This window comes from bacterium, assembly GCA_014360495.1.
Classification (GTDB): domain Bacteria; phylum Armatimonadota; class JACIXR01; order JACIXR01; family JACIXR01; genus JACIXR01.
Window position 1 is genome coordinate 115343 of the sequence record JACIXR010000001.1, and the last position, 115343, is coordinate 230685.

At 45.4% G+C, this 115343-nt stretch carries 102 protein-coding genes (2 of these 102 running past the window's edge); 52 read left to right on the forward strand and 50 right to left on the reverse strand.

Going from position 1 to position 115343, the window contains the following annotated elements:
• On the reverse strand, positions 1-428 hold the 5' portion of the coding sequence (gene mreC, locus H5T88_00500) for a rod shape-determining protein MreC (protein MBC7328816.1). The gene continues 358 nt to the left of window position 1, outside the view; 428 of the gene's 786 nt are visible here — the first part of the coding sequence; the start codon lies at positions 426-428; the stop codon falls past the left edge of the window.
• A 15-nt stretch (positions 429-443) separates the two neighbouring features.
• Positions 444-1493 (reverse strand): rod shape-determining protein, encoded by a 1050-nt coding sequence (locus H5T88_00505; protein ID MBC7328817.1) that lies wholly within the window; start codon positions 1491-1493, stop codon positions 444-446.
• A gap of 465 nt (positions 1494-1958) precedes the next feature.
• Here H5T88_00505 and groES point away from each other — a divergent pair, with 465 nt between their 5' ends.
• Both groES and groL read left to right on the forward strand, forming a co-directional pair.
• Positions 1959-2246: a co-chaperone GroES gene (gene groES, locus H5T88_00510; GenBank protein MBC7328818.1), complete on the forward strand. Its 288-nt coding sequence runs from the start codon at positions 1959-1961 to the stop codon at positions 2244-2246.
• A gap of 14 nt (positions 2247-2260) precedes the next feature.
• Positions 2261-3895, forward strand: a complete 1635-nt coding sequence (gene groL / locus H5T88_00515) for a chaperonin GroEL (GenBank protein ID MBC7328819.1) — start codon at positions 2261-2263, stop codon at positions 3893-3895.
• 52 nt (positions 3896-3947) lie between these two features.
• Here groL and H5T88_00520 read toward each other — a convergent pair whose 3' ends face one another.
• The 3 genes from H5T88_00520 to H5T88_00530 are packed head-to-tail and all read right to left on the reverse strand — an operon-like array spanning position 3948 to position 6853.
• Positions 3948-4922, reverse strand: a complete 975-nt coding sequence (locus H5T88_00520) for a Gfo/Idh/MocA family oxidoreductase (GenBank protein ID MBC7328820.1) — start codon at positions 4920-4922, stop codon at positions 3948-3950.
• A 17-nt stretch (positions 4923-4939) separates the two neighbouring features.
• The gene (locus H5T88_00525) at positions 4940-5920 is read right to left on the reverse strand and encodes a Gfo/Idh/MocA family oxidoreductase (GenBank protein ID MBC7328821.1); all 981 of its coding nucleotides are present in this window, start codon (positions 5918-5920) and stop codon (positions 4940-4942) included.
• 6 nt (positions 5921-5926) lie between these two features.
• On the reverse strand, positions 5927-6853 hold the full coding sequence (locus H5T88_00530) for a glycosyltransferase (protein ID MBC7328822.1): 927 nt from the start codon (positions 6851-6853) through the stop codon (positions 5927-5929).
• A gap of 121 nt (positions 6854-6974) precedes the next feature.
• On the opposite strand from H5T88_00530, the gene H5T88_00535 reads away from it, so the two are divergent.
• Positions 6975-7808: a 50S ribosomal protein L11 methyltransferase gene (locus H5T88_00535; GenBank protein MBC7328823.1), complete on the forward strand. Its 834-nt coding sequence runs from the start codon at positions 6975-6977 to the stop codon at positions 7806-7808.
• Between the two features lie 44 nt (positions 7809-7852).
• Here the strand turns inward: H5T88_00535 and dapA are convergent, their stop codons facing one another.
• On the reverse strand, positions 7853-8743 hold the full coding sequence (gene dapA / locus H5T88_00540) for a 4-hydroxy-tetrahydrodipicolinate synthase (protein MBC7328824.1): 891 nt from the start codon (positions 8741-8743) through the stop codon (positions 7853-7855).
• 362 nt (positions 8744-9105) lie between these two features.
• Between dapA and murJ the strand changes: the two genes are divergently transcribed.
• Positions 9106-10692, forward strand: a complete 1587-nt coding sequence (murJ, locus tag H5T88_00545; GenBank protein ID MBC7328825.1) for a murein biosynthesis integral membrane protein MurJ — start codon at positions 9106-9108, stop codon at positions 10690-10692.
• 588 nt (positions 10693-11280) lie between these two features.
• On the opposite strand, the gene H5T88_00550 is transcribed toward murJ, so the two are convergent.
• Together H5T88_00550 and H5T88_00555 are read right to left on the reverse strand one after the other, a co-directional pair.
• On the reverse strand, positions 11281-11955 hold the full coding sequence (locus H5T88_00550) for a DNA/RNA nuclease SfsA (GenBank protein MBC7328826.1): 675 nt from the start codon (positions 11953-11955) through the stop codon (positions 11281-11283).
• A gap of 1 nt (position 11956) precedes the next feature.
• Positions 11957-12991 (reverse strand): Glu/Leu/Phe/Val dehydrogenase, encoded by a 1035-nt coding sequence (locus H5T88_00555; protein MBC7328827.1) that lies wholly within the window; start codon positions 12989-12991, stop codon positions 11957-11959.
• 104 nt (positions 12992-13095) lie between these two features.
• Here H5T88_00555 and H5T88_00560 point away from each other — a divergent pair, with 104 nt between their 5' ends.
• Positions 13096-13320, forward strand: a complete 225-nt coding sequence (locus tag H5T88_00560) for a hypothetical protein (protein MBC7328828.1) — start codon at positions 13096-13098, stop codon at positions 13318-13320.
• A 166-nt stretch (positions 13321-13486) separates the two neighbouring features.
• Here H5T88_00560 and H5T88_00565 read toward each other — a convergent pair whose 3' ends face one another.
• From H5T88_00565 to H5T88_00590, 6 genes are all read right to left on the reverse strand, one after another.
• Complete coding sequence (locus H5T88_00565) at positions 13487-16507, reverse strand: DUF4838 domain-containing protein (GenBank protein MBC7328829.1); 3021 nt, start codon at positions 16505-16507, stop codon at positions 13487-13489.
• A gap of 41 nt (positions 16508-16548) precedes the next feature.
• The gene (locus H5T88_00570; GenBank protein MBC7328830.1) at positions 16549-16728 is read right to left on the reverse strand and encodes a hypothetical protein; all 180 of its coding nucleotides are present in this window, start codon (positions 16726-16728) and stop codon (positions 16549-16551) included.
• Positions 16729-16867: 139 nt separating this feature from the next.
• Complete coding sequence (locus tag H5T88_00575; protein MBC7328831.1) at positions 16868-18670, reverse strand: beta-galactosidase; 1803 nt, start codon at positions 18668-18670, stop codon at positions 16868-16870.
• Positions 18671-20611: an alpha-galactosidase gene (locus H5T88_00580; GenBank protein ID MBC7328832.1), complete on the reverse strand. Its 1941-nt coding sequence runs from the start codon at positions 20609-20611 to the stop codon at positions 18671-18673. It lies immediately after the preceding gene.
• Positions 20612-20617: 6 nt separating this feature from the next.
• Positions 20618-23023, reverse strand: a complete 2406-nt coding sequence (locus tag H5T88_00585; GenBank protein ID MBC7328833.1) for a beta-galactosidase — start codon at positions 23021-23023, stop codon at positions 20618-20620.
• Between the two features lie 10 nt (positions 23024-23033).
• Positions 23034-25139, reverse strand: coding sequence for a beta-galactosidase trimerization domain-containing protein (locus tag H5T88_00590; GenBank protein MBC7328834.1), 2106 nt, complete (start codon positions 25137-25139; stop codon positions 23034-23036).
• A 201-nt stretch (positions 25140-25340) separates the two neighbouring features.
• Here H5T88_00590 and H5T88_00595 point away from each other — a divergent pair, with 201 nt between their 5' ends.
• The 4 genes from H5T88_00595 to H5T88_00610 are packed head-to-tail and all read left to right on the forward strand — an operon-like array spanning position 25341 to position 33207.
• Positions 25341-27338, forward strand: a complete 1998-nt coding sequence (locus tag H5T88_00595; protein MBC7328835.1) for a right-handed parallel beta-helix repeat-containing protein — start codon at positions 25341-25343, stop codon at positions 27336-27338.
• A gap of 3 nt (positions 27339-27341) precedes the next feature.
• Positions 27342-28979 carry a carbon starvation protein A gene (locus H5T88_00600; GenBank protein MBC7328836.1) on the forward strand — a complete coding sequence of 546 codons (1638 nt, stop codon included), beginning with the start codon at positions 27342-27344 and terminating at the stop codon, positions 28977-28979.
• A gap of 6 nt (positions 28980-28985) precedes the next feature.
• A complete protein-coding gene (locus H5T88_00605) occupies positions 28986-31061 on the forward strand; it encodes a beta-galactosidase (protein ID MBC7328837.1) in 2076 nt (691 codons plus the stop codon).
• Position 31062: 1 nt separating this feature from the next.
• Positions 31063-33207 (forward strand): beta-galactosidase trimerization domain-containing protein, encoded by a 2145-nt coding sequence (locus H5T88_00610; protein ID MBC7328838.1) that lies wholly within the window; start codon positions 31063-31065, stop codon positions 33205-33207.
• Here H5T88_00610 and H5T88_00615 read toward each other — a convergent pair.
• On the reverse strand, positions 33201-33926 hold the full coding sequence (locus tag H5T88_00615) for an FAD-dependent thymidylate synthase (GenBank protein MBC7328839.1): 726 nt from the start codon (positions 33924-33926) through the stop codon (positions 33201-33203). The two genes, H5T88_00610 and H5T88_00615, sit on opposite strands and share 7 nt — an antisense overlap.
• A 585-nt stretch (positions 33927-34511) precedes the next feature.
• On the opposite strand from H5T88_00615, the gene H5T88_00620 reads away from it, so the two are divergent.
• The 4 genes from H5T88_00620 (at position 34512) to ispG (ending at position 37514) form a co-directional block, all read left to right on the forward strand.
• Positions 34512-35099, forward strand: coding sequence for a sigma-70 family RNA polymerase sigma factor (locus H5T88_00620; protein ID MBC7328840.1), 588 nt, complete (start codon positions 34512-34514; stop codon positions 35097-35099).
• A complete protein-coding gene (locus tag H5T88_00625; protein ID MBC7328841.1) occupies positions 35096-35545 on the forward strand; it encodes a zf-HC2 domain-containing protein in 450 nt (149 codons plus the stop codon). The genes H5T88_00620 and H5T88_00625 overlap by 4 nt, the downstream gene beginning before the upstream one ends.
• A gap of 110 nt (positions 35546-35655) precedes the next feature.
• A complete protein-coding gene (locus H5T88_00630; protein ID MBC7328842.1) occupies positions 35656-36468 on the forward strand; it encodes a hypothetical protein in 813 nt (270 codons plus the stop codon).
• Positions 36469-36470: 2 nt separating this feature from the next.
• Positions 36471-37514, forward strand: coding sequence for a flavodoxin-dependent (E)-4-hydroxy-3-methylbut-2-enyl-diphosphate synthase (gene ispG / locus H5T88_00635; GenBank protein ID MBC7328843.1), 1044 nt, complete (start codon positions 36471-36473; stop codon positions 37512-37514).
• A gap of 84 nt (positions 37515-37598) precedes the next feature.
• On the opposite strand, the gene H5T88_00640 is transcribed toward ispG, so the two are convergent.
• From H5T88_00640 to pilM, 6 genes are all read right to left on the reverse strand, one after another.
• Positions 37599-39323, reverse strand: coding sequence for a hypothetical protein (locus H5T88_00640; GenBank protein ID MBC7328844.1), 1725 nt, complete (start codon positions 39321-39323; stop codon positions 37599-37601).
• Positions 39324-39404: 81 nt separating this feature from the next.
• A complete protein-coding gene (locus tag H5T88_00645; GenBank protein MBC7328845.1) occupies positions 39405-40193 on the reverse strand; it encodes a hypothetical protein in 789 nt (262 codons plus the stop codon).
• A gap of 95 nt (positions 40194-40288) precedes the next feature.
• Positions 40289-41185 (reverse strand): hypothetical protein, encoded by an 897-nt coding sequence (locus H5T88_00650; GenBank protein ID MBC7328846.1) that lies wholly within the window; start codon positions 41183-41185, stop codon positions 40289-40291.
• Between the two features lie 19 nt (positions 41186-41204).
• Positions 41205-42056 carry a hypothetical protein gene (locus H5T88_00655; protein ID MBC7328847.1) on the reverse strand — a complete coding sequence of 284 codons (852 nt, stop codon included), beginning with the start codon at positions 42054-42056 and terminating at the stop codon, positions 41205-41207.
• A 2-nt stretch (positions 42057-42058) separates the two neighbouring features.
• Positions 42059-43105, reverse strand: a complete 1047-nt coding sequence (locus tag H5T88_00660; GenBank protein ID MBC7328848.1) for a hypothetical protein — start codon at positions 43103-43105, stop codon at positions 42059-42061.
• A 19-nt stretch (positions 43106-43124) separates the two neighbouring features.
• Positions 43125-44363 carry a type IV pilus assembly protein PilM gene (pilM, locus tag H5T88_00665; GenBank protein ID MBC7328849.1) on the reverse strand — a complete coding sequence of 413 codons (1239 nt, stop codon included), beginning with the start codon at positions 44361-44363 and terminating at the stop codon, positions 43125-43127.
• 201 nt (positions 44364-44564) lie between these two features.
• Between pilM and H5T88_00670 the strand changes: the two genes are divergently transcribed.
• From H5T88_00670 to H5T88_00720, 11 genes are all read left to right on the forward strand, one after another.
• Positions 44565-45899, forward strand: coding sequence for a replication-associated recombination protein A (locus tag H5T88_00670; GenBank protein MBC7328850.1), 1335 nt, complete (start codon positions 44565-44567; stop codon positions 45897-45899).
• Complete coding sequence (gene tsaE / locus H5T88_00675; protein MBC7328851.1) at positions 45854-46354, forward strand: tRNA (adenosine(37)-N6)-threonylcarbamoyltransferase complex ATPase subunit type 1 TsaE; 501 nt, start codon at positions 45854-45856, stop codon at positions 46352-46354. The genes H5T88_00670 and tsaE overlap by 46 nt, the downstream gene beginning before the upstream one ends.
• Positions 46335-46994, forward strand: coding sequence for a tRNA (adenosine(37)-N6)-threonylcarbamoyltransferase complex dimerization subunit type 1 TsaB (tsaB, locus tag H5T88_00680; GenBank protein ID MBC7328852.1), 660 nt, complete (start codon positions 46335-46337; stop codon positions 46992-46994). The genes tsaE and tsaB overlap by 20 nt, the downstream gene beginning before the upstream one ends.
• A complete protein-coding gene (gene rimI, locus H5T88_00685; GenBank protein ID MBC7328853.1) occupies positions 46987-47514 on the forward strand; it encodes a ribosomal protein S18-alanine N-acetyltransferase in 528 nt (175 codons plus the stop codon). The genes tsaB and rimI overlap by 8 nt, the downstream gene beginning before the upstream one ends.
• Positions 47515-47678: 164 nt before the next feature.
• Positions 47679-49118: a hypothetical protein gene (locus tag H5T88_00690; protein ID MBC7328854.1), complete on the forward strand. Its 1440-nt coding sequence runs from the start codon at positions 47679-47681 to the stop codon at positions 49116-49118.
• 14 nt (positions 49119-49132) lie between these two features.
• Positions 49133-49441 (forward strand): head decoration protein, encoded by a 309-nt coding sequence (locus tag H5T88_00695; protein ID MBC7328855.1) that lies wholly within the window; start codon positions 49133-49135, stop codon positions 49439-49441.
• An 18-nt stretch (positions 49442-49459) separates the two neighbouring features.
• Positions 49460-50449 carry a major capsid protein gene (locus H5T88_00700; protein ID MBC7328856.1) on the forward strand — a complete coding sequence of 330 codons (990 nt, stop codon included), beginning with the start codon at positions 49460-49462 and terminating at the stop codon, positions 50447-50449.
• A 99-nt stretch (positions 50450-50548) separates the two neighbouring features.
• Positions 50549-50740 (forward strand): hypothetical protein, encoded by a 192-nt coding sequence (locus H5T88_00705; GenBank protein ID MBC7328857.1) that lies wholly within the window; start codon positions 50549-50551, stop codon positions 50738-50740.
• A gap of 33 nt (positions 50741-50773) precedes the next feature.
• On the forward strand, positions 50774-50914 hold the full coding sequence (locus tag H5T88_00710; protein ID MBC7328858.1) for a hypothetical protein: 141 nt from the start codon (positions 50774-50776) through the stop codon (positions 50912-50914).
• Entirely contained in the window at positions 50895-51059 is a 165-nt protein-coding gene (locus H5T88_00715) for a hypothetical protein (protein ID MBC7328859.1), read from the forward strand. The genes H5T88_00710 and H5T88_00715 overlap by 20 nt, the downstream gene beginning before the upstream one ends.
• A gap of 56 nt (positions 51060-51115) precedes the next feature.
• Positions 51116-51541, forward strand: a complete 426-nt coding sequence (locus H5T88_00720; GenBank protein ID MBC7328860.1) for a DUF1320 family protein — start codon at positions 51116-51118, stop codon at positions 51539-51541.
• A 1071-nt stretch (positions 51542-52612) separates the two neighbouring features.
• Here H5T88_00720 and H5T88_00725 read toward each other — a convergent pair.
• Positions 52613-54766, reverse strand: coding sequence for a polysaccharide biosynthesis tyrosine autokinase (locus H5T88_00725; protein ID MBC7328861.1), 2154 nt, complete (start codon positions 54764-54766; stop codon positions 52613-52615).
• Positions 54767-54888: 122 nt separating this feature from the next.
• The gene (locus tag H5T88_00730) at positions 54889-55911 is read right to left on the reverse strand and encodes a GHMP kinase (protein ID MBC7328862.1); all 1023 of its coding nucleotides are present in this window, start codon (positions 55909-55911) and stop codon (positions 54889-54891) included.
• A gap of 47 nt (positions 55912-55958) precedes the next feature.
• Between H5T88_00730 and H5T88_00735 the strand changes: the two genes are divergently transcribed.
• The gene (locus H5T88_00735; GenBank protein MBC7328863.1) at positions 55959-56801 is read left to right on the forward strand and encodes a peptidylprolyl isomerase; all 843 of its coding nucleotides are present in this window, start codon (positions 55959-55961) and stop codon (positions 56799-56801) included.
• 6 nt (positions 56802-56807) lie between these two features.
• Here H5T88_00735 and H5T88_00740 read toward each other — a convergent pair whose 3' ends face one another.
• The 4 genes from H5T88_00740 to H5T88_00755 form a co-directional block, all read right to left on the reverse strand.
• Positions 56808-57467 carry a hypothetical protein gene (locus H5T88_00740; GenBank protein ID MBC7328864.1) on the reverse strand — a complete coding sequence of 220 codons (660 nt, stop codon included), beginning with the start codon at positions 57465-57467 and terminating at the stop codon, positions 56808-56810.
• A gap of 17 nt (positions 57468-57484) precedes the next feature.
• Positions 57485-58732, reverse strand: coding sequence for a SufD family Fe-S cluster assembly protein (locus H5T88_00745; protein ID MBC7328865.1), 1248 nt, complete (start codon positions 58730-58732; stop codon positions 57485-57487).
• Positions 58708-59442, reverse strand: coding sequence for an ABC transporter ATP-binding protein (locus H5T88_00750; protein ID MBC7328866.1), 735 nt, complete (start codon positions 59440-59442; stop codon positions 58708-58710). The genes H5T88_00745 and H5T88_00750 overlap by 25 nt, the downstream gene beginning before the upstream one ends.
• Positions 59443-59521: 79 nt before the next feature.
• Positions 59522-59839: a hypothetical protein gene (locus tag H5T88_00755; GenBank protein ID MBC7328867.1), complete on the reverse strand. Its 318-nt coding sequence runs from the start codon at positions 59837-59839 to the stop codon at positions 59522-59524.
• Between the two features lie 133 nt (positions 59840-59972).
• Between H5T88_00755 and H5T88_00760 the strand changes: the two genes are divergently transcribed.
• The 8 genes from H5T88_00760 to H5T88_00795 all read left to right on the forward strand — a co-directional run bounded on the left by H5T88_00760 (position 59973) and on the right by H5T88_00795 (position 70151).
• On the forward strand, positions 59973-62342 hold the full coding sequence (locus H5T88_00760; GenBank protein ID MBC7328868.1) for an alpha-mannosidase: 2370 nt from the start codon (positions 59973-59975) through the stop codon (positions 62340-62342).
• A 5-nt stretch (positions 62343-62347) separates the two neighbouring features.
• Entirely contained in the window at positions 62348-63451 is a 1104-nt protein-coding gene (locus H5T88_00765) for a GNAT family N-acetyltransferase (GenBank protein ID MBC7328869.1), read from the forward strand.
• A 111-nt stretch (positions 63452-63562) separates the two neighbouring features.
• Positions 63563-64747, forward strand: coding sequence for an aspartate aminotransferase family protein (locus H5T88_00770; protein MBC7328870.1), 1185 nt, complete (start codon positions 63563-63565; stop codon positions 64745-64747).
• Complete coding sequence (argF, locus tag H5T88_00775) at positions 64719-65627, forward strand: ornithine carbamoyltransferase (GenBank protein MBC7328871.1); 909 nt, start codon at positions 64719-64721, stop codon at positions 65625-65627. Before H5T88_00770 ends, argF begins: the two co-directional genes overlap by 29 nt.
• Before the next feature lie 72 nt (positions 65628-65699).
• Positions 65700-66893 (forward strand): argininosuccinate synthase, encoded by a 1194-nt coding sequence (locus H5T88_00780; protein MBC7328872.1) that lies wholly within the window; start codon positions 65700-65702, stop codon positions 66891-66893.
• A complete protein-coding gene (gene argH, locus H5T88_00785; GenBank protein MBC7328873.1) occupies positions 66890-68263 on the forward strand; it encodes an argininosuccinate lyase in 1374 nt (457 codons plus the stop codon). The genes H5T88_00780 and argH overlap by 4 nt, the downstream gene beginning before the upstream one ends.
• Positions 68256-69392, forward strand: coding sequence for a PilT/PilU family type 4a pilus ATPase (locus tag H5T88_00790; GenBank protein ID MBC7328874.1), 1137 nt, complete (start codon positions 68256-68258; stop codon positions 69390-69392). Before argH ends, H5T88_00790 begins: the two co-directional genes overlap by 8 nt.
• 12 nt (positions 69393-69404) lie before the next feature.
• Positions 69405-70151: a metallophosphoesterase gene (locus H5T88_00795; protein MBC7328875.1), complete on the forward strand. Its 747-nt coding sequence runs from the start codon at positions 69405-69407 to the stop codon at positions 70149-70151.
• A gap of 1 nt (position 70152) precedes the next feature.
• Here the strand turns inward: H5T88_00795 and rsmG are convergent, their stop codons facing one another.
• The 5 genes from rsmG to H5T88_00820 are packed head-to-tail and all read right to left on the reverse strand — an operon-like array spanning position 70153 to position 74684.
• On the reverse strand, positions 70153-70860 hold the full coding sequence (gene rsmG, locus H5T88_00800) for a 16S rRNA (guanine(527)-N(7))-methyltransferase RsmG (protein MBC7328876.1): 708 nt from the start codon (positions 70858-70860) through the stop codon (positions 70153-70155).
• A gap of 4 nt (positions 70861-70864) precedes the next feature.
• Complete coding sequence (locus H5T88_00805; protein MBC7328877.1) at positions 70865-71152, reverse strand: hypothetical protein; 288 nt, start codon at positions 71150-71152, stop codon at positions 70865-70867.
• Between the two features lie 12 nt (positions 71153-71164).
• Complete coding sequence (locus tag H5T88_00810) at positions 71165-72907, reverse strand: ABC transporter ATP-binding protein (protein ID MBC7328878.1); 1743 nt, start codon at positions 72905-72907, stop codon at positions 71165-71167.
• The gene (locus H5T88_00815; GenBank protein MBC7328879.1) at positions 72904-73854 is read right to left on the reverse strand and encodes a polyprenyl synthetase family protein; all 951 of its coding nucleotides are present in this window, start codon (positions 73852-73854) and stop codon (positions 72904-72906) included. Before H5T88_00815 ends, H5T88_00810 begins: the two co-directional genes overlap by 4 nt.
• A gap of 2 nt (positions 73855-73856) precedes the next feature.
• Complete coding sequence (locus H5T88_00820) at positions 73857-74684, reverse strand: FAD/NAD(P)-binding protein (protein MBC7328880.1); 828 nt, start codon at positions 74682-74684, stop codon at positions 73857-73859.
• Positions 74685-75106: 422 nt separating this feature from the next.
• Between H5T88_00820 and H5T88_00825 the strand changes: the two genes are divergently transcribed.
• The 12 genes from H5T88_00825 to folP all read left to right on the forward strand — a co-directional run bounded on the left by H5T88_00825 (position 75107) and on the right by folP (position 86157).
• Positions 75107-75523 (forward strand): hypothetical protein, encoded by a 417-nt coding sequence (locus tag H5T88_00825; protein MBC7328881.1) that lies wholly within the window; start codon positions 75107-75109, stop codon positions 75521-75523.
• The gene (locus tag H5T88_00830; GenBank protein ID MBC7328882.1) at positions 75496-75732 is read left to right on the forward strand and encodes a hypothetical protein; all 237 of its coding nucleotides are present in this window, start codon (positions 75496-75498) and stop codon (positions 75730-75732) included. The genes H5T88_00825 and H5T88_00830 overlap by 28 nt, the downstream gene beginning before the upstream one ends.
• Position 75733: 1 nt before the next feature.
• Complete coding sequence (locus H5T88_00835) at positions 75734-76501, forward strand: hypothetical protein (protein MBC7328883.1); 768 nt, start codon at positions 75734-75736, stop codon at positions 76499-76501.
• Complete coding sequence (locus H5T88_00840; protein MBC7328884.1) at positions 76498-77292, forward strand: hypothetical protein; 795 nt, start codon at positions 76498-76500, stop codon at positions 77290-77292. Before H5T88_00835 ends, H5T88_00840 begins: the two co-directional genes overlap by 4 nt.
• A 1-nt stretch (position 77293) precedes the next feature.
• Positions 77294-78127 carry a hypothetical protein gene (locus H5T88_00845; protein ID MBC7328885.1) on the forward strand — a complete coding sequence of 278 codons (834 nt, stop codon included), beginning with the start codon at positions 77294-77296 and terminating at the stop codon, positions 78125-78127.
• Positions 78120-78746: a hypothetical protein gene (locus H5T88_00850; protein ID MBC7328886.1), complete on the forward strand. Its 627-nt coding sequence runs from the start codon at positions 78120-78122 to the stop codon at positions 78744-78746. Before H5T88_00845 ends, H5T88_00850 begins: the two co-directional genes overlap by 8 nt.
• Position 78747: 1 nt before the next feature.
• Entirely contained in the window at positions 78748-80517 is a 1770-nt protein-coding gene (locus tag H5T88_00855) for a glutamate mutase L (GenBank protein ID MBC7328887.1), read from the forward strand.
• Positions 80514-81623: a hypothetical protein gene (locus tag H5T88_00860; protein MBC7328888.1), complete on the forward strand. Its 1110-nt coding sequence runs from the start codon at positions 80514-80516 to the stop codon at positions 81621-81623. The genes H5T88_00855 and H5T88_00860 overlap by 4 nt, the downstream gene beginning before the upstream one ends.
• A gap of 76 nt (positions 81624-81699) precedes the next feature.
• On the forward strand, positions 81700-83532 hold the full coding sequence (locus tag H5T88_00865; protein MBC7328889.1) for an ATP-dependent metallopeptidase FtsH/Yme1/Tma family protein: 1833 nt from the start codon (positions 81700-81702) through the stop codon (positions 83530-83532).
• A complete protein-coding gene (ftcD, locus tag H5T88_00870) occupies positions 83498-84385 on the forward strand; it encodes a glutamate formimidoyltransferase (protein MBC7328890.1) in 888 nt (295 codons plus the stop codon). The genes H5T88_00865 and ftcD overlap by 35 nt, the downstream gene beginning before the upstream one ends.
• Before the next feature lie 18 nt (positions 84386-84403).
• Positions 84404-84949 carry a GTP cyclohydrolase I FolE gene (gene folE / locus H5T88_00875; protein MBC7328891.1) on the forward strand — a complete coding sequence of 182 codons (546 nt, stop codon included), beginning with the start codon at positions 84404-84406 and terminating at the stop codon, positions 84947-84949.
• Positions 84946-86157, forward strand: coding sequence for a dihydropteroate synthase (folP, locus tag H5T88_00880; protein MBC7328892.1), 1212 nt, complete (start codon positions 84946-84948; stop codon positions 86155-86157). Before folE ends, folP begins: the two co-directional genes overlap by 4 nt.
• A gap of 4 nt (positions 86158-86161) precedes the next feature.
• Here folP and H5T88_00885 read toward each other — a convergent pair whose 3' ends face one another.
• From H5T88_00885 to H5T88_00895, 3 genes are read right to left on the reverse strand one after another with little or no spacing between them, the layout of a single operon-like run.
• A complete protein-coding gene (locus tag H5T88_00885) occupies positions 86162-86410 on the reverse strand; it encodes a hypothetical protein (GenBank protein ID MBC7328893.1) in 249 nt (82 codons plus the stop codon).
• Positions 86407-88320, reverse strand: a complete 1914-nt coding sequence (locus H5T88_00890; protein ID MBC7328894.1) for a glycoside hydrolase family 15 protein — start codon at positions 88318-88320, stop codon at positions 86407-86409. Before H5T88_00890 ends, H5T88_00885 begins: the two co-directional genes overlap by 4 nt.
• A 13-nt stretch (positions 88321-88333) precedes the next feature.
• Positions 88334-88669 carry a S1 RNA-binding domain-containing protein gene (locus H5T88_00895; GenBank protein MBC7328895.1) on the reverse strand — a complete coding sequence of 112 codons (336 nt, stop codon included), beginning with the start codon at positions 88667-88669 and terminating at the stop codon, positions 88334-88336.
• A gap of 239 nt (positions 88670-88908) precedes the next feature.
• Between H5T88_00895 and H5T88_00900 the strand changes: the two genes are divergently transcribed.
• Both H5T88_00900 and H5T88_00905 read left to right on the forward strand, forming a co-directional pair.
• On the forward strand, positions 88909-89451 hold the full coding sequence (locus H5T88_00900) for a hypothetical protein (protein MBC7328896.1): 543 nt from the start codon (positions 88909-88911) through the stop codon (positions 89449-89451).
• A 19-nt stretch (positions 89452-89470) separates the two neighbouring features.
• Positions 89471-90040: an orotate phosphoribosyltransferase gene (locus H5T88_00905; protein MBC7328897.1), complete on the forward strand. Its 570-nt coding sequence runs from the start codon at positions 89471-89473 to the stop codon at positions 90038-90040.
• On the opposite strand, the gene H5T88_00910 is transcribed toward H5T88_00905, so the two are convergent.
• Together H5T88_00910 and H5T88_00915 are read right to left on the reverse strand one after the other, a co-directional pair.
• Positions 90024-91292, reverse strand: a complete 1269-nt coding sequence (locus H5T88_00910; protein ID MBC7328898.1) for an insulinase family protein — start codon at positions 91290-91292, stop codon at positions 90024-90026. The two genes, H5T88_00905 and H5T88_00910, sit on opposite strands and share 17 nt — an antisense overlap.
• A complete protein-coding gene (locus tag H5T88_00915) occupies positions 91289-92596 on the reverse strand; it encodes an insulinase family protein (GenBank protein MBC7328899.1) in 1308 nt (435 codons plus the stop codon). Before H5T88_00915 ends, H5T88_00910 begins: the two co-directional genes overlap by 4 nt.
• A gap of 129 nt (positions 92597-92725) precedes the next feature.
• Between H5T88_00915 and fsa the strand changes: the two genes are divergently transcribed.
• Positions 92726-93385 carry a fructose-6-phosphate aldolase gene (gene fsa / locus H5T88_00920; GenBank protein MBC7328900.1) on the forward strand — a complete coding sequence of 220 codons (660 nt, stop codon included), beginning with the start codon at positions 92726-92728 and terminating at the stop codon, positions 93383-93385.
• Between the two features lie 18 nt (positions 93386-93403).
• On the opposite strand, the gene H5T88_00925 is transcribed toward fsa, so the two are convergent.
• Positions 93404-93856: a hypothetical protein gene (locus H5T88_00925; GenBank protein ID MBC7328901.1), complete on the reverse strand. Its 453-nt coding sequence runs from the start codon at positions 93854-93856 to the stop codon at positions 93404-93406.
• A gap of 91 nt (positions 93857-93947) precedes the next feature.
• Between H5T88_00925 and cdd the strand changes: the two genes are divergently transcribed.
• Entirely contained in the window at positions 93948-94346 is a 399-nt protein-coding gene (gene cdd / locus H5T88_00930) for a cytidine deaminase (GenBank protein ID MBC7328902.1), read from the forward strand.
• Here cdd and H5T88_00935 read toward each other — a convergent pair.
• The 9 genes from H5T88_00935 to H5T88_00975 all read right to left on the reverse strand — a co-directional run bounded on the left by H5T88_00935 (position 94336) and on the right by H5T88_00975 (position 104330).
• Positions 94336-96978, reverse strand: coding sequence for a glycoside hydrolase family 99-like domain-containing protein (locus H5T88_00935; protein MBC7328903.1), 2643 nt, complete (start codon positions 96976-96978; stop codon positions 94336-94338). The two genes, cdd and H5T88_00935, sit on opposite strands and share 11 nt — an antisense overlap.
• Before the next feature lie 5 nt (positions 96979-96983).
• On the reverse strand, positions 96984-97154 hold the full coding sequence (locus H5T88_00940; protein ID MBC7328904.1) for a Trm112 family protein: 171 nt from the start codon (positions 97152-97154) through the stop codon (positions 96984-96986).
• 10 nt (positions 97155-97164) lie between these two features.
• Complete coding sequence (locus tag H5T88_00945) at positions 97165-97461, reverse strand: transposase family protein (protein MBC7328905.1); 297 nt, start codon at positions 97459-97461, stop codon at positions 97165-97167.
• A complete protein-coding gene (locus H5T88_00950) occupies positions 97409-97735 on the reverse strand; it encodes a hypothetical protein (protein MBC7328906.1) in 327 nt (108 codons plus the stop codon). Before H5T88_00950 ends, H5T88_00945 begins: the two co-directional genes overlap by 53 nt.
• Before the next feature lie 522 nt (positions 97736-98257).
• The gene (locus H5T88_00955) at positions 98258-98713 is read right to left on the reverse strand and encodes a 4Fe-4S cluster-binding domain-containing protein (GenBank protein MBC7328907.1); all 456 of its coding nucleotides are present in this window, start codon (positions 98711-98713) and stop codon (positions 98258-98260) included.
• 418 nt (positions 98714-99131) lie between these two features.
• Positions 99132-102377 carry a tetratricopeptide repeat protein gene (locus H5T88_00960; protein MBC7328908.1) on the reverse strand — a complete coding sequence of 1082 codons (3246 nt, stop codon included), beginning with the start codon at positions 102375-102377 and terminating at the stop codon, positions 99132-99134.
• 50 nt (positions 102378-102427) lie between these two features.
• Positions 102428-102889: an RNA polymerase sigma factor gene (locus tag H5T88_00965; GenBank protein MBC7328909.1), complete on the reverse strand. Its 462-nt coding sequence runs from the start codon at positions 102887-102889 to the stop codon at positions 102428-102430.
• A 14-nt stretch (positions 102890-102903) separates the two neighbouring features.
• Positions 102904-103062, reverse strand: coding sequence for a hypothetical protein (locus tag H5T88_00970; protein MBC7328910.1), 159 nt, complete (start codon positions 103060-103062; stop codon positions 102904-102906).
• A gap of 716 nt (positions 103063-103778) precedes the next feature.
• The gene (locus tag H5T88_00975) at positions 103779-104330 is read right to left on the reverse strand and encodes a hypothetical protein (protein MBC7328911.1); all 552 of its coding nucleotides are present in this window, start codon (positions 104328-104330) and stop codon (positions 103779-103781) included.
• Positions 104331-104418: 88 nt separating this feature from the next.
• On the opposite strand from H5T88_00975, the gene H5T88_00980 reads away from it, so the two are divergent.
• Together H5T88_00980 and H5T88_00985 are read left to right on the forward strand one after the other, a co-directional pair.
• Positions 104419-105189 carry a radical SAM protein gene (locus H5T88_00980; protein ID MBC7328912.1) on the forward strand — a complete coding sequence of 257 codons (771 nt, stop codon included), beginning with the start codon at positions 104419-104421 and terminating at the stop codon, positions 105187-105189.
• A gap of 216 nt (positions 105190-105405) precedes the next feature.
• Positions 105406-106491, forward strand: a complete 1086-nt coding sequence (locus tag H5T88_00985; protein ID MBC7328913.1) for a hypothetical protein — start codon at positions 105406-105408, stop codon at positions 106489-106491.
• Positions 106492-106632: 141 nt separating this feature from the next.
• Here H5T88_00985 and H5T88_00990 read toward each other — a convergent pair whose 3' ends face one another.
• From H5T88_00990 to H5T88_01000, 3 genes are all read right to left on the reverse strand, one after another.
• The gene (locus tag H5T88_00990) at positions 106633-107925 is read right to left on the reverse strand and encodes a tetratricopeptide repeat protein (GenBank protein MBC7328914.1); all 1293 of its coding nucleotides are present in this window, start codon (positions 107923-107925) and stop codon (positions 106633-106635) included.
• The gene (locus tag H5T88_00995; GenBank protein ID MBC7328915.1) at positions 107865-112190 is read right to left on the reverse strand and encodes a DEAD/DEAH box helicase family protein; all 4326 of its coding nucleotides are present in this window, start codon (positions 112188-112190) and stop codon (positions 107865-107867) included. The genes H5T88_00990 and H5T88_00995 overlap by 61 nt, the downstream gene beginning before the upstream one ends.
• 88 nt (positions 112191-112278) lie before the next feature.
• Complete coding sequence (locus H5T88_01000) at positions 112279-114402, reverse strand: LPS-assembly protein LptD (protein ID MBC7328916.1); 2124 nt, start codon at positions 114400-114402, stop codon at positions 112279-112281.
• Between the two features lie 289 nt (positions 114403-114691).
• Between H5T88_01000 and H5T88_01005 the strand changes: the two genes are divergently transcribed.
• Positions 114692-115343: the 5' portion of a hypothetical protein gene (locus tag H5T88_01005; GenBank protein MBC7328917.1), read on the forward strand. Its footprint extends 485 nt past the window's final position; only the first 652 of its 1137 coding nucleotides appear in the window; its start codon is at positions 114692-114694; its stop codon lies off the right edge, out of view.

Below are 115343 nucleotides of genomic sequence, written 5' to 3' on the forward strand. Positions count from 1 at the left end.
ACTGCCTTGCCCACTTTTACTCCCTGCTTTTGTCCCTTATTTATAACGAAAGTATGAGAGCCTGGCACCCTAGCTATGACCCTTGCCGGTATCGTGGGTAAAGGCAACTGCTCTTTAAGGGAAAGCAAAGCTCGTAGGCGTTGGACTTCCGAGGCATTCTCCTCCAGCTCTGAGAGTCTCATTTTGTATTCTTCAAGGACTTGTTTCAAAAGCTCGTTCTCAGCTCTTAGGGAAGAGTTTAGTCTAAGATAGGAGATGCTTTTTGAGGGAAGGGAAGCTATGAAATCGGTGGCTTTTTGTAAGGGAGATAAAGTATAAAGGACTATTTTGCTTATTGGGTTTATATTAGGGTTGGGCAAACGTCCTTCTATAATTCCTATCCCTAATCCGAAAAGGAAAACGATGATGATTGGTAAATATTTTTTCATTAAAAACTATACCTATTAGGAGAAGGAGGAGCGACCAATGAGAACATTTCGCAAGGCGGAGGAGAGCCCAAATTCCTCAAGGAACTTTCCTGCTCCCATTACCACGGATACGAGTGGGTCATCATCTACATATGTGGGGATTCCGGTTTCGTGAGCTATCAGCTCATCTATTTTCCTCAAAAGCGCTCCTCCACCCGTCAAGACAATTCCTCTCTCCATTATATCAGCGGAGAGCTCGGGCGGCGTAGCTTCAAGGGTGAGCTTTATCGCTTCAACTATGGCGTTGAGCGGTTCAGCTATCGCTTCTCGTATCTCCTCCGAACGCACTATCACGGAGCGAGGCAAGCCGGTGAGAAGGTCTCTTCCCTTGACCTCCATTTGGAGTTCCTCTTCCAATGGGAACGCCGAGCCGATGTTTATCTTTATCATCTCCGCTGTGCTTTCTCCAATGAGGAGATTGTGAACTCTTCTTATATAGGAGGCTATCGCCTCATCAATTTCATCTCCCGCTATGCGAATAGAGCGGCAGGTGACGATTCCACCCAAAGATATAACCGCTACCTCCGTTGTCCCTCCTCCTATATCAACAATCATTGAGCCCCTTGGCTCCGTGACAGGCAATCCACAACCTATCGCTGAAGCCATGGGTTCTTCTATTAATTGAGGGTCTCTTGCTCCCGCCCTTAAAGCAGCGTCCAGAACAGCCCTCTTCTCCACTTCCGTTACTCCGTAAGGGATGCCGATGATAACTTGGGGATGGACGAGGGTGCGCCTCTTATGGATTTTCGTTATGAAATATGAGAGCATCTTCTCTGTGATGTCGAAGTCAGCGATTACCCCATCCTTAAGTGGTCTTACCGCAATGATATTAGCTGGTGTCCTTCCAATCATCCTCTTTGCTTCTTCTCCCACTGCGAGAACCTTTCCCGTCAATTTATCTATAGCCACCACAGAGGGTTCACGCAAAAGGATGCCCTTTCCCTTCACATAAACGAGGGAATTTGCTGTGCCTAAATCTATTCCCATATCCTGTGAGAATTTACTCGCTATTTTAGACCAAAACATAAAATATTTTCCTCCTTGAGCGATTTTCTTTTTTATTAATGAATTTTATCAACCATAAACAGGATTGTCTATTAACTATTTTCCTATCGCCTTCAGTGAAAAGGGGTTGATACCGCTGGCAAGGAATTCAGCAGCTATGGGTATAGATTTTTCTATAAGCCATTTGACCTTTTCGTTATTTTAAATCCACCCTATTTTTCAAAAGCCTTTGCCCATACCAGCGATGACAGACCATCCCATTGGAATTGCGAGAAGCAAAGCGAGGAAGCAATCTCATTTTGTAACTTTATTAGAGCTTGCGAGCCCCTCCTGATAAAAAGAAAAATTGTCAAATTCGCAGCTTGAGTGTAATAAAAAGAGGGGATGCAACTCAATGCTAAAATTTTTGGCTCATTTGACGATTAGTATATTTGTTGTTATCTTAATAGTATTGGAAAAAACAAAAAAGAAAGGAGGTTTGGCAAGATGGCGTTAAAACCTTTAGGTTCAAAGGTTTTGGTCAAGCCTGACCCTGAAGAGGAAAAGACCAAAGGAGGAATCATCCTTCCAGATACCGCCAAGAAAAAATCTCAGGAAGGTGTCGTTGTGGCTGTGGGTGAGGGAAAGCTTTTAGAGAATGGGCAGAGGGTTCCCCTCTCCGTAAAGGTTGGGGATAGGGTTGTTTTCTCCAAATATGGAGGAACAGAGGTGGAGATAGACGGGGAGGAATACATCATTTTGGATGAAGATTCAATCTATGCTATTAAAGAATAAGGAGGTGAAGTGAAATGGCAGCGAAGCAACTTCTTTACAGTGAATCAGCGCGAAGAGCTCTCCAAAGAGGCGTTGATGCTGTTGCAGATGCAGTAAAGGTAACTTTGGGTCCAAGAGGAAGGACCGTCGTTTTGGAGAAGAAGTGGGGTTCCCCCACGATAACTCGCGATGGCGTAACCGTTGCTAAGGAGATAGAGTTGAAGGACCCATTTGAGAACATGGGTGCCCAGCTTTGCAAGGAGGTTGCCTCTAAGACGAACGATATAGCGGGCGATGGAACGACCACTGCCACTCTGCTCGCCCAAATAATGGTCACGGAAGGGTTGAAGAATGTCGCCGCAGGAGCCAATCCCGTGGCTTTGAAGAGGGGTATAGACAAGGCTGTGGAGAAGGTTGTTGAGGAGCTGAAGAAGAGAGCGATAAAGATAGACAAGAAGGAGGACATCGCTAATGTAGCCAGCATAGCAGGCAACGATAGGGAGATAGGAGAAACCATCGCCGATGCAATGGAGAAGGTGGGGAAGGATGGGGTCATAACGATTGAGGAGTCCAAGGGCTTGGAAACCACCGTTGAGGTCGTTGAGGGAATGCAATTCGATAAGGGATACATCTCCCCTTATATGGTCACCGACCCGGAGAGGATGGAGGCTGTCCTTGAGGACCCCTTCATCCTTATTCACGAGAAGAAGATATCCTCCGCTACAGACCTCATACCTCTTCTTGAGAAGGTAGCAACTGCGAGGAGACCGCTACTTATAATCGCTGAGGATGTTGAGGGAGATGCCCTTGCAACTCTCGTGGTTAACAAGCTGCGCGGCGTATTGACCTCTGTAGCTGTTAAGGCTCCGGGGTTCGGTGAGAGAAGGAAGGCTATGATGCAGGACATAGCCATACTCACTGGTGGAACATTCCTATCTGAGGAGCTCGGCGTTAAGCTGGAGAATGTGACCTTAGAAATGCTTGGCACGGCGAAGAAGGTCGTGGTCGGCAAGGAGGAGACGACGATTATAGAGGGTGGAGGCTCAAAGGAAGCTGTTATGGGACGCATTGAGCAGATAAAGGCTGAGCTGGAGAAGACGGAGTCTTCTTATGATAGGGAGAAATTGCAGGAGAGGTTAGCGAAGCTCGCTGGTGGCGTTGCCCAGATAAAGGTTGGAGCTGCAACCGAGACGGAGTTGAAGGAGAAGAAGCATCGCTATGAGGACGCGTTGAACGCTACAAGGGCTGCCGTTGAGGAGGGAATCGTAGCTGGTGGCGGCACTACATTCCTTGCTATTGCTCCTCTGCTGGATGAAATAGAGGTGGAAGGCGATGAGAAAATCGGTGTGGGCATCGTCAAGCGCGCGCTTGAGGAGCCGATTAGGCAGATAGCCTCCAACGCCGGCTACGAAGGTTCGGTCGTTGTTGAGAAGGTGAAAGCACTTCATAAGGAAGGCAAGACCACCTGGGGCTTTGATGCGGTGACCGAGACCTATAGGGACATGATTGAGGCTGGTATCATAGACCCAGTTAAGGTAGCTCGTAGCGCCCTTGAAAACGCCGCCAGCATAGCTGGTCTACTCCTTACAACCGAGACGCTGGTCACGGAGATACCTGAGAAGGAGAAAGAGAAGGTCCCGGGAGGAGGCTATTCTGACTACGAGATGTAAAAAATAACTATTGAAAAAAGAGAGGGGAGCCCGAAAGGGCTCCCCTCTCTTTTTATATGGTCAAAGGCTCTTTTCTTTCCTTTGAAATATATCCCTTAAGGGCAACCTCCAATGCCTTTAATCCCTCAAGCGGAGAAATGGGCGCTCCTTCTCCTCTCTCTATATGTCCGATGTACTCCTTCAACATAAGTTTGTTTAAAGGGGAACCCCAGTATTCCCAGTTATATCGCTTTCCCTTTTCGTCTATATACGAGAGCACTTGGGCAAAGGCATTGACGAGCAAGGCGCCCTCCTTGCCGATGAGCTCTATCGTGGCATCTCCCCCGAAAGGATAGGATGGAGGCAAGCACCAGGAGGGGTCAAGGGTTGCAAAGGCGCCTTTGCTGAATCGCAAAGATAAAGTGGCTATATCTTCTACTTCAATCTCCGAGTAGGCGCTTTTGTTGAACTCCGCATATACCTCTACGATTTCATCTTCCGTAAACCACCTCATAACATCTATCATAGCGGGAGCATTTTGGAGGATGGCTCCTCCGCCCGCTAAAGCCTTCTTAACCTGCCAGCCACTGGGCACCTTGCTTCTGTGGGTCGCCTTCACGGCAAGCACTTCCCCTATCTTTCCCTCCTTTAATATCTCCTTCGCCCTTACAAGGGGAGGTGAATAGCGATAGGGTAAGGCGAGGAAAAGGGAGGCTTTTCTTTCCTCACAGGCACTAAGAATGTTTTTAGCATCGTCAAGAGTTGTAGCAAGAGGCATCTCGCAGATGATATTTTTGCAAGCTTCAGCTGAGAGGACGATATCTTCTTTATGCTTTGCGTTTTCCGAGCAGATTAAAACGGCATCAAGTTTCTGGGAAAGGAGGTCTTCCTTTTTGGGGTAAAAGCCGATTTCAAATTTTTCCGCTGCCTCTTTACCCCTCTTTTCCTCATCGTCGGCTATCCCTATCAAGTTAAGACCCAATTCCTTTATGCATTCAGCATATTCATATGCCCTTTTATTAGCGAAAGATATTATCCCTATTCGCATAATCTTTTCTCACCTCCTTAGAGATATATCGGCTTATTCTTTTTCACCGATTCAATAGCCGATAGAGCGATGCGCACAGCTTCAAATCCATCCTCAGCCTTAACCTCGGGCTCCTTATCCTCCTCAATGCAGGAGAGGAAATGCTCTATTTCCAAAAAGTAAGGGTTCTCGGCGAGAGGGCTCTCCGGGACGGCGACTCCTGCTTTCCCTTCCTCTGGTTTAGCGAGCAGTTTCACGGGCATAGTTGATTGGTTGTCAAAAGTGAGCATTCCTTTATCCCCCGCTATTTCATATGAGGTGCGGAAGGGGGAGCCGGGAGGATAAGCGAAGATGCCCTCTATATGCCCTAAGACGCCGGAGCGGAAACGGAGCATAACGAGTGTGTAATCAAGATGCTCTAGCTTCCTGAAGGTCAGGGATTGAGCGAAGACGCTCTCAACCTCACCGAAGCACCAGCGAAGGAAATCAAAGTCGTGAATTATCAAGTCCAAAATAACCCCTCCGCTCTTTTCAAAGTCGGCATACCAATCAGCTGTTCCGATGGGGAAGGCACCACCTCTGGTTGTGCGAGCGCTCAAGGGCTTCCCAATTGCTCCCTCGGCAATCAACATCTTTGCTTTTCTGTATTCGGGAAACCATCTCAAAACTTGCCCAACCATAAACTTGACGCCGGCTTTTTCCACTTCCTTTATCATCTCTTCCCCTTGTTCAAGCGTTCTTGCCAAGGGCTTCTCGCAGAAGATGTGTTTACCTGCTCTCGCCGCCTCAATCACATATTGATGATGGGTATGGGTGGGTGTGCAGACATCAATTATATCCGCTTCCTTTAAGAGGGTTTGAAGGTCAACAGCCTTCGTGGAGTATTGGGAAGCCAATGCCTCAGCATAAGAGAGATTCACATCGTAAATGCCAGCGAACTCAACTCTTCCGGTGCTTGCCCAGGCACTTGAGTGCATCCTTCCCATAGTGCCTGCGCCGATTATTCCTACTTTTAACAAGTTGTGTCACCTCCTTTTAAATTTTCCTGATATATAACCGATTACATTGCCTAAATCATAGGAGAGAAGGACGGGAATAAACCATAGGGAGGCTTTCCAGGAGAGGTTTCTCCTTTTCCTTGCCCGCAGATAGGCTCGCAAGAGATAGAGGAAAAAGCAGAGGAGGAAAAAATAAAGGATGAAGGGAGAAAAGATGGAGAGGGCGAGGAGAGTTAGCCCGAAAAGGTATATCCAGACCTTGTGATAATGAGGGAAGAAAACCCCCGCTTGAGCATCCCAAAAAGAATATTCAAAAAACTGCTTGAATATCTCCCTTAGAGAATTTCGTATCCGCCATTTTACGATTGCTTCTGGTTGGAAATGGAACTTCGCTCCTATTTTTTTGAGGGATAGGTCGAAGAATGTGTCTTCAGCGCTTTTCATCCATTCGGGGTATCCACCTACTTTCTCCCAAATTTCTTTCTTGAAAGCTACGCTGCGGGAGGATGGGAGGAAATCTTCCGGGGATATTTCTCGCAAGGAGGGAATTATAATGGATGCAAGGGCTTCTTGGAGTGGAGATTGAATGATCGGTTCATAAAAACCGGCAACTATGTCAATATCTTCCATTTCTTTGAAGGGAGCAATCAGATTCTCCAACCAATTGGGTAGGGGAATGCATCCACCATCTATTGAAGCGATGATTTCTCCTTTGGCTTCCCTAATCGCTATATTCCTTCCCACAGCTCGACTTACTCCCGGGCAAACAAAGAGTCTTATGGGAAGAAAGGAGGAATATTGCTGGAGAATGGAAACGGTTTTATCTTTGGAACCAGCATCTACAATCACGATTTCCTCGGGAGGCGATGTTTGTTTCGCTAGGGCGTCCATAAGGCTTCCAATGGTTTCTGCCTCGTTGAGAACAGTTGATATTATGGATACCTTGGATTCCATTTTTAAAAAATTTTACTATCCCGAGAAAACAAAGCAAGGATAAATAAAAATGTTTACGGAATTTTATATTCTCTTTCATTTGAGGAGGAGGAAGGCTATAATTTAAATAAGAACTGGATAAATGGAATGGGCTAAAATAGAGGTAAAATTACCTGGAGAGAACAAAGAGCCTCTCATTGGTTTTTTACTCAGCAAGGGAATTCACCAATGGGAGGAGAGCGATGCGACGGCAATAATATATCTACCCAATGATGTTTCCTTAAAGAACTTTCTTTTAGCGCTCGTGGAATTTTTGTTTGAAAACATTATGGGGAGATGGGAGCTCGCTGTAAGTCAGATAGAAGAGAGAGATTGGGCGCGAGAATGGAAAGAGTCGTTTCTCCCTCGTAAAGTTGGGGAAAAATTGGTGATAAAACCTCCTTGGGCTGAATATGAGGAAAAGGAGGGGGAAATAGTTCTTGAGATAGAGCCTCGTTCCGCCTTCGGAACAGGGGAACATCCATCCACTCGTCTTGCGCTGATTCTCTTGGAGAGATACATCAAAAAGGGGGATTTAGTCATAGATGTGGGTTGTGGTTCGGGGATTTTGTCGCTCGCTTCCGTTCTTCTTGGAGCGAGGAAAGCGATTGGGGTGGATATTGATGAAAGGGCTATTGATGAAAGCAGGGAGAATGCGGAGAGGCTTTCCGTGAGCGATAGAACGGAATTTATAAGGGGAAATTTGCTCAAGGATATTCCCGTTGTGGAGGCGGATATCATACTTTGCAACATAGACCTGCCATCTTTGAGGAATCTTTTCTCCTACCTGCCATATTATTTGAAGAGGGGAGGGTACTTGATAGCTTCAGGGTTCACGGAGGAAGGCTATAAACATTTGGAAGTACCTGAGTTTTTAGAGGAAGTGGAAAGGGAGAGGGAGGGAGATTGGCTGGGGATTGTGTGGATGATGAAGTAAGGATAATTAGGGGGGCGTCCGGCGGAGCCGACGCCCCCCTCTTATTAAATCGTCCCTAAATTCTTCAATACCTTCCTTATCTCTTCCTTCACTTGCTCACTCGCCGGACAAAGCGGCGGTCTCGGTGGACCCACCTTAATTCCTACCATCTCCATAGCTGCTTTAACCGGAATGGGATTGGTTGTTATAAAGAGGACGCGGAAAAGGGGCATCAGCTCGAGATGGAGTTTCTTCGCCTTTACAACATCACCGGAGAAGAAGGAGTCTATCATCTCGCCAAGCCTCTTTCCCGCTATATGTGAGGCTACGCTTATAACACCCTTGCCGCCAACCGCCAGCATAGGTAGAGTCAGGGCATCCTCTCCGCTCAAAATCTCAAAATCATCTCCGGTAAGCGAGGCTATCTCTGAGACTTGAACGAGGTTTCCGCTCGCTTCCTTCACCCCTTTGATGTTGGGAACATCTTTAGCGAGGCGAGCGAGCGTCTTGGGCTCCAAGTTGCAGGCTGTTCTGCCGGGGATGTTGTAGAGGATTACGGGAAGTGATGTGTGCGAGGCAATAGTTTTGAAATGATTATAAAGCCCTTCCTGAGGTGGCTTATTGTAATAGGGAACAACCAGCATAGCAGCGTCAACGCCGACCTCCTCAGCGGCTTTGGTGAGGTGAATGCTTTCTTCTGTGCAGTAGGAGCCGGTGCCAGCTATTATTGTTGCCCTCTTGCCTGCAACTTCCTTTACCTCTTTAAAGAGGCGCACTTTCTCATCAAAGGTGAGGGTAGGGGATTCCCCCGTGGTTCCCGCGACTACCAATCCATCTGAACCCGTCTCTATGAGATAATCGGTGAGCTCCCTAACGACTCCCCAATTGATGCTGAGGTCATCTTCCTTGAAAGGAGTGACCATAGCGGTTACGACTTTACCAAAAATGTATTCCATAAACAAAACCTCCCCTTTGTAAAATTTTGTTTGTATTTATTTCATTCTATCAATATTTTTTGAGTAAATCAATTCCAACATAGTGTGGTAGAGCGATAGGGGGGCATTTTCTTCTTTACTTAGTAAAGAAAGATGGTTCCATTTAATGACAAAAGGCTTGATATTCTCAATTTTTAACAAAAATTATAGTTCAATTGCTCTTTAATTTCGTCTCCTGGTCTTCCTTTTCTTCCTTTTTACCCCAGAAGCCTTTAATATAGGAGGGATGATAAAGGGGGGTGCAATAATGTCTCGCTTTAAAATATATCTTTAAGATAAATTCTATTCGCCTTGGGGATTTTTTGCATTAAACTTTAATAAGTATGAGCTCAGAGATAGAAGGATTGGAAGCGAGAGAAAGAGAGACGAGGGTAGCACAAGCTGCCCTTATAACCACTACCGTCATCCTTCTCGCGCGCGTCCTCGGCTTTCTTAGAGAGGTGGTGATAGCGAGGCTTTTCGGGGCGACAAGGCTCGTTGATATCTATGTTGCTGCTTTCACCATTCCCGATATCCTCTTTTTCCTTCTCTCGGGAGGAGCTCTCTCTTCCGCCTTTGTTCCAGTCTATACTCAATATTTGGCGACGAAAAATAGAGAAGAAGCAAGGAGGATGCTCTCAAGCCTCCTTACTCTCCTTGCCCTTCTTCTTTTCTTCGTAGTTGCCATTGCGGAGATATTTGCCTATCCCTTGGTGAAAATCGTCGTCCCCCATTTCTCTCCTGATGACCTTGCTTATTGCGTTTTCCTCACCCGTTTGATGCTTCCCTCCGTCATCTTTTTCGTTTTGGGTGGGATATTCACGGGGGTTTCTTACTGCCATCAGAAATTCCTCGTCCCCACCATCAGCGGGGTTATCTATAACCTTCTTATAATCCTTGGTGGAGTTTTCCTCGGTCCATCAATTAAAGTAACTGGGTTATCTATTGGGGTTGTTGTGGGCTCATTCCTCGGGAATTTCCTGCTCCAGATTTGGTATATCTTAAAGCTTGGGGAGAAACCTTTTTTCTGCTTAGACCTTCGTCATGCGGGCGTGAGAAAGGTATTCCTGATAATGCTCCCAATTATTTTCACTCTTTCCGTCTCTCAGGTCACAGTTGTCATAAATCGTGTATTAGCCTCGGGATTAGGGGAAGGAGCAATAGCAGGGCTGAACTATGCCAATAGGCTAACGCAGTTTCCCCTCGGGATTTTCGGGCAAGCTCTGGGAATAGCTGTATTTCCCACTCTTTCCGCCCTCGCCGCTGTGGGGAAGTTAGAGGATTTAAAGAGAACAAATTCATTGGCTATAAGGACCCTTTTCTTTCTCAATATCCCTTCTGCCATATTTTTCATTCTTTTCGGCATACCGATAGTGCAATTCGTTTACGAGAGGGGAGCTTTCACTCACAGCGATACGATTATGACAGCGCAGATACTTGCATTCTATTCTTTAAGTCTTCCAGCCCTATCCGCAAATCAAATCATCAATAGGACATTCTATTCTTTGCAGGATTCCCTGACCCCGCTTTTTTCCGGAGTTGCCTCCGTAATCCTTTGCGCTATTTTAAATGTCGTTTTCGTTGGACCTTTCGGAGTGAGGGGATTGGCTCTTGCTTCTTCTATCTCCGCTTATTTCAATATGTTCCTTCTTCTTCGGTTCCTTCGCAATAGGATTGGAGGTATAGAGGGAAGGAAAATGCTTTTCTCTTTCCTCAAAATAGCCGTTATATGTCTTCTTGTATCCCTTCCTTTTTTCTTCCTCTTTTCCCATAATCCATTTGGCAAAGGAATGAAAGGGGCGGTTATGGAGATAGGGATAATCATTTTTGTCATCACTCCTCTTTTCCTATTACTCTCTTCCATTTTCCACCTTGAGGAGTGGGAGTTCATTAGGCGTTCCTTGTTTAGAACAAGATTTAAAGGAAAATAACTTGCAAGGTTTCAAATAGTCAGGATTTGAAAAAAACATTTAGGCCAATTTTTGCCTCCGTTTTTACAAAAGGTTCGGGGAAAATAGCGGCGAGTATGGAGAAGTTTGGAAATATTGCGGGTGCCTAAACCGCATGGATGCATGCTTTCCATCATTTGGCATTATCGCTCGCAACAAAGCTATTACTTGTAAATTAGACCCTTTTTAATTATAGAAAAAGTCCCATATCTAGAGGGGGGAATTTGTTGATTGCTTATGTTGGCTTTGTTCAGGGGAGCGGTGAAATTAACAGGGAGAAGATTATTTGCAAACAATGTATTCGCTAACCGAAAGATGAACTTGGCTTTAGAAGTCTTATCAGCGGGACCATCGTAGGCTGTAGCACTCCCAATCTTATGGCTTAATCAGACTGTGTGGACGCCCTTTTCTTCCTACGCTGCTCTTCATGATTGGGATGCTATATATGCGTTTACCTATGGGAAGAGGAGATTAACCGGGGAGGGTAGGGTAGGGTTAACTTGCTTATTAAGGCAACGGGTTATAGCGCAAATACGGATTAGGAAAGAATTGGGAGGTTACTGTCCCTTATTAAGAAGCGGGTAGGAAAGGGACAAGGGACAATTCTTCTTCTTTAATTACGAGCTTGAATAAGAGGAACGGGAATGCCCTAACAAATTCCTCTGCTTTGCTTGAGAATCTCTCATCTATATGATGGGCAAATGAGAATTTAGTTGCTTTTGGGTGCTTTATGACCATTATGAACATGGGAATGAAGCCCAATCTCTCGCCCTCAAACAAAGCTAAAAGCTGGCGGTAGCCCCTATCAGTGGGTGCATCGGGGAAATAAGCGGTTTCTCCGATTAATAAGGTGCTGCTTTTCTGCTCAATGATATAAAATCCGTTCTCTCCCTCAACGAGGAAATCAAGCCTCATCCCTTGGATGATGGGCGCTCTTTTCCATCGCTTAATCCTTCCTATTATCGGGAAAACACCTCGTTTTTCCCACTCCTCCGTTAATAACTTCTCTCCGATGAAGGAATCCACTACCACGACATCTCCACCATCCTCAACGGAGAAAAGCCTATATCTCAGCTTGCCCTGAATCGGTTGAAGGTTCACGATGTTTCCTTTTATTAAAAGCCTATCCAATCTTCCCGTGTTCGGGATATGAACGAGTTCTTTTCTCCCTTCAACCTCAACTTCCCCAACGAACCTGTTCAATCGGTGGAGGAAAATCGCCTTTTTGAGGGGAGGAATACGCAACTCAATCCTCTTTTAGGCGTTCATATGCCATCTGGAGCCCCGCAGATAATGTGGATATACCTTCTTCTCTATGTATCCTCAATAGCTCTCTAACCCTTTCCTCTATCCCCTTTACTTTCTCTTCCGCCCTTTCCTTGACGAAATTCCCTTCTATCTCCACCGAGAGGCTTATAATTCCTCCCGCATTGGCGATGAAATCAGGGATGTAGAGAATTCCTCTTTTCTCAAGCTGAATGCCATCTTCGTCTTTCCCCAGTTGATTGTTTGCCCCTCCGCAGATTATTTTACAGTTCAACTTGGGGATTGTTTTCTCATTGATGATACCGCCTCGGGCGCAAGGGGAGAGGACATCGCAGGGAATGAAGAGGATTTCCTCAGGAGGGATGATTTCCAATCCCAAGCCCTTTGCAATTTCGTTTTTCTCAGCTGATATATCGCTTCCAAAGACTTTCGCTCCTTCTTTCAATAAGAGCTTTGCGAGATTTAGCCCGACTTTTCCCAAGCCCTGAATGGCAACAGTTTTACCTTCAAGCGTTGAGGAACCATAAAGGAACTCCAAGGCGGTTTTTAGGGAGAGGAATACGCCGAGGGCGGTATAAGGGGAGCAATCGCCCATTCCTCCTAGATATTCGGGAAGACCGACGACATACTTAGTTCTGCGGGCAAGGACGGCTAAGTCCTCAGAGGTGATGCCTATGTCCTCGGCAGTGATATAAGTTCCGCCAAGGGATTGGACGAAGTCGCCGAGGGCTAAGAGGAGCTCTTCCGTTTTATCCTTAGTGGGGTCGCCGATAACGACGCATTTTCCTCCTCCGAGGTTCAAGCCAGCTGCCGCGTTTTTTAGAGTCATAGCTAAGGAGAGGCGGAGGGCATCCTCAAGGGCTTCATCTTCAGAGGGATAATTCCACATCCTTATTCCGCCGCAGGCAGGACCGAGCTTCGTGCTATGGATGGCGATAATCGCTTTAACTTTGTCCTTCCAGCCAAAGGCTACGAATTCGTGTTTGTTTAGGGATAATTTCTCAAATATGCCCATTATTTCGCCTCCTAATTAAAGTTTAAACTCAAGCTCTTATTTTTCAAGGGGAAAGCGAATCATTGAAGAAAGGCGAAAAGGAACGCGAAAGTCAATTATGATAAATGAGAAAACAGGATGGTGAATGGACACATTATTTCCTCAGTGGAAAGGTTAGGGATGCCTTGAGCGGCAATCCAATAGTGGAAACAATTGTAAAAGGTGGAAATGTGCTCTTGATAGGCAATGCTTCCGCCATTTCTTCTAAGTTCTTCGGAGTGGAAAAACTGACAGCGCGAGCTTTCCCAATACAGAAGAAGGCGATGGTGGATATAAGGCTTTCGCCATAGCTCAGAGGGGTTTGGACGATACATATCGTTTATATTAGCGATGGAACTACAAAGCTTCGCAAGATTGGGAGCAATCTCAGCCCGGCTCAAGCAAAAAATAAGAGCCCTTTTCATCAATGGGGTGAAGTGGACAGCAAAATTGCTTGGTCCACAGCCTCAGTGAATTTCACTCAAGCACGAGCTCGCCTAATCTCGTAAGCTGGTGAAAGTCGTTAGTGAAATTTGGGCTCCAAGCAAGGAGTTCCCGTAGTTTTAAATCGTCAAGAGTAAAGGAGGCTCGGTAAAAATTAGCGTAGAGCCTTTGGCTTTTCTCCACGCCCTTCAAGTTCTTTAATGGAAGGGCGATTGAGACTATCCAGCGGTCGGGTAGGATATCCGACTTTACCCTCGCCTCGCTTTTCCATTCCCTCATTCCCTGTCTAATGTCCTCATAATAAAAAGAAGCAGAACGCCCATCGGGAGCGATGCCTATCTGATAGTAGGGAGCGTCCCTCTGCTCAGCGAGGAATATCTCCCAATCATCGCCCGTCCATATATCCTCGTCGTTTCTTAGCCTCTCCGTTGGAAGCCTTTCCTCAAGCCTTATGTAAAGATATTCCTCGTCCTTGACCAACCTTGCTTCTAGCTTCCTCTCCGTCGGGTAGCCCTCAACTGTATACCATTTATCCAAAACAACAGCGTTATCCCAATTTACCTTATCCAAATCCCCACCACAAGATGGAATGGAGGGAATGGAAATTTTGGGAGGTCCTTCTGCCCTCACCTTTTCCCTCTCTGGCTCAAGTGCCCTCTTTTTCTCCTCAATCCCTTTCTTCCTCAAATACATCTCCCTTCCCTCCACCATATATTGCCAAACCCCCTTCTCAAATAGGGATACCCTCTTCTTCTCAACATCCGTTTTCGCCAGCCTTTTTGCCTCCTCCATCAATCTGCCGAGCTCTCTCATCCTTTCCTCTGTTCCCAAATAACCCCAAGCCATCTCTTCCGTTTGATGGAAATGTCGTTTCTCCTTCTGAACATATTCGGGGTAATTCGCAGGGTCGCCGTAAATTTTCTCAATCAATAGATACATCTTCTTCATCGGCTCGCTGGCTGAGCCATAATAGCGGGAGAAGAATTCGTCAAGGAGCTTGTCAACATTTATATTTGGGTCATCAAGGAGTTTGAGGGTTACATAGGTGTCAACTTGCTCGCCCAAGCCGTTCAGGAATACTCCCCTTATTCCATCCTTAGCGAACATCTTGTAATATTTGCTTGCGGTGTGAGCGAAGAAGCCCGGGAAGCAATGGAACCCGCCGTTCATAGCTATCTCCTCGGGGAAGCAATAATAGAGCCACAGGTAAAATCTTCTCCCCTTCTCCTTAGCTATCCATTCCTTATATAGATTCAAATCGTTATCTCTCATAGCCGGGGCCCAGAAGTTCCGAATGTGGAGGCACATTTGAACGGATATATTCGGCAGGAGCTTGACTCTCTGGGGATGATATGCATATTCCCAATAGGCGAGGGTGGCGATGAACTTTTTGGGATGAGATTTCGCTATCTCTCCCGCCACTTTATTTACGAAATTGAACCAGTAATCGCTGGCGTATCCATTTGAGAAGAAGGCGTTTCTCCTCTCGGGGTCAAGTTGACTCTGGCATTCCTCGCATTTACACCATAAATTGTTGTCCATTGGGACGAGGGCGAAATAATCCCCTGCCGCAAAGGCGCCGGGATGAGTGCCCTTCCCATCAAAGAAATCTCTTGCGTCCTGAACCACCTGAGCTATGAAGCCGGGATGGGAGTAGCACATCTGAGGTGGTTGCCCCTCGTAGCCCTTTGCGAAGAACTCCGGATGGGTTTTTAGGAAGCGGTCGTAGAAGCCGTAGAAGGAATGATTGCAGGCATATTTCTCTCCGCCGACCTTGTGTCTTGCCCAGAATAGGTTCATTTCCCTTTGGCTTGGGTTGTCCCAGAGGGTCTGGACGATACCGAAGGCAAAGGGAGGCCATAACCCACGATAGAGAAATGTCGGTCTTCTCTGGATGTTCTGGGGTTTGACCGCAAGAGTCTTCTTTTGAGGATAATAAATCATGTCCTCCTTGGGTCCATACCAGCGGACATCGCAGAAGCGTTCAAAGAAATCGTGGACCGCGTAGGATGTTCCCTGGTCGGTAAACATATCGGGCGGGTTGACAGGACGCTCCAGGCGAATTCCCCTTGCGTCCTTGGGCAATCCTTTCCCTTCGTCTAAATGGAGAAGGAGGAGAGTGTTGACATCGGCTTGATAAGGTTTATCGGGTAGGGAGGGGCTTCTGGCTATATTGGAGATACGAACTTCGTCTATTCTGCCGGAAAAGGCGTTGCCGACTCTATTCTGGCTAACATCAGGCAGTCCGCCTATGAGGAGGGTTGCGCCATTGCAGGTTGTTTTCTTATAATCAGCTGTCCCCTGGCTTTGACCATCAATGAAAAGCTCCATTTTGTTCTGAGAAGCGCTATAGGTGGCTAATATGTGGTGCCAACCGGGAGGCAGTTCAGAGGAAAAGATGCAGTGCCCATTTTCGCCATCATAGGTTATATAGCGGATGCGATTCTGCTCCCATCTGCCTATGATGTGATAAGTCCAAGGATTTGCCCCATCCAGACGGATGATGGTTCCTTCACCCGCTTCCTGTGGTTTCTCCTCCAAGTAGACCCAAACTTCAAACGAACCCTCCTCATCGTTGAAATTGAAATCGTCAATACAGAGCGTTCCCTTGGAAGAGAAGGAGAGAGCCTTCCCGAATTTGCCCTCATCCCAGCTGATATCTCCGAAGATGCGGATGTTATCGGAGAATGGAATTTTTTCGTCCTTACCCAATAAAACGATAGAATCGGGGTAGAAGCGGATTATATATTCCTGCTCCTTGAGGTTCTCAGATTTTATCCCCAGCTTCCTCGTGGCTTTGCTTTCCCCTATGTAAATCTTATTTCCCTTTACATTCTCGTCTTCAAAAGCTATAGGGAGGAGGGCGCCGGTGATTTTCTGGATATGATAGCGGAAGTCCCATACGGCGAAGGCGGTGGAATGATTCATCTCTCTCGGAACGACGATAGTAGCCATTGGCTTTCCCTCTTTTACGATTAGGAAATCAGCGGGATATAGATTTAGGGGAAGAAAAACGAGAATAAAAAAGAATAAAATAACATAATCTTTCGTCACAAAAATCACCCCTTAGCAGAATTTAAATTTTTTAGAAAAAATCAAAATATTCTCTTCTTCCTTCTTCCTCCGCTCCCTTTCAAATAAATATTTCTTCCAATCGTCCTGCCGATGATTTTGTTAATTCCCCTGCGGGCGATTCTTGATGGGTCCCCAGAGCGCAAGGCTTCAAAATCGTTCGCCATTCTGGCGAGCCTGTAAAAGAGGCGAGAGAGTTTCATTATTTGACACCTCCAAGTTTGATTTTAGATAAATTCGGAAATTTATTCAAGATAATTGGAGGTCAGGTTTTGTTGTTGAATTAGAAAAGCCAAATTCAATTTTAGATTTATTCATGCTTCAAGACCGAGGGTCATTCATTTATTTTAACGAGACTATCGCCCAAAGCCCTAATCCATCAATTTTAAAGCTCACTTTGTCTTCCCCTATATTTAAATTGATTTTCTCCGCTGGACGCCCGGGGATATAAACCATCGCTTCCTTCGGCGTTTTCTTGAGGGCTTTTGAGAGCAATTTTAGGCTTATTGATATCTCAACATCTGCTGGACGCACATCGTCTTCCTCCAAATGATAATCCTGATTTAGGATATGGCAAACAACGGGAGCGTTCGCCTCTTTTGGTTTATAGCGGAGGGAAACCCTCACTTTGTCACTTCCCGATACCTTTATTTCCTCTCGGAAGGTTTTTGGCAAGCCCTCTATCCCATTCCATAGAATTGCGTTACCCTTGAAGGAACTTAACTGTTTCTTAACTTTATCTGGCAGGGAATTCTTACCAAATATTAAAAGCTCGTATTGCGCGACCTCTCTCTTGTTGATTTCCATTCCCAGGCTTGGTTCAGCGCATAGGATGCTGAAGGGGATATTTTCTTTCAGAAGTTCCATTCCCACTTTTTGGATATCGTTGAAATTATCTGTCGTGTAAACTAAGGCGATGTCCGAAAGGGATTTATAATCGTCAAACAACTTGGCATTTTGGCGAACGAACTTGTAGAGAAAGGCGAAGTCGGATGGCTTGCCCTCCCACCAATGGGTACCTTTTTCCTGGGTATAGCACCATTGATTATGAGGCACCATAAAGAGGCTGCCGAAAGCATAAGCTTGAGCAATCCAGGTTCTCACAAGACCTGGTTTATTATTTTCCGCTACCCAAGCCCAATCATAGCCACCGGCGGTTGCCGATTGTCTTTTGCCCAACCCCTCTACAAGGCGGAAGACAAAAGCCGGTTCAATTGGAACCTTACAACTGCTTGCGTGATGTTCCATTTCTCCGCAGAAGAAATCAATTAAGGGGGCGACGACAAGTGCTTCCGGTGACGATGCGCTTGAATTAACGCTGCGTAGAAGGGGTTTACCTCTCAACTTTTCCGCGTATTCAAATATAGATTTCACGACTTCCAACATCTTCTCAGTTTGAAATTTCTGATACAACTCGCCCAAAGGCAATTGAGACCTTTGTTTTCGCCAACTCTCAGCGGTTACCCCTTTGCTTTTTAGAAACGATTGGATATCAAAGTTGTCAATATCATCTATTCCCATTGATTTTAATTCCTCTTTTGAGAATCGCTTCTTCAGCCATAGGCGGAAGGATTCTTTACAATGTTTACAGAAGCAGCCGCCAAACCAGGCGGAACAAGCGGCTGTGCCGCGCCAATCGTCAATATGTAAGCCGTCAATGGGGGCTAGGCAAGCCCTTTCCACTTGGTCCTTTAGATATCTCTGATAGTCGGGGCTGTTAGTGCAGAACCAGTAGGCAGGATGTCCCTTATGCTTATGGTCCCAAAGCCAGGGGACAGTTATCGGGTTCCTATCCAAGTCCCTGCAGACCGAATCCATAAAATTATCTGGGTAAAAATCTATGAAGCCGCCGAAAGCGACGACGAAATCAACGCTCCCGCAGTAAAGCAAACCCCTACGATGAGCTTCCTCTACGACCTTCCTAAACCAAGCGACATCTCTTTCGTTTTTAGAGCGCGCTCTGCCCGCCCAGCCCACAACCGTGCCCGAATAGACATCGTATAGGCTTGGGTCCTTTGGGAAATACATAAAGACAACATCGCTCGCCTTGAGTTTTGGTCTTTCTGAAAAGGATAAGGAGGACATCAAGAGGAAAGAGATATAAAACAAATTAATTCCTTTGGATGAGAGAATGAGGCATTTCATTTAAAAATCACCTCTTGTCATTGATAAATAATAGAGAGCGCAATCCAAGGTTAGGTCCAATTCAAGGCCATCTCTCATCAAAGTTCTGCCATTAATGAGCTCAATGGGCTTTCCGGGATTAAGCAAATCCCTTACATAATAATCCTCATTCGGAATAATTCCTCTCAATTTAACCCTTCGCTGTATCGGTTCGTTGGGCATACGGAAGGCGAAGATGACGCATTCCTTTTTATCTTCGGAGACGAAGCTGATGACCTCGCCTTCTTTTGGGTTAGCGGGTTGAGGGGTTAAGGGATGGAAATCCTGAACCAAGAGGTGGCGAATCCTTTTGTATATCTCTATCAACTTCTTGATTTCTGAGCTTTGTTCTTTGCTCCAAGATGCGACATCTCCATCTATTGAAAAGGCACCTACCATTCTGGAGAGGAAATCAATCGCCCTTTTCCCTTCTTTACTGCCGAGAGAATTGGGAACGGCGCTATTCAGAAGGTTTGCAGGCAGAAATCTATTGCCTCCGCTCTGCATAAATCTGCAGATATGTGGGTCCTCAGTATGGTCGGAAATCCAGATTGTATGAGCTCTCTTGAGAGTCCCCAAATCTATCCGTCTTCCTCCCGAGGCACAGCATTCAATGAGGAGGTCAGGATGCCTTTTCATAAGTTCGTCCAAGACCCGATAGAGTCCTTGGACATACTTGAATTGTATCTTTCCCGTCTTATCAATATGTTCCCAGAAGGGTTTAGGTCCGATGTTGTAATCGTAACGAATCCATTTTAAACCAAGTTTCCTCACCCATTGGCTTATTATCTCAATTACCCCATCCTGTGTTTCCTTTTTTGAGAGATTTAAATGAAGATACTCCTCGCCGATATCTATGAACCAATCTGGATGTTCCCTCACCATATCGCTTTCCCTATGAGCTCTTTCTACCTCAAACCACATACCAAATTTCATTCCCTTGGAACGAACATATTCCGCTAAACTCTCTATTCCCGAGGGGAATTTTTTATCATCTATCCTGAGCCAATTTCCTACACCTCTGCTGAATTCGCCTCCCGGACCACATCCCGCATACCAGCCGGCGTCCAATACAAAATATTCTATGCCCAACTCGGCACAGCGGTCAGCTTGCTTTTTCAGAAGCTCCTCATCAAAATCACAATGTATGCCGAACCAGTGGTCATAGCTTACCGGTGGTATGGGTGGATTGCCGTTCAATTTAGGGCAATGGAATTTATAAAGGTATCTGCGGAAGGCGTTGCCTGCTTCATCAAAATCGCCGGAGAAGAAGACGATGTGCAAGGGGGGTAGGGTAAGCGTTTCCCTTCCCTTCAATACGAGCCCAGATACAGGTATGCCCACGATGAGAGAGACAAAGGGGTAAGTCAAGCCCATATACCAGAGACCTGACCATTCCATAGCGGTAATCAAGCCTGCTTCATTCATCGCAAGGGCTAAAAATGGGAGGTATTTGTTTGAAGAGCGACCAGCTGGTCCTGATTCAATCATCATGGGCTCGCTTGCAAAATTGAGAAGTTGAAAAGTGTGTTCCTTGAAAGCGGGTGAGGGGTAGAAGCCGTAGGTCAGACCTCCACCCATGTAGCGAAGATACACGGGATGCTTTGGATTGGACCAATGGAGGAAAAGGGGTTGAATTGCGGAAATTGGTGGGGAGGGGAAATCGGCGTTATTTCGCAGGGCAATGTATATAACCGCAGAATTGTAATCAGCATTCAAGTTGATATCCATTTGGGCAGAGAGATAATCCCAGTTTCCCTTCCCTTTGAAGCTGATATTCCATCTATTTCCATCTCTATTCTCGGTCAGCAATTCCCAATAGATAGGCACTCCATCATAACCTATGATTTGCCATCCAAAACCTTCAGCTAACGCCTCAGTAAGAGGTTGGGGAATGACCGGCTCTAACCAATTTTTAAACATATTCACTCACTTCCTTTCCTGGCGGATATTAAGGAGAGAGCCAAGCTTGTCAATTCTAAAATATCTTCCCTCAATGGATACCTCCCCAGTCCAATCAAATTGGGGGAGGGCGAAAACGATTGAGTGTTCGTTCTTTTTGAAGGGCACGAGGGTTAATTGTGCATCTTTCATAGGGTGGCAAAGGACATTAACCCCGGAATTTTTCAGGATTTTCAACAATTTATCAAGCTTGGGCAGCGGAACGGAGGGAAAGCTCTGTGTGCAGATGAGGCGGGGAGGTGTGTTCCCTTTATCTTTCAATCTGAAAACCTCACCCAAGCTTTCCCTACCGATGGATTCCTCAAAACGATGGCTTAGTTTGGGCAAAGAACTTGGTTCAATTTTTCTTCCAGTCATATCGTAGAGGGCAAATCTTCCGGAGCTAATCAATTTAACCCCCGCCAGTGAGGCTTTTCTTAAAGCCTCAAGGGCTTTATATGTTATATAGGCGCAGTCGGGAATTATGACTGCTTTATATAAGGACAAATCAGCCTTTTCCAAGGCGTGAATTGTATAGATATCTGGGCAGATTCCAGCCCTCACGAGCAGCTTATACCATCCCATAAAATCGGCGTAGTCGTTTGGTGGTTGAGGGAGATAGGGGTAGAGCGGCATTCTCGGCTGAACGAGAGCTACCTCGCATATCGGTTTGAAACCCTTAAGAAGCGAGGCGGTCTTTTTCACTCTGTCAATCATCCTTTTCAACGAATCTATGCCAAGCTCTGAATAATTGTAATCAGGTGTTCCATACCAGCAGTAATATTGGATTCCGCTTTCGGAGCCAGAATGTTGAAGAACGGAGAGGGAGGTTCTTGTCAAACCATCTTCCCCCAAATATGTCCCTTTCGTAAAGTCAAGAAGGTCAATAGCCCAAATTGGCTTTCCGTAGCGGCGGACGGAGTCAATCGCCGCTGTAAGGGAATCAAAATCTCCTTCGGCTGAATTTATCTGCATTCCCAGAATTGTTTGATGTTTCGCGTTCTCAACCCAATAATCAAGCGCTATAGCGACATCTTGGGCGTAATCCCACTCAAAGGGATTTGCGAAAGCGAAGGTAAGATAACTTAGCACAGGGCGATTCGGGTCTGCTATTTGGCATTCCTCCGCCATCCAATCTATGAATTGGGCGAAGTTCTCAAAACGATAGTTGAACCAGTCATCTATCATAGCAAGTGGAAATTCGGGGTTTCCTTCAAGGGAAATCTTTGGTTGGTAGGTGATGCTCATTTCCCCTCGCGATTTCCATTGATGGGAAAGGTTTTCACTCTGCTCAACTGACCAAGCTATGAAGACCCATTTACCCAATGCAGGGTCAAGAAAGGGGTTGGGGGCAACGTCGTTCCCTTCTTCGTCAAATATGCGAATGGATTGAAAAACTACCTTTCCCGTTCCCATTAACTTCATTAGGAGCCAGGCTTTAGCGGAGGAGGAAGGAACGGTCAAACTGAATTTAATAATTCCTCTGCCGTTGGATTGGATGAAAGGAGGGCTCCAATCGGACTTAAAGGGTTTAGGGTTATCCTTTGAAAGCCAAGCCACTTCAAGGAAAACTTCTCCTATCAAGTTTTCCGTACTCAATTCAAGATAGAAAGTTAGCTTTTCGCCTGGTTTGACATTTATATGGCTCTCCTCATTTGTTGCCCAGCAAATGTCGCTGTAGGCGCTGGCGGGCATAAAACACCCCTGTGGCTCTCTTCCAACTCCAAGAGGATAGAGAGTTGGTGGTTGGATTTCCTGCCAGTCTTTAAATCCAGTACCCCAGCTGTCGTTTAGCGCTTTCAGGGAAGGATATTTATTCCTCAACCATTCTCTGAAGCCATTTTTGTCGCACTTGGAATAAGAATAAAGAATGGGATGCCACCATTCGCAGCCGTTGCTGTAGCCGTAAATGTATTCAGCGTATTTGTGATGGGAGAGATAGCCAATCGTGTTGCGTATGAAGCGGGAAAGATATGAGCGGTAAGTTTCCGATTGATATGAAGGGTCATCTATTATATCTCCTTTAGCTGAACACATGGTTTCCCCTTGACTTTTCAGCTTTTCCACAAGCCAGCGGACACCGGCCGCATGGGCTGGCCCAGCTTCCATCAGATAGACGAGTTTTATTCCCGTTTCCTTAGCCCATTCAAGCTGTCTGTCAAGGAGCGAGAAATCCCATTTATCCTCCTCTGGTTCTATCAATGCCCAGGGGGCTCTCACTATGCAGACATTGGCACCAATGCGGGGGATTTGTTCATCCTGATGAACGATAAGCGGGTAGTGGGAGACGAAGCCGATTGGGTAGTCAACATTAAACGGTTGGGCAAGAAGCAAATCACATAAGAAAGGAATAAGCAAGTTTTTCACTTGGCGAGGAAAGGCGAAGTTTTTCATCTTTATTTCGTTACCCCTCCATTTCTATTAAATCATAATCCTCTATTTTGGGAACCGAGAAAACTATCTCGCCATCTTTCATTTTAAAGGGCAAATCATTATGCCCTACAAGGGAGCGAATTCTCTTTATTTCTCTCTCTATTCTGAGCTTGATTTCAATATCATAACAGGGGAGAATTCTTTGGATGGGTCTTTTCATCTCGGAGGTGAAATTTATAAGATGGAGATAGAGGCGATTGTCTTTGCCTCTTAATGAGATTTCCAAAGAGGAGGGGGCGTTCTCCAATACGATAATATTTTTGCTTAGTTTTGAGACGATATTTTTGAGGATTTTGTAATACTCAGGGAAGCGAAATGAAAACAGGGATTCCCCAAATGTCCCAGCGATGTATAACGATGTGCCTTTGCCATATCTGTTTTCAATTAAGAAAGGGTAGGGGGATGGTCTCGGTCTACCGGCATAGCAACCTGGCAAGGGGGAGCAAAAGAAAAGGATTGGTTTGGCTATCGTTTCAACTTTTAAGCCATAAAGGGGAGCGAATATGAAATCCTGCTCAATATCTTTCAAAGAAAAGTGATTTTCATTTGTAGGGACTACATAATCCCACCTGAGCGGACCGAAAACCTCGCCCACATCCTTTACACCGAAGACATCTTTCAAAGCGAAGCTTTTCATCTTCATCCCGTAGTCGTATAGTGATGTCTCAAAGGACGAGATGATATTTCCTCCATTTTCAACAAATTCCTTGATAGAGTTTATTTCCTCTTCATTAAGAGAAGTAACATTGGGAAGTATGATGAGGTCGTATTGGGAGGAGTTCAGATCGCGGATAGCCTCTTCGTCTATGACATCGAAGGGGAAATGGTTTCTGCATAATCCGTCGTAAAAGCCGAAGAACTCTTTCCATAGGTCGCCGGCTTTCATCGGCTTGGCTTCCTTCGTGAAATCGGTAAGTGGGACATATGAGCCTGTGTAATAATCGTTTGACCTTTGGGGCCATACTAAGGCTATGCGGGCTAAGGATTTCGTTGCGTAGAATGGCTCTGGATTATCCTCTATCAATTTGTTGAACTTTTTGATGACCGCTATTTCTTCGGGATGCTTTAGTGGGTCGCTACAAATGGCGAGCCAAACCTGGGCGCCGTGAGATATGGTTTGGCTGTAAAGTAGGCTTATCTCGCCGGGAGGGAGCATTGAGAAAGCCCAAGGACCTTGCTTGGCTGCATCAAAGATGACGGTGGGTTTGCCTTCGGCTTGTGTCTCCAAGAGCTTTGCGGTAGCTCCTGGTTTGTAGATTGGCTCCTCCAATCCACCATAGAGAAAACCGCCTTCCGCTCCAAGGATATCCGTTTCCTTTATAATCTTCCGATTGTCTCTACCTGTTGCCCAAGTGGGGGCGAGGGGATTGCCGTTCATATAGAGGAGGATTTTGGGATTTATCTTCTTCAGGATTTCGTTGCTATCTCGCAAGAATCTCGCGATGCTATCAGTTTGAAACTCAATTAGCTCTTTCCAACTTTGCTCTTCTCGGGACGAGGTTAAATGGGTTTTGGAGGGAATCTCCTTTCCATATTTCTCCTTGAAAAGCCTCCTACAGTTCTCACAATAACAGGTATTGGCGAAGAATATAGGTCCATCAAAAAATACGCCATCAATTTCGTAGGAGGAGAGGATTCTAAGGGCATGAAATACTTCTTCTCTCCAACCGCTATTTACACAGAAAGACGAATCCACGCCGTAGACATCCTCAATAGGATTGCCGTCTTCCTTAATCTGTTGCCATTCCGGGTGCTTTCTCGCATAGGTGAGCTCCACATCGTGAACATTATAATAAATGATAACCCTTATGCCATGGACATGTGCTTCCGAGAGATAATCTTTCAAGGTATCAAGGGTCACTTTTTCTCCCGGGAAAAGTTCACGGTCATCAATAAAGGCTACTCCGGGGAAGATTGTGGGGTCAGCGAAGCGGGTAAGATGTTCAGCATCTGCTCCCAATTCCCTAAGCAATTGCATCTTTTTCCCAAAATGGTAGCCTTCCTCAAGCTCTATAATCTGCAAAGGACCTCCTTCCCACCATCTATGAGGAATTTCCAAGCGATATCTGTCTTTCATAACTATCAACCTCCTTTGCCATATATTAAGATTAATGGATTTAGTTGACAACGATTTTCACGATAAAGGATACACTCGCCTTAAATGAGCAAAAAGCGATATTTGAAAAGGAATTAATAAATTAAAAACATGATAATTCCTAAATTCTCGTTGACTTCTCTTGATAGTGTCGGATAATTTAGAAAAAAGGCGGTGAGAGAGATGAAGATATCCTCTTTTCTCCCATTGACATTTATCCTTGTTCTTTTTATCGCTTCTGAAGGCGATGCGTTGTCTCAGGCAAAGGGCTATTTAGCCCTCTATGTATCGCCATCCGGCAACGATGCCTGGTCGGGCAAGATTTCCGCTCCAAATGCGAGGAAAACCGATGGACCTTTCGCCACGCTTGAGAGGGCAAGGGACGAGATAAGGAAATTGAAGAGGCAGAACCGTCTACCCCAAAAGGGAGTGATAGTTTATCTTCGCAAGGGAACCTACATCCTTTCCCATCCCTTCCAACTAACGGGTGAGGATTCGGGAAGCGCTAAAGCACCCATCATTTATCAAGCTTATAGGGGAGAAAACGTGAGGATAGTGGGAGGAAGGGAGATAAAGAATTGGACATTAGTAAAAGACGAGAAAATACTCTCCCGTCTTCAGGAAAATGTAAGAGGTAAGGTATATCAGGCGGACCTGAAAGAGATAGGGATAGCCGATTTTGCTTCTCCCGCAGGAGGAGGATCGGAGCTCTTCTTCAACGATAAGCCGATGACCCTGGCTCGCTATCCGAACGAGGGCTTCATTTATGTTGGGGATGTCGTTTCCCAGGGGAAGTTCCATTATGAAGATGAGAGGGTGAGCAGATGGACTGATGAGAAGGATGTTTGGTTGGAGGGGTATTGGTATTTTGATTGGTCTGACCAAAGGCACAGGGTGAAGTCAATTGACCCCCAAAATAAGACGATAGAGGTTGAGCCTCCCTATCACCACTACGGGTATCGTAAGGGGCAGTGGTTCTACGGATACAATCTTCTATGCGAAATTGATTCTCCTGGAGAATGGTATCTTGATAGAGAGACGGGCATTCTTTATTTCTATCCGCCCTCGCCCTTGGATAAGGGAAAGGCTTTTGTCTCCTTGATACCTAACCTTGTGGAGATGAAGGATGTTTCAAATGTCACATTCAAGGGGTTGACTTTTGAGGTGGCAAGGGGGGACGCAATAAGGATTGAAGGAGGGGAGAATGTTGAAATCACCGATTGTCTTATTCGCAATGTTTTCGGCTGGGCGGTGGTCATAAATGGAGGGAAGGAGAACAGGGTGATGAATTGCGAGATATATGAGACTGGACGCGGTGGGATATCCTTGAATGGCGGTGATAGGAGGACTCTTACGCCGGCGAGGCATTTAGCGGAGAACAATCACATCCACAATTACGCTCGCTGGCATAGGATGTACAATCCCGCTATATCCCTAAATGGGGTTGGGAATATCGCTCGCCACAACTTAATTCACGATGCGCCCCATCAAGCCTTCGGGTTCAGTGGCAACGACCACATTATTGAATTCAACGAGATTTATCGGGTATGTTTAGAATCAAACGATGCGGGTGCGATATATTCGGGAAGGGATTGGACCTGGCGAGGAACGATAATTAGGTATAATTCTTTTAGAGATATAAATGGGTTTGAGGGGAGGGGATGCGTGGGAGTTTATCTTGATGATGCCCTTTGCGGAACGATTATCTTCGGGAATATTTTCCAAAGGGTGACGAATGCTGCGTTCATAGGTGGAGGGAGGGACAATGTAATTGAGAACAACATATTCATTGACTGCAATCCAGCGGTGCATATAGATGCAAGGGCGATGGGTTGGATGAGATATCATGTTGATGATACATTAAAGCCGAGGCTCTCAAAGGTTCCCTATAGGGAATCGCCTTGGAAGGAGCGATATCCTCAATTGGTGAACATTTTGGAAGATGAGCCGGAGAAACCAAAGGGGAACATCGTGAGGAGGAACATCTGTGTAGGAGGGAGGTGGCTTGATTTGGAGGAGGTTGCTCGCCCTTTCATTACTTTTGAGGACAATTTAGTAGGTGTAGACCCGAAATTTGTTGACATGGAAAATGGAGATTTTCGGCTCCGCCCCGATTCCCCTGCTTTGAAAATCGGCTTCAAGCCGATTCCTTTTGAGAAGATAGGTTTAAAAAAGAGATAAAAAATGTCAGGGATTTTTTTATCAGGGCTCTGTATAATCATATTCGCATTGAGCTATCGTTATTATGGTGGATTGTTAGAGAGGTTATTTGAAGTTGACCCTCGAAAGCCAACGCCAGCTCACTATAAGTATGACGGAATAGATTATGTACCTGCGAAAAATTGGTTTGTCCTCTTTGGGCATCATTTCTCTTCAATTGCAGGGGCTGGACCAATACTTGGCCCAGCAATTGCCTGTGCTATCTGGGGTTGGGGTCCAGCTATACTATGGATTGTGCTCGGCTCAATTTTCATCGGAGGCGTGCACGACTTCTCCAATTTAATGGTTTCCATTCGCAATGATTCTCGCTCTATCGGTGATATTTCCGAGAAGGTGCTGGGCAAAAGTGTGAAGCTGGTTTTCTCTCTTTTTCTTTGGCTTTCCCTTGTTTTGGTGATAGCGGTTTTCGCCGCCACGGCGTCCAAGACTTTAGAGACCACTCCCCAGATAGTCATTCCTACTTTAGGTATCATCCCGGTCGCGATTCTTGTCGGTTTAATGCTTTATAAATGGGAAATAAATACGATAGTTGCTACAATTTTAGGTGTAGCTCTCCTCTTCGCTTTTATAGTCCTTGGTTGGTTTTTCCCTATAAAGTGGAGCTTTCAGGGGTGGTTGTTTACGCTCTTGATTTTGTATGCCTATAGCGCTTCCCTTTTGCCCGTGAATATAATCCTCCAGCCCAGAGACTACCTCTCTGTTTTCGTCCTTTTCTTCGGGCTTTTGGTAGGCTATATGGGAGTTTTGATAACTCATCCTGTTTTGCGCACCCCATCCTTTGTCAGCTTTCACAGCACACAAGGTTCGCTTTGGCCTATGATGTTTGTCACAATTGCTTGTGGCGCCATATCGGGATTTCATGCTCTTGTTGCAAGTGGAACGACAGCAAAGCAACTAAATAGCGAAAGGGATGCAAAAAAGATTGGTTATGGAGCAATGCTAACGGAAGGTGTTCTTTCGCTCCTTGCGGTTATTTGCGTTTGTGGTGGTTTGTATTGGTGGGGAGGTCCTAAGGATATGGTTTATCCCGAACTAATTAAGGAAGGGAAATGGATTGTGGCTTTTGGGAAAGGTTATGGAGAGGTTACCAAGCCACTGTTGGGCGCTTGGGGGATGTTTATAGGTATTACTATGTTGAAGACTTTTATTGTGACAACCCTTGATACATCTACGAGAATAGCTCGATATATAGGGGAAGAATGGCTTTCCCAGTACCGTGCGTTCAGATTTATGAAAAATAGCTACCTAAATACTGCGGTTGTAATAGGTTTTGCTACCTACTTAGCCCTTGGTCCGTGGCAAAAGCTTTGGCAGGTCTTCGGAGCGTCAAACCAACTCGTCGCAGCTATAGCACTGCTTGTCGTTTCCACCTGGCTTCTATTGAGAAGGAAACAGAGCCTTTATACCCTCTTGCCAGCTATATTTATGCTTTTGGTCACCATTTCCGCTCTGATAATCCAATTGATGAGGTTCATCTCCGCAAGGGATATAGTTCTTTCTATAATCACTTTTCTTTTGATAGTTCTTGCGACTTTCATTACAGAAGAGAGCTTAAGGCTTTGGATTACACATAAAGTTTTGAAAAACGAGAAGGAGAGGTGAAAGATTATGTTGGCTTTGGTAGGAATGTTTGTGTTTGCAAACTTACAGCCCTTTGTCATCAGCTCTTTTGAGGAAAAGGGCGAATTGGAAAAGATAGTGTGTAACAGCACCAAGATAGAAAGAACGACGGTCGGCGCTACGCATGGACGCTATGCATTAAAGGTTGAATTCCTTCCTTCGGCTTGGCCGAATATCTACTTTAAAGTTGGTCAGGCTTTCCAAAGCGGCGATTGGAGCGGGTTCGGAGGATTGGTAGTTGATGTGACGAATCCCCAGAAGCAAGCCATTGCCCTTCATATAAGGGTTGACGACGATTTCTCTGCCGATGGGATAAATCATTGCCGAACGGGATATATCTCGTTGAAACCAAACAGCAAGACGACGATAGCTATGCCTCTTAAATCCGCGATTCCGCCTGGGATGAGGGGTGGACCGCCCATTCTCCCAGGCGCTTCAATGATGGGAGTGAGTGGTCCCGAGTTAGATTGGTCCCATATAGTGGCGTTTCAGTTTTTCCTCTCTCAACCGGAAAAACCGGTGGCTTTGATTTTTGATAATATCCGGCTCGTCCCTATTTCGCCCCAAAATTGGAAAGGAATAGTTGACCGCTATGGTCAATATGCGGGAAGCGATTGGAAGGGGAAAGTGCATAGGGACGTCGATTTCAAAAAACAATTGGAGGAAGAGGAGAAATGGCTTAAAGCTCATCCATCTTTTCCCGATAGGGACGAATTCGGCGGATGGAAGGATGGTCCCCAGTTGAAGGCGACAGGTTTTTTCAGAACAGCCTATGTTGAGGAGGGAAAAGAGACAGAACCCCCAAAGGATTTGAAAGAAGGCAAGGGACGCTGGTGGCTCGTTACTCCCACGGGACATCTATTCTTCTCACTGGGGATTGATTGCGTTGGGCACTGGGAGGTTTCACCCATAAAGGGGAGGGAATACCTCTTCAGCTGGCTTCCCTCCTCGGAAGACCCCCTCAGGGAATTCTATCAAGACGATAAGATAAATTTTTACGCTATGAATTTGAAGCGAAAATACGGAGATAATTGGCAGGAAAAATGGAGGGAGATGGTTAAGAAGCGTCTTCCCGCCTGGGGTTTCAACACAATCGGCAATTGGTCATCATCGGAGGTATTTAAGCAGGGCATCCCCTATGTTGTAGCCATACATTATGGTGGCGATTTTGCTCGGTTCCCCATGCCCGATGTTTTTGATGAGAGGTTTAAGAGGACAGTTGAGCGAGTGATAGATAACGCTACAAGGGAATGGCGTGATGACCCTTGGTGTTTGGGTTATTTCGTTGATAACGAGCTCCCTTGGGGAGGGTGGGGAGGTGACCCGGGCTCAAGATACCAACTCGTGCTCAGGGCATTAGCAAGCGACGGTAAGCTTTACACTAAGAGAGAATTCACGCGAATTTTAAGGGAAAAATATGGAGATATAGAAAAGATAAACAAAGCTTGGAATATAAAAGTTGAATCCTGGGATGAATTCCTGGAGAAACCTGTGCATTTACCTCCACAGATGACGCAGGAATGTATAGCTGATTTAAGCGAGCTCCTTACCCATTTCGCGAGGAAATACTTCCAGGTAGTTAGAGATGCCCTTAAGAGATATGCTCCCAACCAGCTTTATCTTGGCTGTAGATTTGCCTCTCGTCCGTGGGAGGTTGTGAAAGTATCGGCTGAATTCTGCGATGTCGTTAGCTTCAACATATACAGCAGGGAGGTAAACGAGGAATGGTGGTCCTTCACTAATCATCTTGGCAAGCCCTGTATAATCGGGGAATTCCATTTCGGCGCACTTGATAGGGGAATGTTTCACACTGGTTTGGTTGCTGTTGAAAATCAGGAGGAGAGAGGGAAAGCGTATCAGAATTATGTGAGGAGCGTCTGGAAGCTGCCTGCCTTTGTTGGTTGCCATTGGTTCCAGTTCGTGGATGAACCCTTGACGGGAAGATTTGATGGCGAGAATTACAATATAGGTTTTCTCTCTGTTGTGGATTATCCCTATTGGGAGCTCGTGAACTCCGCAAGAGAGATAAACTCTCAAGTCTACAAAATTTTAGGAGGGAAGTAGAATGGAATTTCTGCGAATATCTTTAATACTGCTTCTTTTCATAGGGTTCCTTATCGCCGAAGAGAAGCCATGGTATGAGCGGCTTCTCGTGGGAATAGAGGTCGGTCCGACGGGAGCAAACGATAAAGACGACATCTATATGAGCAAGGCTAATGGAAAAGATATAGTGCGGAATATCCTGAAAGCGAAGGCGGAGTATTTAGTTGTATTTATGAAGGACCAGAACTTTGCATATTATAACTCCAAAATAGCTCGCCAGTGTCCTCAATTGAAGGGGAGGGATTTGTTGAAAGAGGTAATAGAGGAGGCGAAGAAGCATTCTATTCCCGTTATTGCTTATGTGCAGGTGCAGTATGATACCTCATCCTGGCTGGCGCATCCCGAATGGAGGATGAAGGATTGGGAGGGAAACGATATTCCGGGAAGACTCTGCTACAATTCGGGATATATTGAGTTCATAAAATCCATCCTTGAAGAACTTATGAACTATGATATTGCTGGGTTCCATATAGATATGTTGGATTGGGGATTCTCTCCGCCCTATGGATGTTGGTGCGATAAATGCAGGGAGGCTTTCAAGAAGGAATACGGGATTGATATGCCGAAAGGAGTTAGTTGGGATGAGAATTGGGAAAAGGTTTTGGAATTTCGCTACGAATCCGATATGCGCTTTTGCAGGGAGCTTGAGCGCTTTGTCCATTCACGACATCCTGAGCTTTCTATTGATTTCAATTATCACGGGTATCCTCCCTTCTCTTGGTGGACAGCCCAGAAGCCTGTGGGTAAGGCGGAGGATGGGGATTTCGTGACAGCTGAAGGATTGCCCTTTGTCTTCGGGCATACTAATCCGAGCTTTCTTGCACTTTTCATGAAGGGGGCTCGTTCAGATGGGAGAACGCAGGGAGTAACAGGGGTTGGTGTATACGATTATCATGATTTCACTGTTCGCCCCACCCCTGAATTGAAATGGGAGGTTATGACCTATCTCGCTCACGGGGCTTTATGTACAATCGTTGATAAAGCTTACTATGATGGCACCTTCAATCCCTTGGTGTATGAAAGGTTAGGGGAGGTTTTCGCTGAGGCATTGAAAAAGAAGGAGTTTTTCGGACATAAGGAGGTAGCGGAGGTAGGAATCTACTTCTCTTTGAGGACAAGGGATTGGTTTGGAAGGGAGGAACCGGTTAAATATTTCTCAGCGGTGATGGGCGCTCACAAGGCGCTCAAGGAAGCCCATATTCCGATGGCTTTCATAATGGATGAAAATATCTCTCTGGAGAAACTTTTTCAATTTCCCGTTGTTTATCTGCCAAATGTGGCGATATTAAGCGAGGAAGAAGTTTCTCTCTTCAAGGAGTATTTGAAGCGAGGTGGTAAGATTTTAGCTACTGGCTTAACCGGCTGCTACGACAAATATGGCAATCCCCTGGGAAGATGTCTCCTTGAGGATTTGATTGGGGCAAAGCTATCGGAAATTTACGATGTCCATAAAGATAACTATGTGCGTTTCCCCAAAGGAGTAAAAGAGGAGATAGCTCTTGAGGATGTCCCCAAAGATGTGAATATCCTGAATTATTCACCAGTAGCGATTTTTCAACCCATTGAGGCTAAAGGATATGGCGATTTACTCGTAGCTTATCGCTCTCAGGACAACCCTTGGATGGAGCATATGTCAGCTGGCAGGGTTGTAGGGCCGGCGATACTATTTAGGGAATATGGAAAAGGGAAAATAGTCTATCTTCCCTTCTCTCCCGATTCGGCTTTCGTGGGAAATTATCGGATGCCAGAGCATCGCGATTTAATCGCAAGCATAATCCGTTATCTCAATCCTAAACCACCGATAATTGTTAGCACTCAGCCAAACATAGAGATTGTCCTAACCAAAGATGAGAAAAAGAATCGCTTTATAATACATTTTCTCTGCTTCTGCGGCGCTCCAACATCCGCGGCATATCCTTTCCCCGAGGGAAGAAGGGTGTTGCCGACTTTAATGGAGTTCTGTTCGCCTTACGATGCGGAAATAGAAATAAACGTTCCTTTCTCATCTGCTGAAGTAATTGGACCGAAGGGAAGCATCACTCGTCGGGGAAATAAACTTATTCTGAAAACTTCCAATATTCACGAGGTAGTAGTGATAAATCAGTAGGGGCTTTTTCGCAAAACTTCTTCTTTTAATGGATACTTTCCGCAGCTGTGTTTTCCTTCCGGGCAATAGCCGAGGTATTCGCATTTAGCTCCTGCGTCCTCAAACACTGCTGGCAAATGTTTTTTGCAAATTTCAAGCATTCTATTTGCCAACTCCCTTATTTCCCACTGAGCTCTCGCGCAACATCTCTCTCTGAAGAAATGGAGTAACTCCCTGCAGTTCATCGTAACCACTATCTTCGTCTCCACAGCCTGGGGTAAAACGAAACGGGCATCTTCGGCTGCTTCCTTGCCTTTTATCTTCTCTATCCTTTCCCTTATTTTCTTATATCCCTTTTTAATTTCCTCCATCAAACGGAGAAATTCCTCTTTCGCTTCCTTATCTTCCTCAATTGAAGGAGGGATGACGAAGTCAAAATCGTCCATCTTTACATATCTTTGGCTTTGCTGGGAATAGGAAGCTATCCTATGGCGGACGAGTTGGTGAGTGAGGACTCTTGAGACGCCTTCAATAGCGAAAGTGAACTTTGCATGTTCAAGCGGGCTTTCGTGCCCTGATTTAATCAGTTTTCTCACGAATTCCGCCATCTTTTCCTCGGGTTCCTCCCTGAGCTCAATAGCGAAGCGGTCCGAATAACATTGCCTGCCCGCTGAGTAAATAACTACGAGGGCATCACGGGTGAAATCCAAGAGCTCAACATTCATTTTTGCATTGGCCATAATCTTCTCTAAATAATAGTTGTATTATACTATTTTAGAAGATGGTTTGAAAGTTGCAATTGCCTTTATGTGCCTGTGTGGGTCTCGTTTTGAATGATTTCATTAAAAGTGGCTGCCGAGCGTAGCGAGGCGAGATATACTGGCTTTGTCATTGCTGGGATGGGTAAAGGTTTTTGAAAAATAGGGTGATTTAAAATAACGAGAAGAACAAAATGGCTCATATAAAAATCTATACCCATGGATGCGAATCCAACGAAGGAAGGCCTAACGATTTCATTCCTTCGGCTACGATTAAATACTAGATTGCCACACCTTCTGCTTAGCAGAAGGCGTGGCAATGACAACGAGGATAAAGGGGGCTTTTAGGGTGTGGAATTATACAGAAGATATAAATAAGTTTAATTAGTAGTAATGGAGTTTTTTGAGAATGAGGAGTAGCATTTCGGCAAAGGAAGCCCTTGGCGTTTCAATAAGCACAATCTACAATGTGATTATACATAAATTTGACAAGTTTATAGGTTTTTGTTAAAATCTTCAATCATAGCAAAATCTTTGAACAATTTTTCTTTTTTATCGTCATTAATTATGAAAAAGGATTTGTCGGAGGAAAAAGACGAGATTTTGGTTCAAAGAAGCAAAGACGGCGATAAGGAGGCGTTTGACATCTTGGTCCAACGCTATAGAGCTTCCTTATTCAGATTTGTCTATCATTGCCTCCATAATAGGGAGGATGCAGAGGATATTGCCCAAGAAGCATTCGTGAGGGCTTATATTTCCCTTTCTCAATTAAAAGATAATGCTCTTTTTAGAACCTGGCTTTTTAGGATAGCTCTCAATTTGATTAGGGATAACAAGAGAGCGGCGAAGCGAAATCCAACTCTCTCATTTGATTCATATGCCGAAGGTGATGATACTCATGCAGAAACAAAAGGAGATAATGTGGACCCCTCGGACGATGATAGCGAGCTCTTAGCGAGGTTGAGGACGGAAATCGCTTTATTACCAAGTGAGCTAAGAGAGGTTATCATATTGCGAGATTTACAGGGTTTTTCATATGAGGAGATTGCAAAAATGATAAATTGCCCTCTGGGAACAGTTAAATCTCGCCTTTTTTATGCCCGACAAATACTGCGAGAGAGACTCTCATCATTCTTGGGAGATGAGAAAGAATGAAATGTAAGAAAGCCAAATTCCTTTGTTCAGAGCTATTAGATGGCAGGCTAAGTGGCAGAAAGAGAGAAGCCTTGCTCTTGCATCTTTCCACTTGTCCTCATTGTATGAGCTTTTATAAGCAAGTTAAAAAGATTAAGGAGTTAACATCTTCTCTACCAACTCCCGAATTGAGCCCCAATTTCAACGAGGCTGTTATGTATCGCATAGAGAGAAGCAAGGCAGGTCTTAGACCTCGCACCATTTTCCTTTTCAAAAGGAGATTTGCTCTCTTTTTACTTCCTTTGGTTCTCATCGCTTTAGCTTTGATATCCGTGTTTCATAATAAACCCGATGAGAACGAGTTGCTGAGGAGTTATCGGAAGGAGCACTTTATATATACACTCCAAAATCCATTGATTTCCGCTGATTCAGCGGTAAAGATGCTTCTTATTTCGGGTCAAGAATGAGGAAGATTCTCCTTATTATCATCGCGCTTGCTTTTGCAATTGTCTCGTTGCCCATAGATTCTTTCTCCCTTCTACGTGAATATTTTGGGAAGGGAAAGAAGGCGAGCTATATGGGTAGACAAATACAGCTTGTATATACACCAAAGGGTTATCTTAAATTTGAAGCTATCATTAAGCAAGCCCCTTCGGGTAAGACGAGGTTGGAGTTCCTCTCACCGCGACCTTTTTCGGGCTATGTCATTGTATGGGGGGAAGAAGGGGGAGCGCTTATCCCTCCTAAGAGAGGGAGGATGTCATTCCCCCGCTTCGTTCCGGCAAGAGATTTATGGGATATTCACTTGGACCTTCTCTCAAAGAGCGCCAGAGTTAGTCAGCTGGGCGAGGAGAAGGTGATTGGAAGGAAGGCGAGCGTTTTTCTCGTTAAACCCGCCTATGTAAAAGGGGGATACTACAAACTTTGGGTAGATAAGGCAACGGGAATTCGTCTTAAAACAGAGCGCTATTCTCCTTCTGGCAAGCTTTTATTCTCCATATCGCTGGTTTCACTTCAGCTCAATCCGTCTTTAAAAGAGGAAGAGTTCGAGGTTCCAGGCTTTAGGACAGAGTCAAGAAACTATTCGCTTGAAGAAATGGAAAAGCTTCTTCACTTTCGCCCGCTTCTTCCCACTTATATCCCTCCCGGCTACAAAATCCTCCACAAAAGACCTTTCATGGACAGAAGGTGGAAAGGAGTTATTATCCATTTAACAGATGGATTGAACCCAATAACAATTATGGAAACGTTCAGTCCACGTAGACATCTAAATGCTCCTATCCCTTCCCAGCCCGAAATCGTTTTTCTCAACATACAGGGATACAGCGTTTTCCTCACTGGCAATGTGGATAGAGAGGTCTTGGAGAAAGTGGGGCGCTCTCTTAAATAAAGATGACGAGGGAAGTTAGAATAGGGAATATAAAAATTGGCGGTGGGAACCCCATAGCGGTGCAATCTATGACTCGTTCCCCCACCAAGGATGTTAGTAAGGTAGTTGAAGAGATAAAGAGGTTTGAAATGGCAGGCTGTGAAATAGTGAGGGTGGCTGTGCCGGATGAGGAATCAGCCGAGGCAATTGAAGAAATTAAGGAAAAAATTTCCATTCCTTTAGTGGCTGATATCCATTTCAATTGGCGTCTCGCATTGATAGCTTTGGAGAAGGGAGCGGACAAGATAAGGATAAATCCGGGGACAATTGGAAGTAAGGAGGGTGTAAGAGAGATAGTAAAAGCGGCAAAGGATAGGGGAGTCCCGATTCGCATTGGTGTCAATGCAGGCTCGCTTCCCAAGGATATTTTGATAAAATATAAAGGCTCAATTCCAGAAGCTATGGTGGAGTCAGCGATTAGGGAGGTAGAAATACTTGAGGAAGAAGGATTTCAGGATATAGTTGTCTCCTTAAAGGCATTTGACATTCCCACAACTGTTTCAGCTTATGAGCGATTTTCTCAATTAAGGGATTATCCCTTGCACATAGGTATAACTGAAGCGGGACCTATGCCAGAAGGGGCTATAAGGTCTGCAGTGGGCTTGGGTATTCTTTTGAGCAAGGGAATTGGGGACACTATTAGGGTATCTTTAACGGCTGACGGGGTGAAGGAAGTAGAGGTAGCTTGGGAGATATTGAGCAGTTTAAATGTAAGGAAGAGGGGATATATAATAGTTTCCTGTCCTATGTGCGCTAGGTGCTCTGTGCCTTTAATAGAGATAGCGGAGAGGGTAAAGGAGAAATTAAGGGCACTTCCTCCGCGCCCCATAAAGGTCGCGGTTATGGGATGTGAGGTAAATGGACCAGGGGAAGCAAGGGACGCGGATATAGGATTGGCATTTGGGAAGACAGGAGCAGTGTTGTTTGTTAAAGGAAATGCGATAAAGAGTATAGCTTTCCCGAGGGCGATAGAGGAATTTCTTGAAGAGCTCATGAAATTAGTATAAAAGCAAGTGATAATAAAAAGGAGGGGCGACTATTGGGTCGCCCCTCCTTTTTATTATTACTTTGCTTAGCTACCTACCTACCTCTTAAGGGGTGGGCGCTCCTCCGGCTGCACCTCCTGTAGAAGGAGTTACAACTGCTCCAACAGTCCTACTGGGTTCCTCCAAGATGCGCGGTGTGAGGAATATCAAGAGCTCGCTCTCGGTCGTTGTCTGCGTTTGTCCCTTAAACAAACCTCCGATGAGTGGCAAATCCGAGAGGAAGGGAACCTTTACATTCTGAGTGCTTATGTTCTTGCGCACTAGACCACCGATAACCAAAGTTTCTCCGCTCATTACTCTTGCTATCGTATCCATATCCCTTGTGCTCGTTTGAGGTAGGCTTCCAGTGGGACCGGTAACGAAGCCCACAACATCGGAGACGCTCGGCGTAATATAACAAGTAACTGAGCCGTCGCCGTTTATTGTTGGGGTCACTGTCAAAGTGGTTCCCACGCTTATCATATCGGGAACCCATGTTGTTTGTGTTCCACCGAATTGAGTTAGGGTTGTTTCTGGATACCAATAGGGAATATCTTGTGTTACGGAAATATAAGCTGGGTAGTTGTTGTAGGTGGTAACTCTTGGGGCATTGACCAATCTTGCTTTACCCTCTTTCATTAGAGCAGCGAGCTGAGCTCTAACGCGAGGTGTTGTGTAGCCTATAACTAAGGTTGAACCTGTTCCGGGGGACATCCCTTGTCCAGTGACTGTTGTCTCGTTATTTGTTAGCATCCAATCTATACCCAAGCTCTTTGTAACATCGGTGCTTATCTCAACGAATTCAGCGGTTATCTCCACCTGCCGGACGGGAACATCCAGAAGTTGGAGGAGCTTCTTGAACTGTTCTATTCCTTCGGGCGTACCGATAACGATGAGGGCGTTGTCGGGCTCATAGGGGATGATGTTGTAAACGCCGGGGACAAAAGACATAAGACCATAACCATATCCTCCATAACCTCCTATTCCACCAACTCCACCTATACCGGGAGCATAACCGCCAACGCCACCGATTCCGGGGGCATATCCTCCAACTCCTACCCCACCGGGAAATCCGCCAATGCCACCTCCAAAGCCGCCGATACCGCCCCTAACTCCGCCGATGCCACCAGCAAAGCCACCCATACCTCGTCCACCAAACTGGGCAAACCCTCCCTGAATAGGGGAACTTTCTGTTTCCTCCTTAGAGCGTCCAAAGCTGGGAGCGAGAGGACCTCTCCCTTTCCTTTCCGCGCCCTGGAAGAAAGCAAATGGGCGACGAGCAGTAGTAGCCCCTAATAGGGCAGCGATATCCCTAGGATGAGCATATTTTAGGACAAACTTTTCCGACTCAATTCGGGTGGGAGCTTGGGGAGTAGTGGGAGTTTCAGGTGGAGGAGTTGGTTGAACTACTTCTTTTGGGGTGGTTTGTTCTTCCTTCGGCTCGGGGCGAGGCTCTGCGCTTATCACGTACACATCTCCTTCCTTATACCAGTAAAGTCCATTGGCTTGGACGATATTCTGAAGCGCTTTTTCCAGAGGGACATCGTAGAGCGTTGCCGTTATCTTCTTGTTTATTTTGTCCCTGTCGGCGATGATGATGTTCGTCTTGCTTTCCTTCATCAATATACGAACGACTTCGCAGAGATCGGCATCTTGAACCTCCAAGGTAACGAGGTTCCGCCCCGCTTCGTTGGGCGTTGTTTGTTCTTTCGCCAGCAACTGCAGCGGCAAGGCTACAAAGATAAGGAGCGCTGTTAAAATAAAGGCGCCCCGCTTCAGAAAAGAGTGCATAAAAATCACCCTCCCTTTCGCTGAGAGAATTAACTGCTTACTTTATCTTAAAGAGCTTCCGATATTTTGGCAAGGGAAAAATCAATATCTGCGGCTATAACCGCCGCCGGTATATCCGCCTCTACCACCAGTGTATCCGCTTCTACCACCAGTGTATCCGCCTCTACCACCAGTGTATCCGCCCCTGCCTCCGGTGTATCCACCCCTGCCGCCGGTGTATCCACCTCTACCACCTGTATAGCCACCATATCCACCATAGCCTCCGTATCCGCCGTAACCACCATATCCGCCGTAACCACCGTAGCCACCATAACCGCCATAACCACCGTAGCCACCATAGCCACCATAACCACCGTAGCCACCGTAGCCACCATAGCCATATCCACCATATATAACAGTCAAGATATCGTAGATGGTCGCATACTGGAGGTTAATCTTATCGTAGGTGATATTGGAGGGGAGAGTTGTAGTGGCGGTGGTGGTTGTTGTTGTCATCCCTCCTTGGGGGAACTGGAACGGTTGGGTCCACTGTTGGAAGCCTGGGGCGATGGTCCGCTGCTTAATCGTGTAGTTATTTTCCCCCATGGGTTCAGCTACGAGGTAGTCTCCCAGAATGGCTTTCAGTGCTTGGTCAAAATCTACATTCTGCAAGCTGAGGGATATTAGGTCATTGAAACGGCGGGCGGAGGAATCTATGTTAATTCCTTTGCCTGCTGCTTTCAGAAGGTTCTCCAGTGCGGTGAGCCTGGGAACATCCCTCAATTCCAAGGAGACCTTGTTGTCGGGCTGGATCTCTATGTTTTGCTGAGCGACCAGCATCGCAGTGGCACAGAGAAACAGCATAACAAGGGCAACTCTTGTTAGACGCATTTATATTTTCACCTCCTTTTTAATTTTATTCTTATTTGATTTTGTAAGCAACATCTTTTTCCATATATTTAGACGAATTTTCCAGCTATGTTGTTTCATTGCCTTATTAATCTTTGCCCCTGCCCGGGCATCCCTGGCATCCCCGACCCTGGCATCATTCCGGGCGTACCCCCCATCCCTGGCATACCCGGCATCATCCCTGGCATACCCGGCATCATCCCTGTCCCCGGCATCATCCCTGTCCCCGGCATCATCCCTGTCGCCGGCATCATTCCAGGCATCCCTCCCATCCCGGTCCTTCCTGCTGCAGCTGTCGCTCCCTTCATTTCAACTACTGCTTCCTCTCCTTCTTCGCTTTTCAATATCACCTTGTCGGCTTCTATCCTCTCCACAGTCAAACCATCTACAGCATCTCCGGGACTTACGATTATCATCTGCCCGTTGGTTCTCTCCAAGAGGGCATATACGCCCTTAGCTATGGCTATACCGGCCATTCTTCTGAATGGAACTTGGACTATGGCAGTGGTAGGCATAGGGGCGGTGGGAGGAGTGAGGCGGGGGGGAGGGACGATGTCTACCCTTTTCATCTCCTCCACGAGCTGCTTGGGGATGGGAATTTCAAAGGGGTCGGCACGGGAGGGTTCTTTGGGAGGTCCGGCGGGAACTTTTCTCGTTTGTGTGGGGGTTTCACCCTGTCCTGTCATACCGCCTGCTCCCATTGGAGCACTTCCTCCCATTCCCATCATCATACCCATAGGACCCATACCTGGCATGCCTCCTGTGGGCGCACCACCTCCGCCTGGCATATTCCCTCCCATCATCCCCATCATTCCCATCATCGGAACTGGAGGTCTACCACCACCTGCGGGCTTCCTTAAGAAAACGAGGAGCACAATCGCTATAATGACAACAGCAAGGATTCCACCTACTATCAGCTGGGTTCTTCTATCGCTGAAGTCAATATTTATGTTTCTCAATTTTTGTAATGCCATCTAAATCACCTCTTTTCCTTTATCTTGTTCTTCCTCCCATCATACCACCGCCTGCTGGCATATTGCCACCCATAGCGGCTCCACCGCCTGCTGGCATATTCCCTCCCATTGGCGTTCCTCCTCCACCCATTGGTCCCTTCATTGTTCCCACCATTGGTGGCATACTGCCTCCACCCATCATCCCGGGCATGCCCATCATCCCCGGCATACCCATCATTCCTGTAGGCGCTGCGCCAGCTGCTGGAGCAGGTGCAACCTCACCACCCTTAGGGAAATAATAAACGGTCAATGGGAAGGAGGCGGTAACGGGACTAGGACCGGTTATGCTGAGGCTGGGTAGGAGCGCTACGCGAGGGAATTTCGGCATCTTATTTCTAAGGAAATTGAGGAGAGCGGGGAAGGAAGCCATTACGGAGTAATTGCCGAGACTAATGGTGTAAATATCAGAGGGAATGGCGGAGGGGTCAGTTGGTGGAGGGGAAACCTGAACCGGATTGAGGAGGATGACGCCGGAATTCTTAAAGAAATCCTCTACCTTTTTGCCAAGCACCTTGTTGTGCTCAGTCCATAGGGTGAACATAGCCTTCATTCTATCTTTTAGGTCTATGGGAATCATTTTTGTTTTCTCATAATAAGCTAGTTTTGCTTCCTCTTTTACTTTTTCCTCTTTCGCTTTCTTAAGGTCTGCTTCTGCTTGTGGTCTTTGATTAACTATCGCTTGTGTATCTTGCAGTTGCTTTTGAAGGGCAGAGAGCGTTCTATAACTGGGGCGGACTAGGAGGAAGAACATTGCTCCTGCAAATATGATGAATGCCAACAGCCCAGCAATTAGAACCTGTTGTCTTGTTAGCCTCTCTAACCTTATCATCATAATCACTCCCCTCCGATTTCTTGCTCCATTTCTCTTCTCTGTTGTAAGCCTGGGAGCCCTCCTCCTCTTCCCTCAGCTGGGGCTTTGGCACCTGGGGCTGCTTGGGGAGCCCCAGCTTGAGGAAGCGCTCCGGGAGCTCCCATTCCGACCATAGGTGGCATCATCCCGCCAGCGGTGGGGGCTGCAGCTGCTGCAGCTGTGGGAGGGGTAGGCGGGGTAAGGGGTTCCATAAGGTAGCAAATGACGCTTATGTTTATTGGACCCCCTGCTTGAGATGTCATTCCACCGCTAGCTGGAGGCATCATCCCGGGCATTCCTCCCATCATTCCTGGCATTCCACCCATTGGACCCTTACCCATCATCCCTGGCATACCGCCACCCATACCGGGCATAGCACCACCAGTGGAACCATAACCTGGTATACCGCTTAGCTGAACATCCGCGATTTTGGGGCATCTTAAGAGGTTTTGGAGATATCGGGCAACATCCTCAACGGAATTAGTAAATCCCTGGATACTAACAGTTCTTATTTCCTGTCCACCTCCACCCGGTCCACCTCCCATCATTCCCGGCATACCGCTCATCATCGGAGGGGCTCCTCCGCCTGAACCAGGCATACCCCCCATAGAACCCATTGGACCTTTGCCCATCATTCCCATCATTCCCCCTCCAGCCATTCCACCCCCGGAACCCAACTGTAAGGAGGTATAAGTAACCTTTGCATATGTATAGCGACGAATGGAATCCAAAAGGTCAGCAAGCTTCACAGGAAAATTCATTGTATCCTCAATGAACTTTGTTTTAGCCTTTATTGGTTCTATCTCCGACCTAATAGTCTGTGCTTCATTTTGTAGATTCTGCACTTCCTGAGCTTGTGCCTTGAGGGTTTCAAGTTCTTGATTTACCCTGTAGCCTTCTGTTGAGACGCGGTTATACCAGTAGGAGAAAGCAAGAAGCTCCAGCCCGAGGAGGATGAAGACGAGCATCAACAACTTCCTAACGATTTTCCTCTCTTTTACGAAGGCTGGTAATAAGTTGATTTTGATCATCGCTTACTCATCTCCTCCCTTACACGAAATCCCTTATCGCGAGCCCAATGGCAACGGCGAGAAGGGGAGAGATTTCGTTTAGATATAAAGGAGAGAGGCGAGGGTTTACCTTCATCCCCTTCAAAGAATCGCCAATTTCCACTGGGATGGCTAACTCTTGTTGGAAGAACTTGTCAATGTTTTTTATGAGTGCTCCTCCACCGCTCACTATCATCTTATCTATCTCCATCTCGCCCGCTTTGCTCCTTATATACTCAAAGGAGCGTCTAAGCTCGTTTACCATATCGCCTAAGGTCGGTAATATAGCCTCAAAAACCGACTCGGTTAGTTCCTTCTCCTCTGCTGGTTGTTCCCTTTCCACACTTTGAGGGGGAGGCGTTTCTTCTTCAGGGGGAAGTTCGTAAGCGGAGCCGAAGGGGAAGAAAGGTGGTTCTTCTTCCTCCGCTGGAGGGGTAGTAGGTGTTGTTGGAGCGAAGGTGGATACGTCGAGCTTTTCAACGAGGATGGAGGCATATCTTTTCTTTATTTTCTCCGCTTCCTCATCGGAAACTCCTAGAGCATTACCGATAGCAGATGTTATATTGTTTCCTCCGATTGTCAAAGTGCGAGTGAGTAGGGGGTTATCCTGTCTGATAACCGTGAGCTCCGACGACCTCGCTCCCATTTGTAATATCGCGATCGTTTTATCTCTCAGTTCTTGGTCTTTACTAACATAACATCTACCCAAAGCGAGGGGTTCTATATCAATCGCAACAGGTTCCAAACCGGCGAGCTCTACCGTATCAACCAAAGTCTTTATCAATCCCTCTTCCGCGACCGCCATTAATACTTCGCCTGTTCCTTCATCGGGGATAGTGTCCATTGGTTGGAGAGGGGCGTAGTCCATAGTTACAGCTCCGGTGGCAGCGAAGGGAACATGCCTTTCTATTTCCCACCTCATAGCATCTGCGAGTTCTTCCTCCCTCATTTTGGGCACCTCTATTATCCTTACCACCACGGAGGTTTGTCCCTTAGCCGAGATTACAACCTTATTTGTGTGAACACCTACCTGCTGAAGCAAAGCCTTTATAATCTCGGCTGCCCCTTGGGGGTCAGCTATTGTGTCTCCTGAGAATAGGTCACTTGGGGTAGGGAGGATGCCAGCGGAGAGAAGTTCCAACTCGCTGCCTTTAGCGTTTACCTCCGCTACCTTTATAAATTTTGAGCCGAGGTCAAGCCCAAGCATGATGCCGCTTGCTGGGCCCCCAGGTTTGGGCATATTTTATCCCTCCTTATTTTCACTATATCACATAAAAAACAAGCTGTCAAATCTCTATTCATTATATATAGACGAACAAAGTCCGTAAATAGTTTCCTACATTTCGGTTATCTTGTCAACAACAAAATTGAGGATTAATATATATTTGATGTATTTTATCCTAAGGAAAGAAATCAGGCAAGTTAAAGAGGTGATAAGGAAATGAGCCTCTTCCGGGAGGCGAAGCCTGACATAGAGGAACCTCTTGCTGCGAGAATGCGTCCGAGAAATCTGGAGGAATTCGTGGGACAGGAGCATCTATTGGGGGAGGGCAGGCTTCTTAGGAAGGCGATAGAGGAAGACAAAATAGGTTCAATGATTTTTTATGGTCCACCGGGCTGCGGTAAATCCACCCTTGCCTTGATAATAGCTAAACTCACAAAAGCCCATTTTGAGCAATTTAGCGCGACCTCCTCCACGGTTGCGGATATCAGGAAAGCTGGAGAGATGGCAAGAAAAAGGAAAGCGATGGGACAAAAGACGATTTTATTTGTTGATGAAATCCATAGGTTCAACAAGGCTCAGCAGGATGCTTTCCTTCCATATGTGGAGGAAGGGAGCCTTATCTTGATAGGTTCAACTACGGAGAATCCCTATTTCACGATCAATTCTCCCCTGCTTTCCAGGATGAAGGTGCTAACATTCAATCCTCTTTCTGATGAGGATTTGAGGAAGATATTGAAGCGGGCTTTGGAGGATGAGAGGGGATTGAAAAATTATAATTTGGTGATAGATGAGGCGGCAGAGGAACATTTAATTCGCTTTGCAGAAGGTGACGCGAGGAATCTCTTGAACTCTCTTGAGCTTGCGGCGCTCATAACCCCTCCCGACGAGAAGGGGATAAGGCATATCGGAATAAGGGAAGCTGAGGAAGCTTCTCAAAAGAGGGCGCTACTGTATGACAGAGAGGGAGACGAACATTATCAGGTGATATCGGCATATATAAAGAGCATAAGGGGTTCTGACCCGGATGCGGCGGTTTACTGGCTTGCACGGATGCTATATGCTGGGGAGGACCCTCGTTTCATTGCTCGCAGGTTAGTGATAGCGGCTGCCGAGGATATAGGGAATGCTGACCCCCTCGCCCTTCTCGTAGCTACTGCCGCTGCCCAGGCGGTGGAACTCATAGGGATGCCTGAGGCACAGATACCCCTTGCCCAGGCAACCATTTATTTGGCAACTGCGCCTAAAAGCAATTCCGCGTATCTGGCAATCAGCAGAGCTATGAACGAAGTGGCGGAGGGGAGAAATCCACCAGTTCCCCTTCATCTGCGAAATCCTTCCTATTGGGGAGCGAAAAAGATGGGTTATGGCAAGGACTACAAATATCCTCATTCTTATGAGGGACATTTCGTTGTGCAGGATTACCTTCCCAAAGAGCTTTTGGGAAAGGTGTTTTATGAACCAACAGAGGAAGGGGAGGAAAAGAAGATAAAGGAAAGGCTGGAGAAATGGAGAAAGCTGATACGCTTGGCGAGGGAAAGAACTTCCAAATAATAAGCGAATCGCCCCAATTCACCCATCTTATAGGAAAAATTTTGGGGGCTAACGCAAAAATTGGGGATGTTTTTTGCCTTGAGGGTGAATTGGGAAGCGGTAAGACCTGTCTCATCGGGGGTATAGCAGAGGGTTTGGAAGTGGAGGACGGGATTTTCAGTCCCTCTTTCATAATTGTTGCTCCCCATAGAGGGAAAATTCCCCTGTTTCATATCGACCTCTACCGCCTTGAAGAAGAGGATATACAAGAGCTTGGGTTGGAGGAATATATTTATGGTAATGGAGTGTGCGCTATAGAGTGGGCGGATAAGGCAAAGAAAGTTATACCGCCTTCTCATCTTTGGATAAAGATTGAGTATCATAATAAAGGACGCCTCATAAACTTTCTTCCAAAAGGCGAAAGATACATTGAACTTTTGAGGGAGTTGATGAAGATTGTTGGTTATAGGAGTTGACACCTCTTTCTCCTATATAAGTTTAGGGCTGGCTGATGAGGACGGAATAAAGGGCGAAATGAACTTGTGGGGAGAGATTAACACAGCCTTCAATCTCTTCCCATCCTTAAGAACTTTCCTTGATTTACAGGGATTAGACTTGAAGAAAATAGATGGTTTCGCAGTTGGGATTGGTCCGGGTTCCTTTACGGGGTTGAGAATTGCCCTAACGCTTTGCAAAACTCTTTCCTATTTTACAGGTAAGCCGGTTAAGGGAGTTTCCTCTCTCCTTGCACTATCCTATCCTTTGCCAAATGACAGGATAAAAGCGGTTGCTGTTCCCGCTTATGGAGGGGAGGTTTACGCTGGTGTGTATCGGGATAAATCCCCTCTTTTTTCTGATATGATTTGTTCGCTGTCAAATTTGCTTTCAATTTTGGAGGAAATCAGAGAACCTGTTTATTTTGCCTATCATCCCTCTCTGCAAGTTGATTCCTTTCCTCATAATATTATTCCAGTAGAGCTTCTCTTCCCGCCTCGCGGAGGAATAATCGCCCAGTTGGGAAGGGAATTCTTGATTAAAGGTGAATCTGATAATCCACTAACATTGGAACCAAATTATCTCAGACCATCGCAAGCGGAAAGGAGATTATATGGTTAAAGCAGTTGAAGTGAATATTGAGAGAATGCGTTTCGGTCATATAAGGCAGGTGACCGAGATAGAACGGCGCTCCTTCACGAATACATGGCCATTCGGAGCCTTTTTCAGCGAGTTATTCAATAGGAGGGCTTATTATGTAGTGGCAACGATAAATGAAAAGGTCGTCGGCTTCGCTGGCATGTGGGTTGTTGATGAGGAGGCGCATATAACTACTATAGCTGTAGACCCGGATTGGCGAGGCAGAAAGATCGGGGAAAGGCTCCTCCTTCATCTCCTTCAAGAAGCAAGGAGAAGGGGCGCTGAATATGCCATATTGGAAGTAAGGGTTAGCAATCTCATCGCTCAGAATCTTTATCACAAGTATAATTTCAAGATAGCCTATACGAGGAAGGGTTATTACAGCGATAATAACGAAGATGCATTTGTTATGCGTCTGGATAATTTACAAAGTAAGGATGTAGGATTGATGCTGGAAAACTTCGCGAAGAAATTGGCGGAAATGAAGGAGTCAGGTCCTTAAAAACCGTGGCAAATTGAACAAGAGGTAGGGTTTAATAACCTTCACAGATTAAAATCCTTCAGAATCCTGTTTTATACTGCCTTTCAGCTTCTTCCCAAATCAAGGTAGTCATACCCACATAGCGAGCCTCTCTTTTTATTGAAATTTTATTTGAGGAGGCTAAAATGGTGCAAAATCCCGGTATTTTCTTTTCTCCACCCATAGCCCTTTGTTTTTCGGAAACATCCCCAAATAAAAACGCATTATATGGGATTGAGATTTTTAAAGCTGGTGTTTATAGAAAAGTGTCCTTTACCCCCGAAGATATCCGCCAAATCGCTGAGAATTTCCCGCTCCTCAAAGAGAAAGTGGGGCTTGAGGTTCCCATTAAAGTTAACCATACAGACGATGTCAGGGCTGTTGTTGGCTATGTCACTAATGTGTATGAAAAGGAGGGAAAACTTTATGCCGACGCCATCATCACTGAGCCTGAGGCTGTGGAGAAAATAAGGCGGGGCACATGGAAAAAGGTCTCCTGCGAGATTTATATGGATTTCGTTGATGAGGATACTAAAACATCTTACGGGAAGGCACTAAGAGCGATCGCTATAGTAGCCCACCCCCAAGTCAAAAAAGTGAAAGGACTGGAGGTGGCTCGTTTTTTCGAGAAAATTTCCAATGGAAAGGAGGTGATAGTGATGGCATTGAGGGACACGATAAGTTCGGCTTTTGGATGGCTTTCCGAGCGTTTCAGAAGTCTCGCCGAAGAGGCGGAAGAGATGGAAGTTGAGAAGTTCGGAGCAGTTCGCCACTCAATGGATTACGCCCTCGTTGAGCAGGCGGAATGGGACGCCGACGCCGCCGAGATAAGGCTAAGGAAATGGGCGTCCTCTGATGGCTCGGGAGCTAAGGAGACGATTGACTGGGCAAAGTATCGTGAGGGCTTCGCTTGGTTTGACGAAAACGACAGGGAAAACTTCACGGCTTATAAGCTCCCCCATCACGATATAGTCAATGGGCGTTTTTCCGTTGTCTGGCGGGGCGTTGTCGCCGCTATGGCGGCGCTCCAAGGGGCAAGGGGAGGCGTTGATTTGCCCGCTGAGGATAAGGAAGCGGTATATAACCACCTGCGTCGCCATTATGAGGAATTCGGAAGAGAAGCCCCCGAGTTCGCCGAGATTATGGGGAATACCCCAGTGGAAAACCAAGATAAAGGAGGCGATGAGAAAGTGAAAGAATTTGAGGAAAGAGTCAAAATGCTGGAGGAGGAGAACGCCCAGCTCAAGGAGAGGATAGCCCAACTGGAAGAGGAACTCCAGAAGAAACTCGCTGAGGAAAAGGAAAGACGGATTTGGGCTATCATCAACGGCGCTATTGAAAAGGGCAAACTCCTGCCAGCGGAAAAGGACGCTTGGGCTGAATACCTTCTCCCCCTCGCTGATGAGGAATTGGAGAAGGCGTTAAAGCTCATTGAGGCGAGACCTTCCCTTGACCTCTTTGAGGAGAAGTCCAAGACGCTATCTCCTGAAGAGGCGGAGGAGAAGGTCAATGAAGAGCTGGCTGAAAGAATGATCAAATACATCTTTCCCCAAAAGCCAGCTGTAGTTAAGGAAAAAAATAAATAGGAGGTGATGTTTCAATGGCAACCTTTTTGGCAAGCGGGCACGGGCTTGATGCCAGAATACCCATCACCATCGCCAGCGGATATAAACTTACCGCTGGGACGGTGCTGGGCAAGATAACCGCGTCTGGGAAATACGGACCTTATGACGACACTGCAACGGACGGACGAGAGACCGCTGTGGGCATTCTCGCAGAGGATGTGGACGCCACCAACTCCGATGTCGGCACTTGGATGATCGTTCACGGAGTGGTGAAGGAGTCCGCGCTCACGGGGCTTGATGCCAACGCTAAGGCAGACCTCAAAGGGCAGATAATATTCATTTGAAAGGAGGTGAACAAGTAAATGCCTATTCCTACCATAGCTGATTATCCCCAACTGAGACCGCAGGTTCTCCAGAAGGTCATAGAATCCGCCCCCGCGCCAACGTTCATTGGCTCGGAGCTCCTACCTGATGAGCCGGATTTCACGGATACTTTCACTTGGGAGGTCTTGGATAGGGGAAGGCAAAGGGCAGGGCTTGTCCCTCGTGATGGGGAAGCAAGGATAGTCCCATTCGTTCCCCAAGAGGTCAAGACCGCTCCCTCCGCCTTTATAAAAGCCAAGATGCTCCTCGTGGAAAGTATCTTGGAGTATCTGCGCTACCCGGGAACTTACGCCGCCGCCGCCGAGAAGCAGGTAGCTGAGGCAGTTTTAAAGCTCAATCGCCAGGTTGACATAGAGAAGGAATGGCTCATAATGACCGCTCTCTCCACGGGGGCGATCACTTATACCGAAACGGGGGGCTATTCCTTCTCGGTTGACTACGGCGTCCCCAACTCCAATAAGCCGACGGCATCACCACTGTGGAGCTCAACATCCACAGCTGATGTCATCGGCAATGTCCTTGCTTGGAAGCAGATAATCGCTGAGAACGGGGGCACGAACATCGTTGGGCTCTGCAACTCCACGGTCTTCGGCTATATGATACAGAACGCGGCGATAAGGCAGCTTCTACAGGGCAACATCATCAACCCCACCGATCCCTCCATATTCGCCACCATCCTCGGGCTTCAGAAACTCTATGTTTACGACGCCGTTTACACCGATTTGGACGGCTCAACGACGGCGAAATTCCTTCCCAATGACAAATTTATCCTTCTGGCATTAGGGGAGGCTGGCGACCGCTTCGGCGGGTTCCGGCAGGCACCGAGCCTTTACAACAATCACAAGCCCGGCAGGTTCGTTTACACCTCCCAGACGGACGACCCTGCTGGAATATGGGTGATAGTTGGCGAGTATGGATTGCCTGTCATCTACCATCCTAACTGGCTTGTGATCGCCGACGTTGCGTGATAAATAAGGGCTCGACCGCCTTCCCTTGCTGAGACTCTGGGGAGGGGGTTCTTTCCCTCCTCCTTTCTTGCCCCCTCCCCAGAGGGAAAGGAGGTATGAATGAAAGCGGTTCGCTTTCTTGAGGATTATGCTTTGGGAAAAGGAAAGAAAGCGAAGGCAGGGGATATTTATCTCGTCCCTGAGCCTTTGGCATATTTCCTTGAGGAGCTGGGCATAGCGGAGCCCGTGATAATGACCGATTATCCATCCGACTATGTTCAGGACTCCACAGGGAAAAAAGCATCCCATTGATGGAGGTGGCTTTCATTGAAAATAAAATTTAAGATGGATTATCTTCTGGGGCGAAACCCCATGAAGCGAGGGGATATCGTGGATGTTCCCGAATTAGTTGCCCGCTACCTTGTTGACTTAAAGGTGGCGGAGCTCGTCAAGGAGGGCGATAAGAATGAAAAAAGTGAAAGTTAAAACCACATTGACGATAGGGCTAAGGAACTATCTCGCAGGGGAAATTGCCGAACTTGATGATGACTTGGCGAAGGAGCTTATCGCCTTGGATTTAGTGGAACTCGTGGAAGAGAAAGAGGAGAAAACCAAAAGGAAGGGCAAATAATGAGCAAATGGGATAAGTTATATGGATACAATGCCCGCCCACGAGGTGATCAATAAATGGCATGGATAACCGAAGCCGATATCAAGCCTTTCATTCACGACTGGGATAGCTACGGCTTCACGCTTGACCAGATACAGGGCGCGATAGAGAACGCTGAAGCGAGGATTAAAGACCGTCTCGCCCCCTATTTTACCCTCCCGGCTGATGATGAGACACCTCCTGCTGGCTTGAAATCCCTTATTGCTCAATACGCCGCTTACCTTTTGATGAGGGCACGCAGAGTGGCGTTGACGGAAACAGAGGAGGCATGGGTTAGGGAATTGGGAGAGGAAGTTGAAACTATGCTTGACGATATAGTGGAGGGGAAGCGAGTGATCAAGGGCTTGGTGAGGCACGCCCTTGAGGGCGGGGAGGAGCCATCCCAACTCCACGACCTCGTCGACCCCCTTATTAAGGTTAGAAGTAAACCAGAGAGTGGTTGATTTGAACTAATGCCTTACCTTCCTTCGCTTTTATCTCCATCTTCATAGGAGTAATAATAACCACTGTATACGCAGTGTTGTGTCGAGGCGAATGCGTTATATACCTTCAAAATATTCTCATCGGGGAAATGAGGATAATTCATTTGGGAATAAGGATGATTCACTTTGACCCTTTTTATCCCTGCCCACAGGAACGAAAGAGCAAGTATCAACAAGAATAACCATAAAAGCCCAAAGTAAATAGCACAGCCCCAAAAACTACCAAAAGCCTCAGGTCCAGCAGACCATGCTGTACGCCCCAATTTGTACATACACCAAAACATATAAAACAACCAAAACAGCCAAATCAAACCAAATATCAAAGAGAAACCAAAAGAAGATGCCTCTGAAAAATTTATTTGGCTCATATTCAATCACCCAAATGCAAACAAAAATGCAATTTTACCGATGTTTCCTTAGATAACCATAAGCGTAATTTATTTGGTTGCTTTCTTGCAATGTCCTCAACAATAAATTCCTAGCCATCAACAAGAAAAACCACAAAAGCCCTCTAAACAAAGCTACGCTAAGACATCCACCAAAACCATAAATAGCAGAAATCGACAAAGACTTCCTATAATGCCACATCCACTACTACTAAAAATAACCACTGTTTACAACTCAAATAAAGAGAGGGATACTATAGTTGCTTCTTCAAAAGGTTTATCCTCTTCAACTTCATATCCCACCCAAACTTATAAATCGGGAACGATGGAACAGAACCTTCGTGCCCAGCTATATTAATATCAATAACCCTATCTCTCCAATGGATTAGCAACAGCTTATCCCTTTACCAACTTCCTTTCTCGTAAGCTTTTCTAATCTCTCCTTCTGCTTCTCTTGACTCATTCACAGAAGCTTTATGTTAGACCCTTTGGTTATTTTGCAAGTCCTATATAGTCAAAATACTAGATCAAAAATACTAAAAATGTAAGCACGATTCTTTATCTTTAAAAGAGAAAAACGGGAGGAGAATACCAGAAAGAAACCTCTTTCCAAACGAGGGAAAAACGATTATGGAGAGGATTTGCTTTAGTGTCTTGCTCTCCTTTTTCTTTTTTCTCCTCCCTCTTCGTAGTAATAATAGTAGTAATAATAGTAATATCCGCCGTATCTAGCTCTTCTGACATCCATTTCGTTGAGGACAGCGCCCAATATATTTGCCTTGACATTTTCCAGCATCTTTCTTGCTTGATTGAGGGCGCTCCTACTTGTGGAATTATACCGGGCGACGATAAGCGCTCCATCGCAAATGGATGAGAGAATCACGGCATCAGCCATTCCCATAACCAAGGGAGAATCAATGATTACGATATCAAATTTTTGTTTCAATTCCTCTAATACCTCCCTCATTCGCTCTGATTCCAGGAGCTCAGCGGGATTGGGAGGAATGGGACCGCAGGTTATTGCATATAGGTTATCTATTTCAGTTGGCTTTACGGCTTCCTCCGTGTCGGCTTCTCCCACGAGAAGGTTGGTCAAACCAACTTCTCTATCCAAGCCGAAGATTTCGTGAACCCTTGGTCGGCGTAGGTCGGCATCTAAGATCAAGGTCTTTTGTCCAGCTTGGGCGAAGGCTACTGCTAAATTTGCGGATACCGTGCTTTTACCTTCTGAAGGCTCAGGGGAGGTAATAAGGATTGCCTTTAACGGTTTTCCCAAGCCGGCAAATTTGAGGCTTGAACGAAGAGTGCGGAAAGCTTCCGATGCGTGGGAGCGATGGCTTTCAAGGATAACGAGGCGAGTAGCATTGTTTTCAAAGCGCGGTATAATGGCGAGAGGTGTTAGCCTGCATCTTCTTTCCAAATCGGCTGGAGACTTAATTGCATCGTCAAAATACTCCGCGAGAGCTCCACTCAACACAGCAAGCGATAAGGCGAGGATAAACCCAAGTGCATAATTTAACCCTTTTTTGGGGTATATCGGATATTTTGGTAAAGTTGCCATTTCCTCGGCAGTTACATTGCCAAACGTTGTTGCCTCTGCTATTCTAGCTTCCTGTAGCCTCTGCTGGAGAGTTGTATAGAGGGTTTCAGCAACTTGGACATCCCTTTGAAGATTGACAAATTGCATTTCTTTCTCAGGAAGACGGGAGAGCTCGCTCTCCAATTCCGATACCAATCTTCTCAGGGCTTCCCTTTTAGCTTCCGCTTTAAGCAAATCAACTTGTGCCATAAGCAAGTTGTCCCTTAGAGGATTGGGTTGGACATTCTCCTGAAGAGTTGTTTTTTGGGCTTCTCTCTCTATTCTTCCATTTATTTCTTCTATCTGTTTCTTGGTTGCTATGACCTCTGGGTGGTTATCTGCATATTTTTGCTGAAGTCCTAAAAGCTTCACTTCTAACTCCACGAGCTGTTGGCGTAGGGCGATGAGGGTTGGGCTTTCACCCAATGTCCAGCTTGCCAATCGTGTTTCTCCTTCTTTTTTCAATTGTTCCTTGAGGTAATCAACGCTCGCCTTATAAGTGTTTATAGAGGCTTCCGTTTGCTCTAAATCACTTTGGAGGTTTGCCAATCTTTCCACCTTTTTCTTCGTATCCTCCTCAAGGGAGAAGATTCCTTCTTTTTCTTTGAATTCTCTCAACTTCTTCTCAGCCTCTAATAGCCTTTGATATAACCCCTTTTTCCCTTCCTTTGTATCACCATATAGCTGCTCCTCAATAAATTTGCGAGTAGCAACGGCTTCCTTTCTTCCTTCTTCTTGATTCTTATACACCAAAGCATGAGCAATCCCATTAACAATCCACATAGCTTTTTCAGGAGAAGTGCTGTTTGCTTTTATAAGGATTATCTCGCTTCCCTTCGGAACCTCTAACTTTATATTTCCAGTGCGAGTGAGGTTTTCCATCTCGTCAACAGTGATATCCACTTCTCCCCTGCTATTGTCTCTGATATATTTAACAGCTTCCTCAAGGTAAGGACGGCTGGTGGCTAATTGCAGATAAGTATCAAGAGAAGCAGAGGGGTAAGCGAAAATCGTTTGGAGGGGGGATATGAGGGAAGAACTCCCCGGTTGTTGTGTTTTCACTCTTACCTTAGCTATAGCTTGATAAACTTTCTGCCTGGTAATCGTATAACCGACTACCAAAAACATTACGATACCAAAAACCAAGAGCATAACAGGAAGGCGTCTAAAAGCTATCTCAATATAGTCTCTTAATTCCAATGCTTCTTCTCTTTCTTCCAACTTCGGACCTCCTTATTTAAAAAACTTTATTATTAATATTAGAAAAAAATGCGAGTTTTGCAAATATTTTTATGATTTTCCAGTTTTTTTAAAATTCAGGGAGTGCCTCGGTATACACCTTCTCAAGATATTGAGTTTTGCCAAAAGACCTGATTTCCCTTTTTGAAAATTTCTACTCCTTTGCTCACAAATTTTAAGGGAAGAACTTTTATGCCTCCTTGTTTTAACTTATCTTTTAATTTTCTCACTTTACCGTCCTCTGCTAAAAACAAAATACAACCTCCACCTCCCGCGCCCATCGCTTTCCCTCCGATTGCTCCTTCCTCCTTAGCTATCTGAAAAATCCTATCAATTTCTGGGTCGCTTATCCCCGCAGCTAGCCTTTTTTGTCTCTCCCAATTCTCGCTCATCAGCTTGCCCACAGTTTCAATATCGCCCTTTATAATTGCCTCTTTCATAGCGTAAGCTATTTCCTTCATTTCATCCAATAATTTCAAAACTTCCGCATATCTACCCATGACTTCGTATATTATTCTCCCGGATAGACGAGAACGTCCTGAAAAACAAAGAACAAGCCTTCTCTCCAAATCCTTCACAAATTCATCGCTTACCTTCACCCTTTCCCATTCAACCTTTTCTTTGAACTCCATGAAAAGGAAACCTCCCAAAGCTGAAGCATATTGGTCCTGCCTTCCTCCCCAAATACCGAGCTCTTCCTTTTCTATGAGATGGGCTAGTTCCGCTATCCTCTCTCTCCTCATTTTCCCGCTCCTCAATCTATCTATCGCATAGAGGAGGCAAACCGCTGTTGCCGCCGAAGCACCCAATCCGGAACCCGGAGGAGCATCACACCAGGCTTTTACTTCACCTCCCCAATTTATCCCCATTTTTTTCAGCCCAGCTTTCAGTAAATCAAGGTTTCCTCCATATTCCATCTCCCGAATTGATTTCGCTTCCTCACTAAGACCGTAATCCAGGGAAACGATTCGCAAATTTTCTCCATCTCTGATATTAAGGGAAACATAGGAATAAAGCCCTATAGTTGCATTAACAACCGCTCCTCCTCTTTCAGTGCAATAAGGTTCAACATCTGTAAAACCGCCGGCGAAGTCAACTCTAACAGGTGCTCTGCATATTAGCTTCATTTTTTCCTAATTAATTTTATACTTTTAAATAAGAGAGGTGAATTGAATTGAGGAAGCTTTGCCTTGTCGGAATGATTTTGCTTATAGCGATCATCTGTTGTGGACAAGAGGTTGTCGCAACTGTTGATGGTGTCAAGATTACGAAGGAGGAATTTCTAGAAAGGCTGAAAAAATGGGCGGGGGAAGCGGTCTTAATGGGGATGATAGATGACATATTGGTGGAGCGTGAAGCTCAGAAAGAAGGGGTAGGTGCTACGGATGATGAGGTGAAGATGAGAGTAGAGATTTTCCGCCGCCTCAATGTCCCTCCTGGTGTAGATTTCCAGCAAGACCTCATTAATAATGGCACTACCCTTGCCAGAATTAGGGATACATTTCGCTTAGGTATCCTCGTAGAGAAGATTATAGCGAAGAGGGAGAATATCACGGTTAGCGAAGACGAAATTAAGGAGGAGTTCAAGAAGATTTCAAAGGAGCGAAGAGTGAGGTTCATCCTAACAAAGAGCGAGGAGGACGCGATTGCTCTTCAACAAAAATTTAACGAAGGTTCCTTCAGCTTCAGCGAGCTGGCGAAGCGATATTCCCAGGACCAAGAAAGTAGAGAAAAGGGCGGGGATTTAGGATGGGTAAGGAAGGGCATGCTCCCGCCTTATTTTGAGGATGTTGTCTTCAAGCTCAAAATCGGCAAGGTCTCTGAACCGATATGGACGAGATATGGCTTTTACTTCTTTATGGTGGAAGAGGAAAGGGAAGGGAAACTAACACCCGAGATACGAGCGGAGCTTCAGCAGACGATATTATCAGCAAAGATAGGTTTGAGGAGATTTCAATTTATTGATGAACTGCGCCAAAAGGCGAAAATAGAGATAAACAAATCGCTAACGGAATGAGCTGATTCACTGGGAGGGAATATTCCCCGGTGGTAATTGTCCAGCCCCATACCAGACTACACTCCAACGCCCCTCTTCTTTCACAAGTTGGAGAGGAAAGCGAAGCGTTTGTTTGCCGAAGGGGGTGTTTATTCCCACTTCAACATTCACATTTACCGAGTGGGCTTCCTCGCTCGTTTTCTTTGCTTTCACATCCGAAATATCCAGCCTATAGCGGGAAAACTCCTGTTGAAAAGCTTCCTTTGTTATGAGCTTGCGAGAATCATTGCTAAGAAGGTCATACATCTTTTCATAATCCTCCAACTTCCAGAAATTGAACCAATATTCCGCTGTCTTTTCCGGTAGGGGAGTCAAGGCAATGGAGAGGGTTTTATCGGCTGTTATAGAAATGGGTTCATAGCCTGTTGCATTAATTGTGATTTCAACTCCGAGTTTTGAAACCTTTAACTTGAACTTCCCCTTTTCATCAGAAGTAGTTGAACTGGAGTCAGAGGTGATAATGGCACCGCTTACAGGCGATCCGGTAATGGAGTCCTGAATCGTGCCCTCAATCTTCGTCCCCCTTATTAGAAAAACATAGGCAATCAATCCGAGAATTAAGACCAGCGAGATTACAAAAAATATTTTTCCTTTTCCGTTTTTGCTTTTGCGTTCCTCAGTCATCATTTTTTCACCTCCAAATATCAGAGAGCCTCAGCGGAGGTCAATCGCAAGGCCTTATCTATTTCCCTCTCCAGTAGTTTGGGGAGCCCGGGCATCTGAAGGGTGAGGAATCCCCTTGTTATAATGGAGATTGCTTCTTCCTTGCTCAGACCTCTCGTCATGAGATACTCAACCGCCTCCTCGGCTATCGGGCCAATTGCTGCTTCATGGGAGAGGTCGCTTAATGGGGCTTCGTCAGCAATTAGCTCTGGTATAGCTTCTATGACAGCCTTGGAAGATAGTAAAATTCCCCGACAATCAAGGTGTCCCTTTGTCTCGTTTGCTTTCCCTACCAACTGCCCTCTCATATATAGCCTTGACTCATCTGCGCCTATGCTCCTGGCAATTGATTCACCCATTGTCTTAGGTGCGGAGAAGATTATCCTGCTACCCATATCAATGATGGATTTACCCGAACCGTAGACGATGGAATTAAGCGTTGCCCTCGCTCCTTCCCCTTGGAGAATCGCAGTTGGATACGCCTGAAGGGATTTAACGGGACGCAGAAGTATGTAATTGCTGACAAATGTCGCGCCTTCCTCCAGAATTGTAACGGTTCGGGGGCGAACATGGAATTCCTCACCCCAGTTGTGTATCATCGTGAATACCAGAGTGGCATTGCGTTTGACATAAAATTCCGAGATTCCTATGTGGATGCCTTCTTTAACTCTCGGGCTTATCGTGCAGCCTGTGAGGATGTTTAGCTCCGCTCCTTCCTCAACAATCACGACATTATGAACATTTTGCATCGCTTTGTCCTCGGCTATAAATAGGCAAGCTTGGACTGGTGTCTTTACCTTTTGCCCCTTAAAAGCCCTAATGAAATAGCCATTGGTTTGCAAAAGCTGGGCGGTAGCTGTGTATTTATCCGCATCAACTGGAACCGCTTTCCACCAATAATCAATCAGCCAATCATACTTCCTCAGCGCTTCCTCCGTGCTCATTATCTCAATTTGACCTTTGTAAAAATCCTGAACTTTCTTATAAATTGGAGCACGGTCTGCCTGAAAATAGGTCCCCGCTCTTCCTTCTTCCCTCGCATCTACTCCCACTTCCAGCGCCCTATCCCTAAATTCACTGTCCAATTTCTCAAGGGAATCAACTTCCTCCCTTTGGGGAGGGAGAAAGAAAGAGCTTAAATCTATGTCGGGACCGAAAGGAGCGGGTTTATTTTTTGCTCTTTCCGCTTTCTCGTTTAGTTCCTTCATAATCCTCTGCATCTCGCGCATTCTAAACACCCCTCATATCCGTGTTCTTTTATTTGATTGAAAAGGTCACGAGGATTGCCCTCGCAGACAATCTTGCCTTCTATCATAACATGTCCATAATCCGCATTAACATAATCAAGAATATGACCTGTGTGGGTTATGATTAAACCCGATTTTTTCTTTTCTATCATCTTTTTCTTTCCTAAGAGGAGATTTATGGCTTCCCCGATAATAGCGATGTTATCCAAGTCTACACCCGACTCAGGCTCATCAATGAGGGCTAATTTGGGGGATTGAAGGAGTAGTTGGAGAAGTTCCACTTTTTTCATCTCTCCACCTGAGAAGCCATAATTCAAATCTCTATCCAGGAGCTCCTCGCATTTAAGCTGTCTTGCTACATCCTCAAGGTTGTTCTCCCCGTTTGAGATATGTTTCCCTATCTGCCTGAGGGTAACCCCTCTGATAACGGGAGCTCTTTGAAAAGCAATGCCCAAGCCCAATTTAGCCCTTTCATTTGGAGGCAATTCCGTTATATCCTCCCCATACCAATAAATCTTACCCCTCAAGAGGTTGTATCTACCCAATCCCATAATTGCCCTCAGCAAGGTCGTTTTCCCTGAACCGTTAGGACCCATCAAGATATGGGTTTCCCCTTCCTTGATGTTCAAATTAACGCCGTTCAAAATCAGTTTGTTCTCTACTTCTACCACTAAGTCCTCTACGAGGAGCATTTTTGAGTATCACCTTCCAATTTATATGATTAAAATTCTCAATAATATTATACGGAGATTTTGCCTTTCCGCCAAATATTTATTTATGAAAATTAATCACCACCAAATCTCCCAATTCGGAGGGGTACAAAGAAAGGGAGAAGTGGAAGACGGCTTCACCTATCCTCACTTCCTTTACTTTCCTATCAAGGTAATCCTCTACTTCCAAAAGAAGAAGGGAATAATTGGTTTTAGATAGACGCATAAACTCCCGGCTTCCTCTTTCGGAATATGCTATTACCCTTACATTTTTAGCTCCTGGTATTATCTCCACTTTATAGGCACCGAGATGGGCAGATGTCTCCAATATGAGGGGCAGTAGCGGAAAGGAACGATGTTTTATCCCGATGTCATTCATTTTAAATGAAATTTTATTGATTATAATAAAAATTGACAAGATGGAATGGCGTTTATCCTCTAATGAAAGATGCTCTTCACTCCCTTCCCCAATTTTTCTAAAATAATTAAAAATTTTCAAAAGGAGGAAGAAGATGGATATCTATCTGATTGGAAATGCTCACATTGACCCTGTTTGGCTCTGGCGCTGGACGGAGGGAATGCAGGTTGTCAGGGCTACCTGCCAAGCTGTTTTGGAGCTTATGGAGAGATATCCCGATTTTAAGTTTTCGTTTTCATCGGCTATTTTTTATAAATGGCTAAAGGAGAACGAACCTGAGATGTTTGAGAAAATTAAGGGATATGTTGATGAAGGACGATGGGAAATTGTGGGTGGTTGGATTGTGGAGCCTGACTGCAATATCCCTTGCGGGGAATCCTTTGTCCGCCACTCGCTTTACGGTCAGCTATTCTTCAAAAATAATTTTGGGAAAACCGCGAAAGTTGGGTACAATCCTGATTCCTTCGGTCATAACGCCTCCCTTCCCCAGATTTTACGTAAATCCGGAATGGAATACTATGTATTTATGCGACCTTCCCCCTGGGAAAAGGATTTACCTTCATATATCTTCCACTGGAAAAGCAGAGATGGCGCAAGTGTCCTCGCTTATCGCATCCCTTTCACCTATGCAACGGGAGGTGGGGAACTGAAAGATTATTTAGAGCGTTTCATCAACGAGCTTGAGGGAAAGCTGGAGAAGGCTATGTTCTTCTATGGTAGGGGCGACCACGGTGGCGGTCCAACAGGGGATAATATAGAAAGCTTAAACTCTCTTTCCCAGAATATGCCACAACACAAATTCATATTTGCTAAAACGGAGGATTTCTTCCAAGAGGCAAAAGAGGGCGAATACCCTACCGTTGAGGGGGAGCTTCAGTATCATTCTCGCGGTTGTTATACCTCCTGTAGCTTGATAAAGGCTTTGAATAGAAGGGGGGAGAATATCCTTCTGAGCGCTGAGAAGTTCTCTGTTTTGGCTCATCTCCTTGTTGGAAAACCTTATCCGCGGGAGGAATTCCGTTTCGCTTGGGAGAATCTCCTTTTCTGCCAATTCCACGACATCCTCGCTGGTTCAAGTATTCTGCCCGCTTATGAGGACGCCCAAAGGGCGATAGATACATCAATTTATATGGCTGAAAAGGCTTTAAATTATGCTATTCAAGGCATTGCAAGAAAAATCAAAACCGATAGGCAATCCATTATAGTCTTCAATCCCTCCTCTTGGAGAAGGTTAGAAAAAGTGGAAGTGGAATTGGCATGGAGGGAGGAAGGATTGCGCGTAGTCTCACCAAAGGGTGAAATACAGGAGGCGCAGGAAATACAATCGTTAAGCGTTACCGGGATGAGGAGGTTTCTCTTCATAGCAGATGTTCCCCCTTTGGGATATGCTGTTTATGAGCTCGCTCCATCTCACTTCAAAAGCTCTCAAGTGGGAGAAGAAGTTCCGCCAAATCGTTTGGAGAACGATTTTCTACTGATAGAAGTGGACGATGAGGGCTATATATCTCGTTTCGTTGACAAAGTGAACAGGATAGAGCCTCTTCGTTATCCTGCTCTCGTTCCATTAGTGATAGATGATAAAGGCGATGCTTGGGGGCATGATGTTGAATCGTTTAGAGATGTAATCGGCAGCTTTAGAGCAGTGGAGAAAAAATGGGTTGAAATCGGACCGATAAGATGGCAATTAAGAGTAAAGAGCGTTTGGGGAGATAGCGTTCTCTGGCAGGATTTTGTTCTTTATAAAGATTTGCCTTTCCTGGATGTTGAGGCAAGGCTTCTTTGGAACGAAAAACATCAGATGCTCAAGATTGCCTTGCCAACGGCGTTTCAGGATTCCATCGCCACTTTCTCCATCCCCTATGGATTTGTAGAGAGAGAACAAGACGGAAAGGAGCAACCTCTTGGTTGCTGGATGAATCTGGATATGAATGATAAAAGCTATGGGGTGGCTTTTATAAATGATTCCAAATATGGAGGGGATATCTTAGGTGGTGAAATGCGCCTTAGCATAGTTAGAAGCCCTGTATATGCGCATCATGTTCCAAGGGAGCTTGAAGAAGGAAAGGATTACATTTATATGGACCAAGGATATCATAATTTCTCATATCGCGTTTATCCTCACAAGGGAGATTGGAGGCAAGGGGAAGTGGAGAAAGTAGCGGAGGAGTTCAATCAACCGTTACACTCTATAATAGAGCATCCCCATAGTGGAGAACTTCCTTGTTCCTTTTCTCTTCTTGAGCTCCAGCCCCCAAATGTAATTCTTTCCGCTCTCAAGATGGGGGAGGAAGAAGATGTGATTGTATTTCGGCTCTGGGAAAGCAGCGGGGAGATGTGTCAAGCAACGCTTGAGATTCCCCATCTTAAAGTCGAATGGAATGGACCACTTGCACCATCTGAGATAAAAACATTAAAATTATTTCCCTCCCTTAAATGGGAGGAATCAAATCTATTGGAGGTGTAAGAGTTATGGAGATCAAACAAGAGAGACAGGATAGAGCTACGAAGTTAATCCTTGTCGTTGATGGAGAGGAAGTCAGCTGGCTTTGGGTGATAGATTATGAGATGCGCATAGGTTCAGCGGTTATGAAGATGGGTGGCATAGCGGGTGTTTGGACGGAGGAGAAGCACCGTTTGAAGGGCTACGCAAGTAAGGTTTTGAACGCTTCCATTCAGTTTATGAAGGAAGAGGGTTATGATGTTTCCCTTTTATTTGGGATACCGAATTTCTATCACCGCTTCGGCTATGCTACTGTTCTTCCTCGCTACACCGCCGAGCTTGATATGAGGAATATCCCTTTTTCTTCCTCTCACTTTAGAATGGAGCCCTACGACGATAGGTTTAGAGAAGCGCTCTTAGAGATTTATCAAGAAAACAATAAGGGGCGAACGGGCACAATCGTCCGTTCAAAGGATAAGTGGAAAGGTTTTAGCCACGGAAACGAATGGTCATCTAAAGCTCTCCCCTATGTCCTCTTAGATGGGGAGGAGGTTGTAGCCTATTTCGTGCTAGATAGCAAGGAGCCGATGGTTATAGAGTTGGGATACAAGAAGCCGGATAAAGAGATTTTTTCCGCCATTCTTTCCCAAATTCGCCAGTTGTCCGAAGAAAGAAACAGCCCTATCTTCAAGTTTTCCCTTCCGCCAGATTTCCTTTTTACTGAATTCTGTCAGCGATATGACCTTCGCTTGAATATGGAATTTCCCGAAAATAGGGACGGAATGGGGCGAGTTATCAACATCATCACTTTTCTTTATAAACTTCAGGATGTGTTTAGAAGTCGCATAGGCTATAACCCAGTAGAAGGAATCCTTATAGTAGAGACGGAGATAGGGGAGGTTCCCTTTGATATAAAGAAGGACACTGTCTTCTTTATGCCTTTCCTTCCTCCTTCAGGCTGGAGATTGAGGATTCCCCAAGCAAAACTTATGCAGCTCGCTATGGGTTATCGCACGATTGACGAGCTACTTTTAGATGAGGATGTTTCACTGGAAGGAGAGGAAGCCCTTCCGATTTTGCGAAAGCTATTTCCCAAACAGTTTCCTTTCTTCTGGCCGGCGGATAGATTTTAAGGTGTTAAAAATGCTTTAAATTGCTTTTAGAATTCTTCCCAAAGTAGGGAGTTATTGTGAATAACACAGATTCTTGCCTTGGGTTCAATTCGCCTTTATAATACCTTATTAATGTCATATCAACAAGAAGATTTTATTATGAAGACTTACAGAAGGTTTCCTGTTGCCTTTGCCAAAGGCAAAGGAGCAAAGCTCTGGGATGTAGATGGGAAGGAATATATAGATTTCCTCTCGGGGATAGGTGTTTTGAATGTTGGGCATAGCCATCCGGATGTCGTCTCCGCTATCCAAAAGCAAAGTTCTCTTCTTCTTCATACATCCAATCTCTTTCACATACCATTACAGGAGGAATTAGCGGAGAGGCTTTTTAAACTCACGGGAATGCTTTCCTTTTTTTGCAACTCCGGCGCTGAGGCAAACGAAGCCGCTATCAAGCTCGCCCGTGCCTACGGAAAGCCAAAAGGGAAATATAAGATAATCTCCGCTCTGAACTCCTTTCATGGAAGAACCCTCGGCGCCCTTTCCGCTACCGGACAGGAAAAATATAAGGAAAAATTTCAACCCCTTATACCGGGTTTTTCCTTTGCACCCTTCAATGACCTCCCTGCCTTCTCATCTCTAATGGATGAAGAGACCTGTGCCGTAATTCTTGAACCGGTTCAGGGGGAGGGAGGAGTCTATCCAGCTGATAAGGATTTCCTTCAAGGAATATATGAACTTTGTTTGGAAAGGGATATCCTTTTAATACTTGACGAGGTTCAAACTGGGTTGGGAAGGTGTGGGGCTCTTTTTTGCTATCAGCTCTACGATGTAAAGCCACATATAGTCACATTGGCGAAATCCCTTGGTGGAGGGGTTCCCATCGGGGCTATGCTTGCTCAGCCCAATGTGGCGGAAGCTTTCTCACCAGGAGACCACGCTTCAACCTTCGGTGGAAATTTCCTCGCTAGCGCAGCTGCCTTAGCGGTCTTGGATATCTTGGAAAGGGAAAATCTTCCCAAAAGAGCAAGGGAGATGGGGGATTACTTCTGGGGAAAGCTTGAGGAATTGAGAGAGGAAATTAGGGAAATCAAAGAGATAAGAGGGCTTGGGCTTATGTTGGCAATAGAGTTTTATCAACCAATTGCGAGACAGGTCGTATCTATGGCTTTGGAAAAAGGGTTGATTATAAATGCTACGAGCGATTATACTCTTCGTTTCCTTCCTCCCCTTGTGATAGAAAAAGAGGAAATAGAAAGAGGGATAGCGATTCTAAAGGAGGTGCTGTATGAATTATTGCGAGGTAAAGGAGATTAAAAGTCGCTTTCAAGGAAGGGACCTTCTGTCCATTTCCCAATTAACTAAAGAGGAAGTTATCACCTTATTTGAAGTTGCTAAATTGCTGAAGGATATGCAAAAGAGAGGGGAACCACATCCCTTGCTTCAAGGCAAAGCAATAGCTCTGCTTTTTGAAAAGCCTTCAACGAGGACAAGGGTCTCATTTGAAGTGGGAGTTTATCAGCTTGGAGCCTATCCCCTGTTCCTTTCCCGTCAGGACCTCCAACTTGGCAGGGGGGAGACAATCGCCGACACGGCGAGGACGCTTGAAAGATATGTTGATGCGATAATGGCGAGGGTATTCAAACAGGAGACATTGGAAGAGTTGGCGAACTATGCGGATATCCCTGTTATTAACGGTTTATCGGATAAGGAACATCCCTGTCAGGCGCTTGGCGATTTCTTCACTCTCTGGGAAAGGGGGATGCTAAGGAAGGATATGAAGTTCGTCTTTTTGGGTGATGGGAACAATGTATGCGCCTCCCTAGCGCTTCTCTCCTCGCTCTTAGGGGTAAATTTCCTCCATATCTGTCCACCGGGATACGAGCTTCCCTTCGCTGTTTCTAACAGCCATTCAAAAGATGATATTAAGGATGCGGATGTGATTTATACCGATGTATGGGTGTCAATGGGGCAGGAGGATGAAAGCGAGAAGAGGAAAAGGGATTTCGCTCCTTATCAGCTCAATTCTTCCCTTTTGGCATTAGCCAAGCCCGAAGCGGTAGTTATGCATTGTCTTCCCGCAAGGAGGGGAGAGGAAATAACGGACGAGGTTATGGATGGTCCCCACTCTATAGTGTTTGACCAAGCGGAGAATAGGCTTCATATTCAGAAGGCGATTCTTGCTCTTTTCGTTTGAGGTTATTTTTCATTCGGGTTAATTTCTGATAAAATTAAAAATAATGGAAAATGTGAAGGAGGAAGAAGAGAATTGAAAGAAAAGCTGGTTCTTGCTTACTCCGGCGGTTTAGATACATCCGTTGCTATAAAATGGTTAGCTGAGAAATATGATGTTGATGTAGTGGCGGTAGCTGTTGATGTAGGGGAGGAGAAGAATTACGAGGAGATAAGGGAGAAGGCATTAAAAATAGGCGCTATTTCTGCCTATGTTATAGACGCAAAGGAGGAGTTCGCAAGAGATTTCGTCCTTCCCGCTCTCAAAGCCAATGCCCTTTATGAGGGGCGTTATCCCTTATCTGCAGCACTTTCCCGCCCACTAATAGCGAAAAAAGTTGTGGAGGTAGCGAGGAGGGAAGGAGCTAAGATGGTGGCACACGGCTCAACGGGGAAGGGGAACGACCAAGTGAGATTTGAAGTTTCCTTTATGGCGCTTGCGCCTGATTTAAAAATCGTCGCTCCCGTAAGGGAATGGGGTCTATCTCGTGAAGAGGAGATAGAGTATGCTCGTTCAAGGGGGATTCCCGTGCCGGTGAAAAAGGAAAAGCCGTATTCCCTTGATGTTAATCTTTGGGGGCGTTCAATAGAATGCGGTGCAATTGAGGACCCAGAAGCCGAGCCTCCTGAAGATGCTTTCTTATGGACTGTTTCGCCTCTTGAGGCTCCCGACGAGCCGGAGTATGTGGAGATAGAGTTCAAGGAAGGGGAACCGATTGCCCTGAATGGAGAGAAACTATCGCTTTCATCCTTAATATCTAAACTCAACGAGATAGGTGGAAGGCACGGTGTGGGAAGGATAGATATGGTTGAAAACAGGCTCGTGGGGATAAAATCTCGGGAGGTATATGAGGCACCAGCGGCAACGATTCTCATTACAGCTCATAAGGATTTAGAAGCTTTGACATTGAGCCGAGAGCTTCTTCATTTCAAGCAGAATTACATTGATACGAAGTTTGCCGAGTTAGTTTATTACGGTCTTTGGTTTTCCCATTTGAGGGAATGCTTGGAGGCGTTTATAAAAGAAGCGGAAAAATTTGTGACCGGAAAAGTAAGGCTTAAACTATTCAAGGGGTCCTGTCAGCCAGTTGGTCGCTCTTCTCCCTACAGCCTTTATGACCTTTCCCTTGCGACCTATGGCGAGGGGGATATTTTTGACCAGAAGTTATCGGAAGGGTTCGTTCAGCTTTGGGGTCTTCCCTATAAGATTGAGGGCAGGCGAGGGAAATGAAGTTATGGGGAGGTAGGTTCAGGGAGCCGTTAGACCCATTCATTGAACGCTTCACCTCTGCCCTTCGTTTTGATAAAAGATTGCTTCCCTATGATATAAAAGCAGACATAGCCCACGCGAAAGCACTTGCATCAGCGGGAGTGATAAGCGAGGAACTAGCAAATAAAATAGTAAAGGCTTTGGAAGAGATTGAGCAGGAGGTTGAAGAAGGGAAAAGGGCGATTAAAGGAGACGAGGCCGAGGACATTCATACCCTTGTGGAGAATTGGCTTGAGGAGAAGATTGGGGAAGGGGCAGGTTTTTTGCGTTCCTATCGCTCGCGCAATGAACAAATAGCGTGCGACCTTCGTCTCTATCTCAAAGAGGAAACAGGAAAAATAGGGGAGGCATTAAACTCTCTTCAAGGGACGCTTTTGAGTCTTGCGGAGAAGCACAAAGGGTGGAAACTCCCCGGTTATACCCATCTTCAACATTCTCAACCCGTTTCCCTTTCCCATCATCTTCTCGCCTATTTCTGGATGTTTCAAAGGGATAAGGAGAGGTTTAGAGATGGCTTAAAGAGGATAGATATATCCCCTGAGGGAGCGGGTGCTATAGCAGGCGTTGAACTCGACCCAGAGCTGAAGGCAAGCCTTTTAGGGTTCAGCCGTTGCTTTGAGAATTCCATAGATGCGGTTTCGGACAGGGATTTTCTGCTTGAATTTCTTTCCAACTGTGCTATATCCGCTATTCATCTCTCTCGTTTGGCGGAGGAGATTGTGCTTTGGGCGACGCAGGAATTTTCTTTCCTTACATTATCGGATGCGGTTTGCGCAGGCTCAAGTATGATGCCTCACAAGAAGAATCCCGACCCGGCGGAGCTAATAAGAGGGAAAACTGGTAGAACAATCGGTTCGCTTGTTTCGCTCTTTATCACTTTAAAAGCTCTTCCATTATCTTATAATTTTGATATGCAGGAAAACCAACCCGCGCTTTTTGATGCAATAGACAATTTAAAGGATTGCTTGATGGCGATGAACAAAATCCTCCAAAATCTTTCTTTTAATAAGGATAAAATGGAGGGAAGCATAGAGGATTACCTTTTAGCGGTTGAGTTGGCGGATTATCTTATCCGAAAGGGGATTCCCTTCAGGAGGGCGCATAGGATTGTGGGAGAGCTCCTCCTTTATGCAATGGAAAAGGGAAAAAAGTTCAAAGAGCTGGAGATTAAAGAGATGAAAGAATTTTCCTCCGCTTTTGATGAGGATGTTTATAAGCATCTCTCCCTTTCCTCCTTCTATGAAAGGCGAAACTTCCGAGGAGGAACGGGAGAGAAAGCTATAGAATTACAGATAAAAAGAGCAAAGGAGGTTCTGTCGCAATATGGATAATTTATATGAGATAATAGAGAAAGGCGTTAAAATGCGAGCTTCTGATATTCTCCTAAAGGTCGCCAATAAACCTGTTGCACGGGTTGACGGCGACCTAAAAGTGATGGAGGATTTTGACATCTTCTATCAGGAAGATTTAAGGGATATAGCGCAGAATATAATCTACTCGGCAAGCAGGGAAATTCTCCTTCAGTTTCGCGACCCCGCCAACGCTCCCGAGTATATAAAGCGTCTGGGAGACGAGCGCGTAGAGGCGCTTGAAAGGGGGAGAGAATTAGACCTCGTTTTCTCTATACGGGACCTCGCAAGGATTAGGGCAAACCTCTTTATGCAGAGAGGAAGCATAGCTATTGCAATCCGTCTCATTCCCCTTGCTATCCCCTCAATTGAACAGTTGAACCTTCCCTCTTCACTGAAGGACCTCGTTGCTCAGAAGCAGGGGCTCATAATCGTTACGGGTCCAACCGGTTCGGGGAAATCCACGACTATCGCCTCTTTAATTGAGCATATCAATCAGACGAGAGAGGCTCATATAATCACTATAGAAGACCCCATTGAATATATTTTTGAAGATAAGAAGGCGGTAATCTGTCAGAGAGAGGTGGGTAAGGACACAGCATCTTATGAGTCGGCATTAAGAAGCGTCTTAAGGGAAAGCCCCGATGTGATAATGATAGGTGAAATGCGGGATGCCGAGACGATGAGCGTTGCGATGATGGCTGCTGAGATGGGTCATCTCGTTTTGACCACCCTCCATACAATCTCCGCTCCCTCTGTGGTTGACCGCATCGTGCACAGCTTCCCACCTCATCAAAGCAATCAGATATACGAGCAATTGTCCAATACCCTTGTGGGAGTAATCGCTCAGCGGTTGCTCAAGCATGCTTCAGGGGTTGGACGCATACCCGCAGTTGAGATTATGACAGCTTCGCCAACTGTGAAAAAGCTTATAGAGGAAGGAAGGACGGGAGAGCTTTACTCCACCATTAAAGAGGGAAGCCATTACGGTATGATAACGATGAATCAATCCCTCGCTTCTTTATACCTGCGAGGATTGATAACTCTGGAGGAGGCGGAGGCGGCTTCTCCCAATAAGGTGGAATTTCGTCAGCTGATAAAGAAGCAATAAAATTTAACCCATATGTCGTCCTTCGTTCACTTCCCTTCCAGTGAGCCAGAGCTGGAAGAGGTGGAGATAGTATACCATAAGCTTCCAGATAACATCGTCATTACCGCCGTGCTTATCTCAGACCTTCATATAAGAAGTGCAAGTAATTTGCCCGCCATCTTTTACAAAGTGGAAAAGCTTTCCCCCTCTTTCGTCTTTCTCTTGGGCGACAACTTCGCTAAAATCACAATAAAGAAGGTAAGAGAGTTCATAAATCTATTCGGACTGCTTAATCCACCCCTCGGCAAATTCGCTATTTTAGGGAATGGAGACGAAGAGGAACTTTTCCTTTCTATCTTCAACAAAGCGGGGGTTCATTTATTGAAAAATGAATATTTCCTTGTAAACATGGAGTCGTTGCAAATTCTTTTGGCTGGGGTTGATTTTAAGGCGGAAAGAATCTCCAATCTCCTCGCCTCCCTTCCTCCTTCAGACCTCTCAATTTTGCTTTCCCATAGACCAGATGTAATCCTTTCACAGGGCGATTGGAGAAAGATTGACCTCGTTCTAAGTGGGCATACCCATGGTGGTCAAATAAGATTGCCCTTTATCGGACCTTTATTCACTAAGAGCAGGCTACCAAGGAGATATTCGCAAGGTCTTTCTTCTTTTGGACATTTATATCTTTATGTTTCTCGCGGAATAGGGGAGACTAAAATACCGATTCGCTTCTTCTGTCCTCCAGAAATAACCTTACTGAAAATAAAGGGCAATAAATGATTTAAAGCGGACGTTTGGCTGGAATGCCCGCTCTACGAGGATAATTTTCGGGAGTCTCCCTTTCCTTAAACACAAAAAGAAACATTCGCTTCTCCTCAACGAAGGGAAGTATGGTTCCCTTTACATCTAAAACCTTTCCCCCTAAGATAGAGAGCGCTCTTCTTGATTCTTTTAGTTCTTCCTCAAGCTTTGGCCCCTTATAGGCTATGAAAAAACCACCAACTTTTAGAAATGGCAGGCTATATTCAAGTAAAACAGGGAGAGGAGCTACCGCTCTCGCAACAGCCAAGCTAAATCTCTCTCTATATTGAGGGTTTCTTCCCAAATCCTCAGCCCTACCCTCCAAAATCTCAAAATCCATTTTCAATTTCTCCCTTATATGTTTTAAGAAAAGTATCCTCTTTTTGTTGGCTTCAAGGAGATGAAGGGAAAAGGAGGGATTGAAGATTTTCAAAGGGATACCGGGTAACCCTGCACCGCTCCCAATATCTATCAAATTCCCCTCTTTTATGGGAAAGAAAGGCAAGGGAAGGAGGGAATCAATAAAATGATAAATAACTATTTCCCGCTCGCTCTCGTAAGCGGTGAGGTTGAACTTCTTGTTCCAGATTTGAAGCTCCCGCAGATAGATATGGAATAGCTTTTCCTTATCTTTCTCTAATTGTCCAAGTCCTATATCGGTAACGACACTTCTGAGAAGCGAGAGCAAGTCTTCAAGCTATCTCTATAGTTATAGGACTCCTCTCTTCGTTTCCCTTGCTATCTCTCGCTACGAGATAAACTGTGTAGGAACCAGGTGGTGCGTCGTAAGGGATGTTTCCCTCTAAGACGAATAAATCCTCGCCCCTTCTATCTGCCCAGAGTCTATTCCCCATTGGGTCAATAACGAATACTTCTACAATGTTACCCTCATCAGAGGTTATCTTGCATTCACCCCTTCCCCAGTATCCCCTTTTTAAGGGGAAGGGTTCAATCTTCAAATTGCTGATATTTATAGCCATAAAGGACACCTCCTATATTAATTCTAATTTCTCGCCCATTTGGAGTGAATAGAGTTTTGCATAAAGCCCATTTAATCTAATCAGTTCCTCGTGGCTTCCTTCCTCCAAGATTTTTCCATCATAGAGAACGAAGATTTTATCCACTGACCGGACGGTGGATAAGCGGTGTGCTATTATAATAGCTGTTCTTCCCTCAAAAAGTCTTTGCATTGCCTCATATATTTTGAATTCCGTTTCGGAGTCAAGAGAGGAGGTCGCCTCATCAAGGATAAGGATAGGAGGTTTGCGGAGGAAAGCCCTTGCAAGAGCGATTCTTTGCCTCTCACCACCGGATAGTTGAGCACCTCTTTCTCCCAGAATCGTGTCGTAGCCCTGTGGAAGATTGATGATGAAATCGTGGGCGTTTGCCAATTTCGCCGCCTCTATAATCTCCTCCTCGCTCGCTCCCAGCTTACCTATGGCTATGTTCTCCCTCACTGTTCCCGAGAATATTATCGTCTCCTGGGGAACAGCTGCTATGAATTTGCGTAGAGAGGCGGGTTTAATCTTCTTCAAGTTTATGCCATCAAGATAAATCTCCCCTTCTTGTGGGTCATAGAGACGGAGAAGAAGGGCAGCTAACGTGGACTTGCCCGCTCCCGTAGGTCCTACGATGGCTACTTTCTCTCCCGCCTTTATATGAATGTTTATTCCTTTCAAAACTTCCTCCCCGGTATAGGTAAAGCTTACATTGGAAAAAATGATATCGCCTTTCACTTCCTTTAACTCAATCGTTCCCTTTGCCAATTCCAACTCTTTTGGTTCAGCTAAAACCTGGAAAATCCTTTCGCTTGCTCCCAAAGCGGATTGAAGGTTAGCCCATGTGTTGGAGAAAAGTGCGACTTGTTCAATTACCAAAGCCATATACCATATGAAGGCTACGAGCCCGCCAGGGGTGAGACGATTATTTATCACGAGAAAGCTCCCATATCCTAAGGCGCCTAAGAAGGGAACGGCTCCACCGAAAAGGCCGAGAGAGGCCATAATCGCCCTGTATCTAGCGTTTTTGAGCACAGTATCTATGAATTCTCTGCTCACAGCTTCAAGCTTTTGTAATGTGAACTTCTCCAAGAGGAAAGCTTTTACAACAAGGATTCCGCTGAGAGTATCCTGGACAAGCGATGTCATCTCTCCCAATTTCTCCTGCATAGCCCTAGCCTTATCCTTGACCTTTTTGCCCAGAGGGGTGGCAACGATAACGAAGACGGGGATGAACAGGGCGATGAAGAGCGATAGCCTCAAATTTATAGTAAGCATAAGAACGAATCCACCGATTAGAAGAAGGGGTTGGCGAATGAGGTTTATTATTTCGGAGGTTAGAAGGTTTTGCACTGTTCCCACATCGTTCATAAGGCGGGAAACCATATCTCCTGTGTGGGTTTTCTGAAAATAGCGGAAGGAAGTGTTTTGTAGGTGGTCAAAAAGGGTTATTCTCATGTTCGTGCTGACATTTGCCCCTAAATAGGCGAAATTTAGAATCTGAAGATAGCTCGCGCAGGCTTCCAAGCCCAAAATCGCAAAAGCTAAGAAAATGATTCTCTTTAAAGTTGGAATATCCTTTGATACGAGGGCGGAATTGAAAAGCTCTTTGATAAGCCAAGGGAAAATCAGCGTAGTAGCGGATGTGATGAGGGTAAGGATGAGGCATAAAAGAACTATGTGCCAATAGGGCAATATGAAACTCAAAAGCTTTTTAATTCCGCCTCTTTCTTTCATCTCTCCCTTAGGATTATAAAATCGCTTAATTGGAGAACTGCTTCTTTCGCAGGGGAAGGAGGGAAGGAAGCCAAGTAGCTTTTAGCTTTATTGACGAACATTTCCGCTTTTCTTTTTGCTTTCTCCAGCCCGCCGCTTTCCTCAAGCTTTCTCCTCAACTCTTCCCTCTCCAATTTATTCATCGCTAACAAGTCCTTCAAAATACCCTTTTTAAGCAAGGGAATAAAGGGGAGAGTCAAAGTGCCTTCCTTGATATCCGAAATAATGGGCTTTCCCATACTCTTTTCGTCGCTGGTTATGTTCAGTATATCGTCAGTGATTTGGAAGGCGAGCCCAATATATTTACCGAAAAGAAAGAGTCTTCTCTCCTCCTCTCTATTTGCTTCTCCCAAAATCGCTCCTATCCTTGTTGTTGCGCTAAATAAGGAGGCGGTTTTCAACTCTATCACTTTCAGGTAATCCTTTTCCCGAATTTTCTCTTTCCCTCTTAGCAAAAGCTCCAGCGCTTCTCCTCTGCTCATATTCTCCACAGCTTCAGCTATAATGGAAAATATCCGTTTGTTTCCCCATTTTAGGAAGAGTCTCGCTGCCTTCGCGACAAGCAAATCTCCTACGAGAACGGCGATTTTATTCCCCCATTTCGCATTGATGGAGGGATTCCCCCTTCTCAAGTCAGCCTCATCAATCACATCGTCGTGAATGAGTGAAGCAGTGTGAACGAGCTCTATGCCAGCGGATAGGTAAAGGGCTCTCTTTTCCACTCTCCCCAACATCTTGCATATATTGAGAAGTAGGGCTGGCCTCAATCTCTTCCCGTTTGCAAAGATGAGAGATGAGGCGGGCGTGGAGAGTTCTTGGGGAACATCCTTCAATTGACTACGAAGAATCTCCTCAACCAGGATTAGTTCTTCTTTAATGGGGGTATAAAAAGATTGAAAATCTTTCATTTTTAATATTCATTTGGAAGCTCCTTAAGTTCCGCGTAGGAGAAGACGGGACCATCCAGGCAGACATATTTAGAGCCTACATTACAGCGTCCGCATTTCCCTATCCCACACTTCATTCTCATCTCCAAAGTAGTGATTATTCGTTCGGGTGGAAAGCCGAGCTTGAGAAGATTCTCAATTGTGAACTTTATCATTATGGGTGGCCCACAGGTAACCGCATAAGCGTTATCGGGACTTGGTGATATCTCCATCACATAGGGAGGAACGAATCCTATATGACCGTCCCATTTCCCATCTTGTCTATCTATCGTTAGATAAACTTTTGTCCTCTCGGCTCTCTCCCATTCTTTCAATTCGTCCCTAAAGCACAAATCACTGCTCGTTCTTGCCCCATAGATAATCGTTAAATCGCCGTATTTATCCCTATTGTCAATGCAGAACTGAATGAGGGAGCGTAGAGGGGCGAGACCTATTCCACCGCCGATAAATATTATGTTTTTCCCTTGCATTTCCTCATATGGGAAATGATTGCCGAAGGGACCCCTTATTCCCACTATGTCTCCCTCCTTCATATTATGGAGGGCGGTAGTTACCACACCCATCTTCTTAACGCTGAACTCTATATATTCCCGGCGGGTGGGGGAACAGGTGAGGCAAAAGGGAGCCTCGCCTACGCCGAAGACGGAAACCATCTGGAACTGTCCGGGCTTGTATACGAAGTTGCGATGGGCGTCCTCATCTAAGATAACTGCCCGAAATGTTTTCGTATCAGGCGTTTCCTGTCTGATATGCTCAATTCGCGCAATGTAAGGAAGATACGGATTGCTCATACTGAATTAAATTAAAAAGAGAAAAAATGGGAAAGTCAAGGATTTGTATGCATAACATTTGAGACCCCTTTGCTTATTAAATTCATATATACCGTTTAAGAGTTCTCTGGAATCGCTATCCATAGCCCTTCTCTCCTAAATTCCCTTGCACTTTTACCCGATAACCTCGGGAAAGCATAAGAAGAGCAAAATCTTGAGAGAATATTTATATCCATGGTTTTTATGTCTTCTTGAGGAGTGTGCTTCCTGAAACGCCAAATAGCTCCCTTTCCTAATATGGGGAATAAAATTTAAAAGGGTTTTGGATAATGGAGAAACGGTCCTATGGGTATATATTGATTTTGCCACGAAGCCTTCTATTTGGAATTAACAATTAAAAATCTTGACTTGTGAAGTTATAATTTTAAAATATCTTTTAAAAAATGAAGGAAAATTATATTTGGAGAGTCTATCTCTTGCCTAAAAGCGGATGGAAAGCCCTCCTTCTTATACCGGCTCTTTTCCTCGCAGGGCTGGTTGGACTTTACCTTGGAGGGGTTATGCTCTTAATACTTGCTCTCTTTTTTTTACTTTCTTCCCTTCGCGATTTCCTTTTTCCCCTCACATATCAGCTCGACTCAGAAGGGATTAAATTAAGGGGGCTTTTAATAAAAAGAGAGTTGAGGTGGGAGGAAGTAGAAGACATAAAGAGGGAGAAGGGCGTCATCCTTTTCTATCAGCGAAATAGCCTTTCCTCTTTCCGTTTAAAGAAGCCTCTTTCTGTATATACAAATGGAAACGAGGAGGAAATATGGGAGAAGATAGAGAGCTTATGGAAGAGGAACTCTTGGAGAGAATAGCGGAGAGAATAAAGAGGATGGGCTTGCAAGCTCCCGCCATCCTTTTTCTTGAGGCTAATAAGCCCCTTGCCTTTATAGGAGGGCAGGCGTTACTATTTTCCGCTCCCTTTCTCGGGCTTCTTTTCGGATTTGAGAATGTATCTCTTTTCGCGGATATACTCTCAAGACCAGGAGGAATTGAAAGACTCTTGAAGAAACTGGAGGAATGAGATGGAGCATGCAACGACTGGAGTAGCGATTTTGGAGTTATCCATAACTGGCGCCATCCTTTTTTCCATATTCTTGGCGAGAGGAGGAAAGGAGTTTTTCCTGCGGAAAATCGCTGCCTTTTCCGTCATTGACGATGCGATAGGTAGAGCGGTTGAGATGGGCAGACCCATTCTTTTCTCCGCGGGGTTGAGCGGATTAGGTGTAACCTTCTTTCAGGCGCTCGCTATTTTAAGCTACGTGGTAAGAAGAGCCGCTGAATACGGTGTGAGGGTGATTGTCCCCCTTTTCGCCTCAGATGTCTATCCTCTCACGGAGGAGGTTTGCAAGGAGGCATATCGGGCGGCGGGAAGGTTGGAGGAATATAATCCCTCTGATGTGTTTTTCCTCTCCAACGACCAATTTGCCTACGCCTCAGGAGTTGTGGGAATAATGCACAGGGAGAGGACTGCGACTCATTTCTTCTTGGGAGATTTCGCCGCGGAGAGCTTGATTCTGGCGGAGGAGGGACATTCTGTTGGAGCGGTGCAAATAGCCGGCACTCCCTCAACTTTACAGCTTCCCTTCTTTGTTGCAGCTTGCGATTATACTTTGATAGGTGAGGAATATTATGCGGCGAGCGCTTATGTTTCCCGGGAGCCAATCCTCGTGGGCTCAATAAAGGGGCAGGATTTGGGAAAGATAATCCTGCTCCTCCTCTCCCTTTCAGGCGTTATTGGGATGACGCTTGGAGGGAAGATGGCTATAATCTTTCAAAATCTCTTCAGATGAGGATATTTCATCCGATAAAGGACCCGATTTTATTAACCGCCTGCATCATAGCTTCCCTGCTGGGAAGCTTCCTCGTTCTTGCCCTTATGCATAAGTTTCTCTCAATGCGGGCTAAAGGGAGGTTGATAACCGCACTAACATTTTTAGCTGGCTTCTTCTACAGCCTTGAATTCTTCCTCCCAGCAAAAGATGGTAAGAACTTTCTAACGCCCTGGGTTGAGCCAGTGGGAGATGCCCTTGCTGTGATAGGCGCCTTTGCCTTTCCACTTGGTTTAATAAGCCTTGCAGTGGTCCATTTGGGGAATATCAGAAGAAGGAGAGAGGGTTGGTATTTTAGCCTTTTCCTCTTCATCGCTATGTTGGCAATGGCGCTCTCCGCTTTTTTAAATCACTATGCCCGCTTACCGCTGGCGAAGAATATCTTCACTTGTTTATTTAGCGGACTTTATATACCCTTGGGCGTTGCTATGATGTCCACATTGGCATTTTACATCGTTTCCGCTGCCTATCGTGCCTTCAGGGTCACGAATGTAGAGGCGGTATTGATGATGGGTGCGGCTATTATCGTGATGCTCGGACAGATTCCTTTCGGGATGTGGTTGACATCTTGGCTGCCTATGCAGGGCATTGTTGCCTCATTGAGAATAGAAAATCTGAGCAATTGGTTTATGACGGTAGTGAATATGTCCGTTCAGAGGGCGATTGGATTCGGGTTGGCGATAGGAGGAATCGCTATGGCTCTCAGGGTTTGGTTGAGCCTTGAGAGGGGTATGCAGTTGGGAGGGAAATGAAATGGAGTGGCTTATTCAATTGCGGCAGATAAAAAGGCAATGGATCTATCTCTGTTTGGCGGTATTGGTTTCAATACCTCTATTCTTGAAGATTCGCCTCCCCTTCTTCGTAGGTCCGCAGGCGAAGGGTCTCTATGAGGCGGTGAAAAATCTACCCGAAGACAAAGTTGTGCTTCTCGCCATGGATTGGGGAGCAGCTACGAAGGGAGAAAGTATGTGGCAGGCGCAGGCGATTATTGAGCATCTCTTCAAGGAGAAAAAGCCCTTTGTCATATTGGGCTACGACATCCAAGGTCCCCAACTCTCTGAGGAATTGGCGGAGAAACTGGCGAAAAAGTATCATAAAGAATATGGGGAAGATTGGTTCAATGTTGGTTTTATAACGGGAGGTTTGCCACTCCTTTTAAGGATGGCGAAGAACTTCCAGGCAACATTCAAGCAGGATAGCGTTGAGCGAAAGCCCCTTTCCGCCCTTCCCCTGGCAAGGAAGATAAGGGATATCAACGACATCGGGCTAATAATTAATGTCACTGGCTCAGGCACATATGGAGATTGGATAACGATACAGACGACTTATAAAGTTCCTCTTGCAGTAGCCTGCACAGCTGTAATCACACCGGACCTCTATCCATTTTTGGATTCTAAGCAGCTGATAGGTATGTTATCGGGTCTAAAAGGGGCGGCGGAATACGAAGCATTGATTAAGGGAAGCCATCGCGAGACCACTTTGAAGATGATGATGTCGCAATCTATGGCACATCTCCTCATTATCATTCTCATAGTCCTTGCAAACATCGGACTTTACATGGAGAGGAGGAGAAGGAGAAGTGGTTGAGGTAATAGTTACCTGGCTAGCCGCAATAGCTACGCTGGGAATTTATTCCATTCTTTACAAGGAAAATCCAATCTATCGTTTCTTTGAGCATCTCTTCATCGGATTGGGACTTGGCTGGACAATCTTTGAAGTCTGGAAGGATATCCTCCAACCTAAATGGTGGACACCTATGGTTGTTGAGGGGAAATGGTATTGGATATTCGCCTTCGTTATCGGTTCCCTTTACTATTTCATCTTCTCGCCACGTTTCGCCTGGATGGCTCGCCTTGTTATCTCAACTCTGATGGGGTTGTCAGCTGGCTTGGTCTTCAAGGTCACCGCTGCCATCTATATCCCCCAGATAGAGGCTTCCTTCCGTCCCATTACTTTCGTTCCTTCAATCGCTCGTGGGTTAAACAATCTCCTCTCCACAATAATTTTGCTTTGCGTTATCCTCTACTTTCTCTTCACGATTAGCCACGAGAAGCAACCACTTGCCGGTGCCTCAAAATTGGGAAGATGGTTTATAATGCTCGGACTGGGCGCTATGTTCGGCAGCACCGTTATGGCGAGGCTTTCCCTCTTCATTGATAGATTGACATTCCTACTTCACGATTGGCTTAAGGTGATAAAGTTCTAAGATGGCTAAAGCTATCCTGGCTGTTGACTGCGGTTCAACCACCACAAAAGCTATCCTCTTCTCAGATGAAGGTGGATGGCATCTTGTTTCAAGAGGTGAGGCTCCCACAACAGTGGAAGCCCCCTTTGATAATGTCATGCTGGGACTTTACAATGCTGTGAGAGAGCTGGAAGAGCTAACGGGCAGGGAAATGCTAAAGGGGGATTCCTTCCTCATTCCCTCAATGAACGGCAAGGGGGTTGACCTTTTCCTTGCGACCTCGTCAGCTGGTGGTGGATTGCAAATGCTTGTTATGGGAGTGGTTAAAACTATGACCGCTGAAAGCGCTCACAGGGCGGCGCTCGGGGCTGGAGCTATAGTCGTTGACTGCATAGCGCTTGATGATGGAAGGGAGGATTTTCAGAGAATTCAAAGGATAAGGGAGATACGACCCGATATAATACTTCTTGCAGGTGGAACGGATGGCGGGACGATAACTCATGTAGTCTCCTTAGCGGAGATGCTTTCCGCGGCTGAGCCTCGTGCTCGCCTTGGCAATCTACCGATACCTGTCATTTACGCAGGAAATAGGGACGCGAGGGAGGAAGTTAAAAGAATATTGGGGGATAAATTCTCGGTTATAATCACCGAAAACATTCGCCCAAGGCTGGAGGTTGAAAATCTCGCCCCTGCTAGGGAGGCGATACACGAGCTCTTCCTTCAGCATGTTATGAGGCAGGCGCCCGGCTATAACTTCCTTATGGAAGCAACAACCCATCCGATTATGTCAACCCCAAACGCAGTGGGGCTCATGGTTCAGCTTTTAGCTAAAGAGCTCGGGGGCAATGTGCTGGCTGTAGATATCGGAGGGGCAACGACGGATGTCTTCTCCGTCTTCTCCCAAACTTACAATAGAACAGTCTCCGCCAATTTGGGAATGTCTTACTCCATCTGCAATGTTATGGTGGAGGCGACAATCCCCTTAATCCAACGCTGGCTTCCATTTGATGTTGACCCTAAGGAAATAAAGAATGCACTCAGAAATAAGATGATACGCCCCACCACGATTCCCCAAACTCTTAAAGACCTTTACATAGAACAGGCTGTTGCGAGGGAGGCACTCAGGTTGGCGCTTGAGCATCATAAATCTTTGGCAAGAAGCCTCGTCGGAGTGCAGAGGGAGAGAACGGTTGGCGATTTGTTCGTTCAAACTACAGGTGGAGAAACCCTTATAGATATGAGCAAGGTTGACATGATTATTGGCTCGGGAGGCGTGCTATCTCATGCCCCAAATAGAGCTCAAGCAGCGTTGATGATGATAGACGCTTTTCAACCAGCGGGGACAACCTATCTCGCAGTTGACAGTATATTTATGATGCCCCATCTTGGTGTTCTATCTTCTGTTTTGCCTGATGTAGCAGAGGAAATCTTCTGGAGGGATTGTGTTGTTCCACTCGGCTCCCTCATCGCCCCAATTGGAAGTATCAAGGAAGGAGAAGTTGCTGTTTCCATTGAGGGTAAGGAAAACCTTGGGGAAGTGAGGTTCGGGGAAGTGAGGGTCTTCCCCTTGAAGGAGGAAGGAGAATTCATAATCAAACCACATAGAGCTTTGGACTTGGGAGAGGGGAAAGGGAAGGAAGTGGTGAGGAAATTGAGAGGAGGGTTGGTTGGTTTAATAGTTGATTGTAGGGGAAGACCCCTACAGATTCCCTCTCAGGAGGAGAAGAGAAAGGAATGGTTGAGGAGAACATATCAAGCTTTCTCCCTGCCTTTGCCAGGTGATACGAGATGAGTCAGGCTTATACCCCCGGCTTAACGATTACCCCCTATGCAAAATTGAAAAAAATCCGCAAGCTGCCGATAAAAGGCGAAGTCCTCGTTGGAATTGGGGAATGGGTCAAACCAGAGAGCATTGTGGCGCGTGCTTTTCTCCCTGGACCAGCCCATATAGTGAAGGCGGGAGAGATACTCGGAGTGGCTGGGGAGGATTTGGAAAAGCATCTCTTGAAAAAAGTGGGCGATAAAGTGGAGGAAAACGAGGTAATAGCTTCCTCCACTTCCTTTTTCGGGCTCTCCAAGAAGTTCGTTCGCTCGCCTATAATGGGGACGATTGAGAACATCTCCCCAATAACGGGAAACATAACGATACGAGAGGAGCCAAAACCTTTGCTGCTTCCTGCCTATGTGGAAGGCGAGGTTGTGGAGATTTTGCCGAATGAGGGGGTTGTTATTGAGACTAAAGGAGCGTTTTTGCAGGGAATATTCGGAGTGGGTGGGGAAAGGTGGGGGCAATTGAAAGTCGTCGTGTCTTCTCCCGCTGAGCCGATAAGGGAAATAAAGGAGGAGCTAAAGGGATGTGTTATCGTTGGAGGAACGATAGACGGCGAGATGTTGAGGAGAGCTGCGGAGGTGGGGGTTAAGGGTGTGGTTGTCGGCGGGATTTTCGACGAGGTATTGAGGGATTTTCTCGGCTACGATATAGGTGTTGCGATAACGGGACAGGAGGATATACCGTTAACCCTGATAATAATGGAGGGGTTTGGAGAGCTTCCTATTTCCCAGCGAGCTTTTAATTTGTTTAAGCGATTTGATGGATTTCTCGCATCAATAAATGGGGCAACGCAGATAAGGGCTGGGGTGATGAGACCCGAGATAATAATTCCCCATAAGGAGGAGATGCCGGCGTTTGAAGTGAAGCTTATGAATCAGCTTCTTGAGGGAACAAGGGTTAGGGTTATTAGGGAGCCATATTTCGGTTTATTGGGAAAGGTTGTTGCTCTACCACCTGAGCCGAGGATATTGGAGACGGGAGCGAAGGCGAGGGTAGCGGAGGTCCTTTTGGATAATGGCGAACGAGTGATTGTTCCCCGGGCGAACTTAGAGATAATCGTGGATTGACAAAAACGAGAAAGGGTGTAAGGGAAGGAGACTTGATATTCCCTCACAAGGTAGTTATAATATAATCTGATAAGAAGTGGAAAGGAAAAATTCAGCCCTTATATTTTGGATATTAGCTATCTTCTTTCTCCTCCTGGTATTGAGGGAGCCGCTCTCCCGTAACTTTGGAGGGGTAGAGAAATACGATTACAGCCAGTTCATTGAGAAGGTGAAGAACAAGGAGGTCCTTAAATGCGTGATAGGGCGAGGGGAAATAATTGGGGAGCTTAAGAACGGCACTCGCTTCACGACTAATTTCATTCCCGAGATAGCGGGGGCGGAGATGGAGAAGATTTTGCGAGAAAACGAGGTCCATTTCTCCTATAAAACCCCTATGCTCTCCGAAGGATGGCAAAATTTCATCTTTTTCATCCTTTTCCCTCTCTTATTTCTGATTTTCTTCTGGTCCTTCTTTTGGAGGGGTTTACAGGCGGGGAATAAGGAGGCTTTCACTTTCGCAAAAAGCAGAGCGAGAAGATACACCCCAGCAAATATTCCAAGAGTAACATTCAACGATGTGGCTGGCGCCGAAGAAGCAAAGCAAGAGCTACAGGAGGTCGTTGAATTCCTCAAAAATCCTCGCAAGTTCCAGGCTTTGGGGGCGAAGATACCTAAGGGGGTCCTTCTCTATGGACCGCCGGGGTGTGGGAAAACTCTTCTTGCGAGAGCTGTGGCGGGAGAGGCGAATGTGCCATTCTTCCATATATCAGGCTCTGAATTTGTGGAGATGTTCGTGGGAGTAGGTGCAGCAAGGGTAAGGGACCTCTTTGACCAAGCAAAAGCTAATGCCCCCTGCCTTATTTTCATAGACGAAATAGACGCAGTTGGAAGGCAAAGAGGAACTGGTCTCGGAGGCGGACACGACGAAAGAGAGCAGACCCTCAATCAGATACTAGCGGAGATGGATGGCTTTGATCCAAATATAGGTGTGATAGTTATAGCTGCGACTAATAGACCTGATGTTCTGGACCCTGCCCTCCTTAGACCGGGTAGGTTTGACCGCCACATTGTGATAGACCATCCCGATATCAAAGGGCGATTGGAGATTCTGAAAGTCCACGCAAGGAATAAACCCTTAGCGGAGGATGTTGACCTTGAACTCATCGCAAGGAGAACCCCTGGCTTTACCGGAGCGGATTTGGCGAACTTGCTCAACGAAGCAGCTCTTTTAGCTGCGAGGCAGGGGAAAAATAAGATAACAATGGCTGAATTAGAAGAGGCAATAGAGAGAGTTGTTGCTGGTCCGCAAAGGAAGAGCAGGGTGATAAGCGATAAGGAGAAAAAGCTTGTTGCCTACCATGAAGTTGGGCATGCCTTGGTCGCTAAAATGCTTCCCAATGCCAATCCCGTTCATAAAATATCAATTCTTCCCCGTGGCTTAGCACTTGGCTATACGCTTCAATTTCCCGAACAGGATAAATACATAATAACTAAATCTGAGCTTATGGATGAGCTTGCTGCTTTATTAGCTGGTAGGGCGGCGGAGGAGGTTGTTTTCGGTGAGACTACCACGGGTGCCCAGAACGATTTACAAAGGGCGACAGAGATCGCGAGAAAAATGGTCTGCGAGTTGGGCATGTCCGAGCGAATCGGTCCAATAACTTTGGGGAGAAGGCACGGAAACCCCTTCCTCGGAAGAGATATATTTGAGGATAGAAATTATTCCGATGAGGTTGCAAGGCTAATTGATGAGGAAGTGAAGAACTTTATAGAGACAAATTATAAGAGGGCGAAGGAAATCCTCCAACAGAACAGAGAAAAAATGGAGAAGCTCGTTGAAATCCTGCTTCAAAGAGAGACGCTGGAAAAAGAGGAGATAGACGAGATTCTTTCCGATGGCGAAAATCCTCAGCAGTCCGAACTTCAGTGAGGGAAACTCCAAAGAAATAATAGAGCAAATTCTTGCTCCGATAAGGGAAATAGAAGGAGTCAAGATAATTGATTATTCATCCGACCCCGACCACAATCGTTCAGTTGTCAGCCTCATCGGCGAGCCCCAACCGCTGCTCAAAGCCCTTCTTGAAGCCTCGCGCAGGGCTGTTGCCTTGATCAATTTAAACAATCATGAGGGAGAGCATCCACGCTGTGGGGCAGTGGATGTAATCCCTCTTATCCCACTAAAAGATATAAGCTTAGAGGAATGTGTTAGATATGCACATGATTTGGGCGAGCTGTTGGCAAAAGAGCTCCATTTGCCGGTTTATTTTTACGGTGAGGCGGCTCTCAAGGAGGAAAGAAGGGACCTATCGGATGTGAGGAAGGGAGGGATAGAGGCGATAAAGGAGGATATGAGAAATGGTAGGAGGTTGCCGGATTTAGGTCCTCCCCAGCCCCATCCTACCGCTGGTTGTGTGATAGTTGGAGTGAGAGATTTCTTAATTGCCTTCAATGTCAATCTTGCCTCTACAAATCTTGAAATCGCAAAGAAGATAGCCTCCTCGGTAAGGGAAAAGGGAGGGGGACTCTTAGGGGTTAAGGCTTTGGGAATAAACCTTGCCTCAAGGGGAATGGTTCAGGTTTCCATGAACATCACGATGCCCTTCAAAACCCCACTATACAGAGTTTATGAGCTGGTGAAAATTGAGGCAAGAAAATACGGTGTTGAAATAGATTCAGCGGAAATAATCGGTCCCGTTCCTTTGCAAGTCCTTATTGATACCCTCTCTTACTATCTTCCTCTTAAGGATTTCAAGCTTCAGCAAGTAATAGATATCCATATATAAAGGAGTGATTTTCCCCAGATGGATAAAGAGAAGATAGAGAAAGCGGTAAAGGAGATATTGATTGCTATAGGAGAGGACCCTGAAAGGGAGGGATTAAGGGAGACGCCGAGGAGGGTTTCTGAGGCAATGGAGGAACTTTTAGCGGGATATGAAAAGAAAGAGGAGGATTTCACGGTTTTTGAGACAGACTCTGAGGGGGTAGTCATCCTGAGGGATATCCCCATCTTTTCCTTCTGCGAGCATCATCTCCTGCCCTTTATCGGGAAGGCGCACATTGCCTACCTCCCAAATGGCAAGATAGCGGGTGTAAGCAAACTGGTGAGAACCGTTGAGAAATACGCAAGGAGATTGCAAGTGCAGGAGCGTCTAACAAAAGAAATAGCTGATGAGTTGATGGAAAGGCTTAATCCAAAGGGATTAATTGTCCTCATAGAAGCAGAGCATCTTTGTATGACATTAAGGGGAGTAAGAAGCCCTGGTTCAGTTGTTGTGACATACCAAGCAAGAGGAATATATGAGGACGAGTCCCTTTCTCGTTCCATTCTCTCGCTCTTCGGGAAATGAAGGGGATTAGGGTTCTAAAGCTGGATAGGAAGGGGTTAGTTGAGCAGATGAGGAGGGTGGGTGTTTCCGAAGGTGGAATTGAGAGAATGCTTGGGAAAGGAGAATTCCTTCAGATTTTCTTGCCCAAAGCACCCTATTTTCTTGCAAATATAATAAAGCAAAAGATGCTGGCATTAGGAGGGGAGAACGCGGTTAGTTGGGAGGCGGTAAAGGGAGGGGAAGGGGAGACGGATTGTCTTATTTTGGGCACGAGAAAACAGATAGAGGCGCTTATCGCCTATTTGAAGGAACAGCCCTTTTCTTCTATTAAGGAAGTAATCAGTGAAGTGGAGGATACATTGAGAAATATTGAAAGGGAAGAGTGGTTGCTACCTCTGCCACGCCATCCTTTCTCTCTTGGCAAAAAGCCTAAAATAATGGGGATACTCAATGTCACCCCCGATTCCTTTTATGATGGAGGCAGGTATAATGAATTAGAAAGGGCAATAGCGCGTGCGGAGGAGATGGCGGAGGAAGGAGCAGACATAATAGATATAGGCGGAGAATCAACTCGTCCCGGCTCGGAGCCGATTAGCGTTGAGGAAGAGATGAGAAGGGTATTGCCAGTTATAAAGGAGCTTGTGAAGAGGGTTGATTTGCCGATATCTATTGATACATATAAGTCCGAGGTAGCAAGAGCTGCTGTAGAGGAAGGTGCGGAGATAGTTAATGACATAAGCGCTATGAGATTTGACCAAAGGATGATTGAAGTGGTGAGGGAAAAGAGGGTAGCTGTGGTTTTAATGCATATGAAAGGGACGCCGAAGGATATGCAGATTAATCCATATTATGAGGATGTCGTTGGGGAGGTATATGACTTCCTGAGGGAGAGAGTTGAATGGGCGATGAAAAACGGAATAGACAGAGATTATCTCATAATAGACCCCGGGATAGGATTCGGGAAGAGGGTAATTGATAACATTGAGCTTATAAGACATCTTCCCGAGTTTAAATCGCTTGGTTTGCCGATTCTCATAGGTCCTTCCAGAAAGAGCTTCATTGGACACATCCTGGGTGGATTAAAGCCGGAGGAGAGGTTGGAAGGGACAGCTTCAGCTGTGGCGATTTCCGTAATGAAAGGGGCGAATGTCATAAGAGTGCACGATGTGAGAGAGATGAAGAGAGTAATAGAGGTAGCGTATGCAATAAAAGAAGGTCTTGCTGATTGAATATTTATCCGCTTCCCTGATACATCTTTATCCCCATAATCGCTATTAAAGTCCCGCACATTCCCATTACGAATAAATAGGCGATGTTTTTCAATAGAGAGACGAGATAACTGGCAATCTCGCTCGGCTCGCTCATCGGGATTGGGCGGGATAAGGAGGTGAGGGCGATGGCGAATGTGTAAACGAGAAGCGCTATGCCCAAAATGAACACGATAATCCCTAGGGTGGAGCTCGCAATCTTATGAGGATTCATTTTTCAAACCTCCTTCTTTTGGTCAAATAATGTAGAACAGCGGACATAAAAGATATGTGAGACCAGGTGAGGGGAGCTACTGAAAGCGGCTCGCCAGTTAGCGGGTGGACCTGCTCGGGGAGGATTCCCGTTGGTAGGGAATGCTCCTTAGCCCAGCGGAAAAATTTCTGGCAATCTTTTAATTCTTCCAAACTGTTTGCCTTTTCTATATGCCATTCGGCGAGCCACATCGTGCATATATACCAGGGATTTCCCGGTATGTTTTCTATATCTTCACTTTGGCGAAAATACCAATCGCCTTTATACCTGCTTAAACCACCTATTTTCGTTTTCACCCAGAGTTCCCTTTCAACTTCGCCGAGCAATGGTTCAAGTTTCCCTTCGGGCAAAGGGAGGATATTGAGAAGAGGAAGGAGAAATAGGCTTGAATCGGGAGTGTAATCCTTTTGCCAACCAGAAGGGGAGGGAAGGAGGCTTCGGCAAAGGTTGCCATTCTCAAAGAATGTCCTCAAGCCGCCCCAAATCTGCTGAGCTTTAGTAAAGAAATTCTTTGAGCTTTCCATATCGCCCATTGCGGAGGATAGTTCGGAGGCGGAGAAAAGAGAGAGGGAAGTAATGGCGGAGGTATAAAGGTGAATTCCTCGCCTTTCCTCCCAAATGTCCCAAGATGGACGAGGAAGATTTAGGTTTTCATCCAGATAATTGCTCATGAAATCGGCGGGCTTTTTCACGACTTCAGGATAAATATTTGAGAGGAATTCAATATCACCGAACTTCTTATAGTGTTGCCAAAGGGCATAGATGACCAAGGCGGTAGAATCTTGCTGGAGGGGTATTTCCCTTTCACCATTTATTATCCAAGGATGCCAACTTGAGCCGAGGGAGCCATCGGCGGAATACTTGTGCCAAAGGAAAGGGAGGTCTTTTGATAGAAGTTCTTGAATAAATAAGAAGAATCTTCTACTTATATCTATTTGTCCCAACTCATCCAAAACCATAACCGTGTAAGCGGAATCCCTTCCCCACATATAAGAATAGTGGGCACGAGCTGTTTGCATAATGTCGGAATCATTAGCTGCGATAATCGCTCCATTATTATCTATGTTGGTTCTAACTATCAAAGCGCTTTTGCGAAAAAGCTCGGAAATTTCGGAAGGCAAGTCAAGAAAATCAGGAAGAATGCTCCTTAGCCAACTATTCCAGTAAGCATAGGTTTCCACCAAAAGCTGATTTCCTTTTTGCTTCGCCAATTCGTTGAGTTTTGATACCTCTTCAAGAGAATGACCAACTGCCACCCATAGCAATGCCTTATTGTGGGGAGGATTTGGTTTAAGTTTTATGGAGAACGTGCTATCAACTGCTCCTTGTTCAATTGAGCGCATTGTTAGCTTCCCATCCTCGGCATCGCGCCAGGTTCCCTTTGTTCCTATGGAGAATTGAGCTATCTTCCCCTCGGGGAAGGTGCCGGAGACGAGGATATAAATGTCTCTTTTGAAGTGGATGATGGCGTCTAAAAAGGGGTTATAGAAGGCTGTGTCCCCAACATCTGTTTCCAGAAGGGAAAAATCGTTATGGAAGAATAGAGTTACTTCTTTTTCCCCTCTTAGTTCTAATTCTCGCAAGAAGATGTTGGAGAAAGGATGAACCGCCAATTTTGAGTAAATCTCCATCTCATTGGGGAGCTTGTAGTGGGCATACCCGACAAGTGTGTCTGGTTCATATCCGATTTCCCCTTTCCCATTATCATCCATCCAGAAAAGCTTTTCCCCGTCCCATAAGCCAATCCTGCACACATTTCCCATAATGTGATTGAACAACCCGACATAAGGAAAATAAAGGTCTCGCAATTGAGCGAACTTGTCAAGGCATACCAATAGGTTGCCGTTTCCCAAAACGAGGTGTCTTGCCATAATCTAATTTATTCTATCTTCTTCCTTTATTATTTGCCTCCCTTTTCTTTAAGCCAGAAAGTCTATCATCGCTTTGCTTGCGGAATTGGCGTAGCTTCTCCTCCAAGAGGGTGGATTTTTCGCTTGCTCTCTTTATAGAGAGCTCGAGCCTTCCCTTTTCATCATAACCTAAAACCCTGCATCGGACTTCTTCCCCAACTTTTAAGAAATTGTTTATGTTTTCCACGAACTCCTCTGCTATCTCCGATATGTGGACAAAGCCTCTCTTCCCGTTCTCCAGCAGCACGATGGCGCCTCTTGGAAGGATTTGCTTGACTTTTCCTTTGAGAACACTTCCTATTTCCGACATATTCTCGGCATTCCTCCAATTTATAAATTTTTAGTTTAGTAAGATTATATATTGCTTGAGAAAAAAAGCAAATCGCATTTGATAAAGAAATTTGCAACTTAGCGTGTTCTTTTTTTTCGCCCCAAATCCTACAAACATCATCAACTATATTTGTAATGATATGGGTTTTGCTAACAAAAAGCTTGCATACTTGTAGTCCATCTAATAAAATATAAAAAATCTCTTCGGAGGTGATTGCTTTGAAGAAATTGCTTTTGCTGTCTGTTGTGCTTCTCTGTGTCGTTGGTCTCTGGGCACAGGAGGAAGGCGGAAAAACCCTGATTTATTCGGGCAAGATAGGCATTTTCCGCCCCAGCGATTCCGATCTACGAGACGCGGTTGGCGGGAGCTGGTTCCTACTCGGCATAGACGCTGAATCCCCCGTTGCTCCAGATGCCTCTTGGGTATACTCGGTGGAGTATCTCCACAAGTCGGGCTCGGGCGGAACGGTAACCGAGATACCTCTTCTTGTGACCTGGAAGAAGACATCCGTTTCAGGCGAGCCACCTTTGTTCGGAGAAGCCCAGCCCCAGTACTATCCCTATCTTGGCGTTGGAGCAGGTCTTTATTATCTGAAGGCGGAAAGCGGCACAAGCGATAGCACTTGGAAGACCGGCTTTCATGTTCTCGTTGGAGCTCGCTTCAGCTCAAATATGTTCGCTGAGCTACGCTGGAACACAATCGGCAAATGGAGCGATACCGACTTCGGTGGTTATTCCTTGATATTCGGCATAAGGTTTTAAACAGGGGGTAATTGCCTAAATAGAAGTATTAGAGATATTTCGTAAATTAGAAGCTGTTAGGGAAGGGCATTTCCTGTTAGCCTCCGGGTTACACAGCCCTTTCTACTTTGATAAAATGAAGGTGCTGGCTAACCCGGAGGCAGCTTCTATTTTATGTAATAAACTGGCTGAGGAGCTGAAGGGGAAAGAATTTGAAATCGTTGTTGGTCCTTCGCTTGGAGGTGTGATAATCGCTTTTGAAGTGGCGAAATATCTCGGTCTTAAATGCGCTTTTGCCGATAGGGTAGGGGACAAAAGGGCTATTAGACCAAGGGAGATTTTAAAGGAAGGGATGAAGGTTGGATTGGTGGATGATATTTTGACAACGGGCAAATCCCTGAGAGAGACTTTATCCGCTTTGGAGGAATGCGGAGCAGAGGTGGTCATAATAGGTGTGCTCTTGGACCGCAGCGGTGGGGAAGCGGACTTAGGAATTCCCCTCGTTTCCCTTGCCTCAATGAAAGTAGAGGCATACAAGCCTGAGGAATGTCCCCTTTGCAAGAAAGGGATACCACTTGAGGTTTATGGAAGCGCTACGAGGAGGGGATGAGGAGAAGGAGGGAGACGTTTCCCTTCAAATAGCGCCTGACAATCTTCTTAACATCCCAGATATTTACGGTCTTAACTAACTTAGGGAACTTGTCTATGTAATCGTATCCTAATCCCATAGCTTCAAACCAGGCGAGGCTAAAGGAGAAGTTTTTCAGCTGGGCTTGGGAAAGAATGAAATCGCCAATCAGCTTGTTTTTCGCTTTCTCCAATTCATTTTGGTCAATATCGTCTAAGGAAGTAATTTCGTTCAGAATGGCTTCCTTTGCTTCTTCAACTCTTTGAGGGTCAACAGCAGCCCATACGAGCAGATGGCTCTTCCCGAGGAGGGGTGGATAAAGGGAGCCGAAGTCGTATGAGATTCCCATTCGCCAGCGTAGCGCCTTTGCAAGGCGGGAAGATGTTCCTTTCCCTAAAAGGGTATTAATTATCTCAAATACTGGGTAATCCTTGTAGTTCATCCCCGGAAGAGGAATACCCACAAAAAGATAGGCAAAAGGGGAAGCTCGCTCCATTACATCAACCTCCGAGCGGACGAGGGGGTAGAAGAAAGGATATGTAAGTCTAATTATTTCTCCTTTGGGGAAACTTCCTAATAAATCTTTTGCTATTTCTATGGTCTCCTCTGTTTCAACGTCTCCCGCTATTGCAACGAAAACATTTTGAGGTTGGAAGTATGATAGAAGAAGGTGGCGGAGCTCCTCCAAACTCAAGGATTGCAAGCTTTCCTTCGTTCCATTTATAAGCCTTGCATAGGGGTGATTTCTCCCATAAAGGCTTTCTCTTAAGCGAGCATAGGCGGATGTGAACGGACGTGAGCTGATTTCCTCTATTTCCGAAATGGCTTTCCTTTTCTCGCTCTCAAAGTCATATTCATCAAGAAGGGGTTGGAAAATAATCTCCCCTAACAATTTTAAAGCCTCTTTCAAGGAAAAAGCGGGACAGGTTATGGAGATAGACCAATAATTCTCGTTTATTTCTGTTTGTAAGTCTATAAGGTTTTCCTCCAAAATCTTCTCTATTTCGTCTTTTGTGTGATTTTTTGTCCCAAGTGGAATAAGCCGTATGAGGAGACTTGAGGCTCCTGGCGTTTTCTCCACTATGCTCCCTCCCTTGATAATAGTGGAAATGCTAACTAATTGACTGACTTCCCTTGGAGCGACGATTAGGGTGAGACCATTTTGGAAGGTGCGTTTGATGGGGGAGGTAAAGGCAAGGGACAGGAAAAGAAAAAGGGCGATAATTTTCTTCATTTCTTCGGTATGAGGGCTACGAAGCAGTAGGCATCAGGTCGGATATATTTATCCCAAGCTTCCTTGGTTTCCTGCAGAGTTATTTCCTCCACCATCCTGGGATAATCGCAGGCGAAGGAAAAGTCACAGATGCTCTCGTAGAATCCCAATATATGGGCTTGGTCAGCGTATGTCTCGCAGTTAAGGGCGTAGGAGAACAGAAGCCTTTGCTTAACTTTAGAAAGGATTTCCTCGCTTAGGTTTTTCTTTAGCTCCATAAGAGATTTCAAAACTTCCTCCCTGACATCCTCTATAACATTTCCCCAAGTTGAGGCATAAATGATGAAAACTGAGGGATATCTTTGGGTTAGGAAAAAGGAGCGAATTTCGGAGACCAGCCCTTTCTCCTTCAAAGAGGAGAATATCCAACTATCCTGAATGATTTGGTCAAGCAAATCAAACGCAACAACAGCTTTACCATCCTCAACGCTTGGAGCGGGAAAGCCGAAGGCTATATAGCTTCTAACTCCGCTTTCGCTAACTTGGGAAGAGGAGGGTTGATAATTCAAGGTAGAAGTGCGGATTTCATTCAGTTGAGGTTCAGGGTTTATGGTGGAGGGAGAAGAATTGTTTTCCCAATCGCCGAAGAAATGCTCAACCAATTGGAGAGCATTCTCCTCCTCTACTTTACCAACTATTATTATGCTGGCGAGGCTGGGGAGATAAAAACTTTTCCAGGCTGATAAGATATCATCCCTTCTTATTTTAGCAATGGTTTCCTCCCAGCCCGGAATAGGATAGCGATAGGGGTGTTGGGTGAACATCAAGCGGGATATTTCCCAGGCGCATTGCTGGAAGGGGTTGTTTGCTCCCTTTGCTTCCGCCAAAACTATCCTTTTTTCCCTTTCCATTTCTTTTTCATCAAATAAGGGATACCTTATGAGCTCGGATAGGATTTCCATCGCTTTTGGGAGGAATTGCGGTGTAATCTCTATTGAGAAATAAGTGAAATCCTGTCCTGTTTCAGCGCTTATCCTCCCTCCCATTTCCTCAATAGCTTCGTCTATGGCTCCTGGGGGATGATTCCTTGAGCCATCAAACAGCATATGTTCCAATAAATGCATAAGCCCTGGTTTATCTCCATCCCGCACAGAGCCTACTTTGAGCCAGAGTTGAAGAGAGACGAGGTCCAATTCGGAGCGTGGGAGAATAACGACACGCAATCCATTGGAGAGGGTCTTGACGCTAATTTTCTCCTTTTGAACAAAGGAGAAGGAAAGTGCGCAAAGAAATATTAGGAGGAATTGTTTTCCTTTGAAAATCATCCTGGTTTTCTTCAGATAGGGCTATTTAAATTATACTTTATGCTTCTTGAATCGTAAATCCGTAGAAGTAGAAAGAACTTGACTCCCTGTTCTTAGCCTAATATTTTTAAACATAAGAGGTGATGTTTTATGAAGCTTTTCATTGATACAGCAAATATAGCGGAGATAAGAGAAGCGGCTTCCTGGGGAATCATCCAGGGAGTAACGACGAATCCAACCCTTGTGAGCAAGGAAGGGCGTCCTTTCAGGGAGTTAGTGGAGGAAATTTGTTCAATAGTTAATGGACCTATAAGCGTTGAGGTAACGGCTACTGATGCAGATGGGATGGTGGAGGAGGGAAGGGAGATAGCGAAATGGCATAAAAATATCGTTTTGAAGATACCAATGGGGGTAGAAGGAATCAAGGCTGTGAAAAGGTTATCTCAGGAGGGAATTAAGACAAATGTAACCCTTATATTCTCTCCCAATCAAGCGCTCTTAGCGGCTGAAGCGGGAGCGACATTTGCGAGCATATTCGTGGGGCGTCTTGATGATATTGGTCATGATGGAATGGAGGTTGTGGAGAAATCCCTGAGAATTTATAAAAATTACGACTTCTCAACCGAGATATTGGTGGCGAGCGTTCGGCATCCAATCCACGTATTGAGAGCAGCGGAGATAGGGGCTCCTATCGCCACTGTTCCCTACAAAGTATTAGAATTAATGTTCAAGCATCCTTTAACTGATATCGGTTTGGAAAGGTTCCTCTCCGATTGGGAGAAGATGAAAGCTATAGAATCCCAGCGCTAATTGTACGGGGGAGTTTCATTACCTACCCGCAGATGCCCCTCCCATTGGCATAGGACCTTTCCCCATCATACCTCCTCCCATCATGCCTGGACCCATCATTGGCGCACTGCCTCCGCCACCTCCCATTGGCATAGGACCTTTGCCCATCATACCTCCTCCCATCATGCCTGGACCCATCATCGGTGCACCGCCTCCGCCACTTCCCATTGGCATAGGACCCTTCCCCATCATACCTGGACCCATCATGGGGGCGCCGCCTCCTCCAGGTGCATTCCCACCTCCCATCATTGCTCCGCCCATCATACCCGGACCCATCATCGGCATCATCGCGGGAGCGTTGCCTCCTGCCCCACCCACGGGAGCAACAGCGGTAGCTGGAGGTTTAGGTGAAAGCAAAACAACCGCTATGGTGGCGAGTAAGCAAACGATGAAGAATATAGCCGATGCCATAAGCATCTTATCGTTTTTCATACTCTATAACCTCCTTTTTCGGTTTTTCTATTATTTTACTACAATCAAAAGCATTGTCAATGGCGATGTTTTATAATAAATTTTTTCTATAATGACGCTGGATGATGCCCGGTTGAAAGAACTATTGGAAATAGCGAAAAAAGCGAGTGCCAATTCCTTTGCTCCTTTCTCCGATTTTCCTGTGGGTGCTGCCTTATTGACTTCAAACGGGGAAATCTTTGCTGGCTGTAATGTGGAGAATTCATCTTATGGGTTAAGCATATGCGCGGAGAGAGTAGCGGTATTTAAAGCAATATCGGAGGGAGAGAGGGATTTCCTCGCTCTCGCTATCTTCACACCAGTCATTTCCACACCATGTGGGGCTTGTCTGCAGGTCCTTTCTCAATTCGTTCGTTCTCCGGATGATTTCCTCATAATCTCCTCGGATAAGAAGGGAAATGTTGAGAAATGGACCCTTTCCCAGCTGTTTCCTTTACCATTTACTTTTTGATGAGCTTTATGTAATCTATCTCCACATTCGCACCTGCTGAATCAGTTGGGTCAAAGCGGATTTGTGTAATCTTGCCCATCCAGGCGGGATTAGTGGTTAAATCAAGTTCATAAATGTGGAATTGATTGTCCGCTATCAATCGAAAACGCTGGCTTGTGAACTCGCTGATTGGGAAGACATTCGTAGCCCAAAATACTTGACCACCGCTTCCCTTATCAACCTTCATCCTTATGATTATCTTTCCATAATCTTTAGCGTCAAGCATAACGGGAGGAAGATTGATCGCGGGGTCATTCGTTGAGGTCTTGAGGATTAAGCAGCCGTTCTCAACCTTGAACTCTCCTATCCCCATCATAGCTGACCAGCCTTCCAAACCCTCTTCAAAATCCCAACTATCCCTTGGAGGAGGCGATTCCGCTTCAACCAAGGGCAAGCCAATATCTTGGGGCACTAAATCAAGGTGCTCACCTTTCCCCAAGAAGACATCCCTCACCGCGTCAAGATAGGCAAATCCCCATTCTCTGCTTGGCTCTATATATGAACCTTCACCCCATTCGTTCCAAGCTTCAATTACGACGATTTTCCTCAGACCCCTTTTCTCCACGAAATCCTTAGCCTCCCGAAGATGTTTCTCAAATAAGGAAGGGGTTGAATTCGTCCTGACGAGTGTGTTTTGACCGTGCCAAGGTCTTGGGTCCCAGCCAGGAGATGTGGGAACAATCAAGTCGTATCCTTTATCCGCAATTCCTTGCCAAATGCGTGCGAATCCATTTATCATATCCTCATATGAAGCCCTTTTGTCCGTTGGTCCCGCTCCTGCCCAGGGGTAGTTATATCCAGTAACTGCGTCATATCCTTCTTCTTTCATAATCCTCAAATCCCAATCGGAATCGTGCATACAACCTATTATGAATAGACCGTTCAATCCTTCCTGCCTACAGAGCTCCCTCATTTTCTCAAAGCCTTCCTTAACTCCCTCAACGCCGAGGTCGTTGGTAAGCTGACGAGGTGTGAATATGAAGAGGGTTGGTTTGCCATCTATTTTCAGATAATTTGGCAGGTGGAAATAATTATCTATGCAAAATCTCGTTAGGTTGATGAGGTCTGGTATTGAGGATGTCTTGGGTGGGTTATGGTTTGCCCAGAGGAGGGAGAACTTCATAAGTTTTCCATAACGGGATTTGAGAAAGCCGTTATGGAGGGCGTGTTCCAACATCCTGCTTCCCTGCACCCAATACCAATCAAAGATGAAAAAGGTTATGCCGTGCTCAAGCGCCCATTTTATCTGCCAATCCATAACATAGGGCTCTCCCTCTTTATAAAAACCCAATAGCGGTTTGCGTCCCCAATTCTTAACGGGAAGCCAATTTGACGCACTTGGCCAGCCAGGGAAATAATAAACCCCTATCTCCCAATCGCTCGGAGTCACCTTCGGCTCAGGTGGATAATCCGAGGGAGAAAGGGGAGGGAGCTTTGTTATCTTTAATACAGAGGAAAGCTCTTGTCGGTTTTGGGCAAAGGATATTTTTGCTCCTACCTTGTATTCCCCAGCTTTCTCGCATACCACATCCCAGCTGAGAAATTCGGTATCACCGAAGGAGAATTTCGCTATTCTAACGGAAGGTTTTCCCTTTTGAAGCTTTAATTCCTTGGGAAGTTGTAATTCCACTTGAACATTCTCAATAGTTGTTCCTTTATTTTCTAATTGGAGGATAAGAGGAAAGGGCTTACCAGCTCTTGCGATGCCGTCAACGCCGAAGTATTTTATATGAATTTCTTCTCCCTTTGGGGTTACACCCACATTCACATCTCCGATTTCCCCTTCTCCCATGCAATTTCGGAGCAAAAGCATCACGGAGGAGACATCTCCAAACCAACCGGGAAAGAGATTGTAAAAGTGGGGTTTACCATCCATGATGAGGTCGAAGGCATAGCTTCGTCTTTCCTTTCCCTCTTGAAAGACTATCTCCCCGAAGCCATTTGGATTTGAGGATTTGAGACGCAGGCGGAAGGAAAGGAGAGGGGCTTCCGTTCCCTTAAATGGAGGGACGGGAAGGAGGAGATTGGCTTCCTTGGAGGTTATCTGAAAGGTTAGAGCCTTATCAGTTGATTTCTTCACGTTTAAACCTCCGAAAATAAGCCATTGACCTTCTGGCGTGGGCTGAATTTCCTTGATTTTTATATATTCAATCTGGAAATAAGCTCCATCGGGAGGGTCAAGGCGCAGATGGATTATCTTCTCTTCTCCTCCCCAGAAAGGGAGAAGGCGATATACGTGTAAGAGGTTGTCGCCTTTCACATAAAAATCGTTTACTTTCTCCGGGCGGAATCCTCCGTAAGGTTCTTCCAGGGTGCCTGACCAGAAAAGCTGGGCTAACCCATCCCTATCGCTTTTCATTTTAATCTCAACTACTTGGCGATTATTTGCTTTTATCTCGAAAAGGGGGCTGAAAATTTGGGGGTCGCTGCCAACGCATTTGCCAGTTAAGTATTTACCTTCTACCTTTAAATCGCTGATGCTTTGATTTGCCCTCCAATCTTTGAAAGCGGCGGATTCAAAGGAGAGGAGGGTTATTTCCTCTCCCAGTGCAAGGAAGGATAGGAGGAGAAGAAGGGGGATTATTTTGCCCATTTAAATCACCTCTCTTTTATCGTCAAATCTATAGGTTGGAGCATATCTACAATGCCATTTACAATACGATATCTACGCCCGCAACCCAAGCAGATGAGCTCTTCCTTTCCAAGATAGAGGTCTGAAAAGCAAACGGGACAGCGCAGAATTCGTATCAGTCTCTCGTAGTTATTCATTTTTTTAAATTTAGTCAAAAGGAACAGGTAAGTCAATCCATTGTATAATTCCATAACATTTGGGACTCCTTTGGTTATTAAATTCGTCTATATCCGTTGAGTCCAGCGGGTATACATCTATGAAATATTCTTGGATAGTTCTCTGGAATCGCTCCACATAGCCGTTCTCTTGCGGTCTCTTTGGATGGGTGTAGAAATGGATAATACCCTTATTCCTGAGAAAATCTTCAAATTCTCCCGCGAACTCACTCCCGTTATCCGTTTGAACACACCCCGGAGGGAGGGGGATAACCAAATCTTGAGACAACATCTATACCACTAATGAGGAACATCTTTACGCCATTGAGGAAAATCACGATTGAGTCAATCTGGACTAAATCTCCGGGACATTTGGGGTAAAAATTGCCTCTTCTTAGCTTTTTCTCTCTTTTCCTTTTCCTTATAACCAATTTCCCTGTTTTCCCGTAGAGGGAAACCTTTACATTTGGGTCTAATATTTCCCTTTTATCCTTTAGCCATTTTATAATCCTCGCTATTGTGGAAGCTGAGGGAGCTTTTATTCCTGTCTCTTTGCAAAACATATCCAACTCCTTCTTTAAAGGAACCTGACCTAAACGAGGACATTCTTCTCTTCTATCCTTTTATATTGTATCACTCTTATATCCCAGTTTCTTTTTCTTGGATTTTTAGGTCTTCTTGAGAGAGGTCGGAGCGCTGCGGGGTTATAACCTGAGTCTTTGTATATCTTTAACTTAACTATATCTTCTCCTTTCAAATCTCTCCTCTTATCTATATATTCCAATATCTTTTTGAAATTATTCAGATGGGCGCCTTTCCTCCAGAAATAATTTATTTGGGAAAAGATAGCGATTATTAAGAAAACGCGAAAAGATACATAAGGTCCTCCGAGAAGGAAAAGACAAGGGTACTTAATGATTTATGCCATACCTTCCATCTGAGGAGAAGTTATATCGCCCAGTTTTCAAGAATGTATGGGAGAGAGAATACACAAAAGGAAAAAAGATATATACCGCCGAGCTTGTCTCTTTTCTTGAAAAGATTTGGCAAACCTCTGGTTATATCTCCTTCGAGCATCTCTACCATTACATAAAGCATAACACAGACAAGCTTTTTGATAGTATAGAAAAATTTACAGTCATTTCGTCGCACTTTGCTTTTAAGGTCCTAGCTATTAAAAGTATTATATTAGGGCATAGAAGGGGTTCACCGCCATAAAACGATATGTTCAACGCCTTGTATCTGCCCCCCTCCAGCTGATTTATTATCCAGTCGCAGACTTTTAAAGCGAAAGCTTTACCCATCTTCGTGGACGGCCTTGATTCCCCTTCGTAGCAATATGGGCACGCCATATTACACTCGTATGTCGGAAGTATTGTAACGCTTAACGTGTTCCCTGTAAATTTACTTCTCCAAAACAAAGTTTTTACCAGGGCTAACTCGTCTACTTCCTTGGAGACTATCAAATTGTTTTCCTCCAATTCCCGTATCACCTCAGGTTCAAGGGAATCTAAATTCCCTTCCTGAAGCGCTTTTGCCACCTCTTTGTTTATAAAGTTTATAAATGCGATAGTCTTTGATAAAGTATTAAAAACCAAATAACCTTATATGAAAACAATTTTTCACCTTCCCCTTCGAGGGTCGTAAATTTAACTACTAATAATAGAGACTCCTAAGAACTTTATAATTCTTAGTTTCCTACGGCCTAACATATACTTGCGCAATTAGCGTAATTTCTGCATAGGCTACAAAATTGTGACACCTCAAACCTTCTTACAACAGTTGCTCTAAAGGCTTGGGACCTTAAAATCTCTTTGCCAGTATCAACAGCATCCAACTACGTAACATACATTTTGCAATCGCCGTGATTTGTACATCGGCTACAGTATTGTTGACATTCCAACGCGTTCTCATATCGCAGCTGCTCTAAAAACTTGCTTTTTTCAAGTATGATCACTTTCATTCTTTCACCCCCTTTCCTTGCTTTGAAAGGAAAGCCTCCCATCTTGTATGGAAATGTTTTTTGAAGAAACCGTTTTCCAATATGAGGGGCATAGAAGCACCTTTTGGACGCTTGGCAAAAATTATATAGTCCGTCGCCCCACCAAGAGAAAGCGCTTCCTCAATAAGCTCGCTATCAAAGGAAAATATAATTAACAAAAATTTATCCTGATTAAGAGGATTGGGACTAATAGAAATCACACCAATTTCCCTCCCCTTATAAACCCTATTTCCAACCCGTATCACCTCTTTTTCTATATTGATCGGCAAATAATCTTTAAAAGATTCCAATATTCTGTTAGAGGGGTCGCAGCTAATCAAGATTATGTTATTCTCCTCCAAGTCCTTATGAGAGATTTCCACAGCCTTTCTGAAAGTAGGCGAACCTACTTCCTGTAATGCGACAGACGCCCATCGTTTAGCTAACTCTTCACACTTGAGTGTTCCCTGTTGGTTGGTTTGTGTCTCATAGATAAGCAACACATTTCCTTTTGCCCAATCCTCTGTAAAGTCTTCATAAATAGAATTTATGGGGCCAATTACCCTAGCTTTAGCTTTGGTTTCGAGCTTAGCCGAGATAGTAGGGGTTTGAAATATATCTTTGATACTAGCAAGTAGACATTCATAAATAGGATACCATGCATCAACGCGAGGGATATTTTTTATTGCTCTTTCCAACATGACGATGGAATCTCGGAAGTCGCTTATTTGCAAATAACAATTGCAAATCCCAATCAGTGCGAGGTTATAAATTTGTTCTCCAGGGGCGGAGCGCTGTAAAATTTTCTTATAGCAATTAAGCGCGGATGAGAAATCGAGCTTATGCTCGTAACAGCGAGCCATAAACCACAGAATTTCTTTGTGTATTTCATCAGGCAATTTGTTGCTCTGTGATTCTTTTAAGATAGATTCGTATGTTTGCAACGCTAAATCGTATTCCGCTTTAGCATATAATTCCTTGGCCTTGGAAAGCGATGCGATATACCAACGCTTTTGGTTTTCTACTTCGTCTAAATTTAATGTTAATGCTTCGCCAGAGAAAGGAACCCACTCCTTTGGTGAAACTTTCCAGAAGTAGCCTTCCTCAATCACATCTATTCCTAACCTATCCGAACGAGAGGATGTAAAGACTATATAATCGGAGTATCCATAGAAAATAGAGGAAAGTCCTGTTAGCAAGGAAGGATCAAAAGCACAGTAAACTAAAACGAATTTTTGGGGGTTATAGGGAGAAGGAGCAATCATAATAACACCCAGACGTTCTCCCATATAAGTACGATTAGCCACCACTATTCTCTTTTCTTCAATTTTTATTGGCAAGCTGTCCTTTAACATAGCTAAGATTTTGTTGGACGATGGCGTACCAATTAGCACTAAGTCCTTTTCTTTCAAATCCTCAATATTAACCTCACTGTCAGGCTTCAAAGCAACAGGCAAGGAAGCTCTATATAGTCTCAAACTTTCCCCTAGATTTTTGTAAATGTTCTTGACTGATTCATCGCATTGGGTCCCGTAGACTATTGTAACCCTTCCCTTCCGAAAGTCCACTTTGAACTCTACATCCGTGACCGAGAAACCCTCAAAAATACCAGTAGGTCCGAGCACATCTATAATAACCTTGCTTCCATGTTCAAGTTCTGAATTTAAATGAGGCTTGATAACATCCTTATAACTTTTTAGCAATCTTTTGGCTACGATAGACCAAAAATTCCAATCTCTCCCTGGCACTTTGCTTTCAGCTATTTCCTCCCACAATTTGTAAGTCTTTGCCAAATCCCCCATTTGTAAATAACAATAGGCGATTCTTAATTTTAAATATTGATAGCTATCCCTTGCCAAGACAATTTCTGGAGATAACTGCCGAATCGGTTTCTCTATATATTTCTGTAATACAGTGGTTTTCTTTTTAAGAACTTCTGAATAAGCGCCTATAGCCGCAGGATAATCTAATTTATGTTCGTAGCACCTACCTATATACAGCAATGCCTCGGCCTCTATATCATCTAACCCAATGTCTTTATATTTCTGTGATAATTCTTTAAAAATCTCCAATGCAAGGTCATATTTTCCTAAATCAAAATACCTCCCCCCTAAACCCAGAAGAGCCAGTGGTCTCTGGTCAATATGGCGATCCGCTACTTCTTTATACTTTTCAAGTGCTTCCTCGCACTCGCCTAATAAATCTAATGCATAAGCCTGATTTAATCCAGCCCTACTTAAAAACCAGTCCCCCTTATTTGCGGCTTCCAATGACTTCATCGCATAGGAAAGCGATTCCTTGTAGTTTCCCTCTTCCTTGCAAATCTCACTTAGCCAGTAGTTTGCCTCCCCTTTAAAGAAGGGGAAATCCTTCTCCACTTTCTCCGCTATGTATTTCGCCTTCTTGTAATCCTTCATCTTTATACTGCATTCAACCTGTCTAAAAAGAGCCCAAGGCTTTAATGGGCTATAAATTTCCCCCATCGTTTCATAAATCTCCCTCGCCCTTGCATAGTTGTTTTTATCCTCCTCCGCCAAAGCTATCTGTAAATAAGCCTCAAATGTGAGCGGGTTGCCAGGATATTCGCTGATGAAGGCATAGTAGGGAGAAGCTATACCATCCTCCACAGTGGATGAAATTGGGAAGGAGAGGGAATATAATCTAACTGCATCATATAAAACAGTGCCGGTTATCTCCTTATCCACCCGCAGGATGATTTCTCCCCTCGTTGCTCCCTTCGGTGGCAATGCATAGAGGAAAATGGGCTCCCATCCCTCACTATCAGGATTGACAAAATATGGGGAACGAGAGTTGCCCAGCCATCCCTTTTCCCCGTACCAAGCAATTGAGAGGTGTATCCTTCCCGAGGCGCCCTTCGTTTTCAGATAAGCTTCGCAGTAAAACCAAGTGTAATCGTTTTGATATTCGGCGAAGACGGGAAAGGATTGGCTTCTCCATCCCGTTGACCAATCAGTCTTACGCAAGCCGGCTGAGCGAATTCCATCAAAAGCTTCACCCGACCAGAAGAATTCCCCCTTCCCCCATCTATCCCAATGGCTTGGATAATTCCCCTCACCTTCCTCAAATGATGAATTGCTGATTGGTATCTGATGCCAATCCTTGGAAAACATCTCCCTTCCCGGGAAACTAGCCTTTTGAGAAAAAGCAATCTCCAAGCTTATCAAGAAAACAAGCAAAAGAGAAAAAGACTTATAACTTCTCATCTCTTATGCTCCTTCCCTTATTATATAGACGCTATTTTTAAGGATTTTATTTATTCCTCCTGAAAAAATCCTTCCAATTTTTTCTTAACTATCTCCTTTATTCTCTTACATTGGGAGCAAACCGTTCCTATAGCCTTGCCAAGCTCCTTCGCAGTTTCCGGTATGGATTTGCCCTCTATGAATATCCTTACCCCTACCTCCCTTAACTTCGGGGGAAGCTCCCCTATTATCTTTCTCACCTCTTCCCTCAAAGCTTCCCTTTCAATCTCCTCCTCCAAATCTTCACCGGCTTCGCTCTCCTCATAATCATACCACTCCAGCACCTTAGAGGGGTTTCTTCTAAACCAATCAGCTATGACACTGTTAGCCAGCTTCTTCCTCAACCAGTTGTCAAACCTCCCTCTACCAGCGAATCCTCTAATCTTATTAAAAAGACGAAGAAGAAATTCTCCCTTAACATCTTCTACATCCTCTTTGGGAACCTTCCACTCAATTATCCGCGCCGCTATCATAAGACTTCTTTCCGCTATGCATTCAGACCCCTCTTCGCCCTTTTTAAAAGAACACCAATTATATACCGCTCAATTTTCCCTTCTTCCCAATCTTCCCCTACCGTCATTTTGATTTCTTCCTCGGTTAAGGGGTCCAATTTCCATTCAGAGAGGATTTCCTCCAAGTTAGCCATAACGACCCCCTTTGTAGTCCTCGCCGAAACTAGCGCAATAGCCGAAGAGAGAGAAATTCACCGTTTTCTCCCTTTCAAAAATTTTTTGGTAGCGTTTTCTTCATTGCGGATATGCTTTTACTTAACATTTTATAACACAGACTCACAAAAATAACCCCACTTCTTAATATTGAAGCAAAGAACTGCAAATCATCAAGTCTATATTTCCTATTATATACATGACAAAACTTTCTGTCGATATTTTTTAAAGATTTCTGCTCTCATTCTAACCCCTCTCTTTTAAGCAGTCAAACCTTCGCCATTCCTCAAAAATAATTAATTCGAAACAGGCTTGTTTCTTCAAAAAATCCGCTGGAAAAAAGAGGCAAGCATCCCTTACAATTTATTCCATTATAAACCCATTTGAACTTTCAATGAAAATAGAAGAGTTAGTAAAAAAGCTTGACAAAGTATACCAAAATAAGGCAAGGAGGTATAACAATGAATAAAAATATTAAAATTTCAAGTCAATTTAATTATGAAGAAAGACGTAGATGGGGAAATCGCATAGCGGATTAGGTTTCTCTTAAATTGTGGTGGAGGGAGAAGAACCCAACGGCGATAGGTAGGGGATAGGGGAAAAGGCAAAAAGGATAGAGAAAATCCTTGATAAATTCCCTCCTTAAGAAACTCCTAAAATAGATTAAAATCAATGAAAGAGGTGAAGCAAAGATGGGCTATTCTTCCTTTATCTGCCAAATCTTCACTGTTCCATCTTCAACGCCGACCGCTAAGAAATGTCCATCGGGATTGAAGGAGACGGAGTTGACCCAATGGCTATGGAAGAGGCTCGTTACCCTACTTCTTTTCAATAGGTCCCAGATATGGACTTCTTGATATGCTCCGAAGGCGAGAAGTCTCTCATCCGGGCTGAAGACCATCTGCCAGATTCCGCTGTTATGTCTCAATTCAGCGACGAGCTTCTTGGTCTTCACATTGAGGATTTTCGCCCTCCCATCCTCCGAGCCCGAAGCCAAATAAGTTCCCTTTGGACTGAAGGAAACGAACCATACCCTATCTGTATGTTTGTAGGAGATTATCTCCTCTTCCTCCGGGAAGCTCCATATCTTGACCGTGCCATCATCGGAGCCTGTTGCCAAGAGGGTCCCATCCGGGCTGAAGGCGAGGGAGCGGATGCCAGCAAAGGCAATGAAGGCTATACTTCGTCTGTGAATGAGCTCGCTGAACTCGCAAATCTTTACAGCTTCTTCGTTTTCGTTATCCTCCATTGAAATCAGACCTTCTCTTTTATTGTTTACTATAAATAGTAAACAAGTCTTGTTAAATGACAAATGAGGGGGTATAATCCAACTCGCTATGAAGCCGATATATGGACCCGTTTCCTCTTGGAGATTGGGAAGGTCGCTTGGGATTGACCTCCTTTGCAGGGAGGAGAAAATTTGCTCCTTTGATTGCATCTATTGTCAGCTGGGTGAGACGAAGATAAAGACAATCAGAAGGGATGTATATGTGGAAAGCGAGAGAATTTTCGCTGAATGGGAAAAGATAGAGGGGAAGTTTGAGGCTGATGTGATAACATTATCGGGCACGGGAGAGCCTACCCTTGGGAAGAATTTGGAGGAAGTCGTTGAGTTCCTACGGGGAAGGACTAACCTTCCCCTTGCGATTTTGACCAATTCAAGCCTTCTCGGGGATGAAGAAGTTAGGGAGGAATTGAATAAATTGGATATAGTGGTGGCGAAGTTAGATGCCTGTGATGAGGAATCTTTTAGAAAGATAAATAGACCGGTGGAGGGGTTGGGATGGGGAGAATATTTGGAGGGGATTAGGGAGTTCAGGAGGGGATATAGGGGGAAATTCGCTTTGCAGATGATGTTTATTGATGATAATAAGGATTTGGTGGAGGGGATGGTGAGGTTAGCGGGTGAGCTAGAGCCAGATGAAGTGCAGGTGAATACTCCACTTCGTCCCTGTGGGGTGCGTCCTTTGAGCAGGGAGGAACTGGAGGAGATAAAGGGGAGGTTCGCTGGCTTTCCCGTGGTCATCTCTCCCTATGATGTAAAGAAAAAGGTAGCAAGACCATTGGATGTAGAAGAAGTTTACAAGAGGAAACGTCCCGAGCCCTGAAGGAAATCGCTTCGTCGCTTCGCTCCTCGCAATGACAAAGAGGTATTTTCATTGCGAGCCCGCCGAAGGCGGGCGTGGCAATCTCACCTATAGAGAGAAGACTTAAAATGGGTCCCAAATGTTATGAAATTATACAATATATTGACTGGTTATTTGTTTTGGATATAATGAAGACAATTAATGAAAATATTACATTTAAGAAGGGGGTTAAAGCTTATGCAACTTTTACAGGACAGAACTTTTAAAAAACTCTTAGCGTGCTTGTTTGTCATCGCGCTTCTTGGTCTCCAAGGTGGCGGTGGTGCTCCTTCTCCTCCATCAGTTCCAACCCAAACATTTGAGAAAACCTTCGGAGGTAGGGATAGTGATGGGGGCAATTGCGTAGCGGAGACTAAGGATGGAGGTTATATCATCGTTGGGACCACTTACTCCTTTGACGCAGGTGGTGGGGATGTATATCTCATAAAGACGGATTCAAAGGGTAATAAGGTTTGGGAAAAAAACTTCGGAGGTAGGGATAGGGATGAGGGCTATAGCGTAGCGGAGACTAAGGATGGAGGTTATATCATCGTTGGGGGAACTTGGTCCTTTGGCCCAGGTTATAGTGATGTATACCTCATAAAGACTGATTCAGAGGGAAACAAGGTTTGGGAAAAAACTTTCGGAGGTAGGCATGTGGATGTGGGCTATAGCGTAGCGGAGACTAAGGATGGAGGTTATATCATCGTTGGGAAAACTTTGTCCTTTGGTGAAGGTTTGGAGGAGGAGGATGTATACCTCATAAAGACGGATTCAAAGGGAAATATGGTCTGGGAGAAAACCTTCGGAGGTAGGCATGTGGATGCGGGCTATAGCGTAGCGGAGACTAAGGATGGAGGTTATATCATCGTTGGGAGAACTTATTCCTGTGACGCAGGTATGGAGGATGTATATCTCATAAAGACGGATTCAAAGGGAAATATGGTTTGGGAAAAAAACTTCGGAGGTAGGGATAGGGATGAGGGCTATAGCGTAGCGGAGACTAAGGATGGAGGTTATATCATCGTTGGGAGAACTTGGTCCTTTGGCCCAGGTTATAGTGATGTATACCTCATAAAGACTGATTCAGAGGGAAATAAGGTTTGGGAAAAAACTTTCGGAGGTAGGGATAGGGATGAGGGCTATAGCGTAGCGGAGACTAAGGATGGAGGTTATATCATCGTTGGGTGGACTGGGTCCTTTGGCGCAGGTGAGGACGATGTATACCTCATAAAGACTGATTCAAAGGGAAATGTGCATAAGGGGAAGAGCTATGTGAAATAGGTGGTTGGGAATAAAGCAGAAAGTGGAAAACGTTATCGGATGGAGAGGTGGGAGAAATTTAAGGCTCATCCGGGAAGGGATTAGCGAGTTTTAATTTGAGGGGCGGGCTCCCCGAAGGGAGCCCGCGGCAATCTCTCGCTCCTATTTAATCAAACTCTGGAATCTCTCATCCTTGTGAAGCGATTTGAAGTTTTCGTTTACCCTGGCTTCAAACTTCAATTCCGGCTTCAGCTCCAATGCCCTCGTCAAGTTATCCAAAGCCATCTCCTTCTTCTCCATCTTCGCACAAATCATCGCCTTAATAAACCACATATTCCCATTATCCGGCTCCAATTCCAATACCCTGTTAATCGCCCGGAGAGCCTGGGGATTATGTCCCGCCTTAAAGTAGCTGAGGCTTCGCCATCGCCAATTCTCGGGGTTCTTTGGCTCCCGCTGAGTTGCCTCCTTGGCAGCCTTTGCGGAAAGGCTGAGCTCGTCAAGCGCATAATTGGCGATTGCAAGCATTCGCCAGACCTCCGCATCCCCCTTGTATACATCCAAAGCCTCCCTACAAGCAGTAATAACTTCTTCAAAATTGCCCATCTCAAGCTCTACCTTAGCTATTCCCTTCAATGCCAAGAAGTTCTCCGGATTCAATTCGTTTGCGAAGAGAAATGCCTCCATAGCCTCGTCGTAGCGTTCAAGGGTGAGGAGCGTATCACCTTTCTCTATCAATATTTCCTCAGATGGTTCCTCGTCAAATGATATTGCCTTATCATAGGCTTCCAGCGCCTCCGTTAGTTGTCCTTTCTTTTTCAATATCAAACCTTTCAGGAACCAAATATCGGGGTGGACCTTTCCCTCCTCCGTTATTAAAGCTTCATTGACTACTTCGGAGGCAGAATCCAATTGCCCAAGAGCGAAGAGGGCACAACCCTTGAGGTATGATAAATCCAAATCATCGGGTCGTAACAAGAGGGCTCTTTCCGCTATCTCTAAGGCTTTCTGGTAATCTCCTTTCTCCATCATCTCCATAGCCTCGTCATAGGCTTTTTCTATTTCGCGGAATTCAATGTCTACGGCTTTAATAAGACACTCCTCCATCATCTCCTCATTTCCCAACTTCTGCCAGACGCTGGCGAGGAATCGCCAGTAAAATGGTTCGGTACAGGGGATATCCATCGCTTTTTCCAGCACTTCCGGCAATTCCTTGTATCTTTTCTTCAGCACAAGCGCGCCGATTTTTGAGAGCCAGGCTTTGTGATAATCCGGCGCGATTGCGAAGACCTGGTCGTAAACCCTTCTCGCCTCGTTCTCCTTCCCCTCCCGCCAAAGATTCCATGCTTTCTCAATGAGTTTATCCACATCTTTCAGATTGTATTCCTTTTTCATCATAAATCCACCTCGCTTATGGAAGGAATTGAGGAAACGAATTCGGAGAGTTCGCTCCATTCCCTTATGATTTCCTCCCGGGAAATGGGTGGGATTACTTTGGCGTGGGAATTTTTAGCTCTCACTAAAATCGCTCTTGATTTCACTTCGTAGAATAGCTCTCCTCGCAAAAGGGCGCGATGAAGTGAATGGGAGATAACATCAAGCGGTATTCCGCTTTTCCTCGCGGAAGCAAGTAGGTCAAGCGTCTTTATCCTTTTAGAACTCACCCCATTTTCCCGAAGTATTTCCCTCAATTCCTTATCCTCAACCTCCTTTCCTTCCTGCAAGACGATGCCCACCATTCTCTCCACAATTCGCCAACTCGCTCTCCCTGATTGGGAAAATAGATGGATAAGTCTCCATCGCTTCGGCGGGATTTGCCCCGGGTTCAAAAATAGAACTTCCCTTTTCGCATTTAGCAAGGCGGAGAAATCCTCAATGTCCCTTTCATCTGGGAACATTAATTGGATTTGTTCCTCCAAGGGAATCCCGTTTTTTAGGCATACCAGGGCATAACCCTCGCCTCCGCCCCATTGTGCTTGGCTTGACTCAACGAGATAGGAGATTTTGTCTCCTATCGGTGGATAATGGATGACTATCTTTGCCCCTTGCTTATCGGCTGTTCTCCCGGGAGGAAGGATTAGGATATTCAGGAGGTCCTTTTGGAAAAGGGGAAGCATTTCTTCACCCCAAGAGGCGAAGAAGTTTCTCTTATTGAGTTCCTCCTCCAGTTCTTTTCCCTTTGGCGTGTAGATAATAACATCCCTCTCCTGTTTCTTAGCCTCCGTTAAGAAGGGGTAGATATCACTAATCCTTCTGATTAGAAGTTGGAAGTTTTCCTTGTCGGTTTTGATGAACTCCAAGTGATTGAAGTTTGAGAGAAATTCTTCCAAGCTCGGGTGGAATAGGAAGATTTTTCTTTTTACTTCCGGGATGTTTTCGCTCAAAACGGGGGAGAAAAATGTGCTTGAGTAGAGGAGGGAGAGAGGTTGGGTGATGATTAGGATATCCGCTTTCTTTATTTTTTCTCTTACCTCTTCATCCATAAGCCAGTATGGATGGAGCGAGAGGACGCTTGGCGTTTCCTCCCAAATTCTCAGGAAGAGGGACATATTCAACACAGGCTGAGGCGGTAAATAAGGTATGGGTTGTTCGTGCTGGGAAAGGAGGAAGGCAGGGTCGGAGTAGGAGATAATGGCGACGCGAAGGTTTTTTCTTGTGAGATGGGAAAGGATAGGGGATAGGTTTGTGGTTAGAAGGACACAATCCTTTTGGAGCAGGATTTCTCCGTTTAGGGGGAATTCTTCCGAGGGTTTTTCCTCAAAGGCAAATTCCTCCACTTGCTCCAATTTTTCCTTCCAGGGGAAGGAAGGGAATTGGAGTTTCATATGTTCACTCACGGCGGAGTAGAGTGATTTCCTCGTTTTCTCGCATTCCTCGTCTCTCTTGAAGCCCGGAAGGGAGGCGAGCGCTATTTCCCTGCTGAGGATATCCGAGCGGAGGCGTTTATCAAGGAAAAGCACCACTCCCCTATCGTTTGGCGACCTTATAAGCCTTCCAAATCCCTGTTTGAAGGGGATGATGGTCATAGGCAAGAGGTAATCTATGTATTCGTCCCTTCCCATTTTTCGCATTTGTTCGCGTCTTGCTTGGGAGAGTGGGTCTCTGACGGAGGGGAATGGAAGCTTTTCAAGGATGAGGTAGGAAAGGGAGGGACCGGGCACATCAACGCCCTCCCAGAAGGAACGCAGTCCCAGAAGCGTGGCTTCCTCTCTATCCCTGAATTCACGCAATAAGTGTCTCTTTGAAACGCCCCGCCTCTGCCAATAGAGGGGAAGCATCCTCTCCCCCAATCGGGGTTCTAAGTTCTTACCCACATATTCCAATCTCTCCCGGGCGGAGAAAAGGACGAGGCTTCTCCCCTCCACGAAACTGATGAAATGAAATAACTCTTCAAGCGTTTCCTCTTTGAATTTTTCAATATTCTTTTGTGAAGCATCGCTCCTTAAGTAATAGGGAAGGAGTAGGAGGACGTTTTCATTATAATTGAATGCAGGAGGGAGTGAGAGCAGGTCGTCATCGCTGATGTAATCATCTAACCCCAACCTATCCAAGAAGAAGCTGAATCCCTTTCCAGCAATTGTTAAGGTGGCGGAGGTGAAAACTACTGAGCGAAACTTTTCATAGATATTTTCCCTCAGTGCCTCGTCAACCCTGAGCGGTGCCTCGCGGAAAAGCCAATTCAAAAACTGGGGCGGAGGAGAGTTTAAGTCTATCTCCTCTGGGGCGTCTTCGCTAATCTCTAATTCTATCCATCTGACGAATTGTTTTTTATTGTAATCCCAATTAGAGAGGGAGAAACAGTCGTTGAGCCTTTTTGAGAAGTTGTTATAGATATTTCTGAGCTCATCAGCCAAATGAGGAGATTGTGAGGAGAGTTTGAGGACAAGCTGAACGATTGCGAACCTTAATTGTTCCGATGTTTTGCTCATCTTTCTAATCAGTTCCCGAACTTTTCGCCAGTGCCTTTCGTCTCTTCTTGAGAGCCTTTTCATCCAAAGGGAGGCGGCATAATAATTGTGGAGAGAGAGATTTTGCGTGAGGAAGAAGAAGTGGAGCGCCTTCCCTAACTCGTCTAAGAGTTCGTGTAGCTCTCTAACTGCGGCGAAAGCGGAGCGTAAATCCTCGTTATCTCCCAAAATCTTTCTCACCCTAAGAAGCATTCCCCTATTTCCTTCCTTATTGAGAAATAGAGAGAGAAGAGCGGTGAGCTCCACTTTTCCGATTTCTTTGCCGAAGGCTTTGCTTGCCGCATCCTCCAGATTATGCGCCTCGTCAACCACGATTGAGCATTCCTGGGGATTGTGCCATTTCTTCATCAGGAGGAGCCAGTGGTTAGTTATAATGACATCCGCTTCCTTAGATGCTCTATCCGCTCTCTGGAAAAAGCATAGAGAGAAGAAGGGACAACTATTCCTTACGCAGATATCCCTATCCGATTTTATGTCTTCCTTCAGGGCAATGGTATAGGGAAAGTGTAAACTCAGCCAATAGGGAAATGCGTCCAAATCCTCAATTTTATCTTTCGCTTCCTCAATAAATCTTCCCACATATAGCAAGAGGAATTTCTCCTCTTCCGTCGTCTCCTCGCTGAAGCGCAAAAATGCGTCCTCCAATTTATAAAGGAATCGGCGCATGCAAAGGTAATTGCCCCTCCCTTTCAGGACAACATATCTCGGCGAGAAAGGCAGGAAGGGAAGCAGTTTATTTTCAAGGTCGGAAACGGCTTGATTCTGGAGATGCTTCGTGTAGGTGGCGATTATCACCTTTCCACCTCCCCTGCTGACGAGGAAGGAGGCAGGTAGAAGATAAGCCAAAGTTTTACCGGTTCCCGTGGGAGCCTCTATCATCCCTATTTTCCCCTTCTCAAATAGCTCCGCCACCTTGCCAATAACAGTCCTTTGCGATTTCCTTTTCTCCCAGCGTCCCTTCTCCACCAATTCATCGTAAAATTGCAGTACCTCTTGGGAAGTGAAACTGAATTCGCTTGGCTCTCTCATTATCTCTTCAAGTGATTCTGCTTCGTTGTGGGGAGGAAATAGGTGTGAGAAATCATTTGGTGGAGATGGTAGGGAGAGTGATTCGGCGAGGACGGGCGAAATTAAGTGGAGAAGGGAAAGGAATTTGCTTTCCTTGAGTTTCTCAAGCGATTTTTTAAGGAGGCAATAAAGGGCGAGACAATCGTAGAGGGCATTGTGAGGAAACAATCCCTCCAAACGGAGCTCATCGCTGAGTTTCGCTATTTCATCTTCAATTCCCACTTCCTTAATGATTTCCTCAAGCGAGTAGCTGCTTGCCAGTGGGAAAGCGAGAGAGACCAGCTCTAAGCTATCAAGGTAGGGGTTTGGCAGATTTAGGTCATGGGAGGCGAGGATTGACAAATCAAACCCGATGTTGTGCCCTATCAAGGGGAAATCGGAAAGGAAGGAGGCGAAGGACTTGAGCACCTCCTCAATAGGCGGTGCTTCTTCAATTCTTTTCCTTAATTCGGGTTCAGTGAGTTGAAGCTTTAATTGAAGGGTATAGGGAAGATTTTTCAGTTCCTCGGGTGGGATATTTGCATATAGGTTGATGAAGTCCGTTATTCGCCAATTCTCCACTTTGAGGGCGGAGAATTGGAAAGGGCGGGCGGATTTGTCCAATCCAGTTGTCTCCAAATCCAAGATGATGAAGCGGTCAAAGGAGGGAAAATGGAAGATTGTCGGATTATTTTCCCTTGCCATTTCGCTTTAAATTATAGCAGAAATACAAGTTGTTGGAGAGATTGATTGCCCACTACTTAACTTACGCGCTAAATCATAAATTCCCTTCTCAATAATAGCCGCCAACGTTTGTTCCAATGTATTGCCCCTCTGCACCCAACCCCAGAGGTCGTATCTGGATGGGGAATGCCTTGAGATATAAGTTAAAAGTCAATTCCTTTCTTCTTTTATTGTATAGTAGAGAAGCGACCCAGCAGTGTAGGTCCCTTGTCAATGCGAGGTCTAGCTCTTCAAGCTTATTTGTATAGCCATTGTAACCATAGATTCCCTCAATCTTCCACCACTTCCCCAATTCCAGCTTTGCCGTTCCCCTCACAAATGCCAGCTTCTTCTCTTCAGTAGCATACCTTATATTTATATTCCAAAGAGGCTTCGTCTTCTCGCCAATTTTTATATTCGCTATGATATCACGCCATTTTTTGCTTCTCGGCTCATAGCCAAGATAAAGGCGAAAATCGCCCCAACTGGGAGATATCTCCAATCTGCCGGTGATGGAGTAGGGGTAATCGTTTCGGAAATCGTAGCCTCCCTGAAGCGAAAATTTTGCGGTTTTGGAGCTCAGGGTCCAGCCTGCGTTTAGGGAGCTATAGGGATAGACTTGGTCCATAAAAAAGGGGCTGTAGCCCCGAGAGGCGGTATGTCTAAAGGAGAGGTTTAGGGAGGAAGAGCCAATGGGAACTGAAAGGGTGGAGGAAAGATTGTATGAATAGAGGGCTGTTCCATCTCCATATAGCCCTTGAAAGAAATCTCCATTTAAGGCGAGATTGGGCTTGTGTCCTTGGGAAAGGCTTTGGGAACTGCGCCAATATGTGGAGAGTGAGAAGGTCGCTCTGGATAAGAAGGGCTTAGTGATGAATTGGCGATATTGCCCCCAGACGATTTCCGCATCTACAGGTAATTTGGACGAAATCTCGGGAGCTTTTAACCTTATCTCCGGCATTTTCTCAAGGAAAGAGTAGTTTTGGTCAGCGGTGTAGACATCCTTGTCCAAATCGCTTCTGCGTTTTGTCTCCACCTCAAGTCCAACTTTACCTTGTTGGCTGAAAAGAAAAGTTGAATAGAGTTCCTTATCTGTTGGAGTATTTGAATAAGAAAGGCTTGTATTTTGGATATCCACCTTCAAATTTCTCCTTGCATCAAGCCGGATGTTATAGAAAAGAGAAGCGAAAAGATTTTGGGAATCGTAGAAACCCTTGAGATTTTGCTGGCGGAAGCTCAAGCTGAGGTTGCTGGTAGAGGTATTCTGCTCAATAGTTGCTTGGAGATTAGACGTCCTTGATGAGCCACCATACCAGAGGCTGTTTTTCTGGAAATCGGAGAGAATAGAAGCCCTCAAACTTCCCTTTTGCCAATCCATTTTACCGTTTGCGGTAAGGCTCTCTCCTTCCCCTCCCGAGGGAGCCATATGATAAAGGGAAAAGGAAGATTTCAAGTGGGGATACACAAAGGTGTGTTCTATTCCCTGTCCCGTGCCCCTTTTCTGGATATAATCAAGGTGGAGAATGCCAGTTGCTACCGCCGTGCTTAGATAGGGATAGGTTGTTTTGATGAAGTAGCCCTGGTAAGGGTCGCTTCCAAACTGGGGAATGAAGCTCCTTTTGGCAGGCGTCTTTAAGGGAATGACGAGATAGGGAAGATGGAAAAGCTTCTTTCCCAGGGCAACAAAGGAGACATCTCTTGCAACAAGCTTATCGCCGAAGATAACAAATATCTCTTTAGCGTTAACGCTGTAATGGGGACGCAAAAGGTTGCAGGTTGTGAGGGAAATGCCTTTCCCTTCCATTTCCTTAGAGGTACCTGAGCTTTCCTTCGCGTAAAGGAATAAAGGTGCTTGTGCTCCTTGCAATCTCTTCGCTTCAATCTCCACTTTGCCCGATTCCATCTTCCATTCCTCTTTCTCCCAATTAAAGAACAGCTTCTCTCCCCTCATCATTTCTCCCGATTTCATGAGTAAAGCGTTCCCCTCAACTACGCCTGAGTTCTCATCAAGGCTTAGAGTGACCTTATCACCCCTGATCTCGTAATCCTCATATTTTATCACCACATCTTCCCCTATTATTTTCTCCTCAGAGGGAATATATTTCGCTCTTTTCGCTGTTATGGTTCCCTCTCCAGCGAATGAGAGGGAAAGGATGAGGATAAAGAGGAATAAGAGACAAAACCTTGATAGCATTTAATAAAGATTATAGTTATGTTGGAAGCTATCGTTAAATGTTTATTTCGCCTTTCTGAAAGGCAGTCAATCGGGTCGTCGCTGTAAGGAGCAAAACGACGCCACAATCTCTTTTTTAATAGGGATTTCCACTCGCTCCCGCTGGGAACATATTCCCAAACTCTTCGTGAAGATTTACTTAATTTTATATTCACAGTAAAATTTATAAAGAGAGATGGAGTCAGAATTTAAAAGGGGAGCAACAAATTTTTAAAGGTTTTTATTTACCAAAAGAAACGGAGGAATGAAAATGAAAGCGAGCAATTATTTGTTCGGAATTTTGGTACTTCTCTTCTTTGGGACTTCCCTTTCCTTTCCCTTAGACAGAGATAAGACCACCTTTATAGCTCCTAACGAAACTATTTCAGAGACCTATATCTGGGCGGGCAATGTTCTCCATTTCCATGGACACGCTTTAAAAGACCTTGTTCTCTTCGGGAGGGAGGTGGTGCTTCGGGGTGTTGTGGAAGGGGATGTGGTAGCGTTTGCTCAGAGGATAGAGATTGAGGGAGAGGTTAAGGGAAGCCTAAGAGGGGCAGGTGAAACCGTTGATGTGAGGGGGAAAATCGGGAAAGATGTCAGCTTGGCAGGAAGATATGTCAACATCTTAAAGGGAACGGAGATAGGTTGGGACCTCCTTGTAGGAGCGCAGAGGCTTTCAGTTGAGGGGAAGGTGGATGGTAATATAAAAGGAAGTGCAAGTGAGGGAATTTTGGGAGGAGATGTTGGTGGAAATGTTGAGTTAAAGCTTCAAGAACTGACCGTTTTGCCATCCACCCACATAAAAGGCAATCTAATTTATTCCGCCTCTCAGGAGGCGTCAATTCCCAAGGAGGCGAAGATAGAGGGAAAGGTCCTCTTCAATCCCCTCTCTACCCCGACTCCCAAACCCAAAAGGCAGG

Excerpts from the sequence above, each read along its gene's own strand:
- H5T88_00505 (MBC7328817.1), bottom strand. The coding sequence starts at position 1,493 with ATGTTTTGGTCTAAAATAGCGAGTAAATTCTCACAGGATATGGGAATA.
- groES (MBC7328818.1), top strand. The coding sequence starts at position 1,959 with ATGGCGTTAAAACCTTTAGGTTCAAAGGTTTTGGTCAAGCCTGACCCT.
- groL (MBC7328819.1), top strand. The coding sequence starts at position 2,261 with ATGGCAGCGAAGCAACTTCTTTACAGTGAATCAGCGCGAAGAGCTCTC.
- H5T88_00520 (MBC7328820.1), bottom strand. The coding sequence starts at position 4,922 with ATGCGAATAGGGATAATATCTTTCGCTAATAAAAGGGCATATGAATAT.
- H5T88_00530 (MBC7328822.1), bottom strand. The coding sequence starts at position 6,853 with ATGGAATCCAAGGTATCCATAATATCAACTGTTCTCAACGAGGCAGAA.
- H5T88_00535 (MBC7328823.1), top strand. The coding sequence starts at position 6,975 with ATGGAATGGGCTAAAATAGAGGTAAAATTACCTGGAGAGAACAAAGAG.
- dapA (MBC7328824.1), bottom strand. The coding sequence starts at position 8,743 with ATGGAATACATTTTTGGTAAAGTCGTAACCGCTATGGTCACTCCTTTC.
- murJ (MBC7328825.1), top strand. The coding sequence starts at position 9,106 with ATGAGCTCAGAGATAGAAGGATTGGAAGCGAGAGAAAGAGAGACGAGG.
- H5T88_00555 (MBC7328827.1), bottom strand. The coding sequence starts at position 12,991 with ATGGGCATATTTGAGAAATTATCCCTAAACAAACACGAATTCGTAGCC.
- H5T88_00560 (MBC7328828.1), top strand. The coding sequence starts at position 13,096 with ATGAGAAAACAGGATGGTGAATGGACACATTATTTCCTCAGTGGAAAG.
- H5T88_00570 (MBC7328830.1), bottom strand. The coding sequence starts at position 16,728 with ATGAAACTCTCTCGCCTCTTTTACAGGCTCGCCAGAATGGCGAACGAT.
- H5T88_00575 (MBC7328831.1), bottom strand. The coding sequence starts at position 18,670 with ATGAAATGCCTCATTCTCTCATCCAAAGGAATTAATTTGTTTTATATC.
- H5T88_00580 (MBC7328832.1), bottom strand. The coding sequence starts at position 20,611 with ATGTTTAAAAATTGGTTAGAGCCGGTCATTCCCCAACCTCTTACTGAG.
- H5T88_00585 (MBC7328833.1), bottom strand. The coding sequence starts at position 23,023 with ATGAAAAACTTCGCCTTTCCTCGCCAAGTGAAAAACTTGCTTATTCCT.
- H5T88_00590 (MBC7328834.1), bottom strand. The coding sequence starts at position 25,139 with ATGAAAGACAGATATCGCTTGGAAATTCCTCATAGATGGTGGGAAGGA.
- H5T88_00595 (MBC7328835.1), top strand. The coding sequence starts at position 25,341 with ATGAAGATATCCTCTTTTCTCCCATTGACATTTATCCTTGTTCTTTTT.
- H5T88_00600 (MBC7328836.1), top strand. The coding sequence starts at position 27,342 with ATGTCAGGGATTTTTTTATCAGGGCTCTGTATAATCATATTCGCATTG.
- H5T88_00605 (MBC7328837.1), top strand. The coding sequence starts at position 28,986 with ATGTTGGCTTTGGTAGGAATGTTTGTGTTTGCAAACTTACAGCCCTTT.
- H5T88_00610 (MBC7328838.1), top strand. The coding sequence starts at position 31,063 with ATGGAATTTCTGCGAATATCTTTAATACTGCTTCTTTTCATAGGGTTC.
- H5T88_00615 (MBC7328839.1), bottom strand. The coding sequence starts at position 33,926 with ATGGCCAATGCAAAAATGAATGTTGAGCTCTTGGATTTCACCCGTGAT.
- H5T88_00620 (MBC7328840.1), top strand. The coding sequence starts at position 34,512 with ATGAAAAAGGATTTGTCGGAGGAAAAAGACGAGATTTTGGTTCAAAGA.
- H5T88_00625 (MBC7328841.1), top strand. The coding sequence starts at position 35,096 with ATGAAATGTAAGAAAGCCAAATTCCTTTGTTCAGAGCTATTAGATGGC.
- H5T88_00630 (MBC7328842.1), top strand. The coding sequence starts at position 35,656 with ATGGGTAGACAAATACAGCTTGTATATACACCAAAGGGTTATCTTAAA.
- ispG (MBC7328843.1), top strand. The coding sequence starts at position 36,471 with ATGACGAGGGAAGTTAGAATAGGGAATATAAAAATTGGCGGTGGGAAC.
- H5T88_00640 (MBC7328844.1), bottom strand. The coding sequence starts at position 39,323 with ATGCACTCTTTTCTGAAGCGGGGCGCCTTTATTTTAACAGCGCTCCTT.
- H5T88_00645 (MBC7328845.1), bottom strand. The coding sequence starts at position 40,193 with ATGCGTCTAACAAGAGTTGCCCTTGTTATGCTGTTTCTCTGTGCCACT.
- H5T88_00650 (MBC7328846.1), bottom strand. The coding sequence starts at position 41,185 with ATGGCATTACAAAAATTGAGAAACATAAATATTGACTTCAGCGATAGA.
- H5T88_00655 (MBC7328847.1), bottom strand. The coding sequence starts at position 42,056 with ATGATGATAAGGTTAGAGAGGCTAACAAGACAACAGGTTCTAATTGCT.
- H5T88_00660 (MBC7328848.1), bottom strand. The coding sequence starts at position 43,105 with ATGATCAAAATCAACTTATTACCAGCCTTCGTAAAAGAGAGGAAAATC.
- pilM (MBC7328849.1), bottom strand. The coding sequence starts at position 44,363 with ATGCCCAAACCTGGGGGCCCAGCAAGCGGCATCATGCTTGGGCTTGAC.
- H5T88_00670 (MBC7328850.1), top strand. The coding sequence starts at position 44,565 with ATGAGCCTCTTCCGGGAGGCGAAGCCTGACATAGAGGAACCTCTTGCT.
- tsaE (MBC7328851.1), top strand. The coding sequence starts at position 45,854 with ATGGAGAAAGCTGATACGCTTGGCGAGGGAAAGAACTTCCAAATAATA.
- rimI (MBC7328853.1), top strand. The coding sequence starts at position 46,987 with ATGGTTAAAGCAGTTGAAGTGAATATTGAGAGAATGCGTTTCGGTCAT.
- H5T88_00690 (MBC7328854.1), top strand. The coding sequence starts at position 47,679 with ATGGTGCAAAATCCCGGTATTTTCTTTTCTCCACCCATAGCCCTTTGT.
- H5T88_00695 (MBC7328855.1), top strand. The coding sequence starts at position 49,133 with ATGGCAACCTTTTTGGCAAGCGGGCACGGGCTTGATGCCAGAATACCC.
- H5T88_00700 (MBC7328856.1), top strand. The coding sequence starts at position 49,460 with ATGCCTATTCCTACCATAGCTGATTATCCCCAACTGAGACCGCAGGTT.
- H5T88_00705 (MBC7328857.1), top strand. The coding sequence starts at position 50,549 with ATGAAAGCGGTTCGCTTTCTTGAGGATTATGCTTTGGGAAAAGGAAAG.
- H5T88_00710 (MBC7328858.1), top strand. The coding sequence starts at position 50,774 with ATGGATTATCTTCTGGGGCGAAACCCCATGAAGCGAGGGGATATCGTG.
- H5T88_00715 (MBC7328859.1), top strand. The coding sequence starts at position 50,895 with ATGAAAAAAGTGAAAGTTAAAACCACATTGACGATAGGGCTAAGGAAC.
- H5T88_00720 (MBC7328860.1), top strand. The coding sequence starts at position 51,116 with ATGGCATGGATAACCGAAGCCGATATCAAGCCTTTCATTCACGACTGG.
- H5T88_00730 (MBC7328862.1), bottom strand. The coding sequence starts at position 55,911 with ATGAAGCTAATATGCAGAGCACCTGTTAGAGTTGACTTCGCCGGCGGT.
- H5T88_00740 (MBC7328864.1), bottom strand. The coding sequence starts at position 57,467 with ATGATGACTGAGGAACGCAAAAGCAAAAACGGAAAAGGAAAAATATTT.
- H5T88_00745 (MBC7328865.1), bottom strand. The coding sequence starts at position 58,732 with ATGCGCGAGATGCAGAGGATTATGAAGGAACTAAACGAGAAAGCGGAA.
- H5T88_00750 (MBC7328866.1), bottom strand. The coding sequence starts at position 59,442 with ATGCTCCTCGTAGAGGACTTAGTGGTAGAAGTAGAGAACAAACTGATT.
- H5T88_00755 (MBC7328867.1), bottom strand. The coding sequence starts at position 59,839 with ATGAATGACATCGGGATAAAACATCGTTCCTTTCCGCTACTGCCCCTC.
- H5T88_00760 (MBC7328868.1), top strand. The coding sequence starts at position 59,973 with ATGGATATCTATCTGATTGGAAATGCTCACATTGACCCTGTTTGGCTC.
- H5T88_00765 (MBC7328869.1), top strand. The coding sequence starts at position 62,348 with ATGGAGATCAAACAAGAGAGACAGGATAGAGCTACGAAGTTAATCCTT.
- H5T88_00770 (MBC7328870.1), top strand. The coding sequence starts at position 63,563 with ATGTCATATCAACAAGAAGATTTTATTATGAAGACTTACAGAAGGTTT.
- argF (MBC7328871.1), top strand. The coding sequence starts at position 64,719 with ATGAATTATTGCGAGGTAAAGGAGATTAAAAGTCGCTTTCAAGGAAGG.
- argH (MBC7328873.1), top strand. The coding sequence starts at position 66,890 with ATGAAGTTATGGGGAGGTAGGTTCAGGGAGCCGTTAGACCCATTCATT.
- H5T88_00790 (MBC7328874.1), top strand. The coding sequence starts at position 68,256 with ATGGATAATTTATATGAGATAATAGAGAAAGGCGTTAAAATGCGAGCT.
- H5T88_00795 (MBC7328875.1), top strand. The coding sequence starts at position 69,405 with ATGTCGTCCTTCGTTCACTTCCCTTCCAGTGAGCCAGAGCTGGAAGAG.
- H5T88_00805 (MBC7328877.1), bottom strand. The coding sequence starts at position 71,152 with ATGGCTATAAATATCAGCAATTTGAAGATTGAACCCTTCCCCTTAAAA.
- H5T88_00810 (MBC7328878.1), bottom strand. The coding sequence starts at position 72,907 with ATGAAAGAAAGAGGCGGAATTAAAAAGCTTTTGAGTTTCATATTGCCC.
- H5T88_00815 (MBC7328879.1), bottom strand. The coding sequence starts at position 73,854 with ATGAAAGATTTTCAATCTTTTTATACCCCCATTAAAGAAGAACTAATC.
- H5T88_00820 (MBC7328880.1), bottom strand. The coding sequence starts at position 74,684 with ATGAGCAATCCGTATCTTCCTTACATTGCGCGAATTGAGCATATCAGA.
- H5T88_00825 (MBC7328881.1), top strand. The coding sequence starts at position 75,107 with ATGAAGGAAAATTATATTTGGAGAGTCTATCTCTTGCCTAAAAGCGGA.
- H5T88_00830 (MBC7328882.1), top strand. The coding sequence starts at position 75,496 with ATGGAAGAGGAACTCTTGGAGAGAATAGCGGAGAGAATAAAGAGGATG.
- H5T88_00835 (MBC7328883.1), top strand. The coding sequence starts at position 75,734 with ATGGAGCATGCAACGACTGGAGTAGCGATTTTGGAGTTATCCATAACT.
- H5T88_00840 (MBC7328884.1), top strand. The coding sequence starts at position 76,498 with ATGAGGATATTTCATCCGATAAAGGACCCGATTTTATTAACCGCCTGC.
- H5T88_00845 (MBC7328885.1), top strand. The coding sequence starts at position 77,294 with ATGGAGTGGCTTATTCAATTGCGGCAGATAAAAAGGCAATGGATCTAT.
- H5T88_00855 (MBC7328887.1), top strand. The coding sequence starts at position 78,748 with ATGGCTAAAGCTATCCTGGCTGTTGACTGCGGTTCAACCACCACAAAA.
- H5T88_00860 (MBC7328888.1), top strand. The coding sequence starts at position 80,514 with ATGAGTCAGGCTTATACCCCCGGCTTAACGATTACCCCCTATGCAAAA.
- ftcD (MBC7328890.1), top strand. The coding sequence starts at position 83,498 with ATGGCGAAAATCCTCAGCAGTCCGAACTTCAGTGAGGGAAACTCCAAA.
- folE (MBC7328891.1), top strand. The coding sequence starts at position 84,404 with ATGGATAAAGAGAAGATAGAGAAAGCGGTAAAGGAGATATTGATTGCT.
- folP (MBC7328892.1), top strand. The coding sequence starts at position 84,946 with ATGAAGGGGATTAGGGTTCTAAAGCTGGATAGGAAGGGGTTAGTTGAG.
- H5T88_00885 (MBC7328893.1), bottom strand. The coding sequence starts at position 86,410 with ATGAATCCTCATAAGATTGCGAGCTCCACCCTAGGGATTATCGTGTTC.
- H5T88_00890 (MBC7328894.1), bottom strand. The coding sequence starts at position 88,320 with ATGGCAAGACACCTCGTTTTGGGAAACGGCAACCTATTGGTATGCCTT.
- H5T88_00895 (MBC7328895.1), bottom strand. The coding sequence starts at position 88,669 with ATGTCGGAAATAGGAAGTGTTCTCAAAGGAAAAGTCAAGCAAATCCTT.
- H5T88_00910 (MBC7328898.1), bottom strand. The coding sequence starts at position 91,292 with ATGAAGAAAATTATCGCCCTTTTTCTTTTCCTGTCCCTTGCCTTTACC.
- H5T88_00915 (MBC7328899.1), bottom strand. The coding sequence starts at position 92,596 with ATGATTTTCAAAGGAAAACAATTCCTCCTAATATTTCTTTGCGCACTT.
- fsa (MBC7328900.1), top strand. The coding sequence starts at position 92,726 with ATGAAGCTTTTCATTGATACAGCAAATATAGCGGAGATAAGAGAAGCG.
- H5T88_00925 (MBC7328901.1), bottom strand. The coding sequence starts at position 93,856 with ATGAAAAACGATAAGATGCTTATGGCATCGGCTATATTCTTCATCGTT.
- cdd (MBC7328902.1), top strand. The coding sequence starts at position 93,948 with ATGACGCTGGATGATGCCCGGTTGAAAGAACTATTGGAAATAGCGAAA.
- H5T88_00935 (MBC7328903.1), bottom strand. The coding sequence starts at position 96,978 with ATGGGCAAAATAATCCCCCTTCTTCTCCTCCTATCCTTCCTTGCACTG.
- H5T88_00940 (MBC7328904.1), bottom strand. The coding sequence starts at position 97,154 with ATGAATAACTACGAGAGACTGATACGAATTCTGCGCTGTCCCGTTTGC.
- H5T88_00950 (MBC7328906.1), bottom strand. The coding sequence starts at position 97,735 with ATGTTTTGCAAAGAGACAGGAATAAAAGCTCCCTCAGCTTCCACAATA.
- H5T88_00960 (MBC7328908.1), bottom strand. The coding sequence starts at position 102,377 with ATGAGAAGTTATAAGTCTTTTTCTCTTTTGCTTGTTTTCTTGATAAGC.
- H5T88_00965 (MBC7328909.1), bottom strand. The coding sequence starts at position 102,889 with ATGATAGCGGCGCGGATAATTGAGTGGAAGGTTCCCAAAGAGGATGTA.
- H5T88_00970 (MBC7328910.1), bottom strand. The coding sequence starts at position 103,062 with ATGGCTAACTTGGAGGAAATCCTCTCTGAATGGAAATTGGACCCCTTA.
- H5T88_00975 (MBC7328911.1), bottom strand. The coding sequence starts at position 104,330 with ATGGAGGATAACGAAAACGAAGAAGCTGTAAAGATTTGCGAGTTCAGC.
- H5T88_00980 (MBC7328912.1), top strand. The coding sequence starts at position 104,419 with ATGAAGCCGATATATGGACCCGTTTCCTCTTGGAGATTGGGAAGGTCG.
- H5T88_00985 (MBC7328913.1), top strand. The coding sequence starts at position 105,406 with ATGCAACTTTTACAGGACAGAACTTTTAAAAAACTCTTAGCGTGCTTG.
- H5T88_00990 (MBC7328914.1), bottom strand. The coding sequence starts at position 107,925 with ATGGAGCGAACTCTCCGAATTCGTTTCCTCAATTCCTTCCATAAGCGA.
- H5T88_00995 (MBC7328915.1), bottom strand. The coding sequence starts at position 112,190 with ATGGCAAGGGAAAATAATCCGACAATCTTCCATTTTCCCTCCTTTGAC.
- H5T88_01000 (MBC7328916.1), bottom strand. The coding sequence starts at position 114,402 with ATGCTATCAAGGTTTTGTCTCTTATTCCTCTTTATCCTCATCCTTTCC.